Origin of the sequence: Photobacterium kagoshimensis (assembly GCF_050337045.1) — a bacterium.
GTDB classification, from domain to species: Bacteria; Pseudomonadota; Gammaproteobacteria; order Enterobacterales; family Vibrionaceae; genus Photobacterium; species Photobacterium kagoshimensis.
This window is the reverse complement of sequence record NZ_JAKJSO010000022.1, coordinates 1-106466: the sequence shown is the minus strand read 5'-3', so window position 1 is coordinate 106466 and position 106466 is coordinate 1. Positions and strand designations below refer to the sequence as shown.

General features: G+C 47.0%; 97 protein-coding genes, 1 rRNA gene and 3 riboswitches. Of the genes, 34 read left to right on the top strand and 64 right to left on the bottom strand.

The window, feature by feature from the left end; all coding sequences use genetic code 11:
* Nucleotides 1-72, bottom strand: a 16S ribosomal RNA gene (locus tag L4C35_RS19550); the annotation flags it as partial.
* Between the two features lie 608 nt (nucleotides 73-680).
* Here L4C35_RS19550 and L4C35_RS19545 point away from each other — a divergent pair.
* A complete protein-coding gene (locus L4C35_RS19545) occupies nucleotides 681-1148 on the top strand; it encodes an RNA recognition motif domain-containing protein (RefSeq protein WP_428464469.1) in 468 nt (155 codons plus the stop codon).
* Here L4C35_RS19545 and murI read toward each other — a convergent pair.
* From murI to L4C35_RS19530, 3 genes are all read right to left on the bottom strand, one after another.
* Entirely contained in the window at nucleotides 1117-1908 is a 792-nt protein-coding gene (murI, locus tag L4C35_RS19540) for a glutamate racemase (protein ID WP_428464468.1), read from the bottom strand. The two genes, L4C35_RS19545 and murI, sit on opposite strands and share 32 nt — an antisense overlap.
* 55 nt (nucleotides 1909-1963) lie before the next feature.
* Entirely contained in the window at nucleotides 1964-2644 is a 681-nt protein-coding gene (locus L4C35_RS19535) for a Dph6-related ATP pyrophosphatase (RefSeq protein WP_428464467.1), read from the bottom strand.
* 81 nt (nucleotides 2645-2725) lie between these two features.
* Entirely contained in the window at nucleotides 2726-4561 is a 1836-nt protein-coding gene (locus L4C35_RS19530) for a TonB-dependent receptor domain-containing protein (protein ID WP_428464466.1), read from the bottom strand.
* 37 nt (nucleotides 4562-4598) lie between these two features.
* Nucleotides 4599-4816: riboswitch (cobalamin riboswitch) on the bottom strand.
* A 146-nt stretch (nucleotides 4817-4962) separates the two neighbouring features.
* Between L4C35_RS19530 and trmA the strand changes: the two genes are divergently transcribed.
* Entirely contained in the window at nucleotides 4963-6069 is a 1107-nt protein-coding gene (gene trmA / locus L4C35_RS19525) for a tRNA (uridine(54)-C5)-methyltransferase TrmA (RefSeq protein ID WP_428464465.1), read from the top strand.
* A gap of 78 nt (nucleotides 6070-6147) precedes the next feature.
* On the opposite strand, the gene L4C35_RS19520 is transcribed toward trmA, so the two are convergent.
* Together L4C35_RS19520 and fabR are read right to left on the bottom strand one after the other, a co-directional pair.
* Nucleotides 6148-6519, bottom strand: a complete 372-nt coding sequence (locus tag L4C35_RS19520) for a YijD family membrane protein (RefSeq protein ID WP_048900045.1) — start codon at nucleotides 6517-6519, stop codon at nucleotides 6148-6150.
* Nucleotides 6520-6541: 22 nt separating this feature from the next.
* Entirely contained in the window at nucleotides 6542-7174 is a 633-nt protein-coding gene (fabR, locus tag L4C35_RS19515) for an HTH-type transcriptional repressor FabR (RefSeq protein ID WP_048900044.1), read from the bottom strand.
* Between the two features lie 333 nt (nucleotides 7175-7507).
* Between fabR and sthA the strand changes: the two genes are divergently transcribed.
* The gene (gene sthA, locus L4C35_RS19510) at nucleotides 7508-8923 is read left to right on the top strand and encodes a Si-specific NAD(P)(+) transhydrogenase (RefSeq protein WP_428464464.1); all 1416 of its coding nucleotides are present in this window, start codon (nucleotides 7508-7510) and stop codon (nucleotides 8921-8923) included.
* A gap of 70 nt (nucleotides 8924-8993) precedes the next feature.
* On the opposite strand, the gene cysQ is transcribed toward sthA, so the two are convergent.
* The 14 genes from cysQ to gspC are packed head-to-tail and all read right to left on the bottom strand — an operon-like array spanning nucleotide 8994 to nucleotide 21717.
* A complete protein-coding gene (gene cysQ / locus L4C35_RS19505; RefSeq protein WP_428464463.1) occupies nucleotides 8994-9827 on the bottom strand; it encodes a 3'(2'),5'-bisphosphate nucleotidase CysQ in 834 nt (277 codons plus the stop codon).
* A gap of 13 nt (nucleotides 9828-9840) precedes the next feature.
* Nucleotides 9841-10392 (bottom strand): ADP compounds hydrolase NudE, encoded by a 552-nt coding sequence (nudE, locus tag L4C35_RS19500; protein WP_428464462.1) that lies wholly within the window; start codon nucleotides 10390-10392, stop codon nucleotides 9841-9843.
* A 22-nt stretch (nucleotides 10393-10414) separates the two neighbouring features.
* Entirely contained in the window at nucleotides 10415-11173 is a 759-nt protein-coding gene (locus tag L4C35_RS19495) for a type II secretion system protein N (RefSeq protein WP_428464461.1), read from the bottom strand.
* Nucleotides 11174-11175: 2 nt separating this feature from the next.
* Nucleotides 11176-11652 carry a type II secretion system protein M gene (locus tag L4C35_RS19490; RefSeq protein ID WP_428464460.1) on the bottom strand — a complete coding sequence of 159 codons (477 nt, stop codon included), beginning with the start codon at nucleotides 11650-11652 and terminating at the stop codon, nucleotides 11176-11178.
* Nucleotides 11649-12962 (bottom strand): type II secretion system protein GspL, encoded by a 1314-nt coding sequence (gspL, locus tag L4C35_RS19485; protein ID WP_428464459.1) that lies wholly within the window; start codon nucleotides 12960-12962, stop codon nucleotides 11649-11651. Before gspL ends, L4C35_RS19490 begins: the two co-directional genes overlap by 4 nt.
* Nucleotides 12931-13950, bottom strand: coding sequence for a type II secretion system minor pseudopilin GspK (gspK, locus tag L4C35_RS19480; RefSeq protein WP_428464475.1), 1020 nt, complete (start codon nucleotides 13948-13950; stop codon nucleotides 12931-12933). The genes gspL and gspK overlap by 32 nt, the downstream gene beginning before the upstream one ends.
* An 8-nt stretch (nucleotides 13951-13958) precedes the next feature.
* A complete protein-coding gene (gene gspJ, locus L4C35_RS19475) occupies nucleotides 13959-14627 on the bottom strand; it encodes a type II secretion system minor pseudopilin GspJ (RefSeq protein WP_428464458.1) in 669 nt (222 codons plus the stop codon).
* Nucleotides 14614-14973 (bottom strand): type II secretion system minor pseudopilin GspI, encoded by a 360-nt coding sequence (gene gspI / locus L4C35_RS19470; protein WP_428464457.1) that lies wholly within the window; start codon nucleotides 14971-14973, stop codon nucleotides 14614-14616. Before gspI ends, gspJ begins: the two co-directional genes overlap by 14 nt.
* Entirely contained in the window at nucleotides 14970-15554 is a 585-nt protein-coding gene (gene gspH, locus L4C35_RS19465) for a type II secretion system minor pseudopilin GspH (protein WP_428464456.1), read from the bottom strand. Before gspH ends, gspI begins: the two co-directional genes overlap by 4 nt.
* Before the next feature lie 26 nt (nucleotides 15555-15580).
* Entirely contained in the window at nucleotides 15581-16015 is a 435-nt protein-coding gene (gspG, locus tag L4C35_RS19460; protein ID WP_062690353.1) for a type II secretion system major pseudopilin GspG, read from the bottom strand.
* A gap of 20 nt (nucleotides 16016-16035) precedes the next feature.
* Nucleotides 16036-17256 (bottom strand): type II secretion system inner membrane protein GspF, encoded by a 1221-nt coding sequence (gene gspF, locus L4C35_RS19455; protein ID WP_428464455.1) that lies wholly within the window; start codon nucleotides 17254-17256, stop codon nucleotides 16036-16038.
* Complete coding sequence (gspE, locus tag L4C35_RS19450) at nucleotides 17256-18752, bottom strand: type II secretion system ATPase GspE (protein WP_428464454.1); 1497 nt, start codon at nucleotides 18750-18752, stop codon at nucleotides 17256-17258. Before gspE ends, gspF begins: the two co-directional genes overlap by 1 nt.
* A complete protein-coding gene (gene gspD, locus L4C35_RS19445) occupies nucleotides 18752-20776 on the bottom strand; it encodes a type II secretion system secretin GspD (protein ID WP_428464453.1) in 2025 nt (674 codons plus the stop codon). The genes gspE and gspD overlap by 1 nt, the downstream gene beginning before the upstream one ends.
* A 38-nt stretch (nucleotides 20777-20814) precedes the next feature.
* Nucleotides 20815-21717 carry a type II secretion system protein GspC gene (gene gspC, locus L4C35_RS19440; RefSeq protein WP_428464452.1) on the bottom strand — a complete coding sequence of 301 codons (903 nt, stop codon included), beginning with the start codon at nucleotides 21715-21717 and terminating at the stop codon, nucleotides 20815-20817.
* A gap of 294 nt (nucleotides 21718-22011) precedes the next feature.
* Here gspC and hslR point away from each other — a divergent pair, with 294 nt between their 5' ends.
* From hslR to L4C35_RS19420, 4 genes are all read left to right on the top strand, one after another.
* Nucleotides 22012-22419, top strand: coding sequence for a ribosome-associated heat shock protein Hsp15 (gene hslR / locus L4C35_RS19435; protein ID WP_428464451.1), 408 nt, complete (start codon nucleotides 22012-22014; stop codon nucleotides 22417-22419).
* A 22-nt stretch (nucleotides 22420-22441) separates the two neighbouring features.
* Nucleotides 22442-23317 (top strand): Hsp33 family molecular chaperone HslO, encoded by an 876-nt coding sequence (hslO, locus tag L4C35_RS19430; RefSeq protein ID WP_428464474.1) that lies wholly within the window; start codon nucleotides 22442-22444, stop codon nucleotides 23315-23317.
* A gap of 323 nt (nucleotides 23318-23640) precedes the next feature.
* Nucleotides 23641-25272: a phosphoenolpyruvate carboxykinase (ATP) gene (gene pckA, locus L4C35_RS19425; RefSeq protein WP_428464450.1), complete on the top strand. Its 1632-nt coding sequence runs from the start codon at nucleotides 23641-23643 to the stop codon at nucleotides 25270-25272.
* Nucleotides 25273-25468: 196 nt separating this feature from the next.
* Nucleotides 25469-27637 (top strand): AsmA family protein, encoded by a 2169-nt coding sequence (locus tag L4C35_RS19420; protein WP_428464449.1) that lies wholly within the window; start codon nucleotides 25469-25471, stop codon nucleotides 27635-27637.
* On the opposite strand, the gene L4C35_RS19415 is transcribed toward L4C35_RS19420, so the two are convergent.
* From L4C35_RS19415 to L4C35_RS19405, 3 genes are all read right to left on the bottom strand, one after another.
* Nucleotides 27586-28512: a bifunctional GNAT family N-acetyltransferase/hotdog fold thioesterase gene (locus L4C35_RS19415; RefSeq protein ID WP_428464448.1), complete on the bottom strand. Its 927-nt coding sequence runs from the start codon at nucleotides 28510-28512 to the stop codon at nucleotides 27586-27588. The two genes, L4C35_RS19420 and L4C35_RS19415, sit on opposite strands and share 52 nt — an antisense overlap.
* A gap of 64 nt (nucleotides 28513-28576) precedes the next feature.
* A complete protein-coding gene (gene dtd, locus L4C35_RS19410) occupies nucleotides 28577-29014 on the bottom strand; it encodes a D-aminoacyl-tRNA deacylase (protein WP_428464447.1) in 438 nt (145 codons plus the stop codon).
* Complete coding sequence (locus L4C35_RS19405) at nucleotides 29011-29961, bottom strand: virulence factor BrkB family protein (protein ID WP_428464446.1); 951 nt, start codon at nucleotides 29959-29961, stop codon at nucleotides 29011-29013. Before L4C35_RS19405 ends, dtd begins: the two co-directional genes overlap by 4 nt.
* Before the next feature lie 86 nt (nucleotides 29962-30047).
* Between L4C35_RS19405 and L4C35_RS19400 the strand changes: the two genes are divergently transcribed.
* Nucleotides 30048-30689: a DUF2959 domain-containing protein gene (locus L4C35_RS19400; RefSeq protein ID WP_428464445.1), complete on the top strand. Its 642-nt coding sequence runs from the start codon at nucleotides 30048-30050 to the stop codon at nucleotides 30687-30689.
* Between the two features lie 15 nt (nucleotides 30690-30704).
* On the opposite strand, the gene L4C35_RS19395 is transcribed toward L4C35_RS19400, so the two are convergent.
* Complete coding sequence (locus L4C35_RS19395; protein ID WP_428464444.1) at nucleotides 30705-31235, bottom strand: AAA family ATPase; 531 nt, start codon at nucleotides 31233-31235, stop codon at nucleotides 30705-30707.
* Between the two features lie 138 nt (nucleotides 31236-31373).
* Nucleotides 31374-33203 (bottom strand): translational GTPase TypA, encoded by a 1830-nt coding sequence (typA, locus tag L4C35_RS19390; protein ID WP_428464443.1) that lies wholly within the window; start codon nucleotides 33201-33203, stop codon nucleotides 31374-31376.
* Nucleotides 33204-33719: 516 nt separating this feature from the next.
* Here typA and glnA point away from each other — a divergent pair.
* From glnA to L4C35_RS19355, 7 genes are all read left to right on the top strand, one after another.
* Nucleotides 33720-35129, top strand: coding sequence for a glutamate--ammonia ligase (gene glnA, locus L4C35_RS19385; RefSeq protein WP_428464442.1), 1410 nt, complete (start codon nucleotides 33720-33722; stop codon nucleotides 35127-35129).
* 124 nt (nucleotides 35130-35253) lie between these two features.
* Entirely contained in the window at nucleotides 35254-35823 is a 570-nt protein-coding gene (locus L4C35_RS19380; protein ID WP_428464441.1) for a DUF4124 domain-containing protein, read from the top strand.
* Nucleotides 35824-35970: 147 nt separating this feature from the next.
* The gene (gene glnL / locus L4C35_RS19375) at nucleotides 35971-37020 is read left to right on the top strand and encodes a nitrogen regulation protein NR(II) (RefSeq protein ID WP_428464440.1); all 1050 of its coding nucleotides are present in this window, start codon (nucleotides 35971-35973) and stop codon (nucleotides 37018-37020) included.
* 39 nt (nucleotides 37021-37059) lie between these two features.
* Nucleotides 37060-38466, top strand: a complete 1407-nt coding sequence (gene glnG, locus L4C35_RS19370) for a nitrogen regulation protein NR(I) (protein WP_428464439.1) — start codon at nucleotides 37060-37062, stop codon at nucleotides 38464-38466.
* A 207-nt stretch (nucleotides 38467-38673) separates the two neighbouring features.
* Nucleotides 38674-41223, top strand: a complete 2550-nt coding sequence (locus L4C35_RS19365) for a bifunctional diguanylate cyclase/phosphodiesterase (protein ID WP_428464438.1) — start codon at nucleotides 38674-38676, stop codon at nucleotides 41221-41223.
* A gap of 78 nt (nucleotides 41224-41301) precedes the next feature.
* On the top strand, nucleotides 41302-42306 hold the full coding sequence (gene add / locus L4C35_RS19360) for an adenosine deaminase (RefSeq protein ID WP_428464437.1): 1005 nt from the start codon (nucleotides 41302-41304) through the stop codon (nucleotides 42304-42306).
* A gap of 133 nt (nucleotides 42307-42439) precedes the next feature.
* A complete protein-coding gene (locus L4C35_RS19355; RefSeq protein WP_261855995.1) occupies nucleotides 42440-42568 on the top strand; it encodes a hypothetical protein in 129 nt (42 codons plus the stop codon).
* A gap of 75 nt (nucleotides 42569-42643) precedes the next feature.
* On the opposite strand, the gene hemN is transcribed toward L4C35_RS19355, so the two are convergent.
* The 5 genes from hemN to L4C35_RS19330 all read right to left on the bottom strand — a co-directional run bounded on the left by hemN (nucleotide 42644) and on the right by L4C35_RS19330 (nucleotide 47195).
* Nucleotides 42644-44017, bottom strand: coding sequence for an oxygen-independent coproporphyrinogen III oxidase (hemN, locus tag L4C35_RS19350; RefSeq protein WP_428464436.1), 1374 nt, complete (start codon nucleotides 44015-44017; stop codon nucleotides 42644-42646).
* A gap of 132 nt (nucleotides 44018-44149) precedes the next feature.
* Nucleotides 44150-44626: a DUF2489 domain-containing protein gene (locus L4C35_RS19345; RefSeq protein WP_428464435.1), complete on the bottom strand. Its 477-nt coding sequence runs from the start codon at nucleotides 44624-44626 to the stop codon at nucleotides 44150-44152.
* 3 nt (nucleotides 44627-44629) lie between these two features.
* On the bottom strand, nucleotides 44630-45166 hold the full coding sequence (gene yihI, locus L4C35_RS19340; protein ID WP_428464434.1) for a Der GTPase-activating protein YihI: 537 nt from the start codon (nucleotides 45164-45166) through the stop codon (nucleotides 44630-44632).
* Entirely contained in the window at nucleotides 45166-45807 is a 642-nt protein-coding gene (locus L4C35_RS19335) for a class I SAM-dependent methyltransferase (RefSeq protein WP_428464433.1), read from the bottom strand. Before L4C35_RS19335 ends, yihI begins: the two co-directional genes overlap by 1 nt.
* A 770-nt stretch (nucleotides 45808-46577) precedes the next feature.
* A complete protein-coding gene (locus tag L4C35_RS19330; protein ID WP_428464432.1) occupies nucleotides 46578-47195 on the bottom strand; it encodes a c-type cytochrome in 618 nt (205 codons plus the stop codon).
* 156 nt (nucleotides 47196-47351) lie between these two features.
* Between L4C35_RS19330 and yihA the strand changes: the two genes are divergently transcribed.
* Entirely contained in the window at nucleotides 47352-48023 is a 672-nt protein-coding gene (gene yihA, locus L4C35_RS19325) for a ribosome biogenesis GTP-binding protein YihA/YsxC (RefSeq protein ID WP_428464431.1), read from the top strand.
* Nucleotides 48024-48753: 730 nt separating this feature from the next.
* Here yihA and spfP read toward each other — a convergent pair.
* Entirely contained in the window at nucleotides 48754-48801 is a 48-nt protein-coding gene (spfP, locus tag L4C35_RS23250) for a small protein SpfP (protein ID WP_438616993.1), read from the bottom strand.
* Between the two features lie 192 nt (nucleotides 48802-48993).
* Entirely contained in the window at nucleotides 48994-51771 is a 2778-nt protein-coding gene (polA, locus tag L4C35_RS19320) for a DNA polymerase I (RefSeq protein WP_428464430.1), read from the bottom strand.
* Between the two features lie 377 nt (nucleotides 51772-52148).
* Between polA and elbB the strand changes: the two genes are divergently transcribed.
* Nucleotides 52149-52799, top strand: coding sequence for an isoprenoid biosynthesis glyoxalase ElbB (gene elbB / locus L4C35_RS19315; protein WP_428464429.1), 651 nt, complete (start codon nucleotides 52149-52151; stop codon nucleotides 52797-52799).
* A 384-nt stretch (nucleotides 52800-53183) separates the two neighbouring features.
* Here elbB and L4C35_RS19310 read toward each other — a convergent pair whose 3' ends face one another.
* The 4 genes from L4C35_RS19310 to recQ all read right to left on the bottom strand — a co-directional run bounded on the left by L4C35_RS19310 (nucleotide 53184) and on the right by recQ (nucleotide 57099).
* Entirely contained in the window at nucleotides 53184-53612 is a 429-nt protein-coding gene (locus L4C35_RS19310; protein WP_428464428.1) for a GNAT family N-acetyltransferase, read from the bottom strand.
* A 107-nt stretch (nucleotides 53613-53719) separates the two neighbouring features.
* Entirely contained in the window at nucleotides 53720-54397 is a 678-nt protein-coding gene (locus L4C35_RS19305; protein ID WP_428464427.1) for a 7-cyano-7-deazaguanine/7-aminomethyl-7-deazaguanine transporter, read from the bottom strand.
* Nucleotides 54398-54575: 178 nt separating this feature from the next.
* Nucleotides 54576-54902, bottom strand: coding sequence for a DUF3630 family protein (locus tag L4C35_RS19300; protein WP_428464426.1), 327 nt, complete (start codon nucleotides 54900-54902; stop codon nucleotides 54576-54578).
* Between the two features lie 352 nt (nucleotides 54903-55254).
* Nucleotides 55255-57099 carry an ATP-dependent DNA helicase RecQ gene (gene recQ, locus L4C35_RS19295; RefSeq protein ID WP_428464425.1) on the bottom strand — a complete coding sequence of 615 codons (1845 nt, stop codon included), beginning with the start codon at nucleotides 57097-57099 and terminating at the stop codon, nucleotides 55255-55257.
* A gap of 168 nt (nucleotides 57100-57267) precedes the next feature.
* Here recQ and rarD point away from each other — a divergent pair, with 168 nt between their 5' ends.
* From rarD to ggt, 4 genes are all read left to right on the top strand, one after another.
* Nucleotides 57268-58179: an EamA family transporter RarD gene (rarD, locus tag L4C35_RS19290; protein ID WP_428464424.1), complete on the top strand. Its 912-nt coding sequence runs from the start codon at nucleotides 57268-57270 to the stop codon at nucleotides 58177-58179.
* Between the two features lie 123 nt (nucleotides 58180-58302).
* A complete protein-coding gene (locus L4C35_RS19285; RefSeq protein ID WP_428464423.1) occupies nucleotides 58303-59097 on the top strand; it encodes a helix-turn-helix domain-containing protein in 795 nt (264 codons plus the stop codon).
* Nucleotides 59098-59210: 113 nt separating this feature from the next.
* On the top strand, nucleotides 59211-59906 hold the full coding sequence (locus L4C35_RS19280) for a LysE family transporter (RefSeq protein WP_428464473.1): 696 nt from the start codon (nucleotides 59211-59213) through the stop codon (nucleotides 59904-59906).
* A 99-nt stretch (nucleotides 59907-60005) separates the two neighbouring features.
* Nucleotides 60006-61772: a gamma-glutamyltransferase gene (gene ggt / locus L4C35_RS19275; RefSeq protein WP_428464422.1), complete on the top strand. Its 1767-nt coding sequence runs from the start codon at nucleotides 60006-60008 to the stop codon at nucleotides 61770-61772.
* Between the two features lie 124 nt (nucleotides 61773-61896).
* Here the strand turns inward: ggt and uvrD are convergent, their stop codons facing one another.
* Nucleotides 61897-64068, bottom strand: a complete 2172-nt coding sequence (gene uvrD, locus L4C35_RS19270) for a DNA helicase II (RefSeq protein ID WP_428464421.1) — start codon at nucleotides 64066-64068, stop codon at nucleotides 61897-61899.
* A gap of 277 nt (nucleotides 64069-64345) precedes the next feature.
* Here uvrD and L4C35_RS19265 point away from each other — a divergent pair, with 277 nt between their 5' ends.
* From L4C35_RS19265 to L4C35_RS19250, 4 genes are read left to right on the top strand one after another with little or no spacing between them, the layout of a single operon-like run.
* Entirely contained in the window at nucleotides 64346-64609 is a 264-nt protein-coding gene (locus L4C35_RS19265) for a BufA1 family periplasmic bufferin-type metallophore (RefSeq protein WP_428464420.1), read from the top strand.
* Nucleotides 64610-64633: 24 nt separating this feature from the next.
* Nucleotides 64634-65470, top strand: coding sequence for an MNIO family bufferin maturase (bufB, locus tag L4C35_RS19260; protein ID WP_428464472.1), 837 nt, complete (start codon nucleotides 64634-64636; stop codon nucleotides 65468-65470).
* Entirely contained in the window at nucleotides 65448-66227 is a 780-nt protein-coding gene (locus tag L4C35_RS19255) for an HvfC/BufC N-terminal domain-containing protein (protein WP_428464419.1), read from the top strand. The genes bufB and L4C35_RS19255 overlap by 23 nt, the downstream gene beginning before the upstream one ends.
* 3 nt (nucleotides 66228-66230) lie before the next feature.
* On the top strand, nucleotides 66231-66689 hold the full coding sequence (locus L4C35_RS19250) for a DoxX family protein (protein WP_428464418.1): 459 nt from the start codon (nucleotides 66231-66233) through the stop codon (nucleotides 66687-66689).
* Nucleotides 66690-66812: 123 nt separating this feature from the next.
* On the opposite strand, the gene yigB is transcribed toward L4C35_RS19250, so the two are convergent.
* From yigB to lptM, 6 genes are read right to left on the bottom strand one after another with little or no spacing between them, the layout of a single operon-like run.
* A complete protein-coding gene (yigB, locus tag L4C35_RS19245; protein WP_428464417.1) occupies nucleotides 66813-67535 on the bottom strand; it encodes a 5-amino-6-(5-phospho-D-ribitylamino)uracil phosphatase YigB in 723 nt (240 codons plus the stop codon).
* A gap of 15 nt (nucleotides 67536-67550) precedes the next feature.
* A complete protein-coding gene (gene xerC, locus L4C35_RS19240) occupies nucleotides 67551-68465 on the bottom strand; it encodes a tyrosine recombinase XerC (RefSeq protein ID WP_428464416.1) in 915 nt (304 codons plus the stop codon).
* Nucleotides 68462-69178, bottom strand: a complete 717-nt coding sequence (locus tag L4C35_RS19235) for a DUF484 family protein (protein ID WP_428464415.1) — start codon at nucleotides 69176-69178, stop codon at nucleotides 68462-68464. The genes xerC and L4C35_RS19235 overlap by 4 nt, the downstream gene beginning before the upstream one ends.
* Nucleotides 69175-70005 (bottom strand): diaminopimelate epimerase, encoded by an 831-nt coding sequence (dapF, locus tag L4C35_RS19230; RefSeq protein WP_428464414.1) that lies wholly within the window; start codon nucleotides 70003-70005, stop codon nucleotides 69175-69177. The genes L4C35_RS19235 and dapF overlap by 4 nt, the downstream gene beginning before the upstream one ends.
* 59 nt (nucleotides 70006-70064) lie before the next feature.
* Entirely contained in the window at nucleotides 70065-71315 is a 1251-nt protein-coding gene (gene lysA / locus L4C35_RS19225; RefSeq protein ID WP_428464413.1) for a diaminopimelate decarboxylase, read from the bottom strand.
* A 25-nt stretch (nucleotides 71316-71340) separates the two neighbouring features.
* On the bottom strand, nucleotides 71341-71457 hold the full coding sequence (gene lptM / locus L4C35_RS19220; protein ID WP_084711848.1) for an LPS translocon maturation chaperone LptM: 117 nt from the start codon (nucleotides 71455-71457) through the stop codon (nucleotides 71341-71343).
* A gap of 77 nt (nucleotides 71458-71534) precedes the next feature.
* Between lptM and cyaY the strand changes: the two genes are divergently transcribed.
* Complete coding sequence (cyaY, locus tag L4C35_RS19215) at nucleotides 71535-71846, top strand: iron donor protein CyaY (RefSeq protein WP_428464412.1); 312 nt, start codon at nucleotides 71535-71537, stop codon at nucleotides 71844-71846.
* Between the two features lie 98 nt (nucleotides 71847-71944).
* Here the strand turns inward: cyaY and L4C35_RS19210 are convergent, their stop codons facing one another.
* Complete coding sequence (locus L4C35_RS19210; RefSeq protein ID WP_428464411.1) at nucleotides 71945-74509, bottom strand: class I adenylate cyclase; 2565 nt, start codon at nucleotides 74507-74509, stop codon at nucleotides 71945-71947.
* 399 nt (nucleotides 74510-74908) lie between these two features.
* On the opposite strand from L4C35_RS19210, the gene hemC reads away from it, so the two are divergent.
* Genes hemC through L4C35_RS19190 form a run of 4 tightly spaced genes read left to right on the top strand, consistent with a single transcriptional unit; the run spans nucleotide 74909 to nucleotide 79014 of the window.
* Nucleotides 74909-75841 (top strand): hydroxymethylbilane synthase, encoded by a 933-nt coding sequence (gene hemC / locus L4C35_RS19205; RefSeq protein WP_428464410.1) that lies wholly within the window; start codon nucleotides 74909-74911, stop codon nucleotides 75839-75841.
* Nucleotides 75841-76596: a uroporphyrinogen-III synthase gene (locus L4C35_RS19200; RefSeq protein WP_428464409.1), complete on the top strand. Its 756-nt coding sequence runs from the start codon at nucleotides 75841-75843 to the stop codon at nucleotides 76594-76596. Before hemC ends, L4C35_RS19200 begins: the two co-directional genes overlap by 1 nt.
* A 4-nt stretch (nucleotides 76597-76600) precedes the next feature.
* Nucleotides 76601-77830, top strand: a complete 1230-nt coding sequence (gene hemX, locus L4C35_RS19195; RefSeq protein WP_428464408.1) for a uroporphyrinogen-III C-methyltransferase — start codon at nucleotides 76601-76603, stop codon at nucleotides 77828-77830.
* Nucleotides 77827-79014, top strand: coding sequence for a heme biosynthesis protein HemY (locus L4C35_RS19190; RefSeq protein WP_428464407.1), 1188 nt, complete (start codon nucleotides 77827-77829; stop codon nucleotides 79012-79014). The genes hemX and L4C35_RS19190 overlap by 4 nt, the downstream gene beginning before the upstream one ends.
* A 355-nt stretch (nucleotides 79015-79369) precedes the next feature.
* On the opposite strand, the gene L4C35_RS19185 is transcribed toward L4C35_RS19190, so the two are convergent.
* From L4C35_RS19185 to L4C35_RS19175, 3 genes are all read right to left on the bottom strand, one after another.
* Nucleotides 79370-79744, bottom strand: coding sequence for a hypothetical protein (locus L4C35_RS19185; RefSeq protein WP_428464406.1), 375 nt, complete (start codon nucleotides 79742-79744; stop codon nucleotides 79370-79372).
* A gap of 91 nt (nucleotides 79745-79835) precedes the next feature.
* A complete protein-coding gene (locus tag L4C35_RS19180; protein ID WP_428464405.1) occupies nucleotides 79836-80606 on the bottom strand; it encodes a class I SAM-dependent methyltransferase in 771 nt (256 codons plus the stop codon).
* A 43-nt stretch (nucleotides 80607-80649) separates the two neighbouring features.
* Nucleotides 80650-83793 (bottom strand): ABC transporter substrate binding protein, encoded by a 3144-nt coding sequence (locus L4C35_RS19175; protein WP_428464404.1) that lies wholly within the window; start codon nucleotides 83791-83793, stop codon nucleotides 80650-80652.
* Between the two features lie 160 nt (nucleotides 83794-83953).
* Between L4C35_RS19175 and asnC the strand changes: the two genes are divergently transcribed.
* The gene (gene asnC, locus L4C35_RS19170) at nucleotides 83954-84415 is read left to right on the top strand and encodes a transcriptional regulator AsnC (RefSeq protein WP_428464403.1); all 462 of its coding nucleotides are present in this window, start codon (nucleotides 83954-83956) and stop codon (nucleotides 84413-84415) included.
* 79 nt (nucleotides 84416-84494) lie between these two features.
* Here the strand turns inward: asnC and hemB are convergent, their stop codons facing one another.
* The 9 genes from hemB to rmuC form a co-directional block, all read right to left on the bottom strand.
* Entirely contained in the window at nucleotides 84495-85550 is a 1056-nt protein-coding gene (hemB, locus tag L4C35_RS19165) for a porphobilinogen synthase (RefSeq protein WP_428464402.1), read from the bottom strand.
* Between the two features lie 60 nt (nucleotides 85551-85610).
* Nucleotides 85611-86399, bottom strand: coding sequence for a 3'-5' ssDNA/RNA exonuclease TatD (gene tatD, locus L4C35_RS19160; protein ID WP_428464401.1), 789 nt, complete (start codon nucleotides 86397-86399; stop codon nucleotides 85611-85613).
* A gap of 64 nt (nucleotides 86400-86463) precedes the next feature.
* Nucleotides 86464-87207, bottom strand: a complete 744-nt coding sequence (gene tatC, locus L4C35_RS19155; protein ID WP_428464400.1) for a Sec-independent protein translocase subunit TatC — start codon at nucleotides 87205-87207, stop codon at nucleotides 86464-86466.
* Between the two features lie 11 nt (nucleotides 87208-87218).
* Entirely contained in the window at nucleotides 87219-87560 is a 342-nt protein-coding gene (gene tatB, locus L4C35_RS19150; protein WP_062690312.1) for a Sec-independent protein translocase protein TatB, read from the bottom strand.
* A 3-nt stretch (nucleotides 87561-87563) separates the two neighbouring features.
* A complete protein-coding gene (tatA, locus tag L4C35_RS19145) occupies nucleotides 87564-87821 on the bottom strand; it encodes a Sec-independent protein translocase subunit TatA (protein ID WP_062690311.1) in 258 nt (85 codons plus the stop codon).
* 65 nt (nucleotides 87822-87886) lie between these two features.
* Nucleotides 87887-89521, bottom strand: a complete 1635-nt coding sequence (ubiB, locus tag L4C35_RS19140) for a ubiquinone biosynthesis regulatory protein kinase UbiB (protein WP_428464471.1) — start codon at nucleotides 89519-89521, stop codon at nucleotides 87887-87889.
* A 6-nt stretch (nucleotides 89522-89527) separates the two neighbouring features.
* Nucleotides 89528-90133: a ubiquinone biosynthesis accessory factor UbiJ gene (locus L4C35_RS19135; protein ID WP_428464399.1), complete on the bottom strand. Its 606-nt coding sequence runs from the start codon at nucleotides 90131-90133 to the stop codon at nucleotides 89528-89530.
* Between the two features lie 7 nt (nucleotides 90134-90140).
* On the bottom strand, nucleotides 90141-90896 hold the full coding sequence (gene ubiE / locus L4C35_RS19130) for a bifunctional demethylmenaquinone methyltransferase/2-methoxy-6-polyprenyl-1,4-benzoquinol methylase UbiE (protein WP_048899981.1): 756 nt from the start codon (nucleotides 90894-90896) through the stop codon (nucleotides 90141-90143).
* Between the two features lie 88 nt (nucleotides 90897-90984).
* Nucleotides 90985-92541: a DNA recombination protein RmuC gene (rmuC, locus tag L4C35_RS19125; protein WP_428464398.1), complete on the bottom strand. Its 1557-nt coding sequence runs from the start codon at nucleotides 92539-92541 to the stop codon at nucleotides 90985-90987.
* Nucleotides 92542-92811: 270 nt separating this feature from the next.
* On the opposite strand from rmuC, the gene L4C35_RS19120 reads away from it, so the two are divergent.
* Entirely contained in the window at nucleotides 92812-93717 is a 906-nt protein-coding gene (locus tag L4C35_RS19120; protein ID WP_428464397.1) for a DMT family transporter, read from the top strand.
* A gap of 113 nt (nucleotides 93718-93830) precedes the next feature.
* Here L4C35_RS19120 and L4C35_RS19115 read toward each other — a convergent pair whose 3' ends face one another.
* A complete protein-coding gene (locus tag L4C35_RS19115; protein ID WP_428464396.1) occupies nucleotides 93831-95030 on the bottom strand; it encodes a multidrug effflux MFS transporter in 1200 nt (399 codons plus the stop codon).
* 117 nt (nucleotides 95031-95147) lie between these two features.
* Between L4C35_RS19115 and L4C35_RS19110 the strand changes: the two genes are divergently transcribed.
* Nucleotides 95148-96098, top strand: a complete 951-nt coding sequence (locus L4C35_RS19110) for a LysR substrate-binding domain-containing protein (protein ID WP_428464395.1) — start codon at nucleotides 95148-95150, stop codon at nucleotides 96096-96098.
* A 109-nt stretch (nucleotides 96099-96207) separates the two neighbouring features.
* Nucleotides 96208-97995 carry an aminopeptidase P family protein gene (locus L4C35_RS19105; RefSeq protein WP_428464394.1) on the top strand — a complete coding sequence of 596 codons (1788 nt, stop codon included), beginning with the start codon at nucleotides 96208-96210 and terminating at the stop codon, nucleotides 97993-97995.
* 89 nt (nucleotides 97996-98084) lie between these two features.
* On the opposite strand, the gene thiH is transcribed toward L4C35_RS19105, so the two are convergent.
* The 7 genes from thiH to L4C35_RS19070 form a co-directional block, all read right to left on the bottom strand.
* Nucleotides 98085-99197 (bottom strand): 2-iminoacetate synthase ThiH, encoded by a 1113-nt coding sequence (thiH, locus tag L4C35_RS19100; protein WP_428464393.1) that lies wholly within the window; start codon nucleotides 99195-99197, stop codon nucleotides 98085-98087.
* 9 nt (nucleotides 99198-99206) lie between these two features.
* Nucleotides 99207-99977: a thiazole synthase gene (locus tag L4C35_RS19095; RefSeq protein ID WP_428464470.1), complete on the bottom strand. Its 771-nt coding sequence runs from the start codon at nucleotides 99975-99977 to the stop codon at nucleotides 99207-99209.
* Nucleotides 99978-99979: 2 nt separating this feature from the next.
* Complete coding sequence (gene thiS, locus L4C35_RS19090) at nucleotides 99980-100201, bottom strand: sulfur carrier protein ThiS (protein WP_428464392.1); 222 nt, start codon at nucleotides 100199-100201, stop codon at nucleotides 99980-99982.
* Complete coding sequence (locus tag L4C35_RS19085; protein WP_428464391.1) at nucleotides 100188-100964, bottom strand: HesA/MoeB/ThiF family protein; 777 nt, start codon at nucleotides 100962-100964, stop codon at nucleotides 100188-100190. Before L4C35_RS19085 ends, thiS begins: the two co-directional genes overlap by 14 nt.
* A gap of 1 nt (nucleotide 100965) precedes the next feature.
* Nucleotides 100966-102180: a thiamine phosphate synthase gene (gene thiE / locus L4C35_RS19080; RefSeq protein WP_428464390.1), complete on the bottom strand. Its 1215-nt coding sequence runs from the start codon at nucleotides 102178-102180 to the stop codon at nucleotides 100966-100968.
* Nucleotides 102180-104102, bottom strand: a complete 1923-nt coding sequence (gene thiC, locus L4C35_RS19075) for a phosphomethylpyrimidine synthase ThiC (protein WP_428464389.1) — start codon at nucleotides 104100-104102, stop codon at nucleotides 102180-102182. Before thiC ends, thiE begins: the two co-directional genes overlap by 1 nt.
* 135 nt (nucleotides 104103-104237) lie before the next feature.
* Nucleotides 104238-104335: riboswitch (TPP riboswitch) on the bottom strand.
* A gap of 101 nt (nucleotides 104336-104436) precedes the next feature.
* Nucleotides 104437-105807 carry a voltage-gated chloride channel family protein gene (locus L4C35_RS19070; protein WP_428464388.1) on the bottom strand — a complete coding sequence of 457 codons (1371 nt, stop codon included), beginning with the start codon at nucleotides 105805-105807 and terminating at the stop codon, nucleotides 104437-104439.
* Between the two features lie 83 nt (nucleotides 105808-105890).
* Nucleotides 105891-105955: riboswitch (Fluoride riboswitch) on the bottom strand.
* Nucleotides 105956-106466: the final 511 nt, after the last annotated feature.

Genomic DNA, 106466 nt, shown 5'->3' with positions numbered 1-106466 from the left:
TTACCGCTCGACTTGCATGTGTTAGGCCTGCCGCCAGCGTTCAATCTGAGCCATGATCAAACTCTTCAATTTAAAGTTTTTGATGGCTCAATGAATACTGATTGAATATCGATAACTAGAAGCTAGTCATGATATTCGAATTGACTGTGCCAAATAATAAGTAAACTTGTTATTTGTATTGGTCACTCAGTTCATTGATGCCAAATTCATTCTTACTTAAAAAGTAACAATGAATAGTTTTGACTATTCATTTCACGAGTGCCCACACAGATTGCATGGTCAAATTGTTAAAGAGCTTTTCTTCTTCGCTTTCGCTCTGAAGAGGTGCGCCATTCTAAAGAAATCGTTGTAAGTGTCAAACACTTTTTGAAACTTTATTTTGAATGCTATCACCACACTAACTCGTTGCTTCTTTTACCTGTTTGGTAAGCAGCTCTCCGTGTCAGTGAGGCGGCATTATAGAGATTTAGATCGCACTGACAAGCCTTTTTATTAAAAAAATATGCAACCGCTGAATATTTCACCTAATGTGTTATTTAGCCTTCACAGGGCAACATTTGACGATCGTCACATTCACTTACTGGTAATTATAAGTCAATGAAAGTAATATCAATGTGATTCTGATGTTAAAATAACCAATAAGCATTCTTTTTACTATTTACGACGATGTAGTATTGAATATGAAATTATCCAATCAAACTTTAGTAACCATCATAGCTCTAGCTGTACTTGGGGCTTTGATCATGAGCTTTATCGCCATCTCACCTTCTATCGCTTTTGCGTTAGGTGTCATCCTCTCTGGGTTAGCTGTCCACTTTATGCAAGGAACATCTTCTACAGCCGCAACTTCTGATGACTCATCTTCTACCGCTAGCTCAAGCAAAACAATTTACGTTGGTAACTTACCTTACCGTGCTAATGAAAATGACGTAAAAGATCTTTTTTCTGAACACGGTGAAGTTTTCGCTGTTCGTCTAATGAAAGACAAACGTACAGGTAAGCGTAGAGGGTTTGGGTTTGTTGTTATGAACAGTGCCGATGTTGGTACCGCTATCGCAAACTTAAACAACAAAGAATACGGCCAACGAACATTAAAAGTCCGTGAAGCCAATGAACCTAAAAATGGGGAAGATCTAGATTCTGAATAGGACTTAACCCCAACTGACAAAGAAAAACATTCAGTGCCGCTTCATGATGTGAAGCGGCACTGTTATATGTAATGTTTGTTTTTTTGCTATCGCCCTGACCAGCACTCTCACCCAATAACGCTTTAACGCGGTTAGCTATCGCTTTTCCTGAATCAATGATTTGCACCGGAGTGGAGAACACCTGCTGGATTTCATCTTTAATTAACGGGAAGTGCGTACAGCCAAGAACAATACCATCGACGCGATCTAGCCAGGGTAAAAGTATTTCCTGGATTTCTGCAACAGAGACGGCTTCACCTCGTAGTTTTTGCTCTGCAATTTCAACTAATCGTGTTGAACCTATCATCAATACTTGGCAATCTTTTGCAAATTCAGCAATTAATTCTTGGGTATAGCGGCGTTTAACTGTTGCTGGTGTTGCTAATAGTCCTATAACCTTCTTTTCGCTTAACGCTGCTGCTGGCTTAATTGCTGGAACCACCCCCACGACAGGAATGTCTAATTGTGTTCTTAATGTTGGCAGTACTATGGTACTCGCGGTATTACACGCGATCACAACCAAATCAACACTATGTTTTCGCACTAAACGAGACACGATCTCTAACGTTCTCGCAATCAAAACTGATTCTTCCAGCTCGCCATAAGGAAAAGCGGCATTATCAAAAGCGTAGATGTAATGTTCATTTGGGAGCTGTGCACGAATCTCTTGGTATACAGATAACCCACCGACTCCAGAGTCAAAAATCAGAACACTTTTCACAACACACCACACCTACACGAAAAAACAGAGGCTATCATACTGCGATTTAAACAGTTCAGAAACTACCTGTGCTATCGCTATATTGATAACGCTGATAATGAAACCTGGATGTTCGCTCTATATATGAAGGGGTAATAACGAGCTGAGTTTTAAAGCAAGGTGCTGCTATCACTAATGTATGAAACTCGCCATTTTCACCACAGGGATCAACACCGCTAGGTAAAGAGTCTATAAATTCAGGCGTATACCATTGCCCGCAGTAATCACCCGCCAATTGTTGAGTATCCACCGTTGTAACTAGTGTTTGGATACCACGCGTAATTATTTCCTGCGCTAGTAGAGAGCTATCTTCTCCCATCAAAGGAAAAACGCATTGCCATCCAGCAGGTTCAATATAACTACGGCGGTAGTCAGCAATACCATTGCAAAACATGTCACCAAACGCGATAGCATCAATATCAAGCTTAGAGGCTTTTAAACCATTAACCACCATAGACTGGTATACGTCATTAGGTGGAAACACACTTGGCAGCGCAACGGTAATCAAAGGCAAACCTATCAGGCTAGCTTGCTGACGAACAACATCAATCGGTGTGGCCTGAAAAGGCACTTCATCTTCAAGATAGGTGGTAAACAAACCCACAACTCGGTATTGAGGGTCGTCTAATAAACGAAGTAGTGTCAACATCGAGTCTTTGCCCGAGCTCCAACTGATAATGACGTTAATCTGTGTCATGAATGATGCCCCAAACTAAATAATCATCAAAGATATAAATAAGGCCGCTAAATAGCGGCCTTGTACAAAAAGCATCTTTGCTTAGAACTGGTATGAACCATTCACATAGAAGGCACGTTCTGGCGCAGGGTAACCTTTAGCGGTTTCGTACTTTTCATTAAACAGGTTATCTACTCGACCACGTACGACCAAAGCATCTGTCACTTGATACGTTGTCGATAAATCCCACAGACTTGTTGCTGGCAAGTAACTATCATCTGTAGGAGCTGTAGTCGGTAGATCTAAACGCTTACCTGTATATAAGTAAGTTAAACTTACCGTAGCATCCCCAAATGCCACATCACTAATCCACTTATAATTTTGTTTTGCACGGCGTGCTAGCTGAACATCTTTCGCATCTTTATGATCTTTAAAATCAGCAACAACCGTATGATTTACAATACCCGTCGCAAACTGAACATCAAACTCAATGCCTTTAATTCGAGCATCGACATTATCAGAATTAAATCTACCGTCTGCGCCTTTATACCAAATAATTAAGTTATCAACCTTGTTATCATAAGCCGCAAGATTCCATTGCATAAAATCATAATAACCCGATGCTCCTAGCTCGAAGTTTTTAGACTCTTCAGGCATCAATTCAGGCTTAGACGCTAAATCAGAATACGTAGGTGCTTTAAATGCCGTGCCATAGCTCGCTCGAACACGGTGCTGCTCATTGATTTGGTAGGCAGTTGCTAAAGACCACGTCGCGTAGTTATCGTATTTATCATGCTTGTCGTAACGAGCATTACCTTCAACTGTTAGTTGGTTCCATTCCATTAGACCTGAAACATAGCCACCGTAATTATTACGACTTTCACCCGCTAGCTTATGTTTTGAACCATAACTTAACGCATCATCTTTTAACTTTTCACGGCGCCAATCAAGACCGCCCCCCAGTTGTAACATATCGGTTAGCTGATAAAGGTTCGCCCACTGCACATTGAACATATCGGAATTTGTGCGAGTACTCGCCTTATCTTTACCCTCACTCTGGCTGTAATTACGTGATTGGGTATCTTGGTAGTTCGTACTAAACTGCGTTTGCCATGCTGCTGCTTGGTGTTCAAGCTGCGCGGTGACATTCTGGTTTCGCACATAACCAAAGTTTTTGACACCATAGCTATCGTACTCAGCTTCATTCTCATACCAGCTCGCTGAGCCATAGGCTTTAGTGTTGTCAGATAATTGGTGCTCATAACCCACTAGTGCATTTTTGCTATCGTAGCCGTGCTTTACACCATCGTTCTTACCTGGCTGTGGTCGCACATTATAGCCATCCGTTTGAACGAAACCTGCGGCCACCTGTAAATGACCGGTATCGCTCACATCAGATTTAGCAACAAAGTTCGCTTCTTTATATGCACGGCTACCAGCGCCTAATGTCATTTGCTTAGTGTCATCGCCTTGCTGAGAGCGAGTGATAATATTGATCACACCACCAATAGCATCTGAGCCATATTTTGCAGCACCAGGACCACGAATAACTTCAACACGCTCAACTAAACCAATAGGGAAGCGGTTAAAGTTAACACCACCACCAATTGACGAGCTAATTCGTACACCATCAACAAGCACTAGTGTCTGGTTACTATTTGCACCACGAATATAAACTGAAGCGTTTTGTCCTAAGCCACCATTTTGTGCAACTTCAACACCCGGTAAACGGCGCAATACCTCTGGCAGCGCTTTGGCTTGGATAGCTTCGATTTCTTCACGTGTAACAACACTGATAGGAGCTAAAACAGAAGAAAGAGGTTGTTCAAATCGGTTTGCTGTTACCACCATCACATCATCGGTTGATGTTTCGGTCGCAAAAGCCTGACTTTGGAAAAATAGAGGGGCTAACGCCACTGCTAAGAGCGTTTTATTCATTAGATTGGATACCTTAAGTCGCGTTTATTACTAAGCACATTGCTTCGAAGCACTGGTTGGTATTCGGACTTAAGAGCAAGGTTTACACCGCCTACGGCAACAACTTCCCATTTCATCTATTGCTGAGCTAAATAGACAAAACAGTGTTTGGAACAACGTCCATGTGCTTTCGTTCTCTATTACCGCTGCGCGTCAGTTACGGATTTCCACCGTATTCCCTAGCCATTATGGCAAACCAGCGCATCGCGAATGCTAGTAAGCTCAACATTAATTGTCTAGCTTTGTTTATGCTTAGCAGTAAATAAGCACCAGCTTTGACACTTTCTCGGCCTCAAAGCTGGACATCGCCCAACAATGCAATAAAATCTCCGCTCTTAATTTGAGCAGTTTGAGGCAAACAAATGGCATCCACCGCAATCAATCCCGCTGATTACCAACTTCAGTTGGATGAAAAAGCAGAACGTATTCAAAATATCTTCGCAGATTTTGAGACGCCTGAGCTTGAGGTTTTTGCCTCTCCTGCTGAGCACTACCGCATGCGTGCAGAGTTTCGCGTATGGCATGAAGGTGAAGATCTTTACTACGTCATGTTCAATCAAGAAACGCGTGAGAAATACCGTGTCGATCAATTTCCAGCAGCAAGCCGTCTAATTAACGACTTAATGCCACTTCTGGTCGATGCATTAAAGCCTGTTAAAGCGCTGCGTCACAAACTGTTTCAAGTGGATTTTCTGTCCACATTAAGCGGTGAGATTCTGGTATCACTGCTTTATCACCGCCAACTGGATGAAGAGTGGGAAGCTGAAGCAAAAGCGTTAAAGCAGCGTTTAAATGATGAAGGCTTTAACCTGAACTTCATCGGCCGTGCTCGTAAACAAAAGATTGTTCTCGACCAAGAGCACGTTATCGAAAAGCTGAAAGTGCACGATCGCGTTCTAACGTACAAGCAAGTTGAAAACAGCTTCACTCAACCAAATGGTGAAGTAGCGCAGAAGATGTTGGAGTGGGCTGTTGACTGCACAGCAGAAAGTGAAGGTGATCTGCTTGAGCTTTACTGTGGCAACGGTAATTTCTCATTGGCGCTGGCGCAAAATTTTGACCGCGTACTCGCAACAGAGTTAGCCAAACCGTCGGTTGATTCAGCACAATACAATATTGCGGTAAACAACATTGATAACGTACAAATCATTCGTATGTCTGCGGAAGATTTTACCGATGCAATGGAAGGCAAACGTGAGTTCCGCCGCCTAAAAGATCAAAACGTGGATTTACAAAGCTACAACTGTAATACCATCTTCGTTGATCCGCCACGTTCAGGCATGGATGAAGGCACCTGTCGCATGGTGCAAGGTTACGAACGTATTATGTACATTTCATGTAATCCTGAAACGCTACAAGATAACTTGGCCATTTTGAGCGAAACGCACAATATCACGCGCTTTGCACTGTTTGATCAGTTCCCTTACACCCATCATATGGAGGCGGGTGTCCTACTAGAGCGCAAATAAACGCGACAGTAGCGAACAATAGATGCAAAAAAGGCGCTCTCAGCGCCTTTTTTATTACCTTTTTGAGCGAATAAGCGCTTAAGCTGCCGCTTCGTCTTTCTTGCCCATCACACCTAGTTTCACCGCTACCCAGAACAACAAGCCTAGAGAAATCATCAGTGGTAAGAAGTTTGACCCCATCTCTGGCATTTGTGCGCGTAGGAAAGATGAGTAGCCAAATGCACCCACTAAGAAACAAGCAAATGCAATCGCAGGCGTGCCTTCAGACATAGGTTTGGTTAAGTATTCTTGGTATAGGCAGTACACTGCCAAGGCAAAAGCGATCACAGGAAAAACGGAGAAGGCAACGGCACTTGACGTAAATACCGCCAGCGTTGCATTGCCACATAAACCCGCTAACAAAGACAAAATCAATGTTTTACGTTCAGCTTTTACTTGTTCCTTGTTCATATTCTTCACCAGCAAAATAAGGTTAGAGTTTCTGCCTGAGCTCACGACGCTCACGCTCTTTGCGGTACCAATAGGCACCCTTTGCAATCATTCGTAATTGCATGATCAGCCGTTCGGCATGCTCAGCACGCGCATGACTGTCTAGATCCAGTGCTTCTGCACCAGAACTGAATACTAATGTGACTGACGCCTCCGCTTGGGTGTACGCTTCTTCATGCGTCACCCCTGTTTTGGCCTCTAAATACTCGGCAAGTTCCGCCACAAAATGTTGAATTTCACGGGCTACTGCAGCACGAAAGGCGGTCGAAGTGCCTGAACGCTCACGTAACAGTAACCTAAATACGTTTGGGCTACCTTCGATAAACTCCATGAAGGTTTCGACCGAAGTACGGATCACGCTTCCCTCTTCGGCAATACGTTGGCGAGCTTGACGCATCAGCTGACGCAGAATCAAACCACCTTCATCAACCATGGTAAGGCCAAGCTCATCCATATCTTTAAAATGTCGATAAAAAGAGGTGGGAGCTATCCCCGCTTCGCGTGCAACTTCACGCAAACTTAAACTGGAAAAACTACGATCAGCACAAAGCTGGCTAAATGCAGCATCAATAAGCGAGCGACGGGTTTTTTCTTTTTGTTGAGCCCTAATACCCATGAATCTATTGGTTCTCTAATACTCTTTGCTGCAACTATACGCGGTTTTTATTACCAGTTCAGCGAGAATCCTGATCTTTCGATTAGGCTCTTATGAAATTAATCAGACCATAGTAAGTCCTGACTTAAACTGAATCAAAGCGACATTTGTCACTTTTAACTACTGGCTCACAAAGTAGCATATTTTCGTCAAGGAGACTTGCAAGGTTAGTTTGCATGCGCTGACAACGTGATCGTTACCGAGCTATGGCCATCAACTGATTTTCCACCAGCACAATCAGGGTTACACTGCTGCTATGGCAATGTTGCATGGATGATAATAAAGGCCAAGCCCATGACAAAGAAAAACCGACAAACCGCCCAGCATTTTGACGCCATCGTAATTGGTAGCGGCCCAGGTGGTGAAGGGGCTGCAATGGGGCTAACCAAAGCAGGTCTCAATGTCGCTATTATTGAGCGCGAAGATAGCGTCGGTGGCGGTTGTACTCACTGGGGAACCATCCCCTCAAAAGCACTTCGTCACGCAGTCAGCCGAATTATCGAGTTCAACCAAAACCCACTGTACTGCAAAAACAATTCAAGTCTGCATAGCACCTTCAGCCAGATCTTAGGCCATGCTCAAGATGTCGTAAATAAACAAACCCGTATGCGCCAAGGGTTTTACGACCGTAATCAGTGCAGCATTCTTTTTGGTGAAGCCAGCTTTGTTGATAGCCATACGGTACAAGTTCGTAATAAAGACGGTAGCCATGATTTATACCGTGGCGATACTTTTGTTATAGCCACAGGTTCACGGCCTTACCAGCCTACAGATGTCGACTTTAATCACTCGCGAGTATATGACAGCGATTCGATTTTGCAGCTCAAGCACGATCCTCGCCATATTATTATTTATGGCGCTGGCGTGATCGGCAGTGAATATGCCTCCATCTTCCGTGGGTTGGGGGTCAAAGTAGATTTAATTAATACCCGCGATCGCTTATTGGAATTTTTAGATAATGAGATTTCAGACTCCCTCTCTTATCACCTCTGGAATAGCGGCGCGATGATCCGCAACGGTGAAACCTATGAGCGGATTGAAGGGACCGAAGATGGTGTGATTTTACACCTAGCATCTGGCAAGAAAATGCGGGCTGACTGCTTACTGTATGCCAATGGCCGTACCGGTAACACAGACAGGCTGCACCTGGACAAAGTGGGGTTAACCCCAGACTCTCGCGGCCAGCTCAAGGTTAATCAAAACTACCGTACCGATGTCGAACATGTTTATGCAGTCGGTGATGTCATTGGCTACCCTAGCCTTGCCAGCGCTGCTTACGATCAAGGGCGTTATGTCGCGCAAGCGATCAGTAAAGGGGAAGCCCAAGGCAGCTTAATCGATCATATCCCAACCGGGATCTACACCATCCCTGAAATCAGTTCAGTAGGTAAAACCGAGCAACAACTGACGGCAGACAAAGTTCCTTATGAAGTAGGGCGGTCTCAATTTAAGCATCTCGCGCGTGCCCAAATAGCAGGGACGGAAGTGGGTAGCTTAAAAATTCTGTTCCACCGTGAAACCAAAGAGATCCTGGGGATCCACTGTTTTGGTGAGCGTGCCGCTGAGATCATACATATCGGCCAAGCGATCATGGAACAAAAAGGGGATGGCAATACCATCGATTATTTTGTGAATACCACCTTCAATTACCCAACCATGGCCGAAGCCTACCGTGTGGCAGCCTTGAATGGCCTTAATCGTCTGTTCTGACCAAGCTGTTTTGGTAAAAACAAAAACGGAGCCAAAGGCTCCGTTTTATGCAAATAGTTAACTCGCGGTATTACTCCGCATTCATCATACGATCATCAGGTGTCAGGATCTTATCCCACGGTAAGTGCTCATCCCCTAATGTAATAAAGTTTGGGTTCTCTAACGTATTTCGCTCGTTATAAGACAGTGGCGTTAAATGCGTATTCAAAATTCGCCCTCCCGCTTCTTCAACAATACACTGGGTCGCAGCCGTATCCCACTCACCTGTTGGCCCTAAGCGCAAATAGCAATCTACTGCGCCTTCGGCGACGAGACAGGCTTTGAGTGCCGCAGAGCCCAATGGCACTAAGTCATAATTCAGCGCAGGGTCTAATCGGTCGGTGATCGCTTGGATATTCTGACGACGACTGATCGCAACCGCGATAGATTGCGTAGGTCGCTCATGCTTATGGGTGGCTATGCGGAAGGTCTCACCATCAGGGGTGATCTTCCATGCGCCTTTGCCTTGGTAAGCATAGTAGGTCACACCTGAAACAGGCGCATAGACGACCCCCATCTTAGGCTGATTATTTTCTACCAGCGCAATGATAGTGGCAAAGTCACCACTGCCAGCAATGAATTCTTGCGTACCATCCAGAGGATCAACAAGCCAATAGCGATCCCATTGACTGCGTTCCGCTAAGGGAATCGCTGCATCTTCTTCTGACAGTACAGGGATATCTGGCGTTAACTCTGAGAGTTGCGCCATGATCAATTTATGGGCAGCCAAGTCGGCGCTAGTGACTGGTGTATTGTCTTGCTTGATCTGTTTTTCAAACTGACCACGCTGATAAATATCGAGAATTACCTGACCCGACGATCGGGCAATTTCTATCACTGAAGGGATAAGGTTCGACAATTCCATCGCAAACTCCTTGTTAATCAGCCAGCTGTTTTAAGGCTAAGAACAATGCCGTAATACTGCGTGCTTCAGCAAAGTCGAGATGACTAATCAACTCTTCACCTTGATTGACAGGCCAACGCACTAACTCCAACGGTTCAGGCTCGTCCCCTTCTAGCTGCTCTGGGTATAAACCTTGGGCAAGGAAAAGGGTCATTTTGCTTGAGAAATATGAGGGGGCTAATACCACTTCTTTTAATGGCGTCAAGGTGTGCGCCCCAAAGCCAATTTCTTCTTTTAACTCTCGGTTAGCCGCCTCTGCCGCACTTTCGCCAGGATCAACCAAACCTTTAGGAAAGCCGAGCTCATAACGATCCGTGCCCGCAGCATATTCCCGTACTAACAACAGATCACCTTCTGCCGTAACAGGCACCACTAAAACAGCATGGCGGCCACTTGGCTTCATGCGTTCATAGGTGCGTTCTACCCCATTAGAAAAACGCAAATCAAGCGATTCAATTTTGAATAAACGTGATTGTGCCACAACCTCAGTCGAAAGAATTTGGGGTTTATTACTATCAGCTGCCATGCTGTTGTCCTATTGGTTATGCTTACAAACGACCATTAAAATTCAAGTTATACCGCCCTTTGCCATCAGGATCACCTAACCATTTCAATTGCTGTCCTAGCTGCGAGGGAAATTCAGCCCCCGGTTTAAACCACCCCGATAGCTTATAGCTGTAATTCGGGGCCAGCGATGCCTGCCAGTCACTTGATACATCTGCCGATGATTGATTAGCTTTCGCCAATACACTGCCATCATTACAACTTAAATCCGCAATCACCGCACCAGGATTGATTCCACCAAGAGGAGAGGAAATATTCGCAGTCGACCACGCTAAAGAAGCATCGAGTGTTGAGCAAAAAGGCTGAGCATGAAGATAGTCACGCACTGTCAATTCAAGTAAGCCATCCACTTTAATGGGAGCGGGAACGCGAGCATATTTGATCACTTCCGTGGCCGGGATCGAGACTAAAAAATTATTCGCAAACGCACCTGACATGCCATAGCCAATGACACCTCGGCCATCGACTCGCATTTCACTGCCTTGACCAAAACGCACCGTGAAGGCCACTTTACCCGTCAACAAAGCGCTTGCATTAAAGCGCCACTGTACTTGGCCTAATTGATACTGCTGCCAACGCACTTGCGTCGCACGGCCTTCCCAAGGCGTACCTTGGATCCCAGAAACATTCAGACCATGGATCATCGGCGCTTGTAGCCATAGCCAGCTAGCAGGAACATGGGCAATGACACTGCCTAATAACACCACACCAAATGATGTTCCAAGGAGTAGCTTATATTTCACACTTAACCTCGACCCAGCTGTAAACGGTTCACTTCGACCACACCGTTTTGATCGGCTTTCGAAATATCTAAAAATTGTGCATCGATACCATGTTCATCGCGTAAGAATGCCAGCCAATTCACTAATGTATTAAAAGGCACTGGCTTAACCCAAACTTGCACCGCTTCACTACGTGGCTGCATACGAATCAGTTCAATCCGAAAGCGAGTTGTCGTTTCATTAACGACTTGGTTAAGGCCTTTATCACTGATACCCGCACTGCTTGATGAGTTACCGCGCAAGCTAACAATTTGGTTAGCTTTTTTGCCAACCCAGTCTAATAGCTGGCGTTCACTATTAATTCGTTGCTGCGCCACATCAGCCCGTGTTGCTAAGGGTTGCCATAATCCCCAATAGAAAACAGCAATCAGCAACGCACCACCAGCGCCAAGCATCAAACGTTGTTCGCGAAGGCTCAGTGCTTTCCACCATGCTTTCATGATTTTCTCCTTAGCACTACCGCACCATTCACTTGGTTGCCTTCTTTACTCAATTGGCCTTGCTGTACCGTAAACTCTGCCGCGAGCAAAGTACGTAGCTGTTCAAAGTGTTGGAATTCGGCCGCCGTTGCTTGCAAACGCAGTTCACCGCGATTTTGATCGTATTTGAGGTTACTAAATGAAACTTGCGGCACCTTCTTAAAGATAGGCTCTAGCTGGGCTAACCATGGCAATAACCCCTCTTGGTTACCACCACCACCTAAGCGCGCTAATTCACTGTCCATCTGACGCTTCAAATAACTCTGTGTTGGGATATTACGAAAGTTCGGTAATACCTGACGAAAGATACGCTCACTTTCAGTGCGGTAAGCTTGAGCTTGTTGCTCCATGCTCTGTACCGACAAGACATGCTCAGCAATCATCGCTGTTATCACCAACCCCGCCGCGATCGCGACTTTTCGCCATGGCTTAATGTGCTTACGCCAAGCTGATTGCGGCTTGTAAGGCCCAGAAAGCATGTTGAGCTTGCTCTGCTCTGCACCTTTTGCCAACAGCTCCATCACCAACTCAGGCGTTTGCGCTTTCCACTGACACGGAATCGCATCGGGTTTTGGCGTAAAGTGGTGGATCACAATATCTTCGGCGTTCGGAATGTGCGCTTCGGCAACAGAGTCAGTCGTAGACTTGTCAGTGTCGGTGGTCTTGTCTGACGCTTCACTCTCTTCGGTATCATCAAGCTCAGCAGTTGCCACAATAGGGGCATTTTGTGCTAACAGCCAGCTACCTAGCCAACTTGCTTCCGCTGCTACACCTTGGGTTTCAGATTGACGGACCAACCATTGTTCATCCAACTGTGCCGCGCTATACCCTTGCTCAAACAGAGGCAAACATAAGGCATCGGGTAGCAGCTTTTTCACTTCCATGCCGGCATCGTCAAGTGCCGTAAGCCATGCTTGTATACGTTTGTGCTCTACGACCGCGACATGGGCAATATCGCCATCGCGTTTGAGTAAATGTACGTGCAAAGCATCAATATCTTGCGCTAACTCTTCCTCCAGTAAAAAAGGCAATACTGCGGCTAACTGACGGCTACTGCCCGTTGGGATCGCAACTTGAGTGAGCAAAACATCTTGTGCAGGCGCCAACGCCAGCACTTGTCGCTGTGCGGCATAATCAGCTAATTCATTTAACTGGGTCATATCACTTAGCTGACCTGAAGCAATCACTTCATTCTGCTGTGACGACCACACCAACCAAGGGACGGGTTGGTCAGGACGGCTACTTAGCCTGATTGTCAGCAACTCGCTCACTGATTCCTCCATAACGGCGACGGACTACCGTCACCTGTTTTTGTTCGTCACGTTTCAGCAAGGCCACGACGCGAACTCGGGCACGATCCACTAATATCTCAGCATCCAGCTGAAAGTAATCGCTTTTAATATCAATATGTTCTTTCGCTTTAGACTGTGTCGCACCATCAATACGCGCAATCACCCCTTCGGCAAAAAATTCATCTATATTTTGCCAGCCGTCGTAAGGACGATTGGTCAATAAGGTCTTAGCATCCGACACCGATAATTCAGGGGTAAATAACGCAGCAAGTAATGCAGCATTATTTTCACTCACGGTATTCACATTCAATTTAAATGTATCAATCGGCAAAGCACAGACCGCACGCTTTACTTGATTAAAGGCTTTCGCCGTTACGCCGTTCACCGCACGTAACTCGCTCATATCTGCCATGAAATGATTAGCGGGTAAATAGGCGGGATTAAACCCTTCGTAGGTGCTGTCCTCAGCACCAAAGGCCGATTGCACGGTGTCATCACTATCAACATACTCCCAAGTCGACTCCGCCATGACTTCAGCTTCATAACTTTCAAGGCCCGATTCTTCAAGCAGCGCTTGCAACACTTTGATCAAATACGGCTTAGTGCTGCGATCGGCTTCAGGAGCAACGGCCGATAAGGCATTGAGATTAAAGCAGGCCTGGCGATCGAGAATATCCCCCACGGCATCACCGCCTTCTAACGGATAACGCTGGCCTTTGGTTGCCCATGCCTGACTTAAGTTTACGGTGTCGCTATCATCGATGCCTTCTTGGATAGCGACTTTCGCTAACGCTTCCAACCCAATGCTGTACCAATACGCTTGTTGGTGTTGAATTTGACTCTCAACCCGATAAAAATTGTGCTGCAGGCGATCTGTCATTTGCACAGCCAGCAAGGTCATCATCGCTAACAGCATCAATACAACAATTAAGGCAACGCCCCGTTGTTGACGCTTAGGCGGGTTCATACGAGGGATCATTGGTTATCATCCTCGTTGTTACTTTTTACCAAGCCCGACTCAGGTACTAAATACACCCGTTCGATCTCACCGATATCTTTCAGGGTTAAGCGCACTTCAACCCCTTGAGGCAGACTACCTGCTTGTTCCCACTTATCGGTCCACTTTTTTTCACTGAAAAAACGAAACGATAGTTTAGTCGCATCCGCTAATACCTCTCGTACCAGCGGCTCAGCACCCGCCACATTGTCAGGATAGCGAAACCACACTCGCTCTAGCTTATCGTCGATAATACGATAGCCGACTCGAACAACTTCCCCACGCGGGAACATTTGCTGTGGGTTTTGCCAGCCTAAACGCGTAAACATGATCCCTTCACTTGAAGAATCCAGCACATACTCACCCGCTAGCAGGTATTTATCACTGGGCTTTTCACCTTGGCTACGGGTTTTACGGGCAACAATTTGACGAAAATCGTTATCCATCATCACGCTCATTCGTTGAATCGCTTTGAGCCGTGCGTTGTGATCACGAGATTGCTCATCGCTGCGCTGGACACCATTTAGTACTTGGTACGCTGATAAACTCAACATGGCAAAAACGGCGATAGCCACCAGCACCTCAAGTAGCGTAAAACCGCGCTGCAAATGGGGTGTATGACAGGGGGCTTGTTTAGTTGGCAACATAGGTTCTCACTGTCACTATCGATTGCTTACGATCTTTATCTGTCGCCACGACCATTTCTACTGCTCGTAAATAACCATCGGTTGTTTTGGTACTCGACGCTGTCCAATACCATTTACGGCCAGCAAGCTCACTTTCGCCACGCTTACTCGACGTCGGGATTTTTCCGCTCAACTGTAAGCGTGCTAATTCATTATCAGCCACCATGGCTGCAAAAGTTTTCTCTTCTAAATAACCCATGGTGTTAATGTGTTGGCTGACCGCCTTCATAACACTCAAGGCCGCAGTCGCAAACACCGCCAAGGCAACCAGCACTTCTAATAGAGTCATCCCGCGTTGGCTTTTCATCGGCGTGACTTCCTTTCTGGCATTTCTTCACCTGGAGCCAATAAGTACAACTCGCCGAGCTCATCAGCACGGACTTGCCAAAATTCATTCTCACCGTCAATTTCAAACACCAAGCTAAACGGGGTGTATTCTCCACTGGCCATCACAATCAACTGCGGTGGTTTTACTTTCTTCTTATCAGTTTGTTCAGCAAACAAGTCTTCATCAAATAAGGTGCCAGGCTTAAACAAGCGATCTTTGTCTTGCCATGCATAGCCGCCCAATTCAACGTCCAGCTTGATGTCATCGCCCACTTCAATCTCGGTAAAGTAGCGAGACTCTTTGATGGGTTGCCATTCTTGACCTGCTAACTCAAGAAACTGATAACGGTGCCGCTCAATGCGAATACCGAAATCAGTGCCGTTAAGCAGTGCATCTTCACCAAGAAGCTGCACTAATTGATAAAAACGTGCGGCCTCTTCTTTGGCTTTATCATCATGACGCTCAGGTAGCGTGGCAATCACAGCCACCGCACTGGTCGCCAATAGCACCAGTACCAGCATAATTTCAATCAGCGTAAAGCCAGCAGCACGTTTCATCATTATTCTTCTATCAACAGTGCATGAACTTAAAAGTCCAGCATGTTCCAGTTACCAATGTCAGTATTCACTTCTTCACCGCCTTCCTGACCATCAGCACCTAGGCTAAAGATATCAACTGCGCCATGCTCACCTGGCATCACGTAGTTGTATTCATTACCCCAAGGGTCATTCGGTAGACGCTTGATGTAGCCGCCATTACGGTAGTTACGCGGCTCAGGGCTTGATGACGGCTTAGACACTAACGCATCCAGACCTTGGTCTGTCGTTGGGTAAACACTGTTATCCAACTTATACATGTCCAATGCCTGCTCTAAAGCACTAATATCGGTTACCACTTTTTGTTGGTCAGCTTTTTCTTTGTTACCTAGCAAGTTAGGTACGACTAGACTCGCCAGCACCCCTAGGATCACAATCACGACCATAACTTCGAGCAGCGTAAAGCCGCGTTGTTTGCGTTGCATTAACTTAACCTCCAAGAGAATTACATTCCGACCATGTTATTGAGTTCAATGATCGGCATTAAGGTAGCAATAACAATAAACATGACTATGCCCGCCATCGCTACGATTAATAAGGGTTCAAACACCCCTAGCGCCATGTTGACGAGGGATTCAAAATCGCGATCTTGGTTATCGGCCGATCGCGTTAGCATTTGCTCCAATTCACCACTGCGCTCACCACTGGCGATCATGTGCAGCATCATAGGGGGAAACAGTTTGGTTTGCTCTAGTGCAATGCGTAGGCTCGAGCCTTCGCGTACTTTATCGGATGCAGCCAAAATTTGCTGATTCACCCAGGTGTTGGTCATCACATCAGATGCGACCTTCATCCCATCCAACAATGGGATGGCACTAGAGGTACAAATAGATAAGGTACGGGCAAAGCGAGAAGTATTAAGGCCGCGAGCAACTTTCCCTATCACAGGGATCGTTAAGACCCAGCGATCCCACCGCAGACGAAAGTCCGGCTTTTTCAGCGCCGTTTTCACCCCTGCAACCAAGGCAATAATGGCAATCACCACCACGATCCCCCAGTTCTGCACAAAATCACTCGCCACCAACAAGACCTCAGTGATCCCAGGCAACTGCTGCCCCATTTGTACAAACTGATCGACAATCTTCGGCACTACGGTTGCCAATAAGAAAGCCACCACAGAGACCGCTACCAGCGTCAGCATGGTTGGGTAAATCATCGCTTGCTGGAGCTTACTGCGCATTTGCTGACGGTTTTCGGTGTAATCGGCTAAGCGGTTCAGTACCGTATCAAGGTGCCCCGATTTTTCACCCGCCGCCACCATGGCACGAAACAGCTGATCAAACACATGTGGGTATTCCGCCATACTGTCTGACAAAGTGTAACCTTCCACGACCCGCGAACGAACGGCTAATAGCATGTTCTTTAAACGCGGCTTTTCACTTTGTTCGGCGACTGCTTTTAAACACTCTTCCAGTGGCATCGCGGCTTGTACTAGTGTGGCAAGCTGGCGCGTGATCAGTGACAGGTCATGAGTACTAATGCCGCGCCGAAAAGAAAAACTACTGCTCGCTTTCTTCTTTTCACGCTCATTGGTTTGTACTACCTCGGTAGCCATCAACCCTTTTTCACGCAATTGCTGACGAACTTGACGGGCATTATCCCCTTCTAGTACGCCTTTTTTCTGTCGTCCCTTGCTATCAAGGGCTTTGTATTCAAATGCCGCCATTAGCCTTCCTTGGTCACTCGCATCACTTCTTCAAGCGTAGTAATACCTAAGCGCACTTTCGACAGGCCATCATCGCGGATACTTGGTGTGTACTCTCGTACTGCGCGTTCAATCGCTTGTTCACCCGCCTCGGCATGGATCAGTTCTTGGACGCGATCATCGATCATCAACAGCTCATGGATACCGGTTCGGCCACGGTAGCCTTTGTTATTACAGTGCTCACAGCCAACAGGATGGTACAGCGTTAGCGATTCATGCTCAGGGACATTGAACAGCTTTTTCTGTTCCGCGTTGGCTTCATACGGGTCTCGACATGCTTTACACAGCGTACGCACTAAGCGTTGCGCTAATACACCCAGTAATGAAGAAGACACTAAGAAAGGTTCGATCCCCATATCACGTAAACGGGTGATCGCACCCACCGCAGTGTTGGTGTGAAGGGTCGACATTACCATGTGACCCGTCAACGATGCCTGTACCGCAATGGCCGCGGTTTCTAAGTCACGGATTTCACCCACCATGACCACATCAGGATCCTGACGCAAGATAGCGCGTAGCCCACGGGCAAACGTCATATCAACCTTGGCGTTGACTTGAGTTTGGCCAATCCCATCGATATCAAACTCAATCGGGTCTTCCACCGTCAGAATATTACGTTCTTGGCTATTGAGCTCTTGCAAGCCAGCATACAAGGTGGTGGATTTACCCGAGCCTGTCGGGCCTGTCACCAAGATAATGCCATGCGGACGATCGATGATTTTGCGGAAGTTAGCATGGTTAGCCGCGGTCATACCTAGGCTATGCAAATCAAGGCGGGTCGCATTCTTATCTAACAAACGCAATACCACACGCTCACCGTGAGACGAGGGCATGGTCGAGACACGTACATCAACCGCGCGACCACCGATCCGCAGCGAAATACGCCCATCTTGTGGCACGCGCTTTTCCGCAATATCGAGTTTCGCCATAACCTTGATCCGCGAAACCAGCAAAGGGGCCAGTTTACGGCTTGGCTGCAACACTTCACGCAGTACCCCATCGATCCGAAAGCGGATCGACAGCACTTTTTCAAAGGTTTCGATATGAATATCGGACGCCGCTTCTTTGATCGCTTCCGCTAACATGGCGTTGATCAATTTAATGATTGGCGCGTCATCTTCTGACTCGAGCAAATCTTCCGTTTCTGGCAAATCTTCCGCCAACGAGAAGAAATCATCGCTGTCAGAACCTAAGTCTTCCATCAACTGGCGCGCTTCAGAAGAATCACGCTGATAAGCTTCTGTCAGCTTAAGTTCAAACGCTTTAACATCAAGCTCTATCGGCGTAAAACCTCGCGCAGCGACGCGACGCACTTCCGCCAATACTGACGCAGACAACGTGCCCGCATACAGTAGTTGCCAACCTTGCTCGCCAGCTTCTAGTACCACTTGGTGGCGCTTAGCAAACGAGAAAGGTAAACGAAAAAACGGCTGCGTATCTGCAGCGAAGGTGCTCATTACTGATTCTCCAGCTGCGCCACAAATGCCCGCACTTCAGCAGGCAGTGCAATATCTTCACCGTATTTCGGTAGTACTGGAATTTGCGTGTTCGGCATCAGCTTCAAGCCTTTATCTGCTTTATACAGTTGCTCGGCACGAATGTAGTTATATTTACGCTGAGTAATACCATCGGCCGTCACTCCATCACGAATAATGGTTGGCTTAATAAATACCATTAAGTTGGTTTTACTGGTGGTGGTATTGGTCGATTTAAACAAATGCCCTAAGACAGGGATATCACCCAAAATTGGAATTTTAGACTCGCTCTCTTTGGTGTCTTCATTAATCAAGCCACCGAGCGCCAGCATCTGGCCATCTTGTACTAACACTGAGGTATTGAGCTGACGTTTCGCAAAACGCACATCCACCGCGCCGTTGGCACCCAGTACGCTCGACACTTCTTGCTCAATTTTCAGCTGAACCGAATCCCCTTCGTTGATTTGTGGGGTGACATTCAGCTTAATACCCACCTCTTTACGTTCAATAGTCTGGAATGGGTTGTCGTTATTCGAACTCGACGCAGAGCCTGTCACAACAGGGACTTCTTCACCGACAATGAATGATGCTTCGCCGTTATCCATGACGGTAATACTTGGGCTAGACAGAATGTTAGAGTTGCTGTCGGTCGATACCGCATTGACCAGCATGGTCCAGTCACCCATCACGATCCCCATCATGGCACCGTTCACCCCACCCAAAGCTTTACCCAAGGTGCTGTAGTCACCATTTTTGTCGGGTGTCGTGGTAGTTACTGTACCTGTAGAGTTAACCGTGGTGGTGGTTGAGCCTTTGATATCTTCCGCTTCTTTTAAGCCAATCGCGTATTGTGAAATCGGCACGCCAGAGTTAGCAAACTGAACAGCACCACCTTGCAGCGAACCCCATTGCACCCCGAAGTTAACACCGTCACCTTCCGAAATTTCGACGATCATGGCTTCAATCAATACCTGTGCACGACGAATATCCAGCTGAGCAATCACATTCTCGAGCGCACGCATCACATCAGGCGGCGCCGTCAGCACTAGTGCATTGGTATCTTCGTGCGCCGAAATCATCACGGTATCTTTGCTTGATGAAGCATTGCCTTTCGAGCTATTGCCTTTTTTCTCAGACTGGATGTTGTCAGACACCCCTTTGAGTACATCAACCATGTCTTCTGCATTGGCGTATTTTAAATACACCACACGGTTATTACCCGATGAGGCCATTTCTTTATCAAGCTGGCGGATCAAACGCTTTAAGCGCGCACGTACTTTCGGGTCACCCGACAACAGCACTGCATTGGTACGGTCATCAGCCACTAATTTAGGCTGTAAGAAGCCTGGCGTTGCTTTGGCATCGGCGGTCTTATTCAGTGCCTCAACAATACGGACCATTTCAGCCGCCGAGGCGTTATTTAGCTCAACCACATCAATTTCTTTATCACCGGCACGGTCTACACGTTCAATGATTTCTGCTAAGCGATTCACCACTGCCGCACGACCCGTGATCATAATGATGTTAGCGGGATCGTAATGAACCACATTACCCGCACCTGCATTATCGTTTAACTGACGCAGTAGCGGTGACAGCTCACGTACCGAAACATTACGCACGGCTATAACACGCGTAACCACCGCATCGCCTGTCACGCCGTCTTTACCATCAACAACCGGGATCGCCGAAATTTTCGCGTCTTTATCGCGAATAACTTTAAGTACGCCGTTCTCCATCTCAACCACAGCAAAACCGTACACTTCCAATACATTGAGGAAGAACTGGTAATATTGCTCGTCGTTAAGTAAATCGTAACTACGCACATTGACTTGGCCACGTACCGCAGGGTCAACAATGATGGTTTTTTCTAGGTTTCGACCCACAATGTTGATGAACTCTTGAATATCAGTGCCTTTAAAACTGGCGCTGAATTCACTGGCTGATACGGTGCCACATAGCAAACTACCCAGTAGCAGCCAAGCGCGCTTATTCATCCATTTTTTCACTAATTTCTCCTGCGTATTACGCATGCTTGCTTTGGTTGCTACTGCAACTCAATATAAATATCGTGTAACTGACCTTCACGCTCTACCGTCAAAGTAAAGCTGGTCGCTTGAGAAAGCTCAGTCCAGAGTTTCGCCATCACGGTGGGATCCGTTAAGTCATTACCATTCAGGCTAACGGCAAGATCATTGGCTTTTAAGCCGACAGCATCGAATAACACCCGCTCTTTACCTGGGTTAACGCGGTAGCCAATCAGATCACCGTCTTTTTTCACTTGGGAAAGGCGAATGTAACTAAAGAGGTTTTGGGGTTTATCAAGGATTTCTTGCTTTATCTTACTCAACTGCTCACCAGATACATTACCTTGGCGAGCAGACGTTTGTGATTTAGGGCGAGAGGCGGGGGGAGTATTTGCTGTCACTTTGCCAAATTCCACCCCATCAAGCATCAAGGTTTCATCACGGCCGCTATTACGAATAATGACACGATCCGCATACACAGCTTGTAACGTGGCACGGGTACCATCAATCGCTTCGCTCAAGCCGTAAGTATTTTGCTTTCCTTGATGTGCAATTACCGCAAGGCTGGTTTTGTTCTGCGAACTTGCAACAACCCCCACTAAGCGTAAATTCAAACGTGTTTGAGGCGCATCTTGCTTAACCGGCTCTTGCTTAACAACAGGGGCACCTTGTTGGTAATGACCAAACAGGTTCATCGCAAGAACATCAGACACCTTAAAGCCAGTTTGTTGACCCGTGGCGGCCGCTTGCGCCTGGGGCTGCCACCTTGCCACAGCCGTGGTCGGTTGCACCGCAGCCCAAATTAAACGCCCAAGGATCCACGCTAACATCACCACCATTAGCCAAGTAAAGCCACGGGTTAATGTTTTCGTCGGTATTGGTTTTTTGTTGGGCAACATGTCCAACCATTTAGATACAACCATATAAAATCCGTATTGAGTTGTTTTATGGAGCTACGTTATATGTGTGACGGACAGTACAGAATACTCTGAGATGAGGTTGCACACAGCAATTCTTTACATGATCCCCGTAATATACCAGAGCAGATCACGAAAAAAACACACTAGCTATCAATAGACTAGCCATTTAGGAGAATTAATTCCCATTTTAGCGTTGAAAACTCGATCATATATCACCATTTACTTGTCTTAACCCGCAGCTGACGCTATTGCAGTTATATGCTATTTTTAGCGCCCAAATTTGCTAAGGAGCACGTTGTGAGCCAGCGTTCAAACGCATCAGATGATAACCAAGTTCGCCTAGATAAATGGCTATGGGCTGCCCGTTTTTACAAAACGCGCTCCATCGCCCGTAATATGGTTGATGGCGGTAAGGTGCATTATAACGGCCAACGTTCAAAACCCAGTAAGCTGGTAGAACTCGGTGCAGAAATACGAGTACGACAAGGCAACGAAGAAAAAACCATTGTTATCGTTAAGTTGTCGAGTGCTCGCCGCGGCGCTCCCGAAGCACAAACCTTGTATCAGGAAACAGAAGACAGTATTAAACAACGCGAAGAGCACGCGAAACTACGTAAACTCAACGCATTCGATAATCCAAGTCCAGATAAACGTCCTGATAAGAAACAGCGACGCGATATAATTAAATTTAAGAGCAGTAACTAATCCTGCTGGAGAAGACATGAATATGACAAACGACAGTCTTTATCGTTACCTATTTGAAGGTGTTTCTGTACGTGGCGAACTGGTACAGCTTGCTGACACCTATCAACAAATCATTTCCAGCAAGGAATACCCAGCACCTGTACAAAACCTGCTTGGTGAACTCCTCGTTGCAACTAGCCTTCTTACGGCAACATTAAAGTTCGAAGGTTCAATTACGGTTCAGCTTCAGGGTGACGGTCCAATCAAATTGGCGGTGATCAATGGTGATCACGACCAAAAAATGCGCGGTGTCGCACGCTGGGACGGTGACGTACCAGCCACAGAAAACATTCATGATCTGATTGGCAAAGGCCACATGGTGATTACCATCACCCCAACAAAGGGTGAGCGTTACCAAGGTGTAGTCGGTCTTGAAGGTACAACGTTAGCTGAGTGCCTAGAAGGTTACTTCGCAAATTCAGAGCAACTTAAGACGCAAATCATCCTACGTGTTGGCGAGCATGAAGAAAAAGCGATGGCTGCAGGCATGCTGCTACAAATTATGCCTGACGGTCAAGGTAGCGCCGATGATTTCGATCACCTGTCGCAGCTAACCAGCACAGTGAAGAACGAAGAGTTATTTGGTCTAAAAGCGGAAGATGTATTGTACCGCCTATATCACCAAGAAGAAGTGAAACTGTTTGAACCGCAGCCAGTTGAATTCCACTGTGGTTGTTCACGTGAGCGTAGTGCTTCGGCCATTTGTTCCGTTGAACGCATAGAAGTAGAGAAAATCTTAGCCGAGGAAGGCAAAGTCTCTTTACACTGTGATTACTGTGGTACGACTTATGACTTTGATAGCGTTGACGTTGCAGCATTGCATGAAAACGCGAGCGTTGGTGACAACCAAGTACACTAATTAATTTTTGTCCCGTATTAACTGACAAAAAAAATCATGATAGCCGAATTTTATTCGGCTATTTTTTTAACTGAAGCACACTTTCCGCCCAGCCTTACATTCATTTTTCACGCCTAAATATCGCTTTTTTCAAGAGAAATATTAATTTCGAGACCTAGCGCAAATACGTAACACCCCTGTAAACTAACCAACCCAATACGGTTAAATAAAATTACTTAACGGTAACAAGTTAATGGTTAATTTTTGATTAACCTCCCTGAATTACCCCTTTAGGGTTGTTAGCATGGTCGACAGTTAAACTACATCTTACCCAAGGAGCACCTATGACTGTCCTTAACGTCGAAAAAAAGGTTGCAAAAAACATGGATCTGTCTAAATACGGTATCAAAAATGTTACAGAAGTAGTACGTAACCCTTCTTATGAAGTTTTATTCGAAGAAGAGACTAAACCAGGCCTAGAAGGATACGAAAAAGGTATCGTGACTGAGCTTGGCGCAGTATCAGTCGATACCGGTATTTTCACAGGCCGTTCGCCAAAAGATAAGTTCATCGTAAAAGATGATACGACCCGCGATACGCTATGGTGGGCCGATCAAGGCAAGAACGACAACAAAGCGATTGACCAAAATGTCTGGAATGATCTGAAAACCCTAGTAACAGGTCAACTTTCTGGCAAACGTCTATTTGTTATCGACGGTTACTGTGGTGCTAATCCTGATACTCGTCTATGTATTCGCGTGATCACTGAAGTGGCATGGCAAGCACACTTCGTGAAAAACATGTTTATCCGCCCTACAGCAGAAGAATTAGAACACTTTGAGCCAGATTTCGTGGTAATGAATGGCGCGAAGTGCACCAATGAGAAGTGGGAAGAGCAAGGTCTAAACTCTGAAAACTTCACCGTGTTTAACCTGACAGAAAAAATGCAGCTCATCGGTGGTACTTGGTACGGCGGTGAGATGAAGAAAGGCATGTTCGCCATGATGAACTACTTCCTTCCTCTGCAAGACATCGCTTCAATGCACTGCTCGGCCAACATGGGTGAAGACGGCGACGTTGCGGTATTCTTTGGTCTCTCTGGTACAGGTAAAACAACCCTATCTACCGATCCTAAGCGTGCGCTAATTGGTGATGACGAACATGGTTGGGATGATAACGGTGTCTTCAATTTCGAAGGTGGCTGCTACGCCAAAACCATCAACCTATCTAAAGAAGCAGAGCCTGATATCTACAATGCGATCCGTCGCGATGCATTGCTAGAAAACGTGACGGTGCGTGCTGATGGTGCAATTGATTTCGACGACAACTCGAAAACAGAAAACACTCGTGTGTCTTACCCTATCTACCACATTGAAAACATTGTTAAGCCAGTATCGAAAGGTGGCCACGCTAACAAAGTGATTTTCTTATCGGCAGATGCATTCGGGGTACTACCACCCGTTTCTAAATTGACACCAGAGCAAACTAAGTACCACTTCCTATCTGGCTTTACCGCTAAACTGGCAGGTACTGAGCGTGGCATTACAGAGCCAACGCCAACCTTCTCTGCCTGTTTCGGTAATGCGTTCCTAACCCTTCACCCAACACAATACGCAGAAGTATTAGTGAAACGTATGGAAGCAGCAGGTGCAGAAGCTTACCTTGTGAACACAGGTTGGAACGGTACTGGCAAGCGTATCTCGATTCAAGATACCCGTGGCATCATTGATGCCATCCTTGATGGTTCGATTGACACGGCAGAAACCAAAGATATTCCTATCTTTAATCTTGAAGTACCAACCTCGCTACCAGGTGTTGATCCAGCGATCCTTGATCCTCGTGACACATACACGGACCCACTTCAGTGGGAAAGCAAAGCCGAAGATCTGGCACAACGCTTTATCAATAACTTCGAGAAGTACACAGATACGACTGAAGGTGCATCACTTGTCGCTGCTGGCCCACAAGTCGACTAATCACGGTATGCACTAATTACCGGACAATAAACACCTAAGCCCCTCTTGCAGGGGCTTTTTTACACCTCATCGTCACCGCGATCTCCTCTCGTGACTAACATAGTTAGCTTCATGCTTTTTTATTCCACGACTTGCCTAGACTCGGCTTTTACGCCACTCTGAATACTTCACAACAGACTGAAGTAGTGAGAGCGCTATGCGACTATTCGGAAAACTGCTCGCAACCTTAACCATCATAGTGCTATTGGTTCTCACGATCAGTGTAGCCTTATTACACACCCGTCATGCTGCGCCAGTGATCGGGCAGCTCACCCGAGTCCTGAGCAACTACCAATTCGATGCCAACGCGCTCTCTTATACCATCACCGACCCTTGGCACCTCACGATTGAACAACCGACCGTTATCGATCCTGATCAACAAATCCATCAAGCACAGCAAGTACAGCTGTGGTTAGCACCGCGTGAGACATTGTTTGCTTGGTTCGGGCTCACGTCATCAAGTAACCCAACACCCAGTTATCAGACGCAGCCAGCGGTACCACTGTGGTACTTTGATAGCATCCTGATCAGCGGTGTCGATATTGCACACGTTGAACAGCCAAATCATCAACCAAGCCAAGCGCAGAGTGAAATACACTACCCAGCCATTTTCACCCACCGCCTGGCTTTAAAGCAGATGAATCTTACTACCCCAAGATTCACGCTACACAATGGACAAGTTCAACTCGATAACTGGCAACCCAGTGCTGCTTTCTGGGGCGACTTTTCAGGGGATTTTCGCATTGCCGCCCCACAAGTCGATTGGCAACAACACACCTTTACTGATCTGTTAGTGGATGGAGAAAAAACAGGCGGGTATCAAGCAGACGAAGCATGGCGTATTTACGGTTATTCGTTTGACTGGTTAGGCGCCAGCATCAATGGTCAGGCAAACTTTCTTCCTGACAGTCATCAATGGATCCTGGATCAAATTACAGTGGCCAACCTTCAGTTTGAATCGGCATTAACCACTCATCAATTAGCACAACAAGCCCATGACTTAATTACGAATACCCTCATCAACCAAACTAGCGATCATAACGATGACTCTCACCAAGTGGCGACCACGCTGACTATCGGCCGACTGGATGTGGTGGATAGCCAAATCGAACTCGCCGACTTATCCCTTAACCAACTCAATTTATCGCTACTCAATTGGCAACAAGGCAAGTCTCGCTGGCAACAAAGCGACAGCCAATTATCACTCAGTGCCGACAGTATTTTATGGCATGAGACCGTGTTTGATAGCCCACTGTTGGATCTACGTTTCACCCCAAACACTACCCTTATTGAAGGGCTTTCCAGCAAAGTGTGGCAAGGTTACCTGCGCACCAAGGGGAAGGTGACACCCAATACGATTCACCTCAATCAATTGACGCTAAATAACATTAAGGCTTTTCTAGCGCCGCAATGGCCTAGCCAACTCAACGAATTATTCGCGCCGTATGACGCTATCGACATTCAGACATTAGACGTAGGCTACCTTCAACTAACCGATACCAACCCTGAACTACCTTTTCAGCTCAGCGGGATTAATATCGACGGCAGCGAACTGCGCCTTAAGCAAAGCAAGCATTATGGATTATGGCAAGGTAGGCTCACCGCCAGTGCTGGGTTTGCCAGCATTAACACTGTCGAGCTGGTGGAACCCTATATCAGCACTCATAGCCAAGCGGGTAACTGGCAGTTGGATCAGCTGACCCTGCCATTCAAAAATGGTTTACTTGAGGCCACAGGACAATGGGCGCTGACGCAACCCGCCCAGCCGTGGCACATTACGGCCACAACAGACAGCGCGCCATTATCCATCCTTCCGCAATGGCTAGGGTTGCCTTTGCCGCTTGAGGGAAAAGTTGACTCGAGTATTGCGTTAAGTGGCTTAGCCCATAACCGCGCCAGTTTTAATTACAGCTTAGAGGGAGCGATTCAAGCCGATTTCCGCGATGCCCACTTGCTCAGCACACCCGCAGAATTTAGCCAGCAGCTTGCCAACTGGCGCGCGAATCCAACGCAAATATCGCAGGAAAAAATCCCCACATTAGCAACCTATACCAGCATACAGGCAACACCGTCGACAGCATCAGCAATCGCTATCTCACCACTCACAGTCACCAGTGATCGGGGGCGCATAGCACTACAAGCATTTACGATTAAAAATACAGATATTCAGACAGTACTCGAGGGACAATGGGATTTAGCGCAACCGCAAAAACAAAAACTGCGCCTAAATGTGGCGCAGTCTTGTCAGCTATTTGAGCGAGTGTGGCAACATCATCAGCAACCCGCCCCTGTCTCGCTGTCATCTTGTGATGGAAACAGCATATAAGTGCCCGTAAAGGTTGAGGCGTGATGATCACCGCTGAATACGTTCACTTCAACGGTGACTCGGCCTTTACGGCCACTGGCTAGGCGATCGAGATCGCCACTTAACCCTTCCACCGAGGCAACAGCGCGCGGACGCTCTTTCACCGCAGCGCTATAGCGAATATGGCTATCCACTAGCACAATATCAGCATTGAGCTGACGCTCTTTGAGTAGCATCCAAATAAAGCCCCATCCCGCCAACGTCGCCATGGTAAAGATACTGCCTGCAAACATGGACTCATTAGGGTTTAAGTTGGCATTAAAGAGTGCACTGACCTCGAAGCGGTAACCCGTATATTGGCTAATTTTGATCCCCATTTTCTCACTGATAGGGATCTGAAATTGCCACAACTCTTGCAGTGCTTGGCACCATTCAGGGTGACGCACCACTTCTGTAAGTGGGTCTAAATGCTTCAGCATCTGCTGGTGACGAACAGGGCCACGCTCATCACTCAGCTCACCTTGGCTATCAAAACCATTTTTCAGATAGAAAGGGATCGCATCTTCACGCGCATTACAGACTAAACGCTTGGCACCTTCTTGACGCGCTAACGACTCTAAAGCCATCAGTACTAATGCGCCCATCCCTTTATGACGATAGTTAGGGTGTACCGCCATAAAGCGCACTTGCCCGTCGTTATCAGGCGTCATGTACAAGCGACCAACGGCAATGGCTTCCTCTTTGTCATCCACAATCATCCGATGGCAACACAGCTCATCGTAGGCATCCCGCTCTGATCCTGCTGGCATATGCCATGGTTCCCGCAACATCCGCCACCGAAAGTCGTAGTAACGAGCTAACTCTTCATCAGTTTTTGGGGTGATAAGTCGAAACATGAATTCCCTCTCTTGATTACCTAACCCACAGCCATTTCTATGTGAAAAACCACATCAGACCAAGCTATACCTGAAGCCAGAATGTCACTGGACCCTCGTTTTGTAAGGCCACTTTCATATCTGCAGCAAAGATACCCGTTTCAGTTTGGATTTCTTTACCCTTACAACATTCGACAAAATATTCGTACAGTCGTTCCGCATCAGCAGGCGCAGCCCCTTTTGAAAAGCTAGGGCGCATGCCACTATTGGTATCTGCCGCCAACGTAAACTGCGACACCACCAACACGCTCCCACCCACTTGCTGTACGTTAAGGTTCATCTTACCGGCATCATCTTCAAACACGCGGTAGCCTAATACTTTGTCACGTAATCGCTGCGCTTTTTTCTCATCATCGTCTTTCTCAACGCCAAGTAAGACTAATAACCCTTTACCAATAGCGCCAGTCACTTGACCATCAACAGTCACACTGGCTTCACTAACGCGTTGAATAAGCGCAATCATTCCGTTCTTTCCTTTTTAGTATCTACATCATTGTCCGACACAGCCGTCTTATTTTTCGGACAGGGCTGCTTGGTGGCATTCTCATGTTGCAGTGGACACCACTGAGAACGCTCTCCGAGGCTGGCTGTAATTTCAGCACCAAGCAATACAATACACCAACACAAATAAACCCATACAAATAAAATTGGGATCACCGCCAATGCCCCATAGATCACTTGGTAAGACGGAAAATTTGTAATATAGAGTGCAAAACCTTTTTTACTGGCTTCAAACAAGACACTGGCGGTCAGTGCACCAATTAAAGCATGGTTGAACTTCACTTTGGTATTAGGCACCAATAAATACAGCCCTAAAAATGCCAGACTCGACATCACAACAGGTAAACCACGCAGCATTTGTTGAAAGAAGCCATTCACTAATTCACTGCCCAGTAAATTGAGCGATCCCAGGTATGAGCTCACCGCAATGCTAGAGCCCACCAAAATAGGCCCTAAGGTAAGTACCATCCAATAGATAGAAAACGAGATAACAGGTCGGCGTTTTTCATGTATTCGCCAAATATAATTCAACGCCGTATCGATAGTTGAAATCAGCATCATCGCCACCACAAACAAGGCGCCGATACCCACGGCAGTCATCTTGCCTGCATTGGCGACAAATTCATTAAGGTAGGTTTTCACGATTTCGCCCGCTGCGGGGACAAAATTCTCAATCACAAAATTTTGCAGCAGTTCGCCTAATCCAGCAAAGACTGGAAAACTGGATAATGCCGACAACACCACGGTGATCATCGGCACTAAAGATAACAAGGTTACATACGCCATAGAGCCTGCCGTAACCGTTAATCGGTCATGTGTGGCACGCTGTTGCAGGTAACGTAAAAACGCAAACCCAACTTTGACTCGCTTCAATAATTGCAGCTTGCTAGTTGTCTTGTTGTCAGCCATATTCATTTAATCTATCGGTTAAATTATTTGTGTTTAACTCGCTAACCCACAGGATCAGCAAGATTTTTACGACAAGGAGTGTGTCTATGCCTTACCTGCTCGCGCTACTATTCAGTGTATCGCTACTTTCAGGCTGCCAGAGTGCTTATTATTCCGCAATGGAGCAAGTCGGCGTTCACAAACGCGATATTATGGTCGATCGCGTCGAAGAAGCCTCTGAAGCACAACAAGATGCCCAGCAACAATTTACCAGCGCATTAGACGCGCTCAAAGCCCTGAACCAGTTTGATGGTGGTGAGCTTGAAGCGGCGTACAACAGCATCAACGATCAGTATGAAGACAGTGTTGATGCAGCGGATAAAGTCAGTAGCCGTATTGCTGCTATCGAAGATGTGGCGGATGCACTCTTTGCTGAGTGGCAACAAGAGCTTGAGCTTTACTCAAGCGCGAAGTTAAAACGTGATAGCCAAACCAAGCTACGATCAACTAAAGCCTCCTACCAAACCATGCTCAGTGCCATGCACCGCGCCGAGCAAAAAATGGCCCCCGTGCTAGATACGCTGCACGACAATACGCTATATCTAAAGCATAACCTGAATGCGGCGGCTATTGGCTCACTGCAGGGTGAATTCAATGATTTGCAGCGTGATATTCAGCGCGCGATCAAAGATATGGAAACCGCCATTTCAGAATCAGAACGCTTTATTGCCCAGCTTAAAAAAGCGTAGCAAGACACACTGCGGCTAACGTTCATTCAATCGAGTCAACACCCAGTTGGCTCGCTCTTCCACGCTACCCCATGGCACATCAACCACCTCGTACCCTAACGCTTGGTAGGTCGTTATCAGCTGCTGATGGATCACTAGTGCTTCCTCAAAGGGGTATGGGCGCTCATCATCTTGCTCGTAAATGTCAGGATTAGGCGTACAGAAGAAAACACGGGCGTGATAACCCACCGCCGCGTCTTGATATTGCTCTGCTACCTCACAACCACCTAAGGTTAAATAGGCACAAATATCAGGTATGGCACGATCAACAAACGCAGGCATAGTATTGCGAAGGGCTTCACGACGTTGATTACTCATTGCCGTTAAACAAAGTTCAGCAAACGCAGGCAAGTTAGTCCACGGCAGTACCCCATCAGGTTGCTGGGCTTGATCGCGGATCAAGGTGCGTGATACTTCAGGAAAGACCAGATATCCCTTATTCGCCAACGTATTCAGTAACGTTGTTTTCCCTGCGCCTGGGCCACCAGTAATAATGATAGGTTGCATTGTACTATTCCTTGATAAACTCCCAACCATCATACCAAACCTTGCTCTGGTATGAGGAGTAATCCTGATCTTTAGCCATAAAAAAATCCCCCCACAGCATACGCTATGGAGGGATTTTTAACGGAGGTTAGCGGCTAATTACTTAGCTGCACGGCCTGCACGTTTACGATCGTTCTCAGTAAGCAATTTCTTACGGATACGAATGCTAACTGGTGTTACTTCTACTAGCTCATCGTTATCGATGAATTCTAGTGCTTGCTCAAGTGTGTACTTGATAGCAGGAGAAAGCGTTTGAGCTTCATCAGTACCAGATGCACGAACGTTCGTTAGCTGCTTACCTTTAAGACAGTTAACAGTTAGGTCGTTTGCACGGTTGTGAATACCGATTACTTGGCCTTCGTATACTTCATCAGCGTGCTCTGCAAATAGACGGCCGCGCTCTTGAAGGTTGAATAGTGCGTAAGTTAGGGCTTTACCCGTAGCGTTCGAGATTAGAACACCGTTGTTACGCTGACCAATTGTACCGCCTTTGTGAGCACCGTAGTGATCGAAAGAGTGGTAGATAAGACCAGAACCTGAAGTCAGTGTCATGAACTCAGTTTGGAAACCGATAAGACCACGAGAAGGCATCATGAAGTCCATGCGAACACGGCCTTTACCATCTGGTGCCATATCAGTCAGTTCACCTTTACGTAAACCGATGTTTTCCATGATACCGCCCTGGTGCTCTTCGATAACATCGATAGTCACAGTTTCAAACGGTTCCATTAGTTGACCATCTTCTTCTTTGATGATTACTTCTGGACGAGATACTGCTAGCTCGAAGCCTTCACGACGCATGTTTTCGATCAGGATAGATAGGTGAAGTTCACCACGACCTGAAACACGGAAACGATCTGGGTTATCAGTTTCTTCAACGCGAAGTGCCACGTTGTGTACTAATTCTTTTTGTAGACGCTCAAGGATGTTACGTGAAGTAACGAACTTACCTTCTTTACCCGCGAACGGAGAAGTGTTTACTTGGAACGTCATAGTTACTGTTGGTTCATCAACAGAAAGCGCAGGAAGTGCTTCAACTTCGTTGATGTCACAGATAGTGTCTGAAATTTTCAGTTCACCAAGACCTGTGATAGCGATGATGTCACCCGCTTTTGCTTCTTCAACTTCGTGGCGCTCAAGACCAAGGTAGCCAAGAACCGTACCCACTTTACCGTTACGCTTCTTACCGTCAGCACCAACGATAGTTACTTGTTGGTTAGGCTTAACTGTACCGCGAGCGATACGAGCAACACCGATAACACCTACGTAAGAGCTGTAATCAAGTTGAGATACTTGCATCTGTAGCGAGCCTTCAACATCAACGTCTGGTGCCGCTACTGTGTCAACAACAGCTTGGAACAATGGTTCCATGTTCTCGCCAGTTTCGCCTTCTTCCATTGTTGCCCAGCCGTTTAGTGCTGATGCGTAAACAACAGTGAAGTCTAGTTGTTCGTCAGTTGCGCCAAGGTTGTCGAATAGGTCGAATACTTGATCCATAACCCACTCAGGACGTGCACCTGGACGGTCAATCTTGTTGATTACAACGATTGGCTTAAGACCGTATGCGAACGCTTTTTGCGTTACGAAACGGGTTTGTGGCATTGGGCCATCAACCGCATCAACGATAAGAAGCACAGAGTCAACCATCGACATGATACGCTCAACTTCACCACCGAAATCGGCGTGTCCAGGGGTATCTACGATGTTGATGCGGTAGTCATTCCAGTTAATTGCTGTGTTCTTAGCAAGAATGGTAATGCCACGCTCTTTCTCGATATCGTTAGAGTCCATTACGCGCTCTTCAGCTTCGCCGCGACCTTCTAGCGTACCAGATTGCTGTAACAGCTTATCAACCAGGGTAGTTTTACCGTGGTCAACGTGAGCAATAATTGCGATATTTCTTAGTTTATCGATCTGTTGATTAGACATGGATTTCACATTCACTCAGAACATGCAGCGACCAACGGGTAGCTACTTGGTTAAAAAAACGGCTCATAATTTAACAGATTTTACGCCAAAACCCACGAAATATGTGATTTATATCACCAGCTTTTTGAATTTAATCTTTCAAATACTGCTAAACCCTTATAAACACTGGTCTCAGCGAAAGTTTGAGTAACGAAAAATACACTGTCATTTCAGCAAAGTGTCGCCGATAATGGCGAAAGTTCGTCCAGTAATGGAATTGACAACGACCCCGCCTACGATAAGGTAGTAGGCGCACTAAAAAGTGGCAAGCCACTAAATTGCACCACAATGGTGCATCTAGCTCACCATAATTGTGCAGAAAAGGATTCTCATCGTCTCAAAAACACCAAAAAAGGGCATTTTTTGGGACTTTAAAAATTGGCACACTTTTCGCTTAACTTAAATCAGTTAGCTCATAATGAGCAATGCACAAGTTTTGCGGCCAGTTGCCCAATCTAACACCGGAGGTTACTCAAGATGTCAGTAGAAAACGTACTAGCGCTGATCCAGGAAAATGAAGTTAAGTTTATTGACCTACGTTTTACCGATACCAAAGGTAAAGAGCAGCATATCTCTATTCCTTCTCACCAAATCGACGCCGATTTTTTTGAAGAAGGCAAAATGTTTGATGGTTCATCTGTTGCTGGCTGGAAAGGCATTAATGAATCAGACATGGTGATGATGCCTGACGCATCAAGCGCAGTACTCGACCCATTCACGGAAGATTCAACACTTAATATTCGTTGTGACATCCTTGAGCCTGCGACAATGCAAGGTTACGATCGTGACCCTCGCTCTATCGCTAAACGCGCAGAAGAGTTCATGCGTTCAACAGGCCTGGCTGATAACGTACTGGTTGGTCCTGAGCCAGAGTTTTTCCTATTTGATGACGTGAAGTTCAACACTGACATGTCAGGCTCTTTCTTCAAAATCGATGACGTAGAAGCCGCTTGGAACACAGGTTCTGATTTCGATGGCGGTAACAAAGGTCACCGTCCTGGTGTGAAAGGCGGTTACTTCCCAGTTGCTCCTGTTGATTCATCACAAGATATTCGTTCAGCTATGTGTTTAATCATGGAAGAAATGGGTCTGGTTGTTGAAGCTCACCACCATGAAGTAGCGACGGCAGGTCAGAATGAAATCGCAACCCGCTTCAACACGCTAACAACCAAAGCTGATGAAATCCAAGTGTACAAATACGTTGTTCACAACGTCGCACACGCATTTGGTAAAACAGCAACCTTCATGCCGAAACCACTGGTAGGTGATAACGGCAGCGGTATGCACGTTCACATGTCACTCGCAAAAGATGGCCAAAACCTGTTTGCTGGTGACAAGTACGGCGGCCTATCTGAAATGGCGCTTTACTACATTGGCGGTATCATCAAGCACGCTCGTGCCATCAACGCCTTTGCTAACCCAGCAACAAACTCATACAAGCGTCTGGTTCCTGGCTTCGAAGCACCTGTGATGCTGGCTTACTCTGCACGTAACCGTTCAGCGTCAATCCGTATTCCTGTTGTACCTAGCCCGAAAGCACGTCGTATCGAAGTACGTTTCGGTGACCCAGCAGCCAACCCATACCTAGCCTTCGCAGCAATGCTAATGGCGGGCCTTGACGGTATCCAGAACAAGATCCACCCGGGTGAAGCGATGGATAAAGACTTGTACGACCTACCAGCAGAAGAAGCAGCGGAAATCCCAACTGTTGCTGAATCACTACAGGGCGCACTACAGTCACTCGACGAAGACCGTGAGTTCCTAACATCTGGCGGTGTATTCTCGAACGACTTTATCGACTCTTACATCGAGCTAAAATCTCAAGATGTTGCGAAAGTAAACATGACAACGCACCCACTTGAATTTGAACTTTACTACTCAGTATAAGTAACTGATAAACAGCTCAGTATTTAAGACTTCGACCCGCCTCACAGGCGGGTCGTTTTATTATTGCCCCTCTCTGCCTAATCGCTAACCTCTACATATTCATTCTTTTGCTTTGGGTTATCGCGTGTTCAAACCATGGTTTCCTGTCATTATTCTGCTTGCTACCAGTATCACGACGCTCGCTCAAGCTACAATCTACACGTGGACCGATGAACACGGCACCGTCCATTTTTCTGACCAACCCAATGATCACGCCAAAGAAGTGAATATTAACGTTCCGCTACCTGCAAAAAAAACAGCAACCCAGGTCTCTTCCTCGCCCCAGCAAGCAAAATCAGCTCAAGGCGAACGTCATTTACTGTTTGATACTGAGCTCCCCCAGCACACTACGACTTCTAGCATCCAAATCATGGCGCCTTTGCATGAGCAAACCATCCGCAACAATGAAGGCATCATCACGCTTTCCGCTGTGGCTAATCGCACCATGGATAAAGGCCATAGTGCCAAGTTATACCTCGATGGCAAAGCCTATGGCAAAAGCCAAACCCAGCTCGATTGGCGTTTAGTCGATATTGATCGTGGTAGCCACCAGCTACAAGTTAAGTTATTAAAATACGGCAAGGTTATTGCATCATCAGAGAAGATCACTGTCTTTCTGCATCGCGCATCACGCCTTCATCCTAGGGGGCCATAGCCGCTACCATCAGGGAGTAAGCGCACAGTGTTAGCAACATAGCTATCACTCGGTAGACAGACAGGTTACACTTGATTGCACCAATATAGTGCAATGCGATTTTCTGAGGGCTAAACTTCAGAATGGCGCACCACAAGGAAGATAATCGTGACTGCTGAATTTACGCCGCTTATTTTAGATAATCTGGTGACTGCAATTGTGCTGCTCGACGAGGAGCTCACTATTCGCTACGTTAATCCAGCCACCGAGCAACTCTTTGCCTCCAGCCAGCGGCGACTCACTCACAGCCATTTCCCTGATTTACTGCAACACGCTTCACTCGATCTGGGCCTAGTTCAAGCCACCTTACAAAGCGGGCAGGGATTAGCCGATAGCGATGTTACCTTTGTTATTGATGGCCGCCACCACTCCTTAGAACTCAATGCGAGCCCAGTGTCATGGCAAAAAGAGCTACTGATCTTGCTTGAACTTAAACCTATCGACCAACAACGTCGGATCAGTCAAGAACAGAGCCAGTACGTGCAGCAGCAAGCGGCTAAAGAGCTGGTACGTGGCTTAGCCCATGAAATCAAAAATCCCTTAGGGGGGTTACGCGGCGCAGCCCAACTATTGGAAAAAACCCTACCCGACCCCAGCTACACCGAATATACCCAAATGATTATCGAGCAAGCAGATAGGTTGAGAAACTTAGTCGATCGCCTATTAGGGCCGCAGCGGCCAGGCAATCGTCAGGTCGATAATATTCACGTGGTGTTAGAGAAAGTGCGCCAGCTCGTGAGCCTAGACAATAACGATGACATCACCATAGCCCGTGATTACGATCCGAGCCTACCCGATTTCACCATGGATCCAGAGCAGCTTGAGCAAGCCCTATTAAATATCGTCAGTAATGCGGCGCTCGCATTGCGCGATACTTCACAAGGCCGCATTACCTTAAAAACACGCACTGCCCATCAAGCTTTGATCCACGGTAAGCGTTTTCGGGTCGCCGCAAAAATCGACATTATTGATAATGGCCCAGGGATCCCGAGTGATATTCAAGACACCTTGTTTTACCCCATGGTTACAGGTCGTGATGGCGGAACGGGCCTTGGGCTATCAATTGCCCGTAACCTGATCGATCAACACCAAGGCAAAATTGAAGTATTAAGTTGGCCTGGTCACACCCAATTCACCATCTTTCTTCCGATAAAATAATCACAATAACTTGGTCAACAACCAACTTAGGAGGCATATATGAGCAAAGGAATGATTTGGGTTGTCGATGACGACAGTTCAATCCGCTGGGTGTTAGAGCGCACCTTAATTGCCGCAGGCATGCACTGTGAAACCTTCGCCGATGCGGACAGCGTACTCGAGGCATTAGAGCGCAGCGTGCCTGATGTGCTCGTCTCCGATATTCGTATGCCTGGCACCGATGGCCTAACTCTGCTTAAAGGCTTACAACAAGATCACCCGACACTGCCTGTTATCATTATGACCGCCCACTCCGATCTTGATGCTGCCGTGAACGCCTACCAAGAAGGAGCTTTTGAGTATTTACCTAAACCCTTTGATATTGATGAAACCGTCAGCTTAGTCGAACGCGCCGTCAGCCATAGCCAAGAACAAAAGCGCCAGCAACCCGAACAAGTACTCAAGCCTGCGCCTGAAATCATTGGTGAAGCCCCTGCGATGCAAGAAGTCTTTCGGGCAATCGGGCGCTTATCGCGCTCTTCAATTTCTGTGCTGATCAACGGCGAATCAGGCACAGGGAAAGAATTGGTTGCGCAGGCACTGCACCGCCACAGCCCACGTAAACAAGCGGCATTCATTGCCCTCAACATGGCGGCGATACCGAAAGACTTGATTGAGTCTGAATTATTTGGCCATGAAAAGGGCGCCTTTACGGGCGCTAACAGCGTGCGTCAAGGTCGCTTTGAGCAAGCCAATGGCGGCACACTTTTTTTGGATGAAATCGGTGATATGCCACTCGACATCCAGACTCGCTTATTACGCGTGTTAGCCGATGGGCAGTTTTATCGAGTCGGTGGTCACTCACCCGTAAATGTCGATGTGCGGATCATTGCGGCGACTCACCAACACCTTGAGCGCCTTGTTGCCGAAGGGGATTTTCGTGAGGATTTATTCCACCGCCTCAATGTGATTCGGGTGCATTTGCCAGCACTTAAAGATCGTCGCCAAGATATCCCCCAACTGACCCAGCATTTCTTACAGCGCGCGGCTGATGAATTGGCGGTTGAGATGAAAACCCTGCACCCAAGCACCGAGACAATATTGTCTGAGTTAGATTGGCCCGGTAATGTGCGCCAATTAGAGAATACCTGCCGATGGCTCACTGTGATGGCCAGTGGTAAAGAGATCCTGCCTGCCGATCTGCCACCTGAATTAAGCCAGCCAACGGCAACAATGCAAACAGGCGACCAACCTGATTGGCACCATGCTTTAGCTAACTGGGCAAAAGCGGCCTTGAGCCAGGGTGAGCACGACTTACTGAGCGAGGCCTTACCTGCCTTTGAAAAAATATTGCTCGATACCGCACTAGCCCATACCCATGGTCATAAGCAAGAAGCCGCAAAATTATTGGGTTGGGGACGCAACACGCTCACCCGAAAATTAAAAGAGCTGGGAGTGAATAATTAAGAAGGCATCACTGCCATTGCCAGCAAGATAAGTAACCTGTTTCACCTTGCTTTGTCATACCGACTAAGACGAGTATTTACGCGCGCATTTAACCACAACAAAATGCGCGTCCTCCCCTTTGTTAGGTTGCATCACCCTACAAGATAAGACACTATCTCTTATCCTTTTGTACTGTACGACACTCTCATAACAATGATTCGTCTTCCTATGTTGACGCTCCGCACTGCGGTGATGTTACCTTTTACTATGATCCTACTCCTAACCATAGGTATCATCGCAATCGCGCAACATAATAGTTATGAACGTATGTTGTCGGCAGTCAGTAATAAGCTGCTCTCTTCGTACACCAAAAACATCAGTAACGACTTAAATTTATTTCTGGGCGACCCGTTCAAAACCAATCAAACCTTAGCTGATAGCATTCAACGCCACCGTTTGTACCAACCCCCGACGCTCACTGTGCTTGAAGGCTATTTGTTCGATGCAATATCCTCGATTTATATCAGCCAAAAGCAAATCAACACCATTGCCTTTGCCAGCGAAGATAAATACCTTGTTGGCTATCGAAAAGAAAAAAACCAGCAATACTCGTTGCTGCTCAAAGATCAACGCACTGCCAAGGATTTATATATCTTTGAAGGCAGTAGCTACCACCACCCGACCAGCCATAAAATCAAAAATTACAATCCACTTGAACGTCCTTGGTATGCACCGTTTGCTCAAGGTCGCCAAGCTGGTTGGTCTGATGTTTACACCAATATGGATGAGAACCAAACCCTCACCATTTCTGCCGTATCACCTGTGATGCAACATGAGCGCCTGATCGGCGTGACGGTCACCGACATTAACCTTAGCCACATTAACGACTTTCTAGCCAACGATGCCCGTTCAACTACCGGCGCCACTTACATTCTCGATGACAAAGGTCTGCTAATTGCGACCTCAGAAAGTCAAAAACTCTTAAGTAACGCTTTTAAACGGCTGCCTCCATCAAACAGTACTTCCCCTTTGATTGCAGCGAGCGGTCAATATATTCAAAACCATCAGCTGAATACGCGACAGCGCAGTACTGGCTTTTCATTTTCATACGACAATACACGCTATTTCAGCCGCATCACGCCCTACCAAGATAAATACAATTTAAATTGGTCGATTGTTGTCACCACTGCGGAAACCGACCTGCTGGGACAACTGCCCCAGCAACAAATGATGGGGCTAATTGCCGCCTTGATCCTCGGCGGCGGCGGGCTCTTAATTGGCTTATCCGTATTAGGGCTCATCACTCGCCCTATTACAGAAATTGCAGAAGCGTCCAAAAAACTCACCGAAAATCACTGGGAAATCCCAGTTCATGAAAGTGTCTCGCTAAAAGAAACCCAGTTGCTAATTAACTCCATCAAGTCCATGTCACACCGCTTGCAGCAGTCATTTAACTCACTGAGAAAACATGTACTGTTTGATAATTTAACCGGGTTATTGAGCCAGCAAGGCTTAGTCGAAAAAACCGATAAACTGCCAGTAGGAAGTGACGCGGGGTTAGTCTTGATCGGGTTGAAGTCATTTAGAAATATTAACGATAGTTTAGGCCATATCAATGGCGATCAGTTACTGATACAAATTGCCACTCGCTTCCAACACCTAGCACCAAGTGATGTCCAGCTTAGCCGAGTCGGGCGTGATGAGTTTGCGCTATTTAGTCAACACATCGTTGCTGCTGAACACATAGAACAACTGGCTAAGCACGCCTTAGCCGTGTTCCATCGTCCTTTTATGATCGATGGTATTGATGTCATGCTACGCGCGCGGGCAGGTATAGTTTCAGGTCCATTACCTGATAATGGCATCAATGAATGGATTCGTAATGCCAGCTTAGCGCTCAGTGAAGCGAAACAACACGAGTACCCGCTCTACTGCCATTATCAACCCCGCATGATGACAGCATCACTCGAACAAACCCGTTTAACCGCAGAGCTCAAACACGCTATCGATAATCATGAATTCGAAGTGTATTACCAGCCGATCATCGACTTACGCCATAATAAAGTCTGTGGCGCAGAGGCTTTAGTGCGCTGGAATAGCCCGAGTCGAGGCTTAGTGCCACCCATTAAATTCATTCCGCTTGCTGAAGATAACGGCATGATCATCGAAATTGGCCACCAAATTTTGTACCAAGCATGCCTGCAAGCCTATCACCAAATTCATAGCGGAGGTTGGCCGAAAGACTTCTCTTTACACGTGAATTTGTCGGTATGCCAACTGCTACAAGCCGGCTTTATTGAACAATTAAAAGTGGTATTGGAACAGACCCAGCTACCTGCTGGTAATCTGACTCTCGAGGTCACGGAATCACGCTTAGTCAGCCAACCTTTGCTAAGCACCCACATTTTGAATCAAATTCAAGCCTTAGGGGTTCATATTGCCATTGATGATTTTGGTACGGGTTATTCTTCACTGGCGTACCTGACTCAGCTGCCGTTTAACAGCCTGAAAATAGACCGCTCGTTCGTCAATCAGATGATGGTGACCGAAAATTACAGCACCATTATTGCCGCCGTGGTTACTATGGCGAATAACTTCCACGCTGACACAGTAGCAGAAGGCGTCGAAACCGCCGAACAAGCAGCGAAGTTAAAACAGTTAGGTTGTCGCTACGCACAAGGGTTTTACTACGCTAAGCCCAAACCATTAAACGAATGGTCAACAGATATGGTAAACAAACCAGCAAAGAGCCATTCATCGACTGAATATCAGTGCTGACTATACTGATAGTATTTTCTGCTTTGCGTATAATAACGCACCAGATTTTCACAGACTTCAATTGGGGCACCCATAATTATGATTACTAAGCACCTTCCTCTTACAGATATCCACCGCCACCTTGACGGTAATATCCGTATCCAAACTATCTTAGAGCTAGGCCAACAATTTGGTATGACCCTGCCAGCTAATGATATTGAAGCGTTGCGTCCCCACGTACAAATTGTTGAAGCTGAACCAAGTTTGGTGGCATTCCTGTCGAAACTCGATTGGGGTGTGGCAGTATTAGGCGATCTCGACGCATGTCGCCGCGTAGCCTATGAAAATGTCGAAGATGCCCTGAATGCAAAGATCGACTATGCAGAATTACGTTTCTCGCCATATTACATGGCAATGAAGCACAACCTGCCTGTCGCTGGGGTAGTTGAAGCTGTTGTTGATGGGGTAAAAGCGGGTTGTCGCGATTTCGACGTACAAGCTAACCTGATTGGCATCATGAGCCGTACTTTTGGGATTGAGGCTTGCCAACAAGAACTCGATGCATTGCTAACACAAAAAGAAAACTTGGTGGCTATCGATCTCGCCGGTGACGAACTGGGCCAACCTGGCGATCAGTTTGTGAAGCACTTCAAACAAGTACGTGATGCCAACCTTCGTGTGACGGTTCACGCTGGTGAAGCTGCGGGCCCGGAGAGCATGTGGCAAGCAATTCAAGAGCTTGGCGCGGTACGTATTGGTCACGGCGTCAAAGCGATTCACGATCCAAAACTGATGGATTACCTCGCAGCAAACAAAATCGGTATTGAATCTTGCCTAACATCTAACATTCAAACCAGTACCGTTGAGTCATACCAATCTCACCCAGTGAAGCAATTCCTTGAGCACGGCATTCTGGCTTGTCTGAACACCGATGATCCTGCTGTAGAAGGTATAGAGCTGCCATACGAATACGAAGTCGCAGCACCCAAAGTCGGTCTTAGCCAAGATCAAATTCGCCAAACCCAAATCAACGGCTTGGAACTGGCGTTCTTATCAGACAGTGAAAAACAAAAGTTGAAAGATAAAGCGGCCAAACGCGCCTAATAAATTGATGAAATATTGCGCAAAAACAGTTTCCAATAGCAATATTTCGCGTAGAATACGCCCACTTTACAGTTTTCAGCTGCCGATATTGCTATCGGTAACCGTTTAAATAACGTCATTGTGGGGAAATTCCATGCTTGAAAGCCTACTTTCAGTCAGCGTGGCTATGCCAGCCGTCAGTGATTTAGCCGCAGGTGGTATTAACCATTTTGCAGCTGGGGTACTGGCTTTAATAGCCGCAGTAAATATGTTTTCAAACTAAACCAAGTTTGAAAGCACATTAAAAAAGCCGCACTATCTGAGATAGTGCGGCTTTTTTGCATTGGGCTTTATAAACCTAGATAACGCGAGAGAACTGCTGCTGACGGGCGCGGTCACGCAAGTACTTATCGAAACACATACAAATATTGCGGATCAATAGACGACCTTTTAACTCAACAAAAATCAGATCATCGCTCACAGTTACCAACTCATCGTTAATGAAAGTTTGTAGTAACTCTAAATCTTCGGCGAAGTAGCTATCAAAATCGAGATTAAATTCAGCTTCGATCGCTTTCTTGTCTAACTGGAAATTACAGATCAGCGCTTTAATCACTTCACGGCGTAGTAAATCATCCGCGTCTAAACCGACCCCTTTCCACAAGGCATGGTTGTGATCATTCACATCGGCGTAATACGCTTTAAGCTCTTTTTGGTTCTGCGCGTAGCAATCACCAATCATCGAAATCGCCGACACACCAAAGCCAAGTAAATCACAGTCGCCTTGGGTTGTGTAACCTTGGAAATTGCGGTGCAAAATACCTTCACGCTGTGCCACTGCCAACTCATCTTCAGGCAGAGCAAAGTGATCCATACCGATAAATTGATAACCCTCGCCCGTTAAGGTGGCAATGGTATCTTGCAGCATGGCGAGCTTTTCTTTCGCGGCTGGCAAATCTTCATCTTTAATTTTACGCTGCGCAGCAAACAAGCTTGGCATGTGTGCGTAATTAAAAACAGAAAGGCGGCCTGGCTTCATCTCAAGTACTTGTTTTAAAGTATCAGCAAATAACGCCTGATTTTGCTTCGGTAGACCGTAGATCAAATCAAGGTTGGTCGAGCGGAAACCCAACTCTTTCGCGCGCTGTACCATAGCAAAAATAAATTCTTCATCTTGCTCACGGTTAACCAGTTTTTGTACTTCTTTATTGAAATCCTGCACCCCAATACTGAGACGGTTAAAGCCTTCGCTACGTAAGTGATCCAGCATATCCAATTCAATTTCACGTGGGTCAACTTCGATACTGATTTCAGCATCGGCATCAAAGCTGAATTGCTCACGCAATATTGTCATTAATCGCGTCACTTGCGGTTTAGTCAAAAATGTTGGTGTACCGCCGCCCCAGTGAAGTTGGCTCACTTGGCGTTGGCCCATTGTTTTACCGCGCTGACGAATTTCTTGCTCTAGTACATCAAGGTACTGATCGGCTTTGTGTTGATGACGGGTAATAATCTTATTACAACCGCAGTAATAACAAAGCTTATGACAAAATGGAATGTGCACATACAACGACAGTTTACGGTCAGGGTACTGTGCGCACGCGCTGTCAAACTCCGCCTCGGTGAAGCCTTGATGAAACTCCAGTGCGGTTGGGTATGAGGTGTAACGCGGCCCTGAATAGTTATACTTTTCGATCAGTGCCTGATCCCAAATAATCTGTTCGTTCGACATGGCGTAATTCCAATAGTGTAGGGATTTTGTTAATGGCTAAGTGTGCCACAAGTTAATAAAGATGTAGAACACTTGCGTGTTATCAGAAGAATAAACTCCGCCTTGATCACTGCGTGCTTCAAGGCGGTGCTTTTATTTCGTTGCGAGGATGGCATCAAGCTCTTGCTTAATGCTGTCTTGCAAACACGCTTCCGCTTTCATTCGTTCCAAATCCAGCTTCATACGCTCTTGCTTTTGGATTGCCTTACGCGCTTCACCCCGTGGCATGTCTTTCACCACTTGGTAAAGTTCATTCATTGCAGGGTAAGTTTGTGCAAAATTAACCGCCTTCTCACCTTGCAAGACTTCCATCAGCTTATACAGTCGAATTGAGATTTCCGACATATCACACTGTGCCTGTTTACCCGCATCAGCGATGATAAACACGCTTTCCATAATTGTAGCATTGCGCTGTTTGAGCTTTTCACCTTGTTCCGCTTCAGCTCGAACAAGAAATGCTTTATGGCGTTGATTTTGTTGGTACAGTTTTAATAACAAATAGCCTGCGTAACACGCGAGTACCGTCACGATACTCCCAGCAAGACCTAACCACAGTGTCATATCCTGCAAGGGTTACTCCTTGTCGAAATCGTCAAAGCCCATGTTTTCAAACTGATCCAGCAAGTCATCATCAGATTTAGGACCTTTCGCGACAGGCATCGCTGCTTCAGCAGGCTCTTCATCCAGAAGACCAAGCTGCTTCATCAATCGTTCGATGCGATCTAGCTTGTCATCCACTTGTTTTTGCAGACCAGCACCAAGCGATTCACCCGCTTCAATACGGTCAAGTAGCACCATTAATTGTGCATCGTTTTCGAGCATCGCTAGCTCTTGCTCTGCGCTTAAACGGCGTTCTTTCTTGCTCTTAGGCTTAGTATCCACAATCAGTGGAATCGGCTTTTTGCTACCTAGACGTGGATCTTTCGCACGGCCTTTGCCTTTTTGTTGCTCATCAAGGCCCGCTGAGTGACGGCTACCTGATTTTAACCCTTTACGCTTTTTGTCTTTCTGACGTTTACGTGCATCGAGTTCAGTTTGCGAAGCTGATTTTTCGCGATATACCGCAGGGCCTTCACTGCCGACTTTACGGGCTTTTTTCTTACGAGTCATTACTGGGTCTTCCTCAGCAAAATTACATCATTGCCAACAAATTCAACTTCCAGTCCGTCACGCCGCGCTAAATAGCGGAACGTCTCACGGCTGAAGAAGCTCACATGGGTTGGGTCGTTTTTATAATACCAATGTGCGAAATCATCGGTATTAGGTGCTAGTTTGGTCATTATGCCCAGCCAACCGCCGGTTTTAACCAAATTAACTAGCTGCCCCCATTCCTTAGCAGGCGTATTAAAGTGCTCAATTGCCTCAGTACAAGTAACAAAATCATACTCTTGCCTCAATACTGATGGCTCATAAGCAAAATAGGGATCATATATCGTCATATTATACCCCATCTCGCTCAACATTACGGATAATGTCGGCCCTGGGCCACTGCCAAAATCAAGCCCGGTTAATGGAGGGGGATCGAGTTTGGCAACTAAAGGGGCCGCTAACCGGTTAAGGAAATGACGATAGCCCTGATCGAGGGGATTATTTTGGTGCTGTTGATACACTTTTTTTTCTTGCTCAGCAGACAGCTGAAAGGAAGGGTCGGCAAAAATCAATGCACACTGTGAACAGTGATAGTACGGCCTGAGGCGATCTTCATAAAAAGTCGCAACCGCTACACAATCGCAAAGTGGACATGTCTGCATGATGACTCCCTTCCTAAGCAAAGAATGGGCTGAAACATAACAGAAACGCCATAAAGAAAAAAGCGACAGGCTTACGCCTATCGCTCTATGAGTGGCCATCGCTGGCTAAATTCTGTCTAGTCGTCCATAACCAGTTTAAAAACATCCCGGTTTGACAATAATCCTTTTGTTATTGGTGCTTTCCTTGCCAAACATTGTTGTTCTTCATCATCCTGATGAATTTTCACAATCCTTCACACATCCTGTGTCGGCAGCTAATCCTAAGCTGGCTTTCCATAAGCGCGTCATCATCCTGATAACAAAATTCACCATCCATGTGGATACACGATTCCTTCATGTATCTGTCTCACACTAATGCGTAATCCTTGAGTCCCGTCCTAGGTATCCTATTTCGCATCCTACGAATTATTTGGTATCCGAACCAGACTGCCTTGTATCCTTTGAGCTCCTGCTCATGCCAATCTATGGCGCTTCCTGTTTCCTTGCCGCTCTCCTTGTCGACAGGGATAACTTTACGCGAATACCAAGGTCAAACAAGGCACTATAAAAAGAGAAAATCATTGTAAGATTTTTTCAATAAAGCTAACGCGTTATAAATAAAGAAATTTACTGCTATTTCTTGTGATTTATTCAGCCTGAACAACCATCACGAATAGCCGATCTCGCACACGCCAGTCAGCTTTCGCAGATTTAAGACAAGTTTCAACTGCACTGCTGTTATTTAGAAACAAAAAAAGCAGCCTAAGCTGCTTTTTCCACACTGCCATCTATCAGTGTAAGCCACCAACATACTGCGACAGCGCGGTAATTTCGCCATCACTCAATTTTGCGGCTACCGCACGCATCATAGTGTTCATATCATTTTGGCGCTGACCTGCCCGGAATTTTTCCAATTGCAGTTTCACGTATTCCGCATTCTGACCTGAAATTTTAGGAAAGCCAGACAAGCTAGTACCATTACCTCGAGGGCCATGACACGCAGTACAGGCGGCAATACCGCGCTCGGCATCACCAAAACGGTAAAGTTGCTGACCAATTTCAATCGAAGACTCTGGTGTGGTGCTATCTGAGATAGGTAAAGACGCATAATATGCCGCAAGGTCTGACATATCTTGCTCTGATAACGGCATCGCCATTGCACTCATCACAGGATCATTTCGACCTTGCTGACCACCAGAGGTAATACCTAACTTAAATTCTTTCAGCTGCTTTTCCAAATAGCCAGGGTGCTGACCAGCAATTTTAGGGTATTGCGCCATAATGCTATTTCCATCGGCACCATGACAAGCTGCACATGTGGCAGCTTTCGCTTTCCCTGCTTCTGCGTCTCCCTGCGCCCAGGCTGAGCAACTGGCAAGAAGAGACAATATCAATACTAATTTCTTCATGACATTCCGTTTATAATTATTGAGCTTCCAGTACCACAAGTAATGCTCAGCAACATGGTATACAATCGACCACAAACCGAGCACGGTTAAATATATTTTACACAATTTCACATAAAAGTAATCAGTCGACTACATGAAGACTTGACGGAGTTAACAGTGAATCAACTTCTCAACTATAGAAATACACGTTTTATCACAAGTGCACCTGACATCCGCCACTTGCCTACTGACACTGGCGTTGAAATCGCATTTGCTGGTCGCTCTAATGCTGGTAAGTCAAGCGCACTTAACCGCCTGACCGACCAGAAGGGCTTAGCGCGTACGTCTAAAACTCCAGGTCGTACTCAGCTGATCAATATGTTTGAGGTGACGCCGGGTTGTAACCTGATCGATTTGCCAGGCTATGGCTTTGCCCAAGTGCCGCTAGAAATGAAGAAAAAATGGCAACGTGCACTGGGTGAATACCTGCAAAAGCGCGAATGTCTACAAGGTCTGGTGGTATTGATGGATATCCGTCATCCAATGAAAGATTTGGACCAACAGATGATCATGTGGGCGGTTGAAAGCCGTTTACCTGTTCTCGTCTTGTTAACCAAAGCCGACAAACTGAAAAGTGGTGCGCGTAAACAGCAGCTGATGAAAACCCGTAAAGATTCATTATCTTTCGGTGGCGATGTACAAGTCGAGTTTTTCTCATCATTGAAAGGACTGGGTGTCGATCAAGTGCGTGCGAAATTAACGGAATGGTTTACGCCAGAGCTAGAACGCCAACAAGCATTCTTGGCGGAAGATGGCGAAGCGCCGATCAGCGAAAACACTGACGATTAAGTTTACTGTATCTGCCATTTATTGCTCTAAGGACAGAGCAATAAAAATTCCCCACCAGCATGGTGGGGCAACGGGAGAGAAATAGGAGGTTTTTATTTTTGTTCAAAAAGGATCAATGATTTCCCAACCCAACGCAAGTTTTTTGTCCTACCTTTATTGATTTTTTCAACAGCCATACCTCAGGTTTTATCACGGCTTTACAGCCGAAACATCATCTTTTAGTGACTTAACCAACAAAATCCATTTAGTTGTTTTTTATTGCAAATTAACAGCACTAAAAAGACACACCCTCGCATACCTTAGTGAAATTTTATTACAAAACTCAAATTTCAGACAAAAAAAAGCCACCGCTAAAAAGTGGGTGGCGATTTCATTTATTTGTAAACAAAGCGACAAATGGTCACCTTGTTCTGTACAAATATGAACAAGAAGCTAACGCCATTATACCGCATCGTTGTTTAAATTAAAGTAATTACTCTAATTATTATGCGATTGCACTGCAACGGGGTTTTTATACTCAACTTGATTTATATCGATATAAAAGAAACGTTAACCTTGCCCTATGGTGGCCAGATCATTACAACTACCGCCACAGCAGGCTTCAACAGTGACAATACATTAAATTAAAGGGAAATGATGGTGCAATAAAGAAAAGGGAAAAAGCAGGAGGAGCATAATTTTTCTTTGGCCCAATAAAAAACGCCCCGGTCAAAAGACCAGGGCGGCTGAATCAGCCAAATCCAATAACGTGAAACAAAAGGTCTGAAAGATAGAACATCTTACCTCTGTACCCTACGTCAGTAACTGTACAACAAACGCTCAGATAATGAAAGAGGATTTCGTTATTTTTTTTCACATTTATGTAATTAGCTTTTACATAAAATTGTCATTAGCCGCTTAATTCACATAAAAAAATAGCCAGCACAGGCTGGCTATTCGTCACTTATCTGATTAAATCGTTCGAAAACCCTTAGTGGGCTTGATCCCAGTTATCACCAGAATCGGCATCAGCCACAAGAGGAACATCCAGTTGTGCTGCAGCTTCCATCAAACGCTGCACTTCAGCCGTTACGCTTTCAAGGTGCGCTTCCTGTACTTCAAATACAAGTTCGTCATGTACTTGCATTAGAAGGCGAACTTGGCCTTCAGGTTGTTGTTGCACCCACTCATCGACCAACACCATGGCACGCTTGATAATATCCGCCGCAGTCCCCTGCATTGGTGCATTGATGGCCGCACGTTCCGCCGCTTTACGACGAATACCGTTGCGTGACTTAATATCAGGCAGGTGTAAACGACGACCAAACAAGGTCTCAACAAAGCCTTGCTCACTGGCAGTATTACGGGTGCTTTCCATGTATTCCAGCACCCCTGGGTAACGCTCAAAGTACACATCCATATACTCTTGTGCTTCGTTACGGCCCATACCAAGCTGCTTCGCCAAACCAAAGGCGCTCATGCCATAAATCAAACCAAAGTTGATCGCTTTCGCACGACGGCGCTGTTCGGTTGAAACGGATTCAATCGGCAAGCCAAGGATTTCTGCGGCTGTTGCGGCGTGAATATCTTTACCATGGCGGAACGCATCTAGTAGTGCTTCATCACCAGAAAGGTGCGCCATGATACGTAATTCGATTTGAGAGTAATCGACTGCTAATACTTTATAGCCTGTTGGAGCAATGAAAGCCTGACGGATACGACGACCTTCAGCATTACGAATCGGGATATTCTGTAAATTTGGATCGCTTGACGATAAGCGCCCAGTGGCTGTTACTGCTTGATGATAAGAGGTATGCACACGACCTGTCGCAGGATTAACCATCTTCGGCAGCTTATCGGTATAGGTTGATTTCAACTTCGATAAACTACGGTATTCCAAAATCAATTTTGGCAATGGGTAATCGAGTGCCAGCTCTTGCAACACTTCTTCATTGGTTGAGGCAGCGCCTGACGGTGTTTTCTTCAAGATAGGCAGACCCATCTTTTCAAACAAAATCGCTTGAAGTTGCTTGGGTGAACTTAAATTAAACTCTTGCTCTGCAATTTCAAATGCCTGCTGTTGAAGTTCATCCAAACGAGCTGCTAATTCTGACGATTGCGCGCCCATTAACATGCTGTCGATCAATACACCTGTTCGCTCAATACGTGAAAGTACTGGCACTAGTGGCATCTCAATATCTTCAAACACGGATTTGAGTTTTTCATCAGCATTTACTTTAGCAATCAGTACATTGTGAAGACGTAACGTAATGTCTGCATCTTCTGCAGCGTAAGGACCCGCTTGTTCTAAATCGATTTGATTAAAGGTCAGCTGCTTTTTACCTTTACCGGCAATGTCTTCAAAGCTAATGGTTTTATGCTCTAGGTAGCGCAGCGATAGGCTATCCATATCATGGCGGCCAACCACGCTATTGAACACGTACGACTCCAGCATGGTATCGAAAACAATCCCCTGCATATCTATGTCGTAGCGCGCCAAAATGCTCGCATCAAACTTGAGGTTTTGACCCACTTTGGCTTTGCTTGCATCTTCAAGCAGTGGTTTTAGTTGCGCCAATACCCAATCACGATCAAGCTGCGCGGGTGCATCAAGGTAGTCATGCGCGACAGGTACGTACGCCGCTTTACCTTCTTCAACCGCAAATGACACCCCAATCAGGTTCGCCGTCATGTAATCGAGGCCATCGGTTTCAGTATCAAACGCGACCACTTCGGCGGTATTCAGTTGCTCAAGCCAAGCGTTAAAGCTCGCTTCATCTAACACGGTTTCGTAGCCACTGCGATCAATCACAGGCGCAACAACTTTTGGCGTATCGGCAGCGTCAGCACCAACAACGCGCTCATCTGCGACAATCTTGCCATCGCTGCCATCCAGCATTTCGCTCAACCAACGGCGGAACTGCAATTTACCAAACAGTTTGGTCAACTCATCGGTATCAGGGGTTGTTTTGACCAACTCATGCGGCGCCATATCAAGCTCTACATCCAGCTTGATCGTTGCCAGTTGGTACGACATATATGCCGCATCTTTATTGTCTTCCAGCTTTTTAGGCATGGTTTTAGAACCACGGAAGCCAAGCGCTGGAATATCGGCCAGGTTATCGTACAGGGCATCTAGGCCACCAATACCGGTTAATAAGGCTTTAGCCGTCTTTTCACCTACCCCAGGTACACCTGGGATATTATCAACCTTATCGCCCATCAGTGCTAAGTAGTCGATGATCAACTCAGGGCCAATCCCGAACTTCTCTACCACGCCAGCAGGATCCATCACTACATCTGTCATGGTGTTGATCAGCGTAACATTCTCATCCACCAGCTGCGCCATATCCTTATCACCCGTACTGATCAGTACAGGCATCCCCGCTTTCGATGCTTGGCTCGCTAACGTACCAATCACATCATCCGCTTCTACCCCTGAAATCGAAATCAAGGGTAAGCCCATTGCTTTAATGACAGCATGAAGCGGTTCGATCTGACCACGAAGATCGTCCGGCATTGGCGGACGGTTCGCTTTGTATTCCGGATACATATCATCACGGAAAGTCTTGCCCTTCGCATCGAAAATGACCGCAATATGTTCAGTTGAAAACTGGCGCAACATACTGCGCAGCATGTTCACCACACCATACACAGCACCTGTAGGCTCACCGTCTGAATTAGTGAAGTTTGGCGCAGCATGGTAAGCACGGTAAAGATAAGATGATCCATCGATCAAAATAAGCGGGTTATCTGGAATAGTAGCCATAGAGATATTCTTATATCCGGAAAAGTCATAATCATTCGGCACACAGATTGCGCATAATATATGCTCAAAGAGAGGAATCTGTATGGCGGGCTACTAGAATGCCACGGCAACTCGCCAGTGTTAACTGATGTTTTCCCCTACACACCCTCAATCTGTGGATAACTTTGTTAGTATTTAATTTTTAAGCTGGGATCAAAATTATCCACAATGAAAAAACAACACGCAAAAACCATTAAATTCAATAAGATAACAAAAAACAGACAAATAGATCTTTGATCGAACAATGATCATTGATTGTGGAAAACGTTAGCACCATTATCTTAAATTAAGCGTGCCGACTGTAAAAATAGACAATTTTGACTAGAAAGGAAGCCAGAATGAAAAGAATTGCGGTAATTTTAAGCGGCTGTGGGGTGTTTGATGGCAGCGAAATCCATGAATCCGTCCTTTCCCTGCTAGCCATTGAGCAAGAAGGCGCCAGCTGGCATTGCTTTGCCCCCAATATTGATCAACACCATGTGATCAACCACCTCACTGGTGAAGAAAGCCATGAATCGCGTAATGTCTTGATCGAAGCGGCTCGCATTGCACGAGGTCAGATCCAAGATGTCCAAGAGCTTCATGCCAACCAATTTGATGCGCTATTACTACCCGGTGGCTTTGGCGCTGCCAAGAACCTGTCAGACTTTGCCCTTAAAGGTAGCGATTGCACTATCCATCCAGACGTACTAACAGCCTGCCAGAGTTTTGCCAAAGTCGATAAACCCGCAGGCTACCTCTGTATTGCACCTGCGATGATCCCGCTTATTTACGGCGCTGGCGTGAAAGGAACGATCGGTACAGATCCTGACACTGCTAAAGTGTTTAATACTATGGGCGGTGAACACATCGAGTGCCCTGTCCATGACTTCGTCCTCGATCAAAAGCGTCGCTTACTCACCACGCCAGCCTACATGCTTGCTGGCAGTTTAAGCGAAGCCGCTAGCGGAATTAATAAATTGGTCAAAGAGTTGGTGAAATTGGCGTGATCAGATAAATAGCGGACAGGATCAACTGGTAAAGTTTGAAATGGGTAAACGCCAGAAAAGAAAAAGCGGCGCAACTTTGGAAGGCGCCGCTCAGCAGAAGTGGTGTGTTGTTCCTAGCCCTACACTGGGAACATTCATCCATGAGCTGAAGTACACTGGAAGCAATGTGAGCAATGTCGTGCCTTCAGAACGCTGGCTGATGTTACCGCCATCGCCTGAGTGCTCGTTAATAATAACCATTCTCATCTTTATTGCAAGCACTTATTGAGAATTAATTTCATTTAGACCCAACTCAGTATCAGGATCTTGCCTTTCCCTCTCGCTATCAGCGCGCTTTTATTGTCATAAAAACCAAACAACAAATAGCCTAACTCTTTGTTACTACTACAGTATTTTCTCAAAAAACAAGCGATAGTCTAGCGATGTACCTTTCTTTTCTAGCTCAACAATATAATAACCATTGCGTAATAGTAACCGCAGCATGGCGGCAAAACGATTTCGTGATTTTACGGTTAAACGCTGGTAGCCCTGCGCCTTAACCCATGTTTCCTGTGCTTCTAGCAAAGCTTGGGCAACGCCATGACCACGCCCAGAAGGTGACACCCCACCAATCCAACTGTAAAATTCAGTCTCAGATTTTGCATAACCAATTTTAACGCCAACCAGCTGTTTATTCACCTCAGCCACCAGCACCAGTGTTGGTTGATCCGCTAACCGCGCCTGTAAGCTCTCTAATGTTTCAACATGATCAAACTCGCTGATCGTTACCAGCACTTCAAGTGCTTCTTCTAAACTCGCTTGACGCACCTGCATTATTGGCACTCCTTTTCCCTTTATCTTCAGCGACACACGATATGCGGCACCCTCTTTCAAATAAAAAAAAGCCAGCAATAAGCTGGCTTCTGTTGTGATGCTTAGCATTACACTAATTTTTGCTCACCCATATAATTGGGGTTCAATGCGGTAAGCTTTTTCACTAAGTAGTTAAGCAACACGCCGTAGATAGGCACAAACAGACCTAAACTAATTAATAGTTTAAAGGTGTAGTCAACCAAGGCTATCTCCGTCCAGTTTGCTGCCATAAACGCATCAGGGCTGTTATAAAACGCGATAGAGAAGAATGCGAGGGTGTCTAAAGCATTACCAATAATGGTTGAGCATGTTGGGGCAACCCACCAGCTTTTCGCTTGGCGTAAGCGGTTAAATACCGATACATCCAATATTTGCCCCAATAAATAAGCCATAAAACTTGCCACTGCAATACGCGCAACAAACAGGTTGAATTCCAATAGATGCGCAAAGCCTTGGTATTCCCCTTGGAAAAACACCACCGACAAGCCATAAGATATCAACAAAGCAGGCATCATCACGCGCAAAATGATTTTACGCGCCATCTGAGCACCAAAAATACGGACAGTTAAATCCGTTGCCAAGAAGATAAAAGGAAAGGTAAACGCGCCCCACGTGGTATGAAAGCCCATCACGGTAAAAGGCAGTTGTACTAAGTAGTTACTTGAAGCAATGATCACTAAGTGGAACAACACTAAGTAAGAAAGTGCTTTGCGCTGTTGCGCGAGGGTAAATTGCGAAGTCGTCATTAAAGAGACCTTTTTGTCATTGGGGGAGAGGGAACCCAAATATATTCACGCGGTAGGATCTCACCCCTACGCGACCAAGCGGGCGATTATACAGTAACCAGTCGAGCTGCCTAGCCCCGCCGCCGCCATCCACTACACGCAATCGTTTCACCGTAGAAGAAAAAGGCAGATAAGCAGATTAACAATATTGTGCAGTATCCTTCGGTAGCAGAGTGGCAATAAAAGCCAAGGTGTCATTATCGGCACTCGACATCGCTTCTAGCCACAACGCACCACTGTAATGCTCGCCTTTCAGTAATAACCGACAACCTTCAAAATCGATCAGCCACACATGTAAATCGGCATTCTTTTCACGCTCAACCACGGTGGCATCTATTCGTGCAACCAAGGCGACAGCCACCTCAGCAAAGGTGTCATAATCAAAATCAGGCGCGGTTAATAGCAGATGACTATGGTCGATATCAAGGCGGCGAACCGAGAAGGGCTCATGAGAAAATGTTGACATATAGGCTCCTTTTGCAGCGAATTAATAGCTAAAATTCGCTATTTGGTTTAATTCCTGTAACCAATTGTTGCTATGGGTATCAAACCATAATTCAGCTATAGCCAAGCGCTATCGCTTCATGGTTTTATAACTGGGTGACCAACGCGGTTGTATTAATACGGCTCATCACCCTTAATACAATGTTGGTAGCAGGTGACGTTAACATTCTCACCAAATACGCAAGCTGTTTTGTAGCGACGACAACATAATCTCATTTATGTTAGCAACGCATTTTATACCGGACCCGGATAAGTCCGGTATTTTTTTGCCTGCCATTTACGATCCCCCTGAACGACGTTCTAAGCCATATAGACTAATAATCAACCGTCGCCATCAAGTGTTCTTCTATCACCGTTAAGAAGGCTTGACCGTATTTTTCCAGCTTACGCTGACCGACCCCATTAACTGCAAGCAACGCCCCCGCGGAGGTCGGTAACTTTTCTGCCATCTCCATTAAGCTAGCATCATTAAATACCACATACGGTGGCAAGTCATCTTCATCGGCAATCGCTTTGCGTAGCTTACGTAATTTCGCGAACAGTTTTTTATCGTACTGACGATTGGCCAATTTATCGTTTTTTGCGGTACGCGCGGCGCTGTCTAACCGTGGCACCGCTAACTCTAAACTGATTTCGCTACGCAGTATCGCGCGGGCTTTTTCGGTTAACTGCAGGGTGGAGCTACGCATAATATTTTGATTCAAAAAGCCCAAGTGAACCAATTGACGCAAAATACTGATCCAAAACTCATTACTGTGCTCCCGACCAATACCATAGGTGGTTAACTTATCGTGACCGTGTTCGCGGATCCGCTGATTTTGCATCCCACGCAGCACTTCCACCACGTAAGTCATACCAAAGTTTTGATTAACGCGATAAACACACGACAACGCTTTTTGTGCCACTTCAAGTGCGGCAAAGCGCTTAGGCGGATCGATACAAATATCGCAGTTACCACAAGCTTGTTCACGGTGTTCGCCAAAGTAGTGCAGTAACACTTGGCGGCGGCAGGTTTGTGCTTCGGCAAACGCGCCCATCGCATTCAACTTATGGCTCTCAACCCGTTTTTGCTCCCCTTCTTCTTTTTCATCAAGACAACGGCGTAGCCACGCCAGATCCGAAGGGTCGTAAAAAGTCACGGCTTCCGCGGGTAAGCCATCCCGCCCTGCGCGTCCTGTTTCTTGATAGTAAGACTCGATATTGCGTGGAATATCGTAATGCACCACAAAGCGTACGTTGGGTTTGTTGATCCCCATACCAAAAGCAACCGTCGCCACCACAATGTGAATGTCATCGCGCTGAAAGCCTTCTTGAACGTAAGCGCGATCACTAAAATCTAATCCGGCATGATACGCCGCCGCACGGATCCCTTCACCGCACAGTTTCTCGGTAATTTGTTCAACCCGCTTACGGCTATTGCAATAAATAATGCCACATTGGCCGCGCACGCCCGTGAGGTAGCGGGTGAGCTGCGCCATGGGTTTATATTTTTCTTGCAAGGTATAACGAATATTCGGCCGATCGAAACTGCCTAAATACACATGCGGTTCGACCAAAGCCAATCGGCTCACAATATCACTACGAGTGGTGTCATCTGCGGTGGCTGTTAAGGCTAAGATAGGCACATCAGGAAAGTATTGTTTAAGCACCCCGAGTTCCGCATATTCACGGCGGAAGTCGTGCCCCCACTGCGAAATGCAGTGCGCTTCATCCACCGCAATCAAGCACAGTGGCGTGTCTTTGAGCCGTTCAATAAAATCAAACATCAGAGCGCGTTCAGGTGAGACATACACCAACTTCACGGCCCCCGACTGCATAGCCTCGAAAGTCTCCATCACCGCTTCGCGGGTCATGGTCGAATTTAAGTATGCCGCCGCCACCCCATTGGCTTGCAATTGATCTACCTGATCTTTCATTAATGATATAAGCGGTGAGATCACCAAGGTCAGGCCATCGAGCATTAATGCGGGAATTTGATAGCACAGTGATTTGCCACCACCGGTCGGCATGATCACTAAACCGTCTTGCCCTGCTGCCGCTGCTTCAATGACTTCTTGTTGACCCAAACGGAACGCTTGGTAGCCAAACACATCCTGCAAAATTTGTTCGCTTGCAGATGGGGCGTTCGGCGTCTGAGATTCAGCACAGCTTGATGACATAACACGGCTCTTTGAACTAAGGGGGCGAGTATTCTATACCAAACGCCGCCACCGAGCATTCCCTGTTGAATCTGGTTGGTTTCTGTTCGAGCATCGTTTTATACTGCTGTCACATTTTTCAGATAAAAATGCCCTCTTTTCGCCTTTTTATATAAACAGCTGGGATCAATGGACGAACAAGCACAACAAACACGACGAGGGGTGTTACTCGCCCTCGCGGCCTACACCATGTGGGGCATTGCACCTATATATTTCAAATCTCTACAGCATGTCAGTGCATTTGAAATATTGAGTAATCGGGTTATTTGGTCTTTCTTTTTCTTAGCAGGGATCATCGGCCTTCGTCGTCACTGGTTCAAAGTCGCGGCCATAATGCGCCAACCCAAAATGCTCTCAATTCTGGCATTAACGTCGGTATTGGTCGGGAGCAACTGGCTGATTTTTATCTGGGCAATCAATAACAACTACATGCTTGATGCCAGTTTAGGTTATTTTATCAATCCTTTATTTAATGTCGTGTTAGCCATGATTTTTCTTGGGGAGCGATTACGCCCCTTGCAATGGGTTGCTGTGGCACTCGCCACTATCGGGGTCTTGGTGCAATTGATCCAATTTGGCTCACTTCCTTGGATTGCACTGGCGTTAGCCGCCACCTTTGCTTGTTATGGTTTACTTCGCAAAAAGGTCAACCTTGATGCGCAAACGGGGCTCTTTATCGAAACTTGTTTGCTGCTGCCTATCGCCGCTTTTTACGTGTTAATGATTGCCGATACCCCCACCTCAAACTGGGCATTAAATAGCACCACAACCAACTTGCTATTAATGGCTGCTGGGATTGTCACAACCGTGCCATTACTGTGCTTTACCGGGGCTGCCACTAAGCTGAGGTTCTCGACCTTAGGTTTTTTCCAATACATAGGGCCTAGTTTGATGTTCTTGCTCGCCGTCACTGTATATGGCGAAGCGTTTACTGCTGATAAAGGCATAACATTTGGCTTTATTTGGGCGGGGCTGGTGATATTCAGTGCAGACGGCTTACGCACCCATCGCCACAATAAAAAACAGATAGCCACAGGTTAAGAGACTCGCGGTTTAATCCATGGCCATGCGGTACTGTGACTTTTTTACAAGCCGCACCGTCATGGCTATGGTCTACTTAGGGGAGCCAAGCAAAAACATGCCGAATCAACGGGGAGCATTGCTATGAATATAATCAACCATCGCAAAAGCCCCATTGACGATATCAACCTGATTGATGCCCACTATCAAAGCTTTGCATTCAAGCGCCACTATCACCTGGATTACCATTTAGGCTTGATCACTCACGGCCAACAACAATACTTCTATCAAGGCGCTAAACACATCGCTGGTGCGGGGCAATTAGTGATCATGCCACCTGATGAAATCCACGATGGCCAACCCAAAGAGCAATCAGGCTATCGCGTCAAAGTGTTTAGCATCACACCGAATTGGCTTAGCCAACAAGCCGAAGAAGTTTCAGGCAAAATGCACTACAGCTTTCCGCAAAACAACATTGCTGATCAGCCGTTATTTCACCAACTCACGCAGCTCCACCAGCAGCTCGATAATCCGCTGATCTCACAATTGGCCCGAGAGAGTCTTCCTATCGAGTCGTTTTCTTATTTGTTAACCCATTATGGGCAAGTACGTGAAACACCCATCACCGCATTGGGTAGCAAAGATTTGCGTCAGCTACGTGACTACGTGATGGCCCATTTAGATCAAAAAATCGGCTTGGAAGATTTAGCAACACTCTGTAATCTCAGCCCATCGCAGATGCTGCGCCAATTTAAAAAAGCGACCGCTATGACGCCGTATGCGTGGTTAGCCCGCCTTCGGTTAGAACATGCCATGGCGCTGCTAAAAGCTGGATTTAGCAGTACTGAAGTGGCGTATCATGTCGGCTTTTACGACCAAGCTCACTTTGCCAATGCGTTCAAGCAAACCTATGGTATTGCCCCTTCACACATCAAATAACCGCTACGCCTATTCACTGTCATTATTTTACAAGCTTATATCTGCAAATTACGGCATTCTGACGACCGCTGGGCATTCCGCCTCGCAGTTTGAAGGATGTCATCGCTACAATGATCAACGAAGTCACTACGCTATTCACACTTGTCACTGTCCACATTATTGCCCTGATGAGCCCTGGGCCTGATTTTGCTTTAGTGGTACAAAATGCAGGTCGCTATGGGCGTCAAACAGGGATCAGCATTGCCTTGGGATTATCTCTGGGTATTTTGATGCACTCTATTTTGAGCCTCACCGGGGCAAGTCTCCTTATTCATCAACACCCGATGTTATTTTCCCTACTGCAAGCTGCGGGCGGCAGTTACTTATTGTGGCTTGGGGTTGGTGCCGTAAAGGGGATTTTATTGCCACTATGGCAAACCAAGCGCAACAGTAAACACAACAATGAAAAGTCGCAATCAGCCACACAACCTGCTACTTCACCAACACCACCGCGAGTCTTGGCAAACCGCAAACAAGCGCTGATGAAAGGCTTCACCACCAATATTCTTAACCCTAAAGCCTTGGTGTTTTTTATTAGCCTGCTATCAACGCTGGTACCTGCCGATATGTCGTTAACGGGGAAAATCAGTGCCATCGCAATTTTATGGCTCACTTCTTTTATGTGGTTTGCCCTATTAGCTTGGCTCTTAACCGGCAAACGCCTCCAACAAAAACTGCAGTATGCCGCGCCCTACATTGATGGCCTCTGCGGAGTACTCTTTATCAGCATTGGCTCAATAATTTTATGGTCGGTAGTCAGCGGAATTTGAATTTAAGCACAAAAGCAGGCCAATAATTAGACAAGGGATAATAAGGCTGCCACTCTGATTTTATTGCAAACGGAATGCACATAAATCAAAGGACAACCAATGCCGCGAATCCCCCAGCCAACTCTCGCCAAGCTCACTCTCAGCTTGGCGTTTGCTTTTTCTAGTACCTTACTTTTTGCCAGCCAAACCACCGATAGTATCGCCCCAGAAGCCGCGACAGGCTTACAACACCAAACACTGGTCACAGGCAGTGAATGGATGGTGGCCGCTGCCAATCCCCTTGCCAGTGAAGCAGGTGCACAAATGCTGCGCCAAGGCGGTAATGCTATTGACGCCATGATTGCAACGCAATTGGTATTGGGCTTAGTCGAACCGCAATCATCGGGGATTGGTGGCGGCGCATTCTTAGTGTATTGGGATGCAAAAAAACAAGCGATGACTACCTTTGATGGCCGTGAAACCGCACCGTATGCCGTCACCCCCATTTTGTTTCAAGACAACAAAGGCCAGCCACTAACATTCTTCGATGCTGTGGTGGGCGGCCGCTCTGTTGGCACACCGGGCACCGTCAAATTGCTTTGGCACACCCACCAACGGTTAGGTACATTAGAGTGGAAAAAGCTATTTGAACCTGCACTCAAACTGGCACAACAAGGGTTTATCGTAAGCCCTCGATTAGCCTTACTGGTCGAGAAAGACCAAACATACCTCCAGCGGTTTGCCCCCACTAAAGCCTACTTTTTTAATCGCGACGGTACCCCGATTCAAGCAGGACAACGCCTTAAAAACCCCGAATACGCCAAGACACTGCGCTTGATCGCCGATCAAGGTGCGACCGCCTTTTACCATGGTCAAATCGCCAAAGACATCGTCAAAACAGTGCGGAGTGTGAAAGAAAATCCTGGGGTATTAAGCACTATCGATTTCGCCACTTACCAAGTCAAAGAACGCCCTGCGGTGTGCGCCCCTTACCGCCAGTACAGTATCTGCGGCATGGGACCGCCAAGTTCGGGCGCCCTCACACTCGGGCAAATCATGGGGATGCTTAGCCATTATCCGCTCGATAACATGGGGGCCAGTGACGTCCACAGTTGGCGCTTGCTGGGTGATGCTTCACGCCTTGCTTTTGCTGATCGGGGCCGTTATATGGCCGATAGCGATTATGTGCCGATGCCCACCAAAGGCTTACTGGCCGATGGCTATATCGAACAACGGGCCAAATTACTCAACGGTAATATGGCGCTGTCTAGCGTCGAAGCTGGTATGCCGACCTGGAGTTACGCCAATGTTTACGCACAAGATGAATCATTAGAATTCCCATCGACCAGCCACTTCACCATCGTCGATAAAGATCGCAATGTGGTCTCTATGACCACCACGATAGAAAATGGCTTTGGCTCTCGCTTAATGGTCGGTGGATTCCTGCTCAACAATGAACTAACTGACTTTTCCTTCCGTAGCCATATCGATGGCATTCCCATTGCCAACCGCATTGAGCCAGGTAAACGCCCTCGCTCGTCAATGGCACCGACTATCGTATTAGAAGATGGCGAGCCACGCTTGGCTGTGGGTTCACCCGGTGGCAGCCAAATTATTGGGTATGTCGCTAAAACTTTGGTCGGCCATCTCGATTGGGGGCTCGATTTACAGCAGGCCATCAACTTACCTAACATGAACAACCGCTTTGGTACTTTTGAGCTAGAACAAGACACCAATGCCGAACTCTGGGCACCTAAATTAGAGCGCTTAGGCTTTGAGGTAAAAATCAAACCGCTCAACTCTGGGGTACAAGCGATCCGCATTGATGGGAAAAACCTGATTGGCGCCGCCGATCCTCGCCGTGAAGGCAAGGTGATCGCCCAGTAATACCTCGAATCTGTAAGACCGAGTACCGGTAACACCTTGCAATAGGCGAGCATACTTCAACTAATAAAAAGCCCGCGATATTTTCATATCGCGGGCTGTGTATTATTCACCAAATACGCGGTGATTACATAGGATCAAGCTTGGCGTATTGGGTCACCAACCACTTAATGCCTTCACCGTTAAAGGCCACTTGCACGCGGCTTTGTGCACCACTGCCTTCAAAATTGATAATCGTCCCTTCACCAAATTTCGGATGCTGCACACGCTGGCCTAAACTAAATCCAGTTTGGTTAAAGTTATCGTTCACCGTGGTTTGGCTAAAGCGCCCACCAGTCGCTGGACGCGACACTTGCGCCTTCATACGCACTTCTTCAACGTGCTGCTCTGGGATTTCCCGAATAAAACGTGATGGCTTGTGGTAATTATCTTTACCGTATAAGCGGCGCATTTCAGCATGGGTGATGTAGAGCTTTTTCATGGCGCGAGTCATGCCCACGTAACACAAGCGACGCTCTTCTTCTAACCGACCCACCTCTTCGGTGGTGCGAGAACTTGGGAACATGCCCTCTTCCACGCCAACCATAAAGACCACAGGGAACTCCAAGCCTTTGGCGCTGTGCATTGTCATCAGCTGCACCGCATCATCAAACTCATCGGCTTGGCCTTCACCGGCTTCCAATGCCGCATGCGACAAGAACGCCGATAGCGGGCTCATCTCTTCGGCTTCTTCAGGTACTTCAAACTGACGAGTGGCAGTCACCAACTCTTCCAAGTTTTCAATCCGCGCTTGGGCTTTTTCGCCCTTCTCTTGCTCGTACATCGCACGTAAGCCAGAATTGCGGATCACTTCATCGGTTTGCTGGTACATAGGCAAATCCGCAGTATCGTCTTCTAACGCGTTCACTAATTCGATGAAGCGACGTAGCGCATTCGCCGCACGGCCAGCGAGCACTTGCTCTTCAAGCAAGGAGATACTCGCTTGCCACATCGTCATACCGCGATCTCGCGCTGCTAAACGAATGGTTTCTAAGGTACGATCGCCAATGCCACGGGTTGGGGTATTCACCACGCGCTCAAACGACGCATCATCGTTACGATTGCTCATTAAGCGCAAGTAAGACAATGCATCTTTAATTTCTTGGCGTTCGAAGAAACGCATCCCACCATAAATACGGTAAGGCATGCCCGCTTGAATTAAGGCTTCTTCCAACACGCGCGATTGGGCATTGCTGCGGTACAAGAAGGCCGTGTCTTTCAGCACGCCGCCTTGTTCACGCCATTCTTTGATTTTACCGACCGCAAAACGGGCTTCATCAAGCTCGTTAAATGCCGAGTAAATCGAGATCAAATCGCCTTCAGCACCATCGGTCCATAGGCTCTTGCCCATGCGCTCGTTGTTATTGGCGATCAGTTCATTGGCTGCTTTAAGAATATTGCCCGTCGAGCGGTAATTTTGCTCAAGGAAAATCGATGATGCGCCTTTGAAGTCACTCAAGAAACGTTGAATATTCTCCACTTTGGCGCCACGCCAACCGTAGATAGATTGGTCATCATCACCCACGATCATCACATTACAATCTGGCCCCGCCATTAAGCGTAACCAGGCAAATTGAATGTTGTTGGTATCTTGAAATTCGTCGACCAAAATATGCTTAAAGCGCGCTTGGTAATGCTCGCGAATATGTTTGTTATCGCGGATCAACTCAAAGGCCCGCAGCAATAATTCGGCAAAATCGACCAAACCTGCACGATCACAGGCTTCTTGATACGCGGTGTATAAGCGCAGCCAAGTTTGTTCAACCGGATCGTTGAAAGTATCGATATGTTTCGGGCGCAGCCCTTCGTCTTTTTTACCATTGATGTACCACACGGCTTGACGAGCAGGCCATTGTTTTTCATCAAGGTTATGCAGTTTGATCAGACGGCGCATTAACCGCATCTGATCATCAGAATCGAGGATATTAAAGTCTTCAGGCAAACGCGCTTCAAGGTAATGTGCACGAAGCATGCGGTGACATAGACCATGGAAAGTGCCGTTCCACATGCCTGCCGATGAGCCATGCATTAGCTCGTTAATACGGCCTCGCATTTCTGCCGCCGCTTTATTGGTAAAAGTCACCGACATAATCGAATACGGTGACGCTTGCTCAATCGACATTAACCAAGCAATACGATGAACCAGCACCCGTGTTTTACCACTGCCCGCGCCAGCCAGTACCAAGTGGTTACCTAACGGTGCTGCCACCGCTTCGCGTTGTTTGTCATTAAGACCATCTAACAGGAGTGATACGTCCATCGTCATCTACTGGTTATTTATACAATGGTGTCGATTATAACAGCTCCATTTGAGAATACTCTGAGAAGTTATCAGTGATTCAACCTCTTGCTGACTACTTTTTGTTCTATGCTTGGAACTAGCAGAAAGTTACACCTAGGTAAATTAATTGTAAAAAAGGTGAAATTATTTTCTCGCTACCCCTTTCTTATGTTCCGAGAGCGCAAAAAGCGCCATTAGAAACCAAAAGGAAACGTTGCTACATCAAGCAACAGTCAGCGTATAAAGAGGAATTACCATGAAGAAGACAAATATCGCCCTAGCCACTGCTGTTACTGGTCTTATTGCACTTGCAGGTACTATGGCTTCAACGTCAGCTGTTGCCGCTGATGGCGCAAAAGAAAAATGCTACGGTGTTGCTAAAGCGGGTAAAAATGACTGTGCGACCAAAACCAGCTCATGCGCAGGTACATCAAAAGTCGATGGCCAAACAGATGCCTTCATCATGGTACCAAAAGGCTTATGTGACCGTCTGTCTGGTGGCTCTACAGAGGCAAAATAATTGGGCAAACTGACACAGCAACAGATGGTTGGGGTGGGCTTACGCTCCCCCCACATCTTACCCATACTCGACCAGCGGCCAGATATCGGTTGGCTTGAAATCCATAGTGAAAATTACTTCAATCCTCATTCCACGGCGCGTGAACAACTTCGAGAGATAGCAAACCACTACCCAATAAGCTGTCATGGCATTGGATTATCACTCGGTTCAGCCGATCCGTTGGATACACAGCACCTTAAACAACTCAAACACCTAGTGGATGAAGTGAACCCCATCGCGGTGTCGGATCACTTAAGCTGGAGTTCGGTCGACGGCCAGTTTTTTAATGATTTACTGCCACTGCCCTACACCGAAGAGGCATTAGTGAATTTCTGCCATAAGGTTGAGCAGGTTCAAGATTATTTGGGCCGAGAGTTCTTGGTTGAAAACCCTTCTAGCTATCTCAGCTTTAATCATTCGGTTATCCCTGAATGGGAATTTCTGCATGAAGTACAGCAGCGTACTGGCTGTGGCTTACTGCTCGATTTCAATAATATTTACGTCAGCAGCTTCAATCATGGCTTTGATTGCCAGCAATACATCAAGGCGCTCAACCCTAATGCCGTCAAAGAAATTCACCTCGCAGGCTTTACCGTCAAAAAGTATGACCAAGGTGAAATATGGATTGATACCCATAGCCGCCCAGTCAGTAAGCCTGTTTGGTTACTCTATCAGCTGTGGATCCGCCAGCATGGCGCTGTCCCCACCTTAATTGAGTGGGATCTTGATATCCCTGAGTTAGACGTTTTGTTGGCCGAGGCCCATAAAGCAACCACCATTATCACGCAGGAGGCGCACTATGGACCAATCACCCTGCCCTGATTCAGCACCTGCACTGCACCAATTGCAGCAAGCATTTTCGACCGCACTGCACTATCAACCCAGTGAGGTTAGCAAACATATTCAGGTCGGTCGCTTTCCCGCCGACCAACTTATTCAGGTATATCGCAACAATTTTATCGTGAGTCTGTGCGAAGTGCTCGAAGCGACTTACCCTTGCACCCAAGCGGTAATTGGTGAGGAATGTTTTACCCAATTAGCTCGCCAACACGTGCTCAACTACCCCCTTAAACAGGGGGATGTCACGCCATACGGTGCATGTTTCGGTAATACAATATGTACTCATCCCAGTTTGTTAGAAGCGGTGCCCTATCTGGTCGAATTAATCCAACTGGAATGGCTGATCGATACCGCCAGTCAGCACCCATGTCAGGCTACGGACTTTCCGTTTGAGAAATTGCAGGTTCTCACTGAAGACAATATTGCTCATGCTCAGCTCGTTGTCCCTGAGCATACCTACTTACTGGATGCCAACTATCCCGTTGGCAGTATCTGGCAGATGATTCACCACGACAAAGTTGAAGAGATCGACCTTAACCAAGCTGAATCTGTGATCATTCAACACCACTCCGAACAGTTATCGGTACTCACGACCACACCCGCTGCAACCGCTTTAGTGCAGCTTAGCCAGCAACAGCGTCCATTGGGCGATGCCAACGAGGCCATGATGGCGATATTGGGGGAATTGCTCCAACACCAGGTATTTTCAGATATTCAAGGGTTGCCACAGGGAGAATAGTGCATGCTGAATTTTATGAAACACATCGATGGCGTGGCTCAGCGGATCACCGATCCTCTGGTGCCTTTTCTACTGCTCTTTACGCGCCTGTGGGTCGCGTGGGTCTTTTTTAAATCAGGGATGGTGAAATATTCCAGCTGGGACAGCACCTTGTATTTATTTGAATTTGAATACCAAGTCCCCCTGCTTCCGTGGCAGTTAGCCGCCTATATGGGGACGGCGGCAGAGCTAATTTTACCGGTATTTTTAATACTGGGGCTGTTTACCCGCCCAATGGCATTGATTTTATTCATGTTTAACGCCATTGCCGTGATGTCCTATCCCTTACTGTGGGAGAAAGGGTTTTTCGACCACCAGCTATGGGGCATGATGATGCTAGTGAACGTTTTTTGGGGAGCGGGGTTATTCTCGGTTGATAAACTGATCAGCAGTGTCCCCAAAAAACACAGCGCACTGCAATAAAGTCTTTCAAGGCGAGATGCAAAAGAACAAGATAAGAAAGACCAATACAAGAGCCAACAAAAACCCAATAAAAAGGCGACATAAATAACGTCGCCTGATTGTTTCTGTTCACTCGCTGATCCGCTATTCAGCGACCACATCCAATAATGCCGCCAACGATGATATCTCAATATCGGGCAGCCGACGGGCGCGCGGTTCGCTGTGCAAGCAACGATCAAGGTCGTTAAACCAGCACGCTTGATAACCATTGAGCAAGGCGCCACTGACATCGGTATGTAAGTGATCACCAACATGGAGAATATTCTCACATGGCACGCCAATAAGTTGAGCGGCTCGAGCAAACATATCAGGCGCTGGCTTCGCCGCCCCATCGCGCCCTGCTTGTAACAGGTGACTAAAATAGCCACTCAGACCAATTTTTTCTGCATCCACATTGCCATTGGTGATCGCCACTAACGGCACCCGCTGGGCTAACAAGGCAAGTACACGATGCGTTTCGGGTGGCACATCGACCTGATTTCGCACCGCTAGCACTGTCGCGACCCCGTCGTTTGCCGCTTGCGTAGCTTGATTAAGCGAATAGCCGAGCTGCATTAAACCAATTTTGAGTAATTCAAACCGCCAAAGGGTTACATCATGGCGTAACCAAGGGTCAACTTTTGCCAATTGCTGCTTTAATGCCATCCAGTCAGCCACCGTCAGCATACGTGACACAGGATGCACCAGATGCAACCAGTCATACATCGCCTGCTCGGCACGACGGATAACAGGACGATTGTCATAAAGCGTATCGTCTAAATCAAAGGTTAAGGCTTTGATTGGCTTTAAAGGTCGGTAAAACTGCATTACTCGCTCAACACATTATTTATTGCCGCGTTTCGCACGCGGATGGGATTCATCATACACCTTCGCAAGATGTTGAAAATCAAGATGGGTATAGATCTGAGTGGTTGAAAGGTTCGCGTGGCCCAGTAACTCTTGTACCGCACGTAAATCACCACTCGATTCCAACATATGGGTGGCAAAACTATGGCGTAATTTATGTGGGCTAATATGGCTAGACACCGATTGTTTTTGGCCCCACTCAGCCATCCGTTTTTGGACATTACGGGTTGAAATACGAGTGCCTAGCTTAGAAACAAACAATGCTGGCTCACCATTAGCCGCTAATTGCCCTCGGACTTTGAGCCATTTAGCCACCCATTCACGAGCCAATCCTGCAAATGGAACAACCCGCTCTTTATCCCCTTTACCGATAACGCGTAGATCGCCTTTGCTCAAGCTAATATCACGGACATTCACACCGACAATTTCAGCCAAGCGTAACCCCGCACCATACATCAATTCCATCAACGCACGATCACGAATCGATAATGGGTCATCCTCGTTCACATTCAGCAGCTGATCCATTTCATCGACATCAAGGTTCTTAGGTAACGGCCGCGCTTTACGCGGTGCTGACACCCCTCTGGCTGGGTTAGCAGCCAAGACTTTAATCTGCACTAAATAATCAAAAAAGCTACGTAAGGCAGATAAACGCATCGACAAACTGCTGGCTTTAAGGCCATCACGCATACCTTTACTGGCCAACTGACGTACCCAACCCGCATCCACTTGCTGCCAATCCGTCACGCCTAACGCCACCAACTGCTCAGCCATAGTGGTTAACTGACGTTTATAGTTGTGCTGGGTGTGTAAACTCAGTTCACGTTCACTACGAATATACTCGTAAAAACGATTAAGCGACTTTTCTAAGCTCGCGGGCAAGCCACTCACTCAATCACCTCACGGCTGTATTCCCAGTGGCTAATTAAACGCGAAATAATCAATGCCAACTGTTCAACAAACAAGGTATCCATATTCGGTTGGAAATGGCCGCCATCAGCACTTGAGAAACTCAATACTCCAATCGGACGTTCAAGTCCTAATGGTAGTACGACAAAGGAGCCAAGCTGAGGCGGTTGTTCAAACAGCATTTCACTTTCTTTTTTACGCAAGCGACCTAAATACACCGAACGGCGAGACATGTGAGAGACACGGAAAGATTCAAAATCGCGGCGATCTAAAAATAGTTGTTCGTCCATGCTATCGAATAAGCGCAGACTGTATTCAAGATTCAATTCTGTGGTTAATTCATCCAGCACGAGCAAGGCTTGATAAATATTATGGGTTTGAAACAACTTCACTTGTGCTTGCGAAAACAACGCATGTAAATCACTGTTCTTGGCAGCAATATCGACTAAGCGAGCAATGTTACCTTCCAGCTCATTCACCCGATGACGCAAACGCTCAAGTTGAATTTCAACCAAAGACACTACGCCACGTTCACTTTGTGGTATGTGCAAATACGCCAGCAAATCAGGCTGGCGTAAGAAAAAATCAGGGTGACTCAGTAAATACTCAGCCACGGCTTCATCGTGTAATTTGTCATTCAACGGGGTTTCTGACACCACTTCGGTCAGTGCTTCCAGTTGCGATACATCGGTCATAATACAATTTGTCCATCATAAACATGCGCCACAGGCCCAGTCATATAGAGGGGTTTCCCTTCACCAGCCCAGCTGATGTACAAGTCACCACCTGGTAACACTACTTTCACTTTTTCGTCGAGCAAACCTTGATGCTGACCAATCGCAACGGCCGCACAGGCGCCACTGCCACAAGCCTGGGTTTCACCCGCACCACGCTCGTACACGCGTAATTTTATCTCACCCGCACTCAGAACTTGCATAAAACCTGCGTTCACTCGCTCAGGGAAACGTTCATGGGATTCGACCAGTGGGCCTAAGGTTTCAACATCGGCGGTATCAACATCATCCACCACAGTGACACAATGCGGGTTACCCATACTCACCGCACCACAAAATAACGTACTTTCACCTGCGCGCAGTAAATAGGTTTTTTCAGCTTGTTTCGCACGAAAAGGAATTTTGCTCGGCTCAAAATTAGGCTCACCCATATTGACCGTCACTTGATTGTCATTCTCAAGCTTCAGCAACATTTTTCCCGCTTTGGTACTAACGGAGATGAGGTACTTATTGGTTAACCCTTTCATCCACACAAAACGGGCAAAACAACGTGCCCCATTGCCACACTGCTCCACCTCACTGCCATCCGCATTGAATATTCGGTAATGAAAGTCAGTTTCAGGATCATACGGCGGCTCAACCACCAACAACTGATCGAAGCCCACCCCACGATGGCGATCCGCTAAACGGCGGATCGCATCGGGTGAGAAGAACACGTTTTGTGTGACACAGTCGACCACCATGAAGTCATTACCCAACCCATGCATTTTGGAGAAATTAATCTGCATGTTGTTCCTTTTTTATCGTTATACCCATAGAGGTGCCTGTGTGTTCAATATCGTGATCATTACGGCAATAGCGATTCAGACTGCCAAAGTTGCTCAAGTTGTTCACGCTGACGAACAACATAGGTGGTGTCACCATCAACCATAATTTCAGCCGCCCGCGCACGGGTATTGTAATTCGATGACATCACAAAGCCATAGGCACCCGCCGAACGAACCGCGAGTAAATCACCTTCGGCTAAACAAAGCAGGCGTTCTTTACCCAAATAGTCGCCCGTTTCACAGATAGGGCCAACAAAATCATACTCAGTGGTTTCACCGTCACGCGGTACGACCGCCACAATATCCTGCCATGCTTGATACAGGGTTGGGCGAATTAAATCATTCATCGCGGCATCCACAATCGCGAAATTTTTGTATTCGGTATGTTTGAGATACTCAACTCGCGTCAGTAAAATGCCCGCATTGGCAGCAATAGCGCGGCCCGGCTCAAAAATAAGTTCCAGCTCGGGGTGATTTTCTAATCGCTCAAGTAGTGCCGTCGCATATTCCGACGGCAAAGGTGGCTGTTCTTCATTGTAGGTCACACCCAGACCACCACCGACATCAAGGTGAACAATGTGAATGCCTTCTGCTTTCAGTTCATCCACCAGCGCCAACAAACGATCGGTCGCATCAATAAACGGGCCAATATCCGTCAGCTGAGAGCCGATATGGCAATCCATGCCGATGACTTCTAAATTCGGTAAGCTATGCGCTAGGCGGTAGACCGCTGGCGCACGATCAAAGGCAATACCAAATTTATTATCACGTAAGCCCGTTGAGATATATGGGTGCGTTTTCGCATCCACATCGGGGTTAATACGTAATGAAATCGGCGCAACCACGCCTAACTCAGCGGCCACGTTATTGAGGCGCTCGAGTTCAGGCTCAGATTCGACATTGAAACACTTTATCCCTAATTCTAACGCACGTTTCATCTCGCTGTAAGTTTTACCAACCCCAGAAAAAACAATCTTGGCTGGATCGCCACCTGCGACGATCACACGCTCTAATTCACCCTGCGAGACAATATCGAACCCCGAGCCCAAACGCGCTAATACATTCAGTACCCCAATATTCGAATTGGCTTTAACCGCATAGCAAATCAAATGTGGCTGATCGGCAACGGCATGATCAAACGCTTTCCAATGGCGCTCTAACGTGGCGCGAGAATATACATACAGTGGCGTGCCATGTTGCTCGGCAAGCTCGGTCAGTGCCACTTCTTCGGCCCATAGCTGGCCATCTTGCTGGTAATTAAAGTAATCCAATGTCTTTCTTCCCTGTTCGGTATTGCTACTGTTGTTGTTGCTGCTGATCAGCGTCTTGTGGCATGTACAACGCACCACTCTGGCCACAACCCGAGATCGCCAACACACCCAGTACTAAAATTGCTAATAAACCTTTACGCATTTTTAAAGCCAGTGATTATCGTTTCAATGCCCTCTATAATCGCACCAAGAATAGGAAAAGCAATAGGACGTAATGGGATGAATGATACTGAATTTCACAACTTGGCTGATCTAGCCCTACAAGCACTTGAAGATGGCATCGATGAATCGGGTGCTGATATCGAGCCAGAAACAACAGGCAATGTCCTGACGTTGGAGTTTGAAAACCGCAGCCAAATCGTCATTAATCGTCAAGAACCCCTTCACGAATTGTGGCTGGCGTCTAAATCGGGTGGCTACCATTTCAAATTTGATGGTACAGAATGGCGTTGTACCCGTAGTGGTGAAGAGTTTTTTGCCCTAGTTAAGCGTGAATGTACGCTGCATGCAGGTGAACCTGTGGAGTGGTAAACACCGCTTACTTTCTTTGTTACAACACAAAAAAGCCTTCCAACGTAATGAACGGGAAGGCTTTTTTATTTATCTCGCATTTAAGCTGCGTAAGATAATTAGCGCGATGAAAACGACATCACCGCTGCGGCTGAATTATCAGAACTTGGTCGACGCTGAACTTGCTGACCACTCTTGAACGGGATCACTTGGCAATCACCCGACTCCGAACGAACGATGTCGTAAAACTGCGGTAAGTTGAAATTGATGAAGTTCGCACTGTAGCTAAAACGATCTTGGGCCGAGGTATAAAAACGGTTTACCCCGTGCACCATCTCATCTTTATCACCGCTGCATTGGCGATACACTTCAATTCGGTTAGTTTCATCCAAAATATAAATATTGAAGCCTTGATCGCAATCTTCAAAGAAGAATTGGATTAAACCTTCACTCGCGTACGAATCAACAATTTCTGGCGGATGCGGTTCGTCCGTCTTACCCATCACCAATTGTGGTGAGCCGATCAATTTGTTGCTGGAAATACAGCTATAGAAATCAACCGAGTTTTCCAGTTTTTGTACCGATACACCGCGGCGCTCAAAGAACAGGCCGTGGGTTTGGTCACCAATACGGATCGCTTTAAAACGACGGCGTTTTTCTTGTTCAACCGGCTTCAAGCGCATTTCGATACACTCAGCCACCAGTTGATACACTAAATTACGGATCAAACCACGCATGTGTTTGCTATAGCAGAACACATCCACCGATTCTGGTGGAATTGCATCTTGGTGCATTTTGCCCAATACGGTTTTCAGCGCATCAAGCATCGCATTTTCACCGCTGAAATTGAGAGTACGCACTTCGTTCCACGAGTTGCGGTATACCAAATCCACGCTACCCACTAAACATTGCTGCTCAGGACCATAGCTGAAAATGTCGGTATTTTTGAAATCAAACCGAATAGAGCGATTCTTGAGTTCGGTCGTTGGGTCATTTTCAAGGTTAATAAATAACCCTAACTGACGGATCTCACACGGGCTCGATAACGCTTGTAAGCTTGGCTGTGGACGACGAATGGGGAAAGTATTACGAATATCACTGACCAATTGGTACAGCTTATCGATATCCAAATCGGTATCACGCACCACATTGTGCAAACAGGTTGATTCCGTTAACAGACCATTAAAGTAGGACCATGCCACCAGCTTGCTGAGGTAGCGGTTATGCTCTAACGATGGCTGCCCCAAAATTGCGTACGGGTCGAGCGGCTGCTTATACAAATACCACCCCGCGGCATTGGTACGCCCCGCAGGTACTTGAATAAAGGTCAGATCTGATTCGTGTAAATCCGGTGAAATCTGCGGATTGAGCAGAGTCACTTTACCCGGTAGCACCTCAAAGGCCGCATACAGTTTACGCGCTAAGATACTAATATCTTCTGGGCTGATTGCCGACGTAATATCGTTACGGCGCGCAAAACGGATCAGGTTACGGTAGCTCAGCATCAAGGCATCAAGCAGCTCGTTATGTGCACGCTTAACCTGCCCGACTTTCCAATCACGGCGATTATCCAGCTCGCTTAGCACTTCGTGTGACCATTGCCACTCCGTCGTTAGCTCTTGTAACACCCGACGACGCCACGCCACGGAGCCCGAAGAAGGTTCACGGGTCAGTTTCTCGTGGGTTTTAAGATAGAAACAACGACGCACTAAATCCAAACGGCGATGATCGTCGATCCGCTCAAGATAACGCGTCACTTTTTCCAGCATCAAGTAATAGGCATCCATGCAGTATTCAAAGCGCTCTTCGGCAAAGAAGCGACGCTTGGCATCAACGCTCAATAACTGGGTATGGGGATATTCCCAAGAATAGGCTTCAAGCAAAATCGCTTTCAGCACCGACTTATACGGCGAATCGATGCTCTTATACAGCTGCCATAAACTTGAGCCAAAGTATTCTTCTGCTGGAATGCGGGTAAGCCCGCCAAAATCAATCCACTCTTCACGACGAATATGACCTGCAGAAACTAAGTAGTCGACATATTCGTCGTAACACTCTTCCATTTCTGGCGGCACCATAAACCACAATAATGGTTGGCCAGCCATCAGCACGGCAGAACGGTAAAACTCGTCCAGTAGCAACAAGTGCTGACTTGAACCACAGTTTTCCCCTGTCATGGCTTCAGAAAAGTTGTCGCGGAATCGGTTTTCGTCGATTAAGAAGAAGTTGGCTTCAACACCCTGTGCCATCGCCCAATCCGAAATCAATGAACATTTGCTGTCGAGCGCTTCACGCTCATCACTCGGCATATTGGTGCGAATACAGACCCAAATATCCAAATCACTGGTCAGGCTTTGTCCAAGCGAAGAGGTACTGCCCATCGCATACAGGCCAAGGATAGGTGAAGAAAGGTCATTCGATGGAAAGGCAAGTTCAGCGCCAACAGCCAACCCACAGTCATCAACGAACTGTTGCTGTGGCTCAGATAGCGAGAACGACACAACACCATGCTGTACCTCTTGATCGAGGTAACCTGGGATGGCAGGGTGATTATAATGCAGTAAGACAGGCAACAAGTGATACACCTGTTGCGAGGTTGCCGTCATTGCGGCATGAGCACGTTCATTACGAAGTATATGAAGTGCATCCAGTCTACTTTTTAGCGTCTGAATATAGTTGTGCAAATTACTCTTCCAAGAGCTGCCAGCATTAAGCGGCCCAAATCTTGTCATTAATAGTGTAGAGAAGGTTCTACATACGAGCAAAAACGTGATCAATCTAACACTTTTTGCATTACCCGTAAAGTTAGTGACGATTTATGACAACTTATGAATAGCAGATGCGGTGGTGGTCGGCGTTATCCTTTTGCCTCATCCCTCAAGCTAGTACATTCAGGCAATTCCGCCAGCGCACCAAGGGGGTTAACCTGGCATCTTGAGGGTTATGTGAGAAATATCACATTAATCGTGACACATTTCAAGACAATACAACTTCGATGCATTCCTGACTAGTTGTTCATTACCATCACGCGGCAGGAGTGGTACGATTAGCGAAAATAACGCCTTTATTATGGATCCTATTCTATGACCGATAAACCAATCCGCATTGCTACCCGCAAGAGTCCACTCGCCATGTGGCAAGCCGAATTTGTAAAAGCCGAACTGGAACAAGCGCACCCAGGCTTAACGGTAGAATTAGTACCTATGGTCACTAAAGGCGACATTATCCTTGATACCCCACTAGCTAAAGTGGGCGGTAAAGGATTGTTCGTGAAAGAGCTGGAAGTGGCGATGCTAGAAGACCGCGCCGATATTGCGGTCCACTCAATGAAAGATGTACCGGTTGAGTTTCCTGAAGGTTTAGGTCTAGTGACGATTTGTGAGCGTGAAGACCCACGTGATGCCTTTGTCTCAAATACCTATAACAACATTGATGAACTGCCTGAAGGCGCGATCGTGGGCACATCAAGCTTGCGTCGCCAATGTCAATTACGCGCTAATCGCCCTGATCTGGTAGTAAAAGATTTACGTGGCAATGTGAATACCCGCCTGCGTAAATTAGATGAAGGCCAATACGATGCCATTATTCTGGCCTGTGCTGGTCTTATCCGCTTAAAAATGGAAGACCGTATTCGTTGCGCGATTGAGCCAGAAGTCAGCCTACCCGCTGTCGGCCAAGGTGCTGTAGGGATTGAGTGTCGTTTAGATGATGAGCGCGTCCGCGGCTTACTGGCAACACTGAATCACCAAGAAACCGCCACCCGCGTTTTGTGTGAGCGTGCGATGAACAACCGCCTACAAGGTGGCTGCCAAGTGCCAATCGGCAGCTACTCATTACTTGATGGCGACCAAATCTGGTTACGCGCCCTGGTTGGTGAACCCGACGGTAGCAAGATCGTCAGCGGCGAAATCACAGGTGCAGCAGCTGATGCTGAAAAACTCGGTATTGAACTGGCAGACCAATTACTGGCTGACGGTGCCAAAGCCATTCTTGATGAATTGTACGGCAACGCGTAATGACCATTTTGATCACCCGCCCATCGCCCGATGGTGAGCAACTCGCTCAGCAGCTGAATGCTGCGGGTATCAAAGCCATTACCCACCCCCTTCTTACGATTAAGGCAGGTCATGACCTGCCAACCCTCATTTCGCAACTAAATTTACTGCAACCAAATGATTTTCTGATTGCCGTCAGTGTTCATGCAGTGAATTTAGCTCACAATTACTTACTTTCACACTGTGCTAGCTGGCCAAAAAACGTGCATTATATAGCCGTTGGTCATAAAACAGCGGCCGCCTTGCGCCAAGCAACAGGGCAAGCGGTACACCAACCTCAGCACCAGTGTGATAGTGAAGGCTTACTTGCACTACCTGAATTAGCCAACGTTAACCAGCGCCGCATCTTAATTTTACGCGGCAACGGGGGGCGCGAGCTCATTCATCAAGCACTTAGCGAACGTGGCGCACAAGTAAGTTATTGTGAATGTTACCAACGATGCTTGCTACCTTTAGATGGGGAGCAACTTTGTCAACAGTGGCAATCACACGATGTAACAGCGTTAGTTGTAACCAGCGGTGAGCAGCTTTCGCATTTATGCACCGCAATACCGCAGAACCAACAGGCTTGGTTTTATCAACGCCAGCTTTATGTACCAAGCCAACGGATTGCAGACCAAGCTCAGCAGCTTGGTTTTACACATTTTTCCACCGTGGGCAGCGCAGCCAATCACGCGCTCTTCACGTTCCTAAGCAAGATAGGCACGATGGGATAATCGGATGACTGATAAAAAAACCAATAACGACACCCCTGCAGAAAATGGCGCAGCAAATGCTAAGCCAACCAATAAGCAAGGACAAGCGAGCGCTAACGCCAGTAAGCCACAAACCTCAGCACAAAAAGACGCTGAAAAAAAGGCGGCGACCAGCACAACTCAATCAGCCCCTGCCGCTGATAAACCCGCACCACAACCAGCAGTAACCACCGAGAAGAAAAGCGGCAGCAAAACAGGTGCGGTTGCCATCGCCCTCGTCATCGCCCTTGGTGCAGGCCTTTACTACCACGGCCACCAACAAACCCAAACCCAAAATGCGCAAGTTGCCGCCCTACAACAGCAACTGACTAGCATGAAGGCGACGCTGGCTGAGAGCCAACAAGAAACCTTAGGTAAAGTAGAGCAAAGTTTACACGGCACCGAAGTCTCCATCTCCCAGCAAGAACAATCGATCCAAGGCCTACAATTGGCTTTAGCTGAAATGAAAGGCCGCCGTCCAAACGACTGGCTACTGGCTGAAGCAGATTACCTAGTGAAAATGGCGGGTCGTAAATTATGGCTTGAGCATGATGTGGTAAGCGCAACGGTATTACTGGAGTCGGCTGATAACCGTATCGCAGAATTGAACGATCCAAGCCTGACACCGGTACGTAAAGCGATGAACACCGATATTACCGCGCTTAAATCTGTCGCCCGTATCGACCGTGATGGTTTAGTGCTTCGCTTAACCAGCCTGCAAGAACAAGTTACGCACTTACCTCTCGCTAACGCTATCATGCCAGAAGCGGAAGCAGTTGAAGAAGCAGCCGTCAGTACCTCTGTCGACGACTGGAAAACCAATTTAATGACCTCGCTACAGAATTTCAGCGATCATTTCATTACCTACCGTAAACGAGATGGCAGCGTGATCCCTTTGCTTTCGCCTAAGCAAGATTTCTACTTACAAGAAAACATTAAGTCGAAGTTAGAAACGGCGATTAAAGCGGTGTACCGCGAAGAAGGTGAGCTCTACAGCAAATCACTGACCATGGCGAAAGACTGGGCACAGCAGTTCTACAACCAAGATGCACCCGCCACGCAAAGCTTCATCAAAACCTTGGATCAACTAGCAGGTGAAAGCATTGAAGCGAGCTACCCAACCCGTCTGCAATCTCAGCCGTTAATCACCGACTTGATCAGCGAGCGTCTACGCCATCAAGTAAAACCAATCAGCACTGAGGAGAATCCAGCATGATCAAACTGTTACTACTGGTAGCGGCGCTGATTGCTGGTGTCGTAGTGGGCCCGATGCTAGCGGGGAATCAAGGTTACGTCCTGATCTCTGCAGCTAACCAAACCATTGAGATGAGTGTTACTACGCTTATTTTATGTGTGGTGGTATTGCTGGGAATCTTCTTTCTTATCGAAAACATCCTCAAACGTCTATTCTCATTAAGCAGCTCAACTCGGGGTTGGTTTGCGGGTCGTAAAGCGCGTAAAGCACGTACGCTCACGGCCAATGGCTTGATGAAAGTGATTGAAGGTGACTGGAAGCAAGCTGAAAAACTCGTGGTTAAAGCCGCCAAGCATAGCGACACCCCGATGCTGAACTACTTAGCAGCAGCAGAAGCGGCACAAGGTCAAGGCGATACTGAACAGCGTGATGATTACCTGCGTTTAGCATCGGATATTGATGGCCAAAATCTTGCGGTTGCACTGACCCGTGCCAAGCTGCAATTACGCCAAAAAGAGTTTGAGCAAGCACTCGCAACACTGTGTGATATCAAACAAAACCACGGTCGCAACCCGATCATGCTAGGCCTGTTAAAAGAGTGCTATATTCACCTCGAAGACTGGAAGCCACTACTGGCGCTATTACCTCAGCTTGAGAAACAACACGTTATTACGGCTGAAGAAGCTGTAATACTGGCTCAGAAAGCTGAATGTGGTTTGATGGAACACATAGCTCAGCATAGCGGTAGTGATGGCCTAATGGGTCACTGGAACGGTCTAAGCCGAAAAGACAAACAACGCCCAGAGTTAGTCGCTTGTTTCGTCCGCCAGATGATCATCAAGAAAGCCGATAGCGAAGCCTACACTGTACTGCGTGATTCATTGAAAAAGCAAAGCAACGACACCTTAATTGGTCTAGTGGCTGAGCTAAATCTGCCCGACAATCACCCTGCGATTGTTCGCCTGCAAGATTTATTACGCTACGACAGCAACAACCCAGTGACGCACAGTGCGCTGGCACAGTTGTTTATGCGTGATGAAAAGTGGGAAGAGGCAAAGAGCCACTTTGAGCAAGCTATTGCTATTCGTCCTGATGTGACAGATTACGCGCACCTCGTCAAAGTACTCGAAAAACTCAATGACGAACAAGGCGCGGCATCCGTTTCTCGTCAGGCGCTAACATTAGCGCTTCCTGCTAAAATTTAAAACTATTAGCAAATAACATAAAGCACTCTTCGGAGTGCTTTTTTTATACCAAAAACCAATAGTATATGTTGCTTAATTCATATAATTGTATCCAATTGTTAATAGTCATTTCATCTTATATCCATCCCATTGATAGCGTTTTGTAAACGTTATTCAATGGTAGTTCTACTTTGCTTACAAATGGATAACCGAAATGGATATGTTCGCGTGGCTACTTGTTTCAGGCATCATTGTTTCAGTGATCACTTGTGTGATGACCGCTGTGCTTGTAAAAGAAGCATGATTCAGACATAAAAAAGCCTCCATTATCGGAGGCTTTTTTATTGTTGATTGATGGCTGAAGTATGATTAACGCCTATGCGTCACCCTCTTCTTTTTGCTGTGCCTTCTTCACGGCTCGGTTATAACGCTTTACCGCTTTGGCAGCTTGTTTTAACCGCTTGGCTTTTTTCTTCGCCAGCTTAGTCACCTTCTTACCCAAATCTTGTTCCGGCTGTGACTCGGTTAATACCGTCATTTCTGGCACTGTGGTGCTCATACTCGCGGCTGATTGAACCTTGGCTAAACGAGTCTGAGAGACTAAAGCGCTGGGTTTACACAAATACACTTTATCGCTGGCAACACGCGCGCAGCTCGAACACATATAGTTAGGTTCACTGACAATCTTGCTAATAATGGCAATCTTATCCGCAATTTCGACACGACGGTACTTACATAATGATTTTGCCATTGACTACTCTCCAAGCAAAAGCGACTGACTCGCCGTAAACAACACCAACGTCTGCGCGTGGCTTATTCTTGTCTTATGATGCGCAGTTGGTTTATTTCATTGCCGCTTTTACATACACATCAAATCGATTCTTTTTGGTTTCAATCGCAGTAGAAGGCTTCACCAAATCTAAAAACTCAGCATAATCGGGACGTTTAACCACAACTCGCTTAGTCGCTAATGCCAGCGCTGGCGCTAATAGTCCATCGGCATCAAGATCCGCCCCCACTAGCGACTGAAACACCCGCATCTCTTTTTTGACCAGTGCCGACTTCTTCTTATGTGGATACATAGGATCGAGATACACCACATCGGGCGCTTCAAAATCGGCGTTATCCGCTAAATCCATTAAGGCTTGTTGACTGGATGCATGCAGCAGGCTTAGTCGTTCAGTGACCCAACCGCCAATTTCCGCATCTTGTTTAGCGCGTGTGAGTCCATCGTCCAGCAATGCAGCCACAACAGGGTGGCGCTCTACCATCTGCACTTTACAGCCTAGGCTTGCCAGCACAAACGCGTCACGGCCTAACCCAGCAGTACCATCGAGTACCTTAGGCATCACACCGCCTTTTAGGCCAACGGCTTTCGCTATCGCTTGACCACGACCGCCACCAAACTTACGTCGATGAGAAGCCGCGCCACCCGCAAGGTCAACATACACAGCGCCCAGCTTAGGTTCATCGAGCTTACGCAGCTCAAGACGTTCTTCAGTAAGTACCAACGCAAACTCGCTGCTATCAGTATGGCTAAGGCCCCAGCGTTGCGCTAATTGGTCTAGCTCGCCCTGACGTTGTGGGGCTTCACAGATTAAAGCTAATTGCACAAAATACTCCGGTAAATGCGGCTAATCAGAATAAGGGGCGGGATTATACCACTGCATCTTGGTCTTGGCTCAACTCTGCCACCAGTTTCGCCAGCGGCTGCGGTTTACCAAATAAATAGCCCTGCGCATAATCAACCCCAAGATCTTGTAGCTTCGTCAAAATCGCTTCACTTTCCACAAACTCAGCGACCGTTTTTTTACCCATTTTCTTAGCCAGCTCATTGATGGCTTTTACCATCGCGAAGTCCATCTCATCTTCCGCAATGTCACGCACAAACATGCCATCAATTTTAATAATATCGACCGGCATTCGCTTCAAATAGCCAAACGATGATAAACCAGAGCCAAAGTCATCCAATGAGATTAAGCAACCTAACGATTTTAATTGGGTAAAGAGTTGAATCGCCTCACTCATATTACCTATCGCTGCGGTTTCGGTAATTTCTAAGCACAGCTTGTTGGTCGGGATCCCAGAATCACGGATCAGCCCTATCAAAAATTCCACAAAATCACGATTACCCATCGATTGTCCCGATAAGTTAATCGCACACATTTCTAATTGTTCAATCGCTTTGGGGTTCGCTTGTAACCACGCAATGGCTTCTTGCACCACATAACGGTCAATCAAATGCGCCAGGTTGTAGCGTTCAGCAGCAGGAATAAATAACCCAGGCGACACCATAGAACCATCTTTATTACGCATCCGCACCAGAATTTCATAGTGGTGCTTACCACTGCTACCGTTTAAAGGCGATATTTGCTGCGCATGCAGATCCAGCCGTTTTTCAATCAGAGCATCACGAATGTGGTTAACGTATTCCATTTCAAGTTCACGTCGTTTTAGCTCTTCGTCATCAGGGTGATATAGGTGGAGGCGATTACGCCCTTCGTCTTTAGCGGCATAACAGGCTGTGTCGGCTTGGGCATGCACTTGCTGTGGTGAGCCTGCGGTTTCATCGATCAACCGAACCCCAATCGAACAGCTAAAGCTGAAGCGGGTGTTCTGCCAATAAAATTCGGCCTCATCGAGTAACAAAAGAATTTCTTTGCCAAAGGCCACCGCATCTGCGGCATCGCAATGACGCAAAATCACCGCAAACTCATCGCCCCCTAAACGCGCTAAGGTCGCTTTACTCGGTGTGATGCTTTGTAGCATAAGTGCCACTTGCTTGAGCGCTTCATCCCCCGCTTCATGCCCTGCGGTATCATTGATCACTTTAAACTGGTCTAAATCAATGTAGAACATGGCATGGTGCGCACCTTTGTCACGCGCTTCGAGTAAGACACGCTCAAGTTGCTGTTCAAAGTAAGATCGGTTAAATAAATCGGTCAGGTAATCATGACGCGCCTGGTATTCCAGCTTGGCTTCTAATTGATGAGTAGAGGTAATATCTTCCCCTACAATCAGTAGCTGTTTTTTTGATTGCGCAGGGCGAATTGTTTCACGGATCCACACAGTACCGCCGTTGGCACAGCAATACTGCAATTGACGACGCCATACTTTTTGATCGCTTTCTTGCACCGCTGACGCCATAAACTGCTGAGGACCCGCACTATCATCACAGTAAAAATCTGTCACTTTGTGGCCTAACAACTGGCGTTTATCGTAACCCAGCAGATCGGCAGCAAACTGATTCACCGATTGAATACGCGCTTGGCTATCTATGGTCAGTAAAATAACAGGTTGTTGTTCATACAGCAGGCTATAGCTCACCTCACGGTCGCGCAGTTTATCTTCCATTTGGCTACGGGCAGTAATATCACGCGCTTCCAACAACATTTGACCAGACTCAGTGTCATTCGACGGCATGCTCTTGATGGTGATGTCCAATATCAAGCGATCACCATCACTGCTCTGCAGTTCAGCCGTAAAACGAGACATTTGGTCAGTTTGTGCCAACAGAAAGGCTTGGCTGAGTTGCAATGCTCCCTCTTGATCCCAGCAGCCCCAACGCCATAACGGTCGATCGTATTTAATCATGCTACGACCAAGTAAATGCTGCAGCGCTAAATTTGCTGACACTAAACTGCCGTGCGATTCTAAAATAGCAATGTACTGAAAGCTCTGATCAAACACGCCTTCAAACAATGCCTGACTCTGCTGCAACTGACGTTCACTTTTCTGTTGGCGACGGATCATCAAAGCTAACAAGATAATGACAGGCCCCATCACTAAGATGGTGAACAGCATCGTTTTGAGTTCTTTCTTATGGCGTTCAAACCAAGTCTGCGGCTGATTTAGCAATAATGCCTGGTCGTTATCAACATCAATCCCCCACTTCTCTAACATCGGGTAGTTGAGCATCAACTGACTCGGACTCGCCTGCAGCACGGGGTAATGGACGATATCCCCCTCTAAGACACTATTGAGCAATTTACCCATCATGGTACCCAAGTCGTAACCACTGGTTACCACCCCGCCCGTCGCGCCATATTGCAGCATGAAGTTATACATCACATAAACGGGGGCTGATGCCCTCTCCGTTAGCTGCTTAACAAACTTTCTGCTGGATCGAAACTGACCATCGCCATCTTTAAAATACACGAGCAAGATGATCGCAGAGTCAGACGGTAAGGCGCTGACAAAATCCAGCATGTCATCAAATTTATAATTAGGCGACTTGATCAACTCAACATCGAGGTTAGGGGTATTACGCTGATATTCTTCAATATCGTGCCACAACTCCTGCCCGGTATAAGTGCGATCGACCAAGATATATAAGCGCTTCAGGTTAGGCTGTAAACTTTTGGCCAGCTTAATATTCTCAACCACACGAGACAACTCAAGCACCCCTGCAACGCGCTGAAGACGGTTACTTTTCTCTTGGGTGTAGTTATTAATGCCACCAAAAACAACAGGCGTATCACCGACATACTCGCCCAATTGGTTAACTAACCAGAGCGCATGATCGTCGGTCACCACAATGGCATCGTATTTTTCTTTGGTTAATTTAGTGCGGTACACATCAAGCAATTCATTTAAATACCCTGGCGACTGATAACGCTTACTATCCATATAGCTAATACTAAATGGAATATCGTTTGAATTAGTCGCGACATCTAAACCCGCTTGCAATGAATCGGTCCAACGAAGTCCTTGGTGATACGAATGAATCACTAAGGTTTTAGGCGGGGCCGCAGAGGAGGAAAAGGTTGCTGAAAACAGTAACAAGAGAAGAAAGCGCATAATTTTTGCAGTGATCCTTTTATTCATTGTTAAGTATTTTAGCTATAGCCTTTGCCCGCGCATTACCGCAGAATGCATGAGGATGCTTTTCAATCACACCCAACCGATGCCAGTATAAAAGATGCGCGCATCGGTATAAACCAAGGAAAGGTAAATAACAATGACCCCGTTACCACGGATCGATGACCTCGACCGCGATATTTTAGATGCCTTAATGACAGATGCCCGTACACCATACGCAGAAATGGCAAAACGTTTCAACGTTAGCCCTGCCACTGTGCACGTGCGGGTCGAAAAAATGCGTGCGGCCGCCATTATTACGGGAACGGAAGTGATCGTGAACCCCAAATTGCTGGGTTACGATGTGTGCTGTTTTATTGGTATTAATTTGAATGCGGCTCGTGATTACCATTCAGCATTAGCAAAACTGAACGATCTCGATGAGGTCGTGGAAGCCTATTACACCACAGGGGCCTATAACATCTTTGTTAAGCTGATGTGTAAATCGATTGAAGAATTACAGCATGTGCTAATTGATAAGCTACAAGCAATTGATGAAGTGCAATCTACCGAGACCCTGATCTCGCTACAAAACCCGATCAGCCGTAACGTCAAGCCATAAAAAAACGAGCGATAAGACCACTTAGCGCTCGTTAGTATTTCAATTTAGCTTATTAGGCCGTTGCTATCCGCTAAAGCAGTTACTCTTCTGCACTAATAGCTTGTGCATCAGCATGGCGAGCTGCTGCATCTTCTGCTAACCACTCTGCCACATTCTTGGCAAAGTAAGTCAAGATGCCATCCGCACCCGCGCGCTTAAAGCACACTAGCGATTCCATGACCGTTTCACGCTCTTTCAGCCAGCCATTTTGGATCGCCGCCATGTGCATCGCATATTCACCCGACACTTGGTACGCATACGTCGGTACTTTCAGTTCGGTTTTCACACGGCGAACCACATCAAGGTATGGCATCCCCGGCTTCACCATCACCATGTCCGCGCCTTCATTGATGTCCATTGCCACTTCGTGCAAGGCTTCATCGCTGTTGGCTGGATCCATTTGGTAGGTTTTCTTATCACCACCTTTTAGATTGCCCGATGAACCGACGGCATCACGGAATGGGCCATAGTAGTTCGATGCATATTTCGCAGAGTACGCCATGATTTGAGTATGAATATAACCCGCTTCTTCCAACGCTTCACGAATAGCACCAATGCGACCATCCATCATATCTGATGGTGCAACAACATCGGCACCGGCTTCAGCGTGTGACAATGCTTGCTTGATCAAGATTTCCGTAGTGACGTCATTGATCACATAACCGTCTTCATCAATGATGCCGTCTTGGCCGTGGATCGTGAAGGGGTCTAATGCCACATCCGTGATCACGCCCATCTCTGGCACATGCTCTTTTAGCAGACGTACCGCGCGCTGGACCAAACCTTCTGGGTTGTAGGCTTCGCCCGCACATACACTCTTAAAATCTTGAGAAACAACGGGGAATAAGGCAATCGCTGGAACACCTAATTTCGCTAAGTACTCTGCTTCTTGCAGCATCAGATCAATCGATAGACGCTCAATACCCGGCATCGACTCTACCGTTTCACGACGATTTTTACCCATAAGAACAAACATTGGGTAAATCAGATCGTTAACAGAGATCTGGTTTTCAGCCATCAAACGACGGCTAAAGTCATGTTTACGCATTCTGCGCATACGGCGTGCTGGAAACGCGCCCTGAATAGATACAGACACGGCCTACTCCTTGTATAGGTTGATTCGCAATCTAGTTCGATAATACCACTGTCGATAAATTTAGCATGGATCGATCGCAAAAAATGCTTGGGTTGTAGCACGGGAATTTATCATTACATCAGCGGCTTGCTGATCTCGACACTCGGCTATCACAGTGGCAATGTGCGGTAAGAATTTGGGTTCATTACGGCTCGACTTCGGTTTTGGGCGATAGTCTCGCGGCAATAAATAAGGGCAATCGGTTTCAATCATTAAGCGATTGTCTGGGATATAGCGGACAATTTCGCGCAATTCAGTGCCACGACGCTCGTCGCATACCCAACCAGTAATACCAATATGCAGGTCTAGTTCAAGGCATGCTTTAAGCTCTTGCTCGCTCCCCGTAAAGCAATGCAGTACTGCAGCTGGTAATTTATCGCGCCATGGGGTCAGGATATCAATAAAGCGCTGATGGGCATCGCGACAGTGCATAAAAACAGGCATGTTCAATTCTGCCGCAAGCGCAAGTTGCGCTTCAAACACCGCTTCTTGTTGGGGACGCGGTGAAAAATCACGGTTGAAATCCAGCCCACACTCACCAATCGCCACCACTTCGGGTTTGGCCGCTAACGCGCGAATTACGGGTAAGGTTAAGTCATCAACCGACTTGGCATCGTGGGGATGGACACCAGCGGTACTGAAACAATAGTTCGGCCATTGGGTGGCCATTTGCCATGCCTGCTGACTTTCTTCAATACTGGTGCCCGTTAATATCAAGCCGGTTACACCAGCCTCTTGCGCACGTGTGATAACGGCATCACGATCTTTATCAAACCGTGCATTGGTCAGGTTTACCCCAATATCTATCATTGCTTTTTGATTCCTTAAAAACAAAAAACCGGCCTACAAGCCGGTTTTTTCATTGTCGCAATTATCACTCTTCTTCCGCTTCATCATCCTTACGGACGTAAAAGCGAGCAAAGAATAAACCGACCTCAAACAAAATACACATTGGCACTGCAAGCAGTGTTTGCGAAATAATGTCTGGTGGTGTCAGCATCATACCAACGACAAACGCCCCAACAACTATGTATGGGCGCTTTTGGCGTAAACTCTCTGGATCGGTAGCTCCTGTCCAACAAAGCAAAATAATCGCAACAGGCACCTCAAACGCGATCCCAAATGCCATAAATAGCGCGAGGATAAAGTCGAGATAACTGGCGATGTCCGTTGCCACTTGCACCCCTTCAGGCGCAATGCTGGTAAAGAAACCAAACACCAAAGGAAATACCACAAAGTACGCAAACGCCACACCTGAATAAAACAGCAGTGAGCTTGAGAACAATAATGGCATGATCAGCTTACGCTCATGCTTGTACAAACCAGGCGCAATAAAGCCCCAGACTTGGTACAAAATCATAGGCACAGCAACAAACACCGAGGCGACTAAGGTTAGTTTTATCGGGGTAAAGAAGGGAGACGCCACATCTGTTGCTATCATGCTGGCGCCTTCCGGTAGTTTTTCTACCAGAGGGGCCGACAAAAACGCATAGATGTCATTGGCGAACCAAACTAAACCCAGAAATACCACCAGCACACTCAGCAGCGAACGCAATAGTCTGTTTCGCAACTCTAGCAAATGGCTAAAGAGAGGTTGCGTCTCTTCGACTGTCGACATAGTGATCTAATCTACTCCTGCTTTTGAGAAGTCGTGGCTGAGGATTGCTCGCTTTTTTTATCAGCATAAGGACGCTGCACATCTGACGCGGCTTTTTTAAGCTCATCGACAGAGTCACGCAGTTCAGGCGATAAATCCTGCATCCCCATTTGCTCGGCTTTTTTCAGATTTTCTTGTAACTCTTGAATCTTTAATTCTTGAGACAATTCATCCTTAACCGAGTTTGCCATATTACGAGCAGCACCTACCCAACGCGAAACAGAACGTATCGCGACTGGCAGACGCTCCGGCCCCAGTACGACTAATCCCACAACGGAGATCAGTATTAACTCCCAGAACCCGATATCAAACACGTATTAAACCTGCTCTTTGTCTTTTTGGTCTTTCTGGCCAGATTGAACTTGCTCACCTTCTTTTTCAGACAGTTGCTTCTGATCGAAATCAGCGTCGTTGTCTTTCTTAGCAGCAGCTTGCTCGTCATCGCCGATCGCTTTTTTGAAACCCTTCACCGCTGAGCCTAAATCACCACCCAGTGTACGAAGTTTCTTGGTTCCGAATAAAAGAACAATGATCAGTGCAATGATTAATAATTGCCAAATACTGATACCACCCATGCTTGTTATACCTCAGCTCTTTGTGGTTAAAACCGTAAAGTTAATATTGCAACGCACTCTCACCGCTATTTGCGGCAAGCTCGCCACCCTAGTAACCAAAACGTGACGCCCATTGCAGCAGAGACTGCCGGATAGGTTTCAACATGATTACTAAAAAGTATGGCAGAACATACAACCAAAGTTGCACCAATGCCAAAATGGAATCTTGCTTGGCCTTGATTGCGACGGCTCTCCATGAAATTGTCATAGAGTTTATCCATTCGCTGATTCATCGCTTTGCCTTGGCGCAAACTGTCGTAAAGTAATTCAGGTAATTCGGGTAATTTTTCAGCCCAAAATGGTGCTTTACTCTTTACAGCTTCCACGATGGCTTGCGGGCCAACTTGACGCGACATCCAATCTTCAAGGAAAGGTTTAGCAGTATCCCACAGATCTAATTGTGGGTATAACTGACGACCTAGCCCTTCAACATACAGCAGTGTTTTCTGCAGCAATACTAGCTGGGGCTGCACTTCCATATTAAATCGGCGCGCGGTATTAAATAAATTCAGCAGTACGTGACCAAATGAGATTTCACAAATTGGCTTCTCAAAGATTGGTTCACATACGGTTCGAATCGCAACTTCAAATTCGTCGACATTCGTATCTGGCGGTACCCAGCCTGAGTCGACATGTAATTCCGCTACTTTGCGGTAATCACGATGGAAAAAGGCCAATAGGTTTTCAGCCAAATAGCGCTTATCTTCACGGTTAAGCGTGCCAACAATACCGCAATCTAATGCGATCCACTGTGGATTTTCTGGTCGTTCATACGAGACAAAAATATTCCCTGGGTGCATGTCGGCATGAAAGAAGCTATCACGAAAAACTTGGGTAAAGAAGACTGTAACCGCATTTTCTGATAGCAACTTGAGATCGGTGCCGTTCGCTTTGAGCGCTTCGATATCCGACACTTGGATACCATAGATGCGCTCCATCACAAGCAATCGTTCACTACTGTAATCGGTGAACATTTCTGGCACATACAGCATTTCACTGTCATCGAAGTTACGACGAAGCTGGATACTGTTGGCCGCTTCACGCATCAAATTCAGTTCATCGAGCAAGGTTTTTTCGTACTCTCGCACCACTTCTGTTGGGCGTAAACGACGAGCTTCTGGCAGGATATTAGACACAATCCCTGCCATTCGGTACATTAATTTAATGTCCGCTTGGATCACAGGCAAGATGTCCGGACGGATCACCTTCAGGACCACTTCACGGCCATTTTCTTTTAATACCGCAGTATGCACTTGGGCAATAGACGCCGATGCCAATGGCACCTCATCAAAATCATCAAACCATTGCTCTAATGGCCCACCCAAAGATTCTTCCATGTGCTGCTTTGCTAAGCGGCCATCAAACGGTTCAACTTGGTCTTGCAATAGCGCGAGTTGATCGGCGATATGCGGTGGAAATAAGTCACGGCGGGTCGACATCATCTGACCCAACTTGATCCACACTGGCCCTAGTTCTTGCAACGCCAAGCGTAAGCGCTCACCCAAAGGTTTATCTGCGTGCTGATTCTTAACCCAAAACAGGGATTTTCGGGCCAGCTTCGGCAGTTTAACGCGCGGGTCATCAGGTAAGAAGTCATCTAAACCATAGCGAAGTTTCACTTCGATAATTTGGTACAGACGTTTTAATTCAGAGTAAGTCATCATGGCTTAGCAACGCTCTAACAGCTGGTTAATGCGTGCATCTAAACGAGCCACATCAGTTTTCACATCATCAACTTGGTCGGCAAAATGGGCGATTTCAAGCGCTTGCGGCGCCAGTTTCCACTCTTCGGTGATCACTTCCGCTAAATCACGCTGTCGGCGGGCAATGCCGCGCTGGACAAAGCTTAACCCTGTTTTAGCACCTTGAACTAAGGTGTGCGCAACCACGTCACCGGTATACTGTGACAATTTCTCTTCAACATCGGGTTTTAAACCGCTCAATAAAGAGGAGAACTGCTGAGCCAGTTGAATATCACCGTCCAACGATAGCTTGTCGGCTTTTATAAGCTGCGTCAGGTTCGCTTGTTGGCGCAGTTCAGGTAAGACACTTAAATTCAAGGCAAGCTGGCAATCAACTTCACCTTCAAACGCACCCAATACATCCAGTTGCTGACTAAAAACAAAGTACAGTGTTTTACCCATTTCATTAATGGTCACGCTAATGACTTTGCCGCGTAAACGGGCTAAACGACGCTGCGATTCCGCATCGTCGTTCAGTAGTGTATTGAGCGAGGTTTCAACCACGCCGGTAACAAATACATCAATTGGCATAGGGGCCTCAGAACTTGTAACCACGGTGAAGCGCAACAATACCACCCGTGAGGTTGTAGTAATTTGTTTGCTCAAAACCGGCTTCTTGCATCATCCCTTCCAAGGTTTCTTGGTTCGGGTGCATGCGAATCGATTCTGCCAGATAACGGTAACTTTCTGCGTCATTCGCAATGATTTCACCCATTTTTGGTAACAGGTGGAACGAGTACGCATCGTACACTTTTGATAATGGCTCTAGCACAGGTTTAGAAAACTCCAACACCAATAAACGGCCGCCCGGTTTTAGCACGCGGTACATAGAGCGCAGCGCTTTATCTTTGTCGGTCACATTACGCAGGCAGAAGCTGATCGTAATACAATCAAAGTAGTCATCTGGAAATGGCAGCTCTTCGGCGTTCGCTTGAACATAACCCACGTTACCAACAATGCCGCTATCGCGCAGTTTACTGCGTCCAACTTTCAACATTGAGTTGTTGATGTCAGCTAAAACAACCTGACCTGTCTCACCGACAATACGTGAGAATTTTGCTGTTAAGTCACCAGTACCACCACCAAGGTCTAGCACGCGATGGCCTCGACGTACGCCGCTGCAATCAATAGTGAAGCGCTTCCAAACACGGTGAATACCCATCGACATCATATCGTTCATGATGTCGTATTTTGCGGCTACCGAGTGGAAAACCTCTGCGACCATGTTGGCTTTTTCTTCCTTGGCGACAGTGCGGAAGCCAAAGTGGGTTGTATCTTGTGTGGTGTCCGTCATGCTATTTCCGTCATGCTGATAGTGGTGTAAACAACTGGCCTAGTTTACTTGATGGTCGCTGTTTGCTCAAAATTATGTCGCAATTCATTTACGACAATGCGCGTGGTGCGGGTGCAAGCGTATCGTTTTGCTGAGCGCTCGTTGGATCCCGCAATATATTGCTATCATCTAACGGCTGTGCTTTTTCAGCAAGCACTGGATTAATATCGCGTTTCACTTCTACCCCTAGTGACTTAAAACTCTCAGCCTGACGGATCACATTTCCCCGCCCCGTCGACAATTTATTCATCGCCCCTTGGTAGCTCTGATTGGCTTTATCCAGTGACGCGCCAACCCCTTCCATATCGGCAACAAACAAACGCAGCTTGTCGTACAGTTTACTGGCGCGTTCGGCGATTTCTTTGGCATTGTGGTTTTGACGCTCATTACGCCATAAGTTGTTGATTGTGCGCAATGCCACCAAGAGGGTAGTTGGGCTCACTAACATGATATTTTGATCCATGGCATCACGGATCAAAGATGGGTCAGCTTCAATCGCGGCTTGAAAAGCGGGCTCCACTGGAATAAACATCAAAACATAATCCAAACTATGCACACCATGTAGCTGATGGTAATCCTTACGGCTTAATCCGCGAATATGACCTCGAATAGACGCCGTATGCTCACTCATCGCCAATTCACGTTCAGCGATGGTTTCAGCATTAAAGTAACGCTCGTAGGCCACCAGCGACATTTTGGCATCAATGACCACATCTTTATCTTGCGGCAAATGCACCACCACATCAGGCTGATAACGCTTGCCGTCTTCATTTTCGAGGCTGATCTGGGTTTGGTATTCATGCCCTTCGCGCAACCCTGACTCATTCAACACTCGCGCCAGTACGACTTCGCCCCAATTACCTTGCGCTTTGTTGTCACCTTTTAGCGCTTGGGTTAAGTTGACCGCTTCTTGCGCCATCTGCTCATTCAATTGCTTGAGGTTATTAATTTCGTGAACCAAGGTGTGACGTTCACGCGCTTCAGCACTAAAACTGTCATTAACCTGCTTTTTAAAGCCTTCTAATTGAGCTCGCAGTGGATAAAGAATGCTTTCGAGACTTTGCTTGTTTTGTTCATCAACCGTACGCGTCTTTTGTTCAAACATCCGATTGGCTAGGCTTTCAAACTGAATGCGCAGTCGCTCTTCGGCATTTTCCAGTAAGGCTATTTTCTCTTCCGCGGCTTTTTGCTCTTCAAAATGACGGGCTTCTTGCTCGCGTAAATCCCCTTCTAGCCCCGCATTTGCACCACGGGCGTTTTCAAGTTGCTCAGTCAGGTACTGCTTTTCATTTTTAAGCGCCTCGAAATGACGCATTTTTTCCAATGCCGCTGCCAGACGTGCATGCATCTGGCGTAACTCATGACTTAAACGGTCGCGATCGACATCCGTTTCATCCAGCTCTTGGCTACGTTCATCCAATTGCTGTTGAATTTGTTGCTCGCGCGTTTCGGCTAAACGCAGATCAGCAGTGCGCTGCTGTTGCCACAGTGCAATTTGCTGTTTGTGTTTCCCATTCAACCACAGTGCCGTTACGACACTGGCTAATGTTGCCCCTGTTGCGGCTGCAACCGCTACTAGCAAGTCGCCGCTAAGCCACTCAGTCATGATGTTTAACCCTGAAGAATACCAATAATTTCTGAATTTAAGGCTAAGTGGATACTGGATAAATGTCCAGCACTTAAAGTGTGGCCACCTGATACGCCTGCGGTGCCAAGTGAACCTAAAAGGAAATATAAAATGGAGTGCGCTAAGCATCACAGCCTGACGTTTTCACCTCTAGTCGGCTGAAATACAATCGCATAGACTGTCATTCATCCCTTCTTGGCATTAACTTCGTGCCACAAGAATAATGCGCTAACGTAAACAAGGACGACAATGAACGAACGTTATGCCCTCGGCTATGGCATGGCCGCGGTGTTGCTCTGGTCAACAGTGGCAACGGCTTTTAAAATCACTCTCGATTATTTCACCCCGATTCAGATGGTAGTCGCAGCCAGTGTGGTCTCAGCGGTTGCCCTCACAGGCATCGCTTACTGGCAAGGTAAGCTGCACTTACTCGGGCGAACTTTCGCTGCCCGCCCCTTCTATTATTTATGCTTAGGTTTAATCAACCCCTTTGCTTACTACGTGGTGTTATTTAAAGCCTACGAGCTGCTCCCGGCGTCACAAGCACAACCCCTCAATTACAGTTGGGCAATAACGCTGACCTTGATGGCCGCCGTTTTTCTGGGACAAAAGATCCGTAAGCAAGACTGGGCTGCCTGTGCCCTCGGGTATTTAGGTGTCATCGTGATTGCCACTAAAGGGGATGTGCTGGCCTTACAGTTTGATAGCCCTACAGGGGTGGCCTTGGCCTTATTATCAACACTGCTCTGGGCGATGTATTGGATCCTTAATACCAAAAACCAAGCCGATCCTGTACTCGGGGTGTTACTTGGCTTCTTAGTCTCGCTGCCTTTTTCCATCAGTCTCAGCCTCTACAGTGGTGAATGGCCATCCATCCCATGGCAGGGATGGCTCGCGGTAAGCTATGTCGGTTTATTTGAGATGGGGATTACCTTTGTGCTTTGGATCAGTGCGCTAAAACTCACTCAAAACACCGCCAGGATCAGTAATCTGATTTTCATTTCACCGTTTATTTCACTGATGCTATTAGCCACCATCATTGGCGAGGAAATCCACCCATCAACCTTAGTGGGTTTAGTTTTGATTGTGTGCGGCTTAGTGATTCAGCAGATAAAAGGGAAAAGCACTCAAAAATCGATGGCTGACAACACCTAATCAATGAGCATAAAAAAGCCTGTCACACAGGTGACAGGCGAAAGAGTATTAGGGTTGTCGAGACCCTGCGCCTTTAAGGAGCCAAGCGTCTAGTTATAAAGGATTAAACACCCTTACGCGGCACAAGGAGCATGCCATTTTCGGCCTATCTTAGACCATAAAATCAATAGGCCTGGTACCACCAGCCACATCTGTAACGTCATCAGCACTGGCGGTGTTAAATCTAAACGCTGCATTAAACTCACCATCAAACCCGCCCCACTCATTTGGAATAAACCCAATAATGCAGCAGCAGTTCCCGCACGGTCGCCAAACGGAGCAAGGGCTTTACCTGCTGCCGAGCCCAGCACAAAAGCAAAGCCAATTGATGACATAAAGATCGGCACCATAAACGCCCACGCTGCAAATAACCCGCTAAGTGCAAGCATGGTCGCACCTGAAATCACAAGCATGACTAGGCCGGTATTCAGGGTTTGGCGAGAACCAAAGCGATCCATAAATTTAGGCGCAGCCATGCATGCCGCAATATTCAATACCGCATTAAGACCAAACCAGTACGTAAACTGACCCATGTCTAAGCCCATGTTCATCATTAGCCATACCGGTGCTGATGTGACATATGCCAAAATCACCGCCATCGCGAGCATGCACAAAATGGCATGGAACAAAAATACGGGTTCACGCAGTACTGACATGTAGCGCTCAAAGCTGATCAAAGAACCAGATGTATTGGTTTCTACTGGGCGGGTCTCTTTAAAGCCAACCGCAATCAAGCTACCTGCCACCAAGGCAAAACCCACCATGAAGCTAAAGTTTGAACGCCAGCCAAATTCATGGGTTAACCATGCGCCCATTAACGGTGCTAGTGCCGGAATAAAACAAATCGCACCATTGAGGTAACTGATCATGCGACCACTACGTTCAGGGCCAAAGCTATCACGCACGGCAGCAAAAGCAGCAACCGAAGTAGCACAGGCACCAAAGCCTTGAGCTAAGCGGGCAAACAATAAGAGATCAAGCGATTGCGCCATGTAAGCCATTGCTGAACTGACGGCATAGAGAGTGATCCCCCCAAGAGCGATCGGGCGACGGCCGTAACGATCGGCTAATGGTCCCGCCAATAACTGGCCAAGACCCAAGCTAAACATGAAGAGTGTTACTGTGTCTTGGACACGGGTGGTATCAACCGCAAACGTCTCTGCCATGGCTGGCAAAGCAGGTAAATAAAGGTCGATGGCTAATGGGCTAAATAGCACCAATACCACCATCAGGGCTACAAGGCGTGTGCCTGCCGCAGTTGATTCTGGTTTCATGTTGGTTTCCTAGTAGATAGTGGCAGCACTATAAGCGGTTAGAGATATGAATTGAAATGGTTTATATTCAGGTTAGATTTTCCATTTGGGAATATCACAACAAAGTAAGAGGTTGCCGTGTCATTTACCAAATTATCACGCCTCGATTTAAACCTATTGGTTTGCCTGCATGTTCTCATGGAAGAATGTAGCGTCACTCAAGCTGCCAAGCGCTTAAACCTGAGCCAATCCGCTGTCAGCAAGAGCTTAACGCGATTGCGTGAGCAATTTAACGACCCTCTTTTTGTGCGTAGCGCCCACGGTTTAGTACCGACTCCTCGAGTACGTGCTCTGCAACCTAGCTTAGAGCAGTTACTGCGCGATATTGAACACATTACAGCACCGCCTGAATTTAGCCCTGCCACCAGCGATCGTCATTTTCGCATGGCCTTAGTTGAGAGCGCCTACCCGCTCTTTCTACCGCAATTTTTGGGGAATATTTTCAGCGAAGGACCAAACATTATTTTGGATACTCAAGCATGGGAGCCCAATACCTTCGATAAGCTGCATAGCGGAGAAATCGATTTTGGCATTACAGGTAAAGACCTCAACCCTAAAGATGCGATGCTGACACTCATGCCTCCCAAAGGGATTATCTTTCAAGAACTTTGCCGTGACACCCAACGCTGCATTGTTCGCAAAGGTCACCCTGTGCTAAGTCAAAAGTGGGATCAAGATAATTACTTACGCCAACGCCATATCCAAGTGCGCTGTGGCCGAGATGATCGCTGGTTACTTGATTACAAACTGGCAGAACTCGGACTCGATCGCGATATTGCGATGTACGTCCCCGACTTTAATAGCGCCGCGAGTTTATGTACCCATACCGACTTGGTGTTTACCGCCCCCAGCCACTTTGCAAACCACATTGCCGCCCAGCTGAACTTGGTGGTGCTGCCTCTACCTTGCAAGCTTCCTGCCATGGCCTACACCCTTTTTTGGCATCAACATCAAGAAAGCGACCCAGGCCATGCTTGGCTCAAAAATTTGATCATCAGCCGTTGCCGTGGAATTGCAGCCAACAGTTAAAAGCGCTACCGTAGCTAGACTTACCTCGCATAATGCACGGTGATTATGTTGGCAGGCTAAGGATTATTCCGTCAGCAAGGACGGTGACAACCATTAAGGAACAACAAACATGCAAGCAGTTATCTCACAACGTGTGGAGCAGATCCGTCAGTGGCTGGCTGAAAACCAGTATGACGCCTTGCTTATTCCTCATGAAGACGAATACCTCGGTGAATACATTCCCGCCCATAACGAACGCCTACACTGGGCGACAGGATTTACGGGATCAGCAGGTATGGCTGTTATCACCCAAGATAACGCCGCGGTTTTTGTTGATGGTCGCTACGTGGTTCAGGTACGCAAACAAGTACCGGGCGATGTATTTGAATATCGCCACCTGATCGACGAACCGCCAATGTCATGGGCACAAGATAACTTAACTGCAGGCTGCACCGTTGCTGTTGATGCTCGCTTGCACAGCTCGGCATGGCTAGCGCGTACTTGCGAGAACCTTGCTGATAAATTAAATATCATCAGCATTGATGCCAACCCAATTGATACCCTATGGTACGATCGCCCAGCGCCAACACTGTCTAATGCTAAGCTAATGGGGTTAGATTTTGTCGGCCAGAACAGTACAGACAAACGTGCATTAATAGCTGCCGAACTGAAGAAGCAAGGTGCAGAAGCCGCACTATTAACTCAGCTCGATAGCATTGCTTGGCTGCTGAATGTTCGCGGTAGCGACGTCCCTAGCCTGCCAATCTTGCTATCAACGGCGATTATCCATGCCGATGCACGTGTCGACTTCTACATTGACCCGAGCCGATTACCGCAAGACTTTGCCCCCCATGTCGGCGAAGGCGTACGTGTTGAAGCACCAGAAGCTCTGGAAGCGGGCTTGCAAGCTCTCACCGCACGTAAGGTATTGGTCGATCCAGCCACCAGCAACGCATGGGCGAGCCAAGTACTACTGGCAGCAGGCGCTGAATTGATTGATGCAGCCGATCCTTGCTTATTACCCAAAGCGGCAAAAAACCCAACCGAAATCGCGGGCATGAAAGCCTGTCATATCCGTGATGGCGTAGCGATCACTAAATTCCTCGCTTGGGTTGACCGTCAAGTTGCAGCTGGCAACCTGCTGGATGAAGGCACATTGTCAGATCGCTTATGGCAATTCCGCATTGAAGACAGCAGCTGTACCGATGTTAGCTTCGATACCATTTCTGCCGCTGGCGGTAACGCGGCGATGTGTCACTACAACCACCAGAACCAACCGCAACCAAGCGTTTTGGAAATGGACAATGTGTACTTGGTGGATTCAGGCGGCCAATACCCAGACGGCACCACAGATATCACCCGTACCATAGCGATTGGTCAGCCTAGTGATGACGTCAAAACCGCGTTTACCTTGGTATTAAAAGGCCATATTGCGCTAGCATCCGCTCGCTTCCCGAAAGGCACCACCGGTTCTCAATTGGATGCGCTGGCACGCCAACACCTATGGGCGCATGGTTTTGATTACGACCACGGTACAGGCCATGGTGTGGGCCACTTCTTGAGTGTTCACGAAGGACCACAACGTATCGCGAAAGTGTACAACCCAACGGCGCTACTAGCGGGTATGGTGTTATCAAACGAACCTGGTTACTACCGTGCCGATGCCTTTGGTATTCGTATTGAAAACCTCGAGCTAGTCGTTGAAGTACCAACCCAAGGCGACATGACAGTGCTTGGGTTTGAGTCACTGACCCGCGCCCCTATCGATCAGCGTTTGATCGATTTAAGCCTAATGAACGATGTCGAGCTGGCTTGGTTAAACAACTACCATCAAACAGTATTTGACGTACTAAGCCCATCATTCGATGGCGATGACTTAGCATGGTTAGAACAAGCAACCAAACCACTCCACCGCTAATACATACACGCCTAACCAAATAAAACGCCCGCTTGTTTCTATCAACAAGCGGGCGTTTTCTATTGTCTAGGCCGAAAAGCTCCCGCGTACTAGCCTGAATACGCGTGATGCCAATCTTTCCACACCACTTCAAAGCCATGTCGCTTCACGGCATCAGCAACAGCCGCCACCGAACGCTCATCACTGATCGCAAACTGCTCAAGCTCAGGCTCATCATCGGCATAGCCTCCTGGTTGGGTTTTCGATCCCGCCGACATACTGGTGATCCCCAGCGGCAGCACATTATCACGAAAATCAGGTGCTTCTCGGGTCGATAACGACAACTCGACTTCAGGGTTAAACAAACGATAGGCACAGATAAGCTGCACCAGTTGGCGATCATTCATCACCGATTTCGGTTGTAAGCCCCCTTCACACGGGCGCAACCGCGGAAACGAAATAGAATAACGGGTTTGCCAGTACATCCGCTCAAGGTAGTCCAAGTGATTGGCGACAAAGAAGCAATCCGTCCGCCACTCTTCAAGCCCAATCAAGGCGCCAATCCCTATCTTATCGATGCCCGCTTTTGCCAATCGATCTGGCGTTGCTAAGCGGTACTCAAAATCCATTTTATTGCCACGAAGATGGTGCTGCGCATAAGTGGAGGCACTGTAGGTTTCTTGGTACACCATCACCGCATCCAACCCTAAGGTTTTTAGTTCCGCGTACTCATGCTGATCCAGCGGCTGCACCTCCATCGCCAAATAACTAAATTGCTGTTTAATCGGTGGCAGAGCTTCACGAAAGTATTCCATGCCCACTTTACGTTCGTGCTCGCCAGTGACTAATAGCACGCTATCAAAATGCATCGCCTTAATAGCCTGACACTCACGTTCAATTTCAGCCGTGTTCAGCGTACGACGCTTAATACGGTTTTCCATCGAAAAACCACAATAGGTACAAGCATTCGCGCATAGATTCGATAAATACAAAGGCACATAAAATGCCATCGTATGACCAAAGCGTTTCCGTGTTAACGCCGCCGACTGCTGCGCCATTTGCTCTAAATACGGTTCAGCTGCAGGCGAGATTAAGGCTTTAAAATCTTCCAGATCGCGCTTCGTTTTACGCAATGCGCGTTCAACATCTGCCGCAGTTTTACTGTAGATAGAAAGACGAACGTCGTCCCAACTCAGTTGCTTCCACACATCAACATAGCTCATGATGTTTCCCTACGCGCTGTGATCAAGAAACGCCGTTAACGGACTAGAGGCGATCGCATGATTCACCGTCCCCGCTAAACCCGCTTCATACGCCATACGGCCACTTTCTACTGCTAATTTAAACGCGCGTCCCATCGCAATCGGATCCGCTGCCGCCGCAATCGCCGTATTAACCAAGACCGCATCAGCCCCCATCTCCATCGCTTCGGCAGCGTGTGATGGCGCACCAATTCCCGCATCGACAATCACAGGTACACGCGCTTGGTCGATGATGATTTCAAGGAAATCACGAGATGCTAAGCCTTTATTTGAGCCAATAGGGGCACCTAATGGCATCACAGCGGCACAACCGACTTCTTCTAAACGCTTACACAACACAGGATCAGCATGGCAATAAGGCAACACGATAAAGCCTTCACGCACCAAGGTTTCCGCGGCCGCTAAGGTTTCAATCGGATCTGGCATTAAATATTTAGGGTCTGGATGAATTTCTAATTTCAGCCAGTTGGTACCTAACGCTTCACGCGCCAACTTAGCCGCAAAAATGGCTTCTTTGGCATTTTTAGCACCCGAGGTATTAGGCAATAAATTCACGCCCGCTTTGACTAATGGTGCGAGAATGTCATCGTCGCGGTTATCAATATCGACCCGCTTCAATGCCATCGTCACAAGTTCAGACTCGGTCGCAATGATCGATTTTGCCATCGTTTGGCTATTGGCATATTTACCTGTTCCTGTGAACAGGCGTGAAGAAAATGTTTTATCCGCAATAGTTAACATCATTAACCTCCAGCAATCGCTTGAAATAGGGCAATACGATCACCACTACTGAGTAAAGTGGAATCCCACTGGTGGCGCGGCACAATGTCCTCATTGACCGCCACAGCCGTGGCCTGTAATGGCATATCAAGCAGCACCAACAGGGCTGATAGGCTCAGCGCTGACGGGCAAGTCATCGGCTTGTCATTCACTGAGACCTGAATTTCGGTGTTATTGATTGTCATGTTTCTCTCCTGTGCCACAGACAGGACAACACTTATCCTGGGCGACATTAAATTTTTGCCATGTCATGGTTAACCCATCAAATTGCTGCAAAGTGGCAAAACCAACCTGACCCGCATCGGTAAGCGCCTTAATGGTCTCGAGTGCTTGCAAGGTCCCCATCACCCCCACAACCGGGCCTGCAATACCTGAATTACTGCAGTTCATCGCAGGGGACTTTGCTTCTGGGTCGTACGGAAAGAGGCAGTGGTAACAAGGACCTGAACCATGACGAAAATCAAACGCCATCAACTGACCTTGCCATCGGATTGCTGCACCTGCGATTAAGATTTTACGGGCTTTAAAACACGCTTGATTCACAGCATGACGTGTTGGCAAGTTATCAGAGCAATCAAGCACTACATCCGCCAGCTCCACTTCCATTGCTAAACGCTGATCAGCTAGGCGCGCTTTTACTGCTCGTACTCGAATATGAGGGTTCAAAGCGCGTATCTGTTCCGCAGCCATTGCCGCTTTGCTTAGCCCTTGATGTCGATCGCGATAGATGATCTGGCGCTGAAGGTTAGAGCTATCAACCTCATCATCATCAGCGATCACCAAGGTACTAATACCAGCTCCCGCTAAATACAATGCCGCCGATGATCCCAATCCACCCGCACCGACCATCAACACATGCGCATTTGCTAACCGCGTCTGGCCGTTTTCACCGATTTCAGGCAACATAATTTGGCGGTTATAGCGTAAAAACTCTTGATCGGTCAGCATATTATCGAACCAACAATTGATTAAAGGCCTCTACCGCTACGCCAGTATCAGCCGCTTGCGTCACCGCACGCACGACAGCGACACTGCTTACGCCCGTTCGCCACACAGCTCCTGCCCGAGAAAGATCAATCCCACCAATGGCCACAGTCGGAAAATCTTGGCCTATGAGTTGTTGATATAGGGCTAATCGGCTCAGTCCTTGTGGTTTCGATGGCATGTCTTTGGTGGTGGTAGGGAAAATATGACCGAGTGCGATATAACTCGGCGAGAACTCAGCCGCTCGTAATATTTCATAATAGCCATGGGTTGAAAGGCCTAACCGCAAACCTGCCTGCTGGATCTGAGTGAGATCAGCAGTCTCCAGATCTTCTTGACCAAGGTGAACCCCATACGCCTTATGATCAATCGCAAGCTGCCAGTAATCATTCACAAACACTTGCGCCTGATAGGTATCACCCGCCGCGATAATTTGTGCAATTTGCGCTTCAAGTGCAGGGTCTTGAGGATCTTTAATCCTCAGCTGTGTGGTTTTCACGCCAAGCTCCAATAAGCGTTCAACCCACTCAGCAGAGTCCACCACTGGATACAGCGCCAGCTGTTCAGCATCCGTTGCAGCAAAAGGGGCAACCGCGACCTCTTTACTTTGCCAGCCTAATGTCGTGACTTCTTGATGATTGGCCGTCATTGGGCGAGGGAAAACCTCACGTGTTAGTGGCCATTGCTTATCGTCATGCAACTGAACATGGCGTGCATATGCCCGCGCTAAGGTCACTGCATCTTCAACCGGGTAATCTAACGCCAACGCGGCCAATAACATGGCACGCACAGCTTCTGTATCACCAGCCTGATGACAGTACACGGCTCGCGCTTCACCATGATGGTGCCAGATATCAAACACCCCACCTTGAGTAGGGAAACCACACACAATCAAAGCGGGGTTAGCGGCAACTAGGCGTTGAATGGCTGCAACATCCGCGCTCTCACTCCACTGATCACACACCACAAAATGACTTTCTATCTGTGCCATATCGGTAGGAACAGCTTGAGCAAAACTCACGCTGAGCGAGCGAGAGTCAACACGCATGTCTACCACATCAGATTGCTGAACAGTCACAGTTACCGCTTCACCCAATTGATATTGAACGGCTTGAGCCAGCAAAGGCTCGATATGGGTAAGCAATGGCTTTAAGCGTTCAGGTAAACAGATTGCACTCATTAATCTTCCTCTTTCACGGGATGGTATAGTTCACTTCCTGTTGAACGGAATTCATCTGCTTTTTGGCGCATGCCTTCAAGCGGGTCATCAAGCAATTTAATGGCAAGATCGCCGTTCTTTTCCAAATTGCTGGCGTAATCTCGAACTTCTTGTGAGATCTTCATTGAGCAGAACTTAGGGCCACACATAGAACAGAAATGAGCAACTTTGCCAGATTCTTGCGGCAAAGTTTCATCGTGGTATGCACGAGCGGTGATAGGGTCGAGACTCAAATTAAATTGGTCTTCCCAACGGAATTCAAAACGGGCTTTTGATAAGGCGTTATCGCGGACTTGCGCACCAGGGTGACCCTTCGCAAGATCGGCCGCATGGGCACACAACTTATAGGTAATCAGACCCACTTTAACGTCTTCTTTATTCGGCAAGCCTAGGTGCTCTTTTGGGGTGACGTAGCACAACATGGCACAGCCATACCAACCAATCATGGCGGCACCAATCCCCGAAGTAATGTGATCGTAACCAGGGGCAATATCGGTTGTGAGTGGGCCTAACGTATAGAAAGGGGCTTCATGGCAATGCTTGAGTTGCTCTTCCATGTTTTCTTTGATCATATGCATTGGCACATGACCTGGGCCTTCGATCATCACCTGAACATCGTATTCCCAAGCTACTTTCGTTAATTCACCCAGGGTACGTAGCTCACTAAATTGCGCTTCATCATTCGCATCGGCCACAGAACCAGGACGTAGCCCATCGCCTAACGAGAGTGAAATATCGTACTTGGCACAAATCTCACAGATCTCACGAAAGTGAAGGTACAAGAAGCTTTCTTCATGATGGGCCAAGCACCACTTCGCCATGATAGAACCACCACGAGACACTATGCCAGTCACGCGTTTTGCCGTCATAGGCACATAACGCAGCAATACTCCTGCGTGGATAGTAAAGTAATCGACCCCTTGTTCCGCTTGTTCTAGTAACGTATCTCTGAAAACGTCCCAAGTGAGGTTTTCCGCGATGCCATTCACTTTTTCAAGTGCTTGGTACATAGGTACTGTACCGATCGGAACTGGACTATTGCGAATGATCCACTCACGTGTTTCGTGGATATTACGCCCTGTCGATAAATCCATCACAGTATCGCCGCCCCAACGGGTCGACCACACTAACTTCTCAACTTCCTCCTCAATGGAGGAACTCACTGAGGAGTTACCGATATTGGCGTTCACTTTGACTAAGAAGTTACGGCCAATGATCATTGGCTCTGATTCAGGGTGGTTGATATTGGCAGGGATGATCGCTCGACCTTCAGCAATTTCTTTTCGAACAAATTCTGCGGAAATTTCTTCTGGTAGATTAGCGCCAAAGTTCATACCTGGGTGCTGATGATTCAAGACCTCATCACGGTATTTTGCACGCCCCATGTTCTCGCGTATTGCGATATATTCCATTTCAGGCGTTATCACACCTTGGCGCGCATAGTGTAGCTGAGTAACACACGCCCCTTTTTTGGCACGACGAATACGTGCTCGTTCACCAAAACGAAGATCATCCAATGTGTCATCAGCAAGGCGCTCTTTAGAGTAAGCGGAACTCAGACCATCAAGCAGCTCTGTATCATTACGCTCAGCAATCCAAGTCTCTCGCACCTTTGGTAATCCCGCGTAGATATCAATATCTTGCTCAGGATCGGTGTAGAAACCTGAAGTGTCGTAAACACGAATCGCTTCATTAGGTTCTAAGATAGGCTGATCTTTGGTACCACCCACTAAGCTATCTGCCAGTGCAATTTCACGCATGGGCACTTGGATATCAGGGCGACTACCTTCGACATAGACCTTCTGAGAGTTAGGGTATGGTTGGGCAGTGAGTGAATCTATAAATTGTTTAGCTTCCAGTCTCGCTTGTTTGCGAATCGACATAGCAAAATCCTTACGGTTCCGTGGTTGGGATATTTGCTTGGCGGATTGGTGCATAAACAAGAGGCGTACACGTAGGGTGTGCAGCATCATCTGATAGCTTAACGGCGATGAAAGGATATATTAGTACCGTTAAACAGAAGATTTTCTCTTGTTCCCTTCGCAGGTATTAGCCTGATCAGGTTCTACGGATCCCGCAATGCGGTCTCAGCCAAATGGCACTCCGACAAGTTTCAGCAAGGAGTATAGGGAAGGGAAGAAAGCGCAGCAAGGCCGAAACCAATAAATTTGGGCTAAGTACCATGAAAAAGAAAGGCTGCAAAAGCAGCCTTATCTTTTAGTTAGAAAATTTCTTCACTAACGCTTTCAGTAGCGATGAATGTGTTTCTCTCAGTTCACCCAACTTATGAGTAATCTTAGGTGCACCTTCATCATCAAAAAGTTTTGGTACAGCAACACGTTGCGATGAATATATTCCAGTATGACCACTAAAATAATACGCGGTATAACAAGCAATAGCGAAATACAACATATGATCAGCGCCAAATAACTCAACCCCCATAATGGTACAAGCCAAAGGTGTATTGGTCGCAGCAGCAAAAACGGCTAAAAAGCCCAATGCAGCAAATAAATCAACAGGCGCTCCCATTACCCAAGCCATGGTGTTTCCTAATGTCGCCCCGACAAAAAACAGCGGGGTAACTTCTCCCCCTTTGTAACCTGCCGCTAAGGTAATTGCTGTTAACAATAACTTTAGAGCCCAGCTATACCATTCAGCCCCACCGTCGGTGAAGGCACTCAATATACTGACACCGCCTTCTCGCGTGCTGTAAACACCTAACCCGATATAGTCATAGTTACCAATCCACTGCGTAATTCCAATCACCATCAAGCCGCCCGTTACCACAATGACATAAGGGTTTTTCAATGTAGCTTTGAAAATATCTTTAAATGCATGGGTTAACTCACCAAATAAATATCCGGCTAAACCAAAAGCAATCGATGCAAAGACAATCTTCACCATTAGCCAAACATCGACTTTTAACACATGATCGAAAATAGTGATGTTTTCGAGAAAGTCGATTCGATAATGCGTGTGGTGGGCCCCCAGAGCAGAGCATACGAGATCTGCTAGAATAGCAGCAAATAAGGCAGGAATGATGGCATCGTAGCGCAAGCGCCCAATCGCTAAGACTTCTAACGCAAATATAGCGCCGGTCAGCGGTGTACCAAATACGGCGCCAAAGCCCGCCGCTACCCCTGCGATTAAAATCAACCGCGTATCCGCTTCATTAAGTTTAAAGATACGCGCTAGCCAGTGCGTTGTTGCGCCACCAATTTGAACCGCAGTCCCTTCGCGACCAGCAGAGCCACCAAATAAATGCGTAATCACAGTAGTAATAAGTACTAAAGGCCCCATTCGAGTCGGAATACCAGCCCCAGGTTGGTGTATCTCATCCATGATCAGGTTATTACCACCTTCTGAGTTCTTACCCAGATTTCGATAGCAATAGACAATCACAATACCCGCTAGTGGTAACAAATAAATAAGCCATGGGTTATCAACGCGTGTTGCTGTGGCTGTACTGAGGATCCACAAAAAGAACGCATTCAATGAACCAACAAGAATTGCAACTGGAGTAATAAGAAGTGTCCAGCGAATGATCTGGATAAGTATTTTAGGATTTGCACTTAGAGGGTGAGCCATACTGTCTCTATTTATCTCTTAAGGAATTTCTAAGGATAGACAATATGATAGACAAACACCCCACCATAGATAGATCTATCCTAGCTATAGTAGGAGTCATTATCTCAGTGTGAGCGGTTAAAGGTGGAACTCCATCACCCGTGATCGATTAGATAACCCATCAACATGCAAATCCTACTCTCAAATAGAAAAAACAACAAGATGAAATAGTCCTAAAAAAAGGCGCCAGCATTTCTGCTAGAGCCTTAAAGATGGCAGGGGTGGAGAGATCCGAACGCCCAGCACGCGCTGATTGTCGATATCGGTGAATCCGCTGCTTGAGCACTAGACGCTAGAAACGAAAAAGGCTCCAGCATTTCTGCTAGAGCCTTAAATATGGCAGGGGTGGAGAGATTCGAACACCCAGCACGCGCTGATTGTCGATATCGGTGAATCCGCTGCTTGAGCACTAAACGCTAGAAACGAAAAAGGCTCCAGCATTTCTGCTAGCGCCTTAAAGATGGCAGGGGTGGAGAGATCCGAACGCCCAACACGCGCTGATTTTCGATATCGGTGAATCCGCTGCTTGAGCACTAAACGCTAGAAACGAAAAAGGCTCCAGCATTTCTGCTAGAGCCTTAAAGATGGCAGGGGTGGAGAGATTCGAACTCCCAACACGC

Coding starts and splice junctions, on each gene's coding strand:
- L4C35_RS19545 (WP_428464469.1), top strand. CDS start 681: ATGAAATTATCCAATCAAACTTTAGTAACCATCATAGCTCTAGCTGTA.
- L4C35_RS19535 (WP_428464467.1), bottom strand. CDS start 2,644: ATGACACAGATTAACGTCATTATCAGTTGGAGCTCGGGCAAAGACTCG.
- L4C35_RS19530 (WP_428464466.1), bottom strand. CDS start 4,561: ATGAATAAAACGCTCTTAGCAGTGGCGTTAGCCCCTCTATTTTTCCAA.
- trmA (WP_428464465.1), top strand. CDS start 4,963: ATGGCATCCACCGCAATCAATCCCGCTGATTACCAACTTCAGTTGGAT.
- L4C35_RS19520 (WP_048900045.1), bottom strand. CDS start 6,519: ATGAACAAGGAACAAGTAAAAGCTGAACGTAAAACATTGATTTTGTCT.
- fabR (WP_048900044.1), bottom strand. CDS start 7,174: ATGGGTATTAGGGCTCAACAAAAAGAAAAAACCCGTCGCTCGCTTATT.
- sthA (WP_428464464.1), top strand. CDS start 7,508: ATGACAAAGAAAAACCGACAAACCGCCCAGCATTTTGACGCCATCGTA.
- cysQ (WP_428464463.1), bottom strand. CDS start 9,827: ATGGAATTGTCGAACCTTATCCCTTCAGTGATAGAAATTGCCCGATCG.
- nudE (WP_428464462.1), bottom strand. CDS start 10,392: ATGGCAGCTGATAGTAATAAACCCCAAATTCTTTCGACTGAGGTTGTG.
- L4C35_RS19490 (WP_428464460.1), bottom strand. CDS start 11,652: ATGAAAGCATGGTGGAAAGCACTGAGCCTTCGCGAACAACGTTTGATG.
- gspK (WP_428464475.1), bottom strand. CDS start 13,950: ATGAACCCGCCTAAGCGTCAACAACGGGGCGTTGCCTTAATTGTTGTA.
- gspJ (WP_428464458.1), bottom strand. CDS start 14,627: ATGTTGCCAACTAAACAAGCCCCCTGTCATACACCCCATTTGCAGCGC.
- gspI (WP_428464457.1), bottom strand. CDS start 14,973: ATGAAAAGCCAACGCGGGATGACTCTATTAGAAGTGCTGGTTGCCTTG.
- gspH (WP_428464456.1), bottom strand. CDS start 15,554: ATGATGAAACGTGCTGCTGGCTTTACGCTGATTGAAATTATGCTGGTA.
- gspG (WP_062690353.1), bottom strand. CDS start 16,015: ATGCAACGCAAACAACGCGGCTTTACGCTGCTCGAAGTTATGGTCGTG.
- gspF (WP_428464455.1), bottom strand. CDS start 17,256: ATGGCGGCATTTGAATACAAAGCCCTTGATAGCAAGGGACGACAGAAA.
- gspE (WP_428464454.1), bottom strand. CDS start 18,752: ATGAGCACCTTCGCTGCAGATACGCAGCCGTTTTTTCGTTTACCTTTC.
- gspC (WP_428464452.1), bottom strand. CDS start 21,717: ATGGTTGTATCTAAATGGTTGGACATGTTGCCCAACAAAAAACCAATA.
- hslO (WP_428464474.1), top strand. CDS start 22,442: ATGACAAACGACAGTCTTTATCGTTACCTATTTGAAGGTGTTTCTGTA.
- pckA (WP_428464450.1), top strand. CDS start 23,641: ATGACTGTCCTTAACGTCGAAAAAAAGGTTGCAAAAAACATGGATCTG.
- L4C35_RS19420 (WP_428464449.1), top strand. CDS start 25,469: ATGCGACTATTCGGAAAACTGCTCGCAACCTTAACCATCATAGTGCTA.
- L4C35_RS19415 (WP_428464448.1), bottom strand. CDS start 28,512: ATGTTTCGACTTATCACCCCAAAAACTGATGAAGAGTTAGCTCGTTAC.
- dtd (WP_428464447.1), bottom strand. CDS start 29,014: ATGATTGCGCTTATTCAACGCGTTAGTGAAGCCAGTGTGACTGTTGAT.
- L4C35_RS19405 (WP_428464446.1), bottom strand. CDS start 29,961: ATGGCTGACAACAAGACAACTAGCAAGCTGCAATTATTGAAGCGAGTC.
- L4C35_RS19400 (WP_428464445.1), top strand. CDS start 30,048: ATGCCTTACCTGCTCGCGCTACTATTCAGTGTATCGCTACTTTCAGGC.
- L4C35_RS19395 (WP_428464444.1), bottom strand. CDS start 31,235: ATGCAACCTATCATTATTACTGGTGGCCCAGGCGCAGGGAAAACAACG.
- typA (WP_428464443.1), bottom strand. CDS start 33,203: ATGTCTAATCAACAGATCGATAAACTAAGAAATATCGCAATTATTGCT.
- glnA (WP_428464442.1), top strand. CDS start 33,720: ATGTCAGTAGAAAACGTACTAGCGCTGATCCAGGAAAATGAAGTTAAG.
- glnG (WP_428464439.1), top strand. CDS start 37,060: ATGAGCAAAGGAATGATTTGGGTTGTCGATGACGACAGTTCAATCCGC.
- L4C35_RS19365 (WP_428464438.1), top strand. CDS start 38,674: ATGTTGACGCTCCGCACTGCGGTGATGTTACCTTTTACTATGATCCTA.
- add (WP_428464437.1), top strand. CDS start 41,302: ATGATTACTAAGCACCTTCCTCTTACAGATATCCACCGCCACCTTGAC.
- L4C35_RS19355 (WP_261855995.1), top strand. CDS start 42,440: ATGCTTGAAAGCCTACTTTCAGTCAGCGTGGCTATGCCAGCCGTCAGT.
- hemN (WP_428464436.1), bottom strand. CDS start 44,017: ATGTCGAACGAACAGATTATTTGGGATCAGGCACTGATCGAAAAGTAT.
- yihI (WP_428464434.1), bottom strand. CDS start 45,166: ATGACTCGTAAGAAAAAAGCCCGTAAAGTCGGCAGTGAAGGCCCTGCG.
- L4C35_RS19335 (WP_428464433.1), bottom strand. CDS start 45,807: ATGCAGACATGTCCACTTTGCGATTGTGTAGCGGTTGCGACTTTTTAT.
- L4C35_RS19330 (WP_428464432.1), bottom strand. CDS start 47,195: ATGAAGAAATTAGTATTGATATTGTCTCTTCTTGCCAGTTGCTCAGCC.
- polA (WP_428464430.1), bottom strand. CDS start 51,771: ATGGCTACTATTCCAGATAACCCGCTTATTTTGATCGATGGATCATCT.
- elbB (WP_428464429.1), top strand. CDS start 52,149: ATGAAAAGAATTGCGGTAATTTTAAGCGGCTGTGGGGTGTTTGATGGC.
- L4C35_RS19310 (WP_428464428.1), bottom strand. CDS start 53,612: ATGCAGGTGCGTCAAGCGAGTTTAGAAGAAGCACTTGAAGTGCTGGTA.
- L4C35_RS19305 (WP_428464427.1), bottom strand. CDS start 54,397: ATGACGACTTCGCAATTTACCCTCGCGCAACAGCGCAAAGCACTTTCT.
- L4C35_RS19300 (WP_428464426.1), bottom strand. CDS start 54,902: ATGTCAACATTTTCTCATGAGCCCTTCTCGGTTCGCCGCCTTGATATC.
- recQ (WP_428464425.1), bottom strand. CDS start 57,099: ATGTCATCAAGCTGTGCTGAATCTCAGACGCCGAACGCCCCATCTGCA.
- rarD (WP_428464424.1), top strand. CDS start 57,268: ATGGACGAACAAGCACAACAAACACGACGAGGGGTGTTACTCGCCCTC.
- L4C35_RS19285 (WP_428464423.1), top strand. CDS start 58,303: ATGAATATAATCAACCATCGCAAAAGCCCCATTGACGATATCAACCTG.
- ggt (WP_428464422.1), top strand. CDS start 60,006: ATGCCGCGAATCCCCCAGCCAACTCTCGCCAAGCTCACTCTCAGCTTG.
- uvrD (WP_428464421.1), bottom strand. CDS start 64,068: ATGGACGTATCACTCCTGTTAGATGGTCTTAATGACAAACAACGCGAA.
- L4C35_RS19265 (WP_428464420.1), top strand. CDS start 64,346: ATGAAGAAGACAAATATCGCCCTAGCCACTGCTGTTACTGGTCTTATT.
- bufB (WP_428464472.1), top strand. CDS start 64,634: ATGGTTGGGGTGGGCTTACGCTCCCCCCACATCTTACCCATACTCGAC.
- L4C35_RS19255 (WP_428464419.1), top strand. CDS start 65,448: ATGGACCAATCACCCTGCCCTGATTCAGCACCTGCACTGCACCAATTG.
- L4C35_RS19250 (WP_428464418.1), top strand. CDS start 66,231: ATGCTGAATTTTATGAAACACATCGATGGCGTGGCTCAGCGGATCACC.
- yigB (WP_428464417.1), bottom strand. CDS start 67,535: ATGCAGTTTTACCGACCTTTAAAGCCAATCAAAGCCTTAACCTTTGAT.
- L4C35_RS19235 (WP_428464415.1), bottom strand. CDS start 69,178: ATGACCGATGTATCGCAACTGGAAGCACTGACCGAAGTGGTGTCAGAA.
- dapF (WP_428464414.1), bottom strand. CDS start 70,005: ATGCAGATTAATTTCTCCAAAATGCATGGGTTGGGTAATGACTTCATG.
- lptM (WP_084711848.1), bottom strand. CDS start 71,457: ATGCGTAAAGGTTTATTAGCAATTTTAGTACTGGGTGTGTTGGCGATC.
- cyaY (WP_428464412.1), top strand. CDS start 71,535: ATGAATGATACTGAATTTCACAACTTGGCTGATCTAGCCCTACAAGCA.
- hemC (WP_428464410.1), top strand. CDS start 74,909: ATGACCGATAAACCAATCCGCATTGCTACCCGCAAGAGTCCACTCGCC.
- L4C35_RS19200 (WP_428464409.1), top strand. CDS start 75,841: ATGACCATTTTGATCACCCGCCCATCGCCCGATGGTGAGCAACTCGCT.
- hemX (WP_428464408.1), top strand. CDS start 76,601: ATGACTGATAAAAAAACCAATAACGACACCCCTGCAGAAAATGGCGCA.
- L4C35_RS19190 (WP_428464407.1), top strand. CDS start 77,827: ATGATCAAACTGTTACTACTGGTAGCGGCGCTGATTGCTGGTGTCGTA.
- L4C35_RS19185 (WP_428464406.1), bottom strand. CDS start 79,744: ATGGCAAAATCATTATGTAAGTACCGTCGTGTCGAAATTGCGGATAAG.
- L4C35_RS19175 (WP_428464404.1), bottom strand. CDS start 83,793: ATGCGCTTTCTTCTCTTGTTACTGTTTTCAGCAACCTTTTCCTCCTCT.
- asnC (WP_428464403.1), top strand. CDS start 83,954: ATGACCCCGTTACCACGGATCGATGACCTCGACCGCGATATTTTAGAT.
- tatD (WP_428464401.1), bottom strand. CDS start 86,399: ATGATAGATATTGGGGTAAACCTGACCAATGCACGGTTTGATAAAGAT.
- tatC (WP_428464400.1), bottom strand. CDS start 87,207: ATGTCGACAGTCGAAGAGACGCAACCTCTCTTTAGCCATTTGCTAGAG.
- tatA (WP_062690311.1), bottom strand. CDS start 87,821: ATGGGTGGTATCAGTATTTGGCAATTATTAATCATTGCACTGATCATT.
- ubiB (WP_428464471.1), bottom strand. CDS start 89,521: ATGACTTACTCTGAATTAAAACGTCTGTACCAAATTATCGAAGTGAAA.
- L4C35_RS19135 (WP_428464399.1), bottom strand. CDS start 90,133: ATGCCAATTGATGTATTTGTTACCGGCGTGGTTGAAACCTCGCTCAAT.
- ubiE (WP_048899981.1), bottom strand. CDS start 90,896: ATGACGGACACCACACAAGATACAACCCACTTTGGCTTCCGCACTGTC.
- rmuC (WP_428464398.1), bottom strand. CDS start 92,541: ATGACTGAGTGGCTTAGCGGCGACTTGCTAGTAGCGGTTGCAGCCGCA.
- L4C35_RS19120 (WP_428464397.1), top strand. CDS start 92,812: ATGAACGAACGTTATGCCCTCGGCTATGGCATGGCCGCGGTGTTGCTC.
- L4C35_RS19115 (WP_428464396.1), bottom strand. CDS start 95,030: ATGAAACCAGAATCAACTGCGGCAGGCACACGCCTTGTAGCCCTGATG.
- L4C35_RS19105 (WP_428464394.1), top strand. CDS start 96,208: ATGCAAGCAGTTATCTCACAACGTGTGGAGCAGATCCGTCAGTGGCTG.
- thiH (WP_428464393.1), bottom strand. CDS start 99,197: ATGAGCTATGTTGATGTGTGGAAGCAACTGAGTTGGGACGACGTTCGT.
- L4C35_RS19095 (WP_428464470.1), bottom strand. CDS start 99,977: ATGTTAACTATTGCGGATAAAACATTTTCTTCACGCCTGTTCACAGGA.
- thiS (WP_428464392.1), bottom strand. CDS start 100,201: ATGACAATCAATAACACCGAAATTCAGGTCTCAGTGAATGACAAGCCG.
- L4C35_RS19085 (WP_428464391.1), bottom strand. CDS start 100,964: ATGCTGACCGATCAAGAGTTTTTACGCTATAACCGCCAAATTATGTTG.
- thiE (WP_428464390.1), bottom strand. CDS start 102,180: ATGAGTGCAATCTGTTTACCTGAACGCTTAAAGCCATTGCTTACCCAT.
- thiC (WP_428464389.1), bottom strand. CDS start 104,102: ATGTCGATTCGCAAACAAGCGAGACTGGAAGCTAAACAATTTATAGAT.
- L4C35_RS19070 (WP_428464388.1), bottom strand. CDS start 105,807: ATGGCTCACCCTCTAAGTGCAAATCCTAAAATACTTATCCAGATCATT.